Here is a 115343-nt window from a genome sequence, read left to right on the forward strand (position 1 = left end):
ATCATCACCTGGAAAACTACCATGAAGGCTTATGGACTCCTGGTAATTTACGCCATTCTGATCGGCTTTGTCAATCAAGTGATCGGTTCGAATTATTTATATTTATCCAGGACGCCTGGCAAGGGAACTCCCCTTGATTTATTAGGTGATGGTTTCTGGTATTATATCAATCTTGGAATTCTCGCTTTTGCTTCTTTTTGGCTGCTTTATTTTATCTATCAACTTTTCACAAGATGCAAACCTTCCTCCTCTCTATAACGAATCCAGGAAATATCTACTTGACTGAAAGTGCTTATTCAACAATATAGCCGACTCGTGAAAGACTCAGTTTCAAGGTTCTTTACCATAAAAGCGTTAGGGGTGGCTTGGAAACTACTCGCTTTCCAGCTTCATCGCCTAGACACTCGCGACATAAGCAGTCCATCAACGGGAAGAAAGAACACTTCCCTTTTGCTGTTCTGCTTATGCGTGTCGTGTCTCCCAAGGCGATTACACAATTATTTCTTTCCTGCGGGGGACCTGGCGAGCTTCCTCGGGCTATCGCCCTGTGGGATCTCGCCTAACTCCTTCTCCCGCGGGAGTCTCGCAGTTTCCCACCCACCCCATCCGAAGGATGGGAGAAACGAACCCCTGCCATAAATTAAAATGTCTTCCACAAATCATATAGAACTATCATGCAGGTAATAAGCACGTTTCATGAATAACTCTCCCTATGGTTGAAAGAGGCTTAGATGCTTCCGTACTTCTCAAAAACGCAAGGAGGGCCGGGAAATTGCGAGACTCCTCGAAAATGCTACGCATTTTCTTCGTGCGGTGTTTATTCAAGAAGCTTATTCAAAGTCCTATGGGAGGATAGGACATGGTGAGATCCCGCAAGGCGAAGCCTGAGGAAGCTCACCACATGCCCACGGAAAGCGATCCGTTTTCCCAGCCGCCATAATCGCTACCTGAAATCTTGAAACTGAGTCTTCAGGAAATAATTGTAGATTTAATAATGAGATTTAACAGAGACGATGGGTAAAATGAGAGATAAAAAGCCCAAAGCTGCAGTAGAGCTTCGGGCTTGTTGCTGTCAGAACAAGTATGGCGTGTAGACGATAATAACGATCAGCACCCAAATGATATCGACAAAGTGCCAATAGTAATTAAAAATCCTATGTTTTTCAGCAAAAAGGTTGAAGGGAAGCAGTTTGCGTTGAATAAGAAGAACTATCATCCAGCCAAGTCCAAAGAGTACGTGGGAAGCGTGGAGACCCACCAGTACAAAATAGGAGGCTAGAAAGTTGTTTTTCGCGACTGTATGTCCTTCAGATATAAACTTATAGAATTCGTCCACTTCAAAATACATGAACGTCGCTCCAAAGGTAAATGTAATCAACAGTCCTGTCAGTATCATCCTGGCGTTCTTTCGATCCAGCCCTTTCTCCGCTATCATCAATGTCCCACTGCTGGATAGAAGAAAAACCGATGCCAGGACGACAGTGTGGAGTTTGAAAAGTTCACCAGGATAAAGCCCCATTTGGGGAGGTGTATAAATAATATAAGTCGCAAACAGCGTTGAAAACATGATCGCTTCCACAAATAAATAAATGAAAAACCCCATACGTTTATCGCCATATAAATCTTTGGACATTGTTTTACTGCTCATTGTCCATTTCCTCCCTTTCATAAGCGGGCTTCCGTTCATCATTGAATGCCCGAATGACAAAAGAAGCTAATGCTGCAGCTCCGCCAAGTATTTGCATCCATATCCATCCATAGATGAACCCGAAACTCATTATGGTCAGCGCCACAGAAAGAAACATCGGCTGCACGGTTTTGACAGAGACCGGAGATGCACGATGATTCTCTGTATGAGGCAGTTCTTTCTTTTCTAGTTTCGCCCACCATAAAGGGTCACGCCGGGATATTACCGGCATTTTTTCAAACGGATGCTCAGGAGATGGAGACGGAACGGACCACTCCAGTGTCCTACCATCCCACGGGTCAGCACCTGCGTTCTCTTCTTTCTTACGGTGTGTTTTATACACGTTCCAAAGAACGATCAGCATACTTGCCCCCATCATGAATGCCCCGATGGAACTGATAAAGTTGTATACGAACACGCCGTCTTCCCAGGTATAATCATAGACACGGCGAGGCATTCCGTTTAACCCCGCAAGATGCTGCGGGAAGAATGTCAGGTGGAAACCGATCAAGAACAACCAGAAGTGCCATTTACCCAGCTTATCATCCAGCATTTTTCCAGTGATCTTGGGATACCAGTAATAGATGCCAGCGAAAGATCCCAGTACGGTTGAACCTATGATGACATAATGGAAATGGGCGACCACAAAATAGGTATCGTGGTACTGCATATCTGCTGCGGCAGATGCAAGCATGACACCAGTCACCCCTCCCATGACGAAGGTCGGGATAAAACCGAGCGCAAAAAGCATCGGAGTTTGAATCCTGATGACACCCTTCCTCATCGTGAATAACCAGTTAAACACTTTGATGCCAGTGGGGATGGCGATCATCATTGTCGTTATCGCGAAGAATGTGTTGGCAAACGGTCCTAGACCTACAGTGAACATATGATGGGCCCATACCATCAAGCCTAACAATCCAATTAAAGCTAATGCGGCAACCATGGAGGTATATCCAAATACATTTTTTCGAGAAAAAGCAGAAATGATATCAGAAAATATCCCGAACGCAGGAAGCGCAAGAATATAAACTTCCGGATGACCGAAGATCCAGAATAAATGCTGCCAATAGACAGGGTGACCTAACTCTCCCATAAAAAACTGGGAACCGAATTGACGATCGAATTGAAGAAGTAATAATGCAATCGCCAATACTGGAAATGCAACGAGAATCAAGAAGGATGTAATCAAGCTAGCCCATGGAAACAGCGGCATCCTCGTCAACTTTAGACCAGGTGCCCGGAGCCGCAGTATCGTAACAAGCATATTGATGGCAGCAAAAATCGTCCCTAACCCGGAAACCTGGAGACCGAGTATGTAGTAATTATTATTCGGTCCAGCCGTAAACGTTGAAGTGGACAATGGCGCATAAGCTGTCCACCCTGCATTTGGAGCAGCATTGAAAAAGAAAGCTGCAAAAAAAATCATTCCACCGGTAACAAACAGATAAACGGAAACTAAGTTCAAATATGGAAAAGCTAAATCATTCGCCCCTATCTGCAAGGGTACCGCCACATTCATTAAACCAATCAACAGAGGTGTGGCAACGAAAAATATCATCATCGTTCCATGAGTTGTAAATATTTCATTATATTTATCGCCTTGAAAGACCCAAAACTGGTTTTCAGGAGTGATCAGCTGAAGCCGGATGAACAAGGCATCTACACCGGCTCTGAAAAAGAATAAGATGGAAAAAATGATATAGACTGTACCGATCTTTCTATGATGAGTGCTCGTAGCATAGTCCCAAATGACCGGCCAGGCCCTTTTTTTAGTTAGCCAATATAATACAAGCGGCCCTGTGATAATCATCAGCACCCATGCAGCTATGACGTCCGTGGGTAATAAGATCAGTTTACCAAATAGGTTGATTTCCATGGTTTCACCCTTTTCTCTGTTAGTGTCATTATTTCTTTGACAGCCAAGTCTGAAATTCAGCTTGTTTGATTACTTTTGTTTCGAACCTCATATCAGCATGAAGCGTTCCACAATATTCCGCACATTTCCCCTGATAGGTGCCTGTTTCTTCCGGGGTAACCTTCAGTCTTGTTTCTTCACCAGGTAATACATCAATTTTTCCTGCTAGTTTTGGCACCCAAAAAGAATGGATCACATCTTTTGAGGTTAAGTGGAAAATAACTTCCCGATCTTTCGGTAAAACTAATGTTTTGTGGGTTTTTTCACCGTTCTCATACTCAAAAGTCCACCTGAATTGCTCTCCCGTAACATTGACATGGAGGGCGTTATCATCTGAACTTGCTCCAATATAGGAGACATCATACGTAATCATCACAGTAGGGACCGCCAGTCCAATCAGGAGGATAATAGGAAATACAGTCCAGATGATTTCCAGTGTCCTGTTCCCTTCTTCATGTTTTGGAATATCATGACGATTTTTTTCTGTTTCCCTGTATTTCACTGTAAAAGTAATAAAAAGAAGCGCTACCACTAATACGACGAACATCATGATGCCAAAACTTAAGTAAATTAAAAAGGCCTGATCAGAAGCTGTCTGGCTTTTCGGATCAAGCACACGCAGATTGCACCCAGAAAGGATGAGCAAAATCGGTATCATTGCAAGTTTTTTCATAGCTCCACGCAACCTTTACCAATAAAATTTTAAAAACGTTATTAACCCTTTAACCTCTCCATAAAGTTATTAAACCTTTGGATTTCTGAAACGTTATTGGATATTTTCACAAGAATCTTATTCAACAAAATGGCCGGATTATGTAAGACTTGGTTTCAAGATAAGGGTTCTTTATCATAAAAGCGTCAGGGGTGGTTTGGAAACTACTCGCTTTCCTGCGGGGGACCTGGCGAGCTTCCTCGGGCTATCGCCCTGTGGGATCTCGCCTATCTCCTTCTCCCGCGGGAGTCTCGCAGTTTCCCTACCACCCCATCCGAAGGATGGGAGAAACGAACCCCTGCCATACATGAAGATGTCTTCCAAATTCACCGCCAAACAAGGCCTCTTTGTACCTATTAGTATGGTTGGATGACTCTGCCTGCCAATGTTTTCGTTTCTCTTATAGACGTAAGGAGGGCCGGGAAATTGCGAGACTCCAATGGGAGGATAGGACATGGTGAGATCCCGCAAGGCGGAGCCTGAGGAAGCTCACCGTCCGCCCATGGAAAGCGAGTGATTTCCCGGACCTCCAAACGCTTATCGCCATAACGGAAACAGTTTCTCTCGAAACTGAGTCTTCAGGAATAGGGAGCTTATCTGTAAATTCAAATCGGAGGTTCAAAAGAGCCAAAACTTTTATCTTATTTCGAAATATGGGGAATTACGGATGTAATTCCAATAATATATTTTCAGAAGATAGCTTGTCATGATTATTTAAATTTACTTAATTACAGTGACAATATATAATGATAGTAATTTATTGTTAAAAGGGACTGAATTGTTTTATGGTGCAAAAAGAACACGTGGTATTCTTCCAAAAGAAAATATCTGAAAACGTTGACGAATTGACTGAAAGAATATTCACTTTATCTGAACATAGGTACCCGCAAGAACTAGCAAAGTTAACCGAAGAAGACTTAAAAGATAATAAAAGAGTCGTCCATGAACTATTTGAAACAATTGCTAAAACAATGCTATATGTAGAGAAATCTAATGAAATAGCCGCTCAATGGGGAGAGGAAGTCGGAAAAACAGCTGTCCGCCAGGGTGGTTCTTTAAGTGATGCGTTGGAGAGAATCGGAATATACAAAGAAGTGCTTTGGACATTTATCGAGGAAACAGCAAGGGAAACCGATTATAACTTCACCCACATCATTGAAGTGGTGACACGTACGGATGATATCTTCAACCATATCGTGCATGGGTTCAGTCTTAGTTTCGCTCGGGAAGAAGAGCGGATTCTTAGAGATTATGAAGAAAAATACCTTAAGCTTTCTACTCCAATTGTCCCAATCAAAGACTCCGCCGCTATCCTGCCAATCATCGGAGAGATTGATCAGAAGCGGGCAGATGTCCTGATGGATGAGACATTGAAAGAAGTGAGCAATTGGAATATCGACTGGCTGATCATCGATTTATCCGGTGTATATGATGTGAACAACTCTTTTATGAGCCATTTGTATCGTCTGCTTGATTCCCTGACTCTATTAGGGATTACACCGCTCCTTACCGGTATGAGACCTGACCTCAGCATGCAGGCAACCAAACTTGGGTTATTTCAAACGAGCAAAAACCGCATTACCACCTGCTCTTCGTTGAAACAAGCGATTGAATTGTTAGACAAGAAAAACATCTCATAACCAACAAAGCCAGCTTCCCACGCAGGAGAAGCTGGCTTTGTTCCGTTATTCACTTTTGTCCCCATGAAGCTTTTCTAATCGTTGTACCCTTGCTTCTAATCTTTCGTATTCGTCTTTCGTTACAAAGCCCATCTCTTTGGCACGCTGTTGCATTTTCGCTTTGCCTTGCTCACTCCACTCAGCATCTTTCTGCATTCCTTTAGCCATAAATTCATCAAACATTTCACGTGCCTGCGAGGGACTGACATCTCCCCGCTGGACTAGGTCATCTAACAGCTTTTCTGCTTTTTCTTTCCCGCTCAAAGCTGCTCCAAGTCCTAGATAAAACCCTTTTTTCAACAGGTCACTCATTATTGACCCCTCCTATTCAAATTGATTGCATGCATCATTTTGACGTGCTTCCTTCCGAAAATTAATAATCCTAAAACACCTATTATGGCCATTACAAAACCGCTCCACATAAGAATGACGTCGGCTGATCCATACCAGTAGATGCCGAGCCCGCCGCCAGCGACAGCAGTCAAGAAAGACAAAGCCGCATAAAAGAGGTAAAACTGGTGGAACATATGATTCTGTTGCTTTTCCGCAGCCCACTCCCGATCTCTTTCGCTGCTTTCCAAATAGCTTACTAATGCTCTTGGCAGCGACAACAGCGGCCGGGCTGTTTCAGCAGCGATATCTTTATAGAAACCATACTTGGAATCATCACCGCTCATCCATTCCCGAATCACCGGCTTTCCCCATGCCATCAAATCGATTTGAGGATAGACAGCTGTCAGTACCCCAATGATGATGGACGTAGCTCTTCCTAAAAAGGCATAATCGGCAGGCAGCTGTATCGGCTGGTTTTTAACGAACCGCTGGATATCCTCCATGATATCGTTCATAATCGTCGCATCCAGTTTCGTGAAGTCCCCGTCCAAATACATATCGACCGTTTCCCTCAACAATTTCTTCACGCGTTCGGTATCAGCGTTTTCAAGCAGGAAGTTCATCTTAAATAAGGCATCGATCACCTGGTCATAGTCATCTAATATGAATCCCTGAATCATCAACCGGATGTAACTGGCATCCTGCTTCTTAATTTCCCCAACCATACCAAAGTCAATCACCACGACTGTACCGTCCGCTTTCAGCATCAGATTTCCTGAATGTGGATCGGAATGGAACATGCCGGTATATAAGAATTGCTCGACACATAAATCGAACAGGATCCTTGCGATTTTTTCACGGCTGATGCCATTTCTTTTTATGAAAGATAAATCAGTTACTCTGGCACCCTCAATCCATTCCATTACCAGTACACGCTGTGTGGAATAATCATTATAATATTCCGGGATATAAACGGACTCCATATCTTTGAAGCGCTTTTTGAAATGATTACCGTTTTGCAGTTCTTTTTTGAAGTCCAGTTCATTACTCATAACCGTTACAATCTCTTTGTAAAGTGCCTGCAAATCCGCCTTCTTCCCATATTCCGTAAAGCGGCGCAGCATCCAGAAGACGATGCGGAGAGCCTTGAAGTCCATATGAAAAATATCTTTGACACGGTAGCGCTGCACCTTAATAGCGACGGAAGTGCCATCTTTCAGCGTCGCTTTGTAGACTTCACCGATGGAAGCTGATGCCACCGCTTCTTCCTCTATGTCCTGCAAAAATTCCTTCAGTTCTCCGTTCCATTCTTCCTCCAGAATCTTTTTAGAATATGAAAAAGGAACCGGCTCTACCCTGTCGACCAAGCCCTCCAGTTCCCGAATGAAGGTGTCAGGCAGCAGATCAGCCCGAGAACTTAAAAATTGCCCGAACTTGATCAGAAGCCCTCCTAAATGGATTGATTTGACGCGATATTCACGAGCTTGCCTGGTCATCAAATCATCCCATTTACGTTTCGTCTCTTCATCCCAGATTCTATGGGTTTTCTGAAACCATAACAACTGCAACATGAATTTGGCAGACATCCATACAATGACAGTTATCCGGTAGAAAGCTATGTATTTCATTCGATCCCGCACGCCAGCTCACCCCCTGCTTCGTTTCTCTATTTATTAGTACCCTATTTTTTCCCTCTCAATCTTAGAATTAAGCTAGTGATTTTAGTGTTAAAATCATAAGGGCAACACTGCCTTATCCAGCCTTTAAATCAGAGTCATCTAATGCTTATCCTTGTTATCGGGTTTGATAAATTATTTCAATATCTTTCCGAACATATTAAATGCAGTGTCCATATATCGAATATCAGCCTTTACTAACCGAAAAGCTCATGACATAAATCATCATTACCTTCCATTATTTTTCTAAAAACAAAATATTTTTAGGCCATACGTCTCGACAAAATATGACTTAAGTATCATTAATGTGATAAATTCCCTCCTATTTTACCATTCACAATTTTCCGAATTTTGGCGATAATTATAACCATATGGAAAATATTCCATGAATTTTAGGGGGAGGAATCACAATGAATAAGAAATTCACAGCGTTGCTATCTGCCAGCGCGTTGACGTTGTCCCTGTTTGCACCAGCTGCAGGCGCAGGAAACGTCAGTGCAGAAAGCAAGTACAGCAACTTCAACACGGAGCGGTATACTGACCGTATCGACATCGACGGTATGCTGGAAAGGCAATCCCGCGATGAGGACTTCCAAAAGCAAGCGAAGCAAAAGATTAAGGAAGCAGCTGAAAATACTGATTTTAACGAGGAAGAAACCACTAGCTCTTCTGGTACACAGGCCAATGCAGCTGCCAACGTCGGAGAGACTAAAAAGTTCCTCAATCGTAACCTTGCATTTAAACCCTTTACTCTTATGAGTGTGGGTGAACATGTCGAAGTTTGGGTAGCTAATGACCTTAGTTTTCCAGAAGGAGACCCGCGTGAGCCACATGTAGTGACACAAGAGCAAGTGGACAAGCTTACAGCTGAGTTCGATAACAATATCTATCCTACAGACACTGAATTTTTCGGTACTCCAGACAGCCATGATGGTACAAATGCCGCATTGGAAGAATTGGGAATTGTTCCTGAAGGTTATTACCAGGGTGATGGCGATAAGATCGTATTGCTTGTCGATAATATTCAGGATGACAACTTCAATGATCCTGATTATCCATTCTTTGTTGCCGGTTTCTACTGGAGCACTTTAGAAACGTATATGGACCGCAACATCATCACCATTGACTCTACTGACTGGGCTAAGCGCCTGGAAAGTACTTTCTATGGAACGACTATCCATGAATTACAGCACTTGATTCATGATGACAATGATTCCGATGAGACATCCTGGGTGAACGAAGGAATGTCCACCTTCTCTGAATTCCTTGGTGGTTATGGTATCGATGAAGGTTCCATCAACTTCCTATTGGACCATCCAGAAAACTCACTGACTAACTGGGACGAGCATGTCAATGCGGAAACTGGTCCGGAAACGATTGCTGACTATGCGTTAGTTCAATTGTTCAACCTGTATAACTATGAGCAATTCGGTCAGGAATTTATCCGTACCATTGCTACAAGTGAAGTAAATAGCATCGAAGGCTACGAAAAAGCTTTAAAAGAATTTGGCATCAACAAAACATTCAATGAAGTTTACCAGGACTTCACTACAGCTTTGACAATCGACGACGATCAATTCAAAGGCGGTATCTATGGCTTCCAAAACGCTGACCTAAGAGAGCTGGAAGTGGAAGATGGCAAAGAGCGTGGTAAGACTGTAAACTTTGAAAAAGCGAAGGCTTTTGAAAAAGACGGCGTCCCTGCTTGGGGAACTGACTATAAAGTGTTCGATTTTGAAGACAATGCTAAGATTGAAGACTTCAATTTTAATGGCGTGGACTTTATGCCAACAAAATGGGAAACTGTTGCCGATCCACTTGGCTCAGATAACCAGGTTTATTGGGGCGGAGAAGGAAATGAACTGGACAACAATATCATCTTTGAAGCTGACCTGACTAATGTAAACGAAGCAACCCTTCAGTTTGATAACTATATCGATATTGAAGAACAATGGGACTTCGGAGTAGTACAAGTTTCTACCGATAATGGACAGACATGGACTTCCCTAGCAAACGAAAATACACGTTCTGATGTAGTACCAGAAGGCTATCCAAAAATTAAAGATAACGTTCCTGGCTTTACCGGTCACTATGAGGACTGGCAGCAAGAAACGTTCGACTTGTCTGACTATGCCGGGCAGAAAGTACACATCTCTTTCCGCTACCTGACTGACTGGGGATATAACGATGCTGGCTGGTTCGTTGATAACATCGAAGTACCTGAAATTGGATTGAGCTATGATGGTTCTTCAGTAGAAGACTTCCAATCTATGGATGAACTGCTTGAAAACTATGTGAACTATGGTGTAAGCTTCATCAACGAGAAACAAAATGGGGAACACCGAGTCCTTCAGGTTGATCCATTCAACGTAACAGAAGAAGAAGCACTTCAATTGAAACAGTTATTCAAAGAAGGTACTACTTATATGACAACCCATTATGCTGCTCCACAGGATAATGTCACTCCAGTACCATTTGAATATAACGTCAAGTATAAAAAATGAGAAACCCTAGAAGATAAAAGATAATTAACCTTAACCAGCCAGGACTTAACCTGGCTGGTTTTTTGTAGAAGATATCTGCTTGCGCTTACTTCCCCTTCTATGTCATGCTTATAGAAAAAAGGCAGGCGAATACCTTTGCAAATAAAAGAACTAGAAGTGAAAGACTTACAAAAGGTTGCAGAATGGCTCTACCATATGAACGAGCAGGACAAGCATTTCGTAGCCTGGCTAGCTTCTGATCAGAATGAAATCTATGAACAAATTTGGACGTTGACCCAATTCACTGATCCACTGGCATATGTAGCATGGGAAAATAATAAGATTATCGGATTTCTCGGCATCCTGCCATTTTTCGAGCAAAAGCTATGCCGGCTGCTTGGTCCGTTTGCAATGGAACAGGAAACAGAAGTGATGGAAGGGTTATGGGATAAAGCATCGTTAACAATGGAACTTCATTTTAAAGCTGTAAAGGTTGCCAGTTTTAAAGCAAATAGTCATTTGATAGACTTTTGTGAACGACATCGTTTCCATCTGTATAATATTGAAAAAACGATGGCTATTCACCGTTATGACTACCAACCCGGCCAGCATGATGCCCGTAATGTTGTAGAAGTCATGGACGAGGATGAAGCAGAAATCAACCGCCTTCACCCAAAAGGTGCCTATTACACCACACAGGAAATGATGACCCTATCCCGCAAAGAATCTAATAAGCTATGGGGCTATCAAACGGAAGGCCAGCTCAAAGGTTACCTTTACTTTGAAACGATCATACCGAATGAAGAAGGGGAAATTTGCTTTGTAAATGTCGACCAGGACGAACGCAGTCAGGGAATCGGCACGGTGCTGATTGACCATGCCCTCCAATACGCATTTCTTGTCCTCGGCCTGGAGGAAGTAACCATATCGGTACGTACAAACAATGAAGGGGCAGAGAGTCTGTATCGTGAATTTGGTTTCAAGGAAGCACAAACTATCTTTGCGTTTGAAAAGCTGTTCCAGGAGCCTGTACTGAAAAACCCTTTCCATTAATGTGAAAGGTCCTGCAAAATGTGCTGCTTCAAAACCTGATCTCAAGGTTTGAGGCGGCTTATTTTATGTGCTTGTAAACGTGCGACAATACAGCCTAATCGTGCAAGTCAGAGTGTTAAACGTGTGACTGCTGGTAATAAACGTGCAAGTTTCGCAACTAAATGTGAGGGCACTGAATCCGCTCTTCCAGCAATTATGTAAAAAAGCAAGCTTCATCGAGAAGCCTGCTTTTGCTTAAAAGGATAATTTTGTTGTTTCATCCGTTAGTACTTCCACTTCTTCTCCATTCACAAACAGTTTTACACTGGTCCCTTCCACTAAATCCAGTGCAATACCGTCGCGGGATACTTTCACTTTGATCGGCCGCCCGTGGTAATGAATATGAAAGGCATAGCTGTTCCATTGCCCGGGCAGTTTCGGGGTTAAATGCAGACCATCCGGTTTAATGCGCAGGCCGGCAAACCCGAAGACGATCGCCATCCAGGTTCCTCCCATGTTAGCCATGTGAAGCCCGTCTTTTGTATTTCCATGTGTGTTATCCAAATCCAGCCGGGCTGTACCTTCAAAATAATGATAGGCTTTATCCATATCTCCCAGCTTGGACGCCATCATACTGAACACACAGGAGGACAATGATGAATCATGCGTCGTAATCCGCTCATAGTAGTCATAGGAATGATGGATCGTCTCCTCATCACTGTAGTCTTCCAACAGAAAATGCGCCAGTACTGTATCTGCCTGTTTACACACTTGATAACGATACAAAGTCAAAGGGTGGTAATGCAATAATAAAGGATAATGTTCCTTCGGTGTATTTTCAAAATCCCAAACCGCTTTGTTTAAAAAGCTGTCATCCTGCGCATTGATTTGCAGGTTTTCATCGTATGGGAGGTACATAGACTCAGCTGCTCGCTTAAAACTTTCCACTTCCTTTTCAGAAAGGTCCAGCCGCTCCCATAGCTTTTCAGCATCATTATCCTGCCAGGTTTTCATTTTTTCGTAAATACGATAAGCCCATTCCAGATTGTACTTTGCCATGGCATTAGTATAGTAATTATTATTAACAATGCAGGTATACTCATCAGGCCCGGTGACGTTGTCGATGCCAAAGGTGCCATCCTTGCGGAAATGCCCCATATCGACCCAAAGACGGGCAGTTTCCATCAGCACCTCCGCCCCATAGTCCATCAGGAAGACGTCATCTCCGGTAGCATGGTAATACTGAACATAGCTGTAGGCAATGTCTGCACTAATATGATACTGAGCCGTTCCAGCAGGAAAATAGGACGAGCATTCTTCCCCGTTTATCGTTCTCCATGGAAAAAGGGCTCCCTGGTTGTGCCCCATTTCTAACGCTCGTTTACGAGCGTTGTCTAAAATAGAATGGCGATAGACCAGCAACTGCTTGGCCAGCTCTGGAGCTGTCATCAAAAATACAGGAATCATATAAATTTCTGTATCCCAGAAATAATGCCCTTCATAGCCTTCCCCACTTAAACCTTTCGCCGTGATATTACTGAATTTATCTCTTCCGGCAGATTGCAGCAAATGGTAAAGGTTGAACCGGATTCCTTCCTGTAAGGACTCATCACCATCTACTTCTACATCGCTCCGCTCCCAATATTGTTGGAGATATTTTTCTTGTGCTTCCAACAGCTGATCCTCCTGGATGCTGTCTAATTGACCTTTAATCCGTACTGCTTTCTGTCGTAAATCCCCGTTGTGACGTAAGTCGTCCACGTAAATGTTCCACTTACTGAAGACAACCGGCTTATCCTGATCGGCTTGAAATTCATACGTGAACACAATCCGTTGTTCCTCTGCTTCCTTACTTATATCCACGAGCTTATCATCAAGGCCTTTATGATAACTCAGGCAAGCCATTTCCAGTTCCGATCTCTCTGCTTTACTTTTAAGAAAAGCATTTTCATCAAAAATTTCCGACTCATTCACGTGCAGCAGCTTGGCATGTCCCGCTCCAACTCTTGGATCCCCGGGATCTACGAAGTTTTCTACTTCTCCGTCCAGCGTGGATACAATTGTGATAGTATCATTGAAGTTCAATGGAACGACCGAGACTTTAATAAAGAACAACTCACGGTGTACAAAGGACACCACGCGCTCGAAATGAATTTCCACCTCTTTCCCCAATGGAGATTTCCATTTGATCGACCTGACTGTTTTTCCTTTGTCCAGGTGAAGAACCCTTCCGTATTCCAGCACCTCCCCTTCCTGAATGGAGAAATGTTCTTTTTCTTTACCTAAATAGATATGGATGGTCTGGCCATCAATGACATTCAACATTTTCTGCTGCGTATCCGGGAACGCGAACAATTTTTCTCCATAGGGGATGTCAATCACGTCATGAAAAGCATTCAAATAGGTACCGCGTACTGTCGGTACTGCTCTGCCATATGATTCTTCAAAATTTCCTCTTACGCCGATATAGCCATTGCCAAGAAAGAATAAGCTTTCTTCATTATTCAAATCCAATTCTTTGATGGAATGCCGCTCAATTTTCCAACTCATCATTATTCTCCTCCCTGCTTTCATAGTGGCAGTCTAACGAGTTCGTTCCCATTTGCTCCAAATCTATTTTTTCCCGTTATACTGTATGGACAAACACCCTTCATTTCAAATATAACCGCTTTAATTTTTTAGTGAAATCGCTTACAATAGTGATTAAATCGTGCATTTTACATACTTAGGGGGCCTCATGATGTTGACAATCAAGCAAACGATGATCGACCAGTTTATGAGCATGCGAATACATAATAAGAAATCCCACCACCCTCACCCATCTTATCTGCTGGAACAGCAATTATTGGAAGCTATCACAAGAAAAGATATGGACCGGGCAAGCCTGTTACTTAACCATATCAATCAAATATCTCGTGTACCATACGCGAGACGCAAACTGCGAACACTAAAAAATTCAATGATCAGTTTATGTACATTATTCACCCGTTCAGCCATAAAGGGCGGAGTTAACCCGGAAACGGCATTCCAGCTAAATGAAAGATACTTGCAGAAGATTGAAGACCTTACCACTGCTCAAGCGATCCGTCAGCTTGAGCATACGATGCTGGAGGAGTTTATCCAGGCCGTAGAAAAGTCAGATGAACTCCCTTACAGTCCGGTCATCAATAAAGCGATCACGTATCTGCATGAACATATCCTATCTGACTTGACATTAGAAGATATTGCGCAGGCGTGTTACGTCAGCCCCAGTTACTTGTCCCATCTATTCAAAAAAGAGGTTGGGCTGTCCATTATCCAGTTCATCAATGAGAAAAGAGTCGAGGAATCAAAATATTTTTTGCTGCACACGTCCACTTCTATTGCTGACATCGCCCGTTTATTTCAATTTTGCAACCAAAGTTACTATACCTCTGTGTTTAAAAAATATGTGCAACAAACTCCTAAACAATACAGGGAGGCAATAGGTGCTCCTCCCCTGAAGGAGTGTTAGCATGAAGTACGGGGTATACGTATGTTGGAGGGATGTTGATGAACCATACAATTCAAAACGCCTTGCACAACCTTGGAGACCACTCTCCTGTAGAGGCGATTCGTCAGGTGGCAGGTGGAGATATCAATGAAGCTTATCACATTACTACCCGGGAGAATAGCTACTTTATCAAAACTAATGAAGGCATTCCCACACACTTCTTCGAGGTGGAAGCCAAGGGCTTGGAATTGATTCGGAATACCAATACGATACGAGTCCCATACGTCTACTATTTTGACAGACCGGAAAATGGAACGGCCGGAGCAATCGTAATGGAGTGGATCAGCGGGGCGCCTCAGAACGATACACCCGCACGTCTCGGAAGAAAGTTGGGAGCCATGCACCAGGTTGAAAATGAACGTTATGGTCTAAAAGGTGAATCGTTTGTCGGCACACTTGCCCAGCCTAATGGGTGGTTCGGAGACTGGTTAAGTTATTATCAGAAACAAAGACTGCTTCCACAGCTCGAGTTAGCAGCCAGACAAGGATTGATGAACCATGAGCGCAGAAGTAAAATGGAGCAATTAATAGCCCAACTGGATGAATGGATACCAAAGCATCCAGGTGCTTCTTTGCTTCATGGTGACCTTTGGGGAGGGAACTGGATGGCAGGTCCGGACGGAGAGCCTTGTTTGATCGACCCTTCTGTCGTTTATGGAGACCGTTCATTTGAACTTGCCTTCACCGAACTGTTTGGAGGATTTCCAAAGCAATTTTATGAAGCCTATGAAGACATTCACCCATTTCCGCCCCACTATCACGATACCAAAGCGATCTACCAGTTATTTTACCTGCTCGTTCACTTGAATCTGTTCGGAGAAAGCTACGGCAGGCCTGTGGACCGGATTCTCACTGCCTATATCGGCTAATGCTTTTCACAACGATGCTCCCCCTTGTGGGAAGATTACGCATCATTTTCGGATTCTGAATCTTTTCAAAAAATTACTATTGGCAATTCATACATTTTGTATTAAAATTAATTTTGCTGTATTTTTATGAATATCCTTTATATCACATTATAGGAGTGTACCCCATGAATAATTATCGTATAGCCGATCATTTAAAATTTATTATTCCATCCTTAATTGGTATCATCCTGTTTATGGTACCTTTTGCCGATACAACCGAAGATGGTCAGGAAATCATCACTATTCCGATTGCTATTTTATCGGGATGGGTAGAAACAGCGCTTGCTGATCAGTTATCGTTTATCATGATGTTGATTATATCCATTACTGCAATCGGATCGATTGTTATCCGATTGACGGGACCTGCCTTACTCGACCAATTCCCGTTTTTCCAATCCTTATTCTATGTATCACCGGTATGGCTGATTACGAGAATTCTCGGTATGATTTTCGCCATCATGGTCTATTATCAAATTGGGCCAGAAGCAATCATCTCTGAGAACACCGGTGGACTGCTGCTGGACTCTTTACTGCATGTTTTGTTTGCAGTCTTCTTATTCGCCGGTCTATTTTTACCGTTATTACTTAACTATGGACTATTAGAACTGGTAGGTGTGTTATTGACAAAAATTATGCGTCCGCTGTTCACGCTGCCAGGACGTTCTTCCATCGATTCTATTGCCTCCTGGCTGGGAGACGGAACCATCGGTGTGTTATTGACAAGTAAACAGTATGAAGAAGGATACTATTCCAAGCGGGAGGCTGCCGTTATTGGTACTACCTTCTCTGTGGTATCCATCACCTTCAGTCTTGTAGTCATCAGTGAAGTCGGTCTGGCGCATATGTTCGTACCGTTCTACTTGACCGTAGGGTTTTCCGGCTTTGTAGCTGCCCTTATTATGCCGCGGATTCCGCCACTTTCGCGTAAAGCAAGGACCTATGTAACCGAAGAATCCGAAGACGTCGAGGAAAAAATTCCAGAAGAACATAATGTGTTCAGTTACGCATACCAGCAGGCCGTCGAACGCGGCAGCAAAGAAACCAGTGTGAAAAAGTTCTTTAAGCAAGGTGCGCAGAACATCCTGGATATGTGGATGGGGGTAGCACCGATCGTCATGGCGTTAGGAACGATTGCCCTTGTGATTGCTGAATTCACACCATTTTTCACATGGCTCGGTTATCCGTTCATTCCATTATTGGAATTAATGCAGGTTCCATATGCAGCGGAAGCATCAGAAACGATTCTCGTCGGTTTTGCAGACATGTTCTTGCCTGCCATTATTGGGGCATCCATTGAAAGTGAAATGACCCGTTTCATTATTGCTACGCTGTCGGTCACTCAGTTGATCTATATGTCTGAAGTCGGCGGCTTGTTGCTCGGCTCTAAAATCCCCGTCAACATGAAGGATCTCTTTATTATCTTCCTGCTTCGTACAATAATTACATTACCGATCATTGTACTTGTAGCTCACTTTATATTTTAAAAAGAAAAATATACCCCGGAGCCTCCAGATATTGGAGGGCTCCGGGGTATTGTTATTGGATAGATTATTTATTCATTTCATCGACAAAGGCACGGCCGGCACTTAAGCTGGATTGCGGGTTTTGTCCTGTAATGAAGTTACCATCTATTTGAATATGATCTTCCCAGTTATCTTTAGTAATGAATTCTGCACCTTCTTCACGAAGCTTACTTTCCAACAGAAATGGCATTAGCCCATCAAGTCCTGTATCGCGTTCTTCTGCGTCAGTAAAACCTGTGATTTTTTTGCCTTTCACAATAGAATCTCCATTGCTGTCTTTGACGCCGACAAACCCAGCTGGCCCATGACATACCGCCCCGATCAATTTATCGTTATCGGCAAAGTGCTGCAATGCGTTCTGCAACGTTTTATTATCAGGTAAATCAAACATGGTCCCATGTCCCCCAGGAAGAAATACTCCGTCGTAGTTCTCAGGCGTAATGTCATCCAATTTAACTGTACTGTTCAGGGGATCCATTACACTGTCATCCCACTCATCCGGCAGCTCGTTGGAATAGCTGTTCGGATCAATATGAATCTTTCCTCCTCGAGGACTTGCAGTTGTCACCTCATACCCGGCTTGAGTAAATTCCATGTAAGGCTCTACAAATTCAGAAAGCCAAAGTCCTGTTTCATGCTCTTCATCAATTTTTTGAGTGCTCGTTACGATCATTAATACTTTCTTAGCCATGGCGTCGCCATCTCCTCCTTTAATGTTGAATCTCTCTCTACTTACTATTTCACATTTCCTGTTATTTCAAACAAAGTAACCGTTTGGTTAAATAAAACAGCTGTTCTAATGCGGATAGAAAATAAGAAAGCCGTATCCATCCAGGGAAGCCTGGAAGATACGGCTTTGTTTCAGCAATTTATGAGGTTTGCTGCCTTTTTCTTACTAAAGGAAGCTTTCCTTCAATGAAGGGCTTTGCCACTGTCAATGCTGGTTTGCTTGATAGCAATAATACGATCAGCATCGATAATACTGCTAAACCTACGACATCCATGATGTTATCCACCTTGAACGCATCGATTTGCCTGAAGAACTGGATGAAGAAACCATGGAGTAAATACACATACAATGTCCTCTGCCCCAGGCTGGTAATTCTCATCTCTCTTCGGGGCATCCAGGCCATGACACTGACAATCATCAGACCCGCCAGGATATAAATACTCAAACGTATTAATCCACCCGCATCTGCAAGCTCCAACACTTCGTATGACTTGGACCCTAACAGCCAGCCTGAGTTGATTTCAGGCAGGAAGAATAGCAGCCCGGCGACTATGCCCATCACAGCTAATGAAGTAATCCTTACAGGCATGGTACGCCATTTTGCGATGTTTTCTTTCGTCAGCCAGTAGCCTGCCAGGAAGAAGGGGAAAAACACAAACGTCCTCGATAGACTATAGGCATGACCAATTGTATCAAAGTATCCGACCAGTATGCCTATCGCAATTGTAATTGCCATCCCGGTAAGTGGTGGAATTCTGCTGAACAATTGCAGCAGCAGGTGCCAGCAGAACATACTGACTAAGAACCATAATGACCAATGCGGGTAGAACAGCCCGCTCGCCCAGCCTTCTTTTCCAATAAAAAAGAAATATCCTGTATAAATCGTTTGGAACATCAAATAAGGAAAAAGTAACTTTTTAGCTAATTTAGCAATGTATCCCTTGTTCCCTGCACCTTTTGCGAAAAATCCAGCCAGTAATATAAAAGCTGGCATATGGAAGGTGTAGATCCACATATACAACGTATACATCGGTTTTGATCCATCCGTAAACGGTTGAATCATATGACCGAACACAACAAGTAATATCAAAATTACTTTCGCATTATCAAACAATGCATCGCGTTTCATATGCCTCAGTCCTTTTTATTTTAAAATCTTCTTCAAATTATTCACCGTTTGTGCTTTTTTAAACAGGTGATCATGTTTCATTTTATATGTAAATCCCTGATCATAGGGCAATTTCAAAGAGATGTTATCGAATTTTAAGTGGGGTGACAAACTTCGTAACCAGTCTGTAACAGACCAGAACAAAAGCGCAAGCGCCTTGCTCACCCCCGACAAGCTTAAGTCAAGCCTCGCCGTGACGTTTTTTTGTCACAGAGAGGATTGACTTAAGACCTCGAGGGGGTAGGCGCTGGAGCTGGATGCGGCCCACAACAAAATGTTATCCACAACCATTATTTTTTATAATTTCTAGACCATGAGAAAAAGCAGCTGAACATATCAGCTGCTTACGATACCTGCGTTAAATTATTTAAAATCGATTGCCCAGGAACCATCGATAAACAGGGGTTCGGTAGTACCATCAGCCAGCTCGCCTTGAATTTGTAAATCTTCCGAACCCATCATGAAGTCAACGTGGACCAGGCTGTCATTGACCCCATTTTTATCCATTTCTTCTTTGCTCATATTCGAGCCACCTTCGATGTTCGTCGGATAAGCTTTGCCTAAAGCTAAATGACAGGAAGCATTCTCGTCATACAAGGTATTGAAGAAAATATGGCCGGACTTCGAGATTGGCGACTCATGGGGTACCAGGGCGACCTCACCCAACCGCTTAGCTGCTTCATCTGTTTCTAGCAGGTGTCTCAAGGTATCCTCACCTGCTTCCGCTTTATAATCCACTACTTTGCCATTTTCAAATATAAGCGTGAAATCTTCGATTAAGCTGCCACCATGATTCAATGGTTTGGTACTGGTCACCTTGCCGTTGACCCCATATTTATGCGGCATCGTGAACACTTCTTCCGTAGGAATATTGGGATTGAATTCGATGCCATCATTTGTTTTGGTAGAACCGCCATGCCAGATGTGTCCCTCTGGAAGATCAACCGTCAAATCCGTACCAGGTGCTTTATAGTGAAGCTTGCGATATTGCTTTTTATTTAGAAATTCTCGTGCCTGACGTAATGTTTCGTTATGCTTATTCCAGGCTTCTACCGGATCATCCTGGTCGACACGGGTGATCTTGAAAATCTGGTCCCATAATTTATCAACCGCCATTTTTTCCGGGCGGTTCGGGAATACTTTTTTCGCCCATGCCACTTGAGGAAAGGCAATGATGTTCCAGGAAACCTTATCATTCATGACATAGTCGCGGTAAGTGGTCAGTGCCTGAGCACTGGCTTTATTAGTAGCCGCGATCCGCTCGGAATCCACATCTTTCATCAAATCCGGGTCAGGACCGTAAATGGTCAATAAAGAATAGCCATCTTTGACCATTTCCTCTAAACCTTCTGCTTTCCACTTTGGAAAGTTGGTCAGTACATCCATGGGGGCGTTTTTTAATTTCATGTACGAAAGCATTTCGTCATTCCATTCTACATGAACATTTTTCGCACCTTTACCATAAGCTTTCGCAGCGATGATCCGTACAAGATCGGAAGCTTCCAATGGCGCATTTATAATCAAGCCTTGTCCCTTTTGTAAGTTGACGCCCTTAGTAAGGGCTAAATCTGCATATTTTTCAAGGTTCTTCTGATTGTTTTTCATACTGTCTACCTCCATTTATTGCCGTTTTCTTAGCTATTCTCAATTATTTCATAATTTCGGCATCTTTCCCAGCGAGATAACTCCAAATAGCCTTTGACTGACAATAAAAACCAGCGACCGACAACCCATCCTATGTATATCTCCATTTTTAAACAAACCACCCCCTCTTGATCAATCATTTGATCAAGAGGGGTTTTATCTTGATGTCTATCAATATCTAGACGGCAATATCCTTTTCAACTGCATCTTTATCATTAAATTTGGTAACATCCAGTTTCCCTAAAATTCGTGATGTCAAAGTCCCCGAGGTCATGGCACCGTTAACGTTTAATGCAGTCCTTCCCATATCGATCAGCGGTTCTACGGAAATGAGCAGTCCCGCTAAATAAACGGGTAAATTCATGGAAGACAACACGATCAACGCTGCGAATGTCGCCCCTCCCCCTACTCCGGCTACACCGAAGGAGCTGATTCCGATTATCAAAATCAACTGGATCAGAAAACCTGGACTGAGTGGATCGATCCCCACTGTAGGAGCGATCATAACTGCAAGCATAGCGGGATAGATTCCGGCACAGCCATTTTGGCCGATGGTAGCTCCAAACGAAGCCGACATATTTGCCGTTCCTTCATCTACCCCCAGGCTGTTTTTCTGAGCAGAAATATTTAACGGAATCGTGCCTGCGCTGGAGCGTGAAGTAAAGGCAAACCCTAATACCGGTAATACTTTTTTCACGTAAGTCAACGGATTCAAGCCGCCAACTGCTAATAATATCAAATGCAGAAAGAACATGACCAACAGCGCTGCATAGGAGGCGAGCACAAATTTACCCAGTTCCAATATACCAGCCACATTCGTCTGGGCCACAGTACTTGCCATCAAACCCATGATGCCGTATGGAGTCAAACGAAGCACCAGGGTAACAATTCGCATAACAACTGCATAAACCGCATGGACACCTTTAATAAAGATCGCCGCTTGTTCTGGGATCTTCCGTCGGACCCCAAGAACTGCTATCCCGACAATTGCTGAAAAAATAACAACAGCGATGGTGGACGTGGCCCGTTCACCGGTCATATCCTGAAACGGATTAGAAGGGATGAATTGTAGAATCTTCTGAGGAGTAGTCATTCCTTCTATTTCACCCAGACGTTCTTCCATAAAGCTTCCCCGTTCTTGTTCAGCCTGACCTGCTTCAATCTGTTCTGCGTTCAAGTCAAAAACTAGAGAACTGCCAATCCCTACGACTGCTGCTACCATGGCGGTAGCTACCAGAATACCAATGATCCATCCGGACATCTTCCCTAATTCGGATGTTTTTTCTAAGTTGATGATCGACTGGATAATCGAGACCATGACGAGCGGGATGACAATCATCATTAACAGTCGAACATAACCACGACCAACAATACTGTACCAATCTGTTGTTTGGGCTACTATGCCTGATTCTGCCCCGTATGCAATTTGCAAGAATATCCCTAACAGAATTCCAAAGCCTAAACCTGCAAAAACCCGCTTGCTGAATGAAAAATGCTTTTGCTGCATTTTCACCAAGGCTCCGATAAGAACAAGTAAAATAGCAATATTCAAACCAACCAACACGTGAATCACACCTTTCTCCTTCTAAGAAATGGTAAAGCTCTGTTTAACCTGATAATACACATAAGTTTAATTGGTTTTAGATAACATACCGCCATTTTATGCAGGTGTCAATGGATTGTTGCTTATTTTTAATAATATGAAGATTGCATCTTGTCCTAGTCAAAAAAAGTTCACGCAACGTTGCGTGAACTTTTTCATGATTATCCGAGCATTTTATTCAAGTTAGCCATTTCGATTGCTGCCGACGCTGCTTCCCAGCCTTTATTACCAGCTTTCGTACCAGCGCGTTCAATTGCCTGCTCAATCGTATCCGTTGTGATGACACCGAAAATCACAGGGATGCCACTCTTGCTGGAGGCCTGTGATACCCCTTTGGCTGCTTCGCTGCATACGTAATCAAAATGAGGGGTGGAACCTCTGATGACAGCCCCAAGTGTAATAACCGCATTATATTTTCCGGATTCAGCCATTTTGGAAGCGATCATAGGAATTTCAAACGCCCCAGGAACCCAGGCAGCTTCCACCTGTTCTAAATCTATTCCATGACGCTTCAATCCATCCAGCGCCCCTTCATAAAGCTTGCTTGTAATAAAGTCGTTAAATCGTCCCACGACGATTCCGATTTTCAAGTCCGATCCGACCAAATTTCCTTCATAGTGTTTAACCATGCAGTTTTCCTCCTTCAATCCCTAAAAATGAAATAAATGACCCAGCTTGGATTTTTTCGTTTGCAGATACTTCTCATTTTCGACCCGGCTAGGCATTTGAATAGGCAGCCGTTCAACGACTTCCAAGCCATGTCCGCCCAGACCTGAAATTTTTCTCGGATTATTTGTCAATAAGCGAAGTTTGGTAATACCCAGGTCCTTCAATATCTGGGCTCCAATGCCATAATCCCTTAAATCAGGTGCAAAGCCCAGCTTTTGGTTAGCTTCTACGGTGTCGAGCCCCTGCTCCTGCAATTTATATGCATGCATTTTATTTAACAAGCCGATACCGCGGCCTTCCTGTCGCATATATAAGAGGACCCCACTCCCATTCTCCTCGATTTGACGGAGGGCAGCATCAAGCTGTGGTCCACAATCGCAACGGTAAGAACCGAATACATCACCGGTCAGGCATTCAGAATGAACCCGAACCAATGTGGGTTCAGCCGGTTTTATTTCCCCTTTGACCAGGGCCACATGTTCCCGGAAATCGACATCATTGGTATAGCCGTATGCCTTGAAGTCCCCATACTCTGTTGGAAGATTGATTTCCACTTCCCTCTTAACATGATTTTCATAACGGTTTCTGTACTTGATCAAGTCTTCTATCGTAATCATTGTCAGGTCGAATTCATCTGCCATTTTTCGGAGATCAGGTACTCTTGCCATCGTTCCATCTTCTTTGATGATTTCACAAATAACTCCGGCAGGATCCGATCCGGACAGTTTAGCTAAATCTACCGCAGCTTCCGTATGACCAGCCCGGCGCATGACTCCTCCTTCTTTCGCTAACAAAGGGAAAATATGACCTGGTTTATTGAAATCCTCTGGTTTCGATGCAGGGTTAAGCAGTTGTTTGATGGTATCTGCCCGCTCTGCTGCTGATATTCCTGTCGTTGTATTTTTATGGTCAATACTGACTGTGAAAGCCGTTGCCAGGGAATCCGTATTTCTTTCTACCATCGGGAACAGATCCAGCTTCTCAGCAATCGGCTGGCTGACTGGAGCACAGACTAACCCTTTACCATACGTAATCATAAAGTTGATCATTTCCGGAGTCGCATATTCCGCAAGTCCAATCAGATCCCCTTCATTTTCCCTATCTTCATCATCACAGACGATAACGACTTTTCCTTGCTTTAAATCTTCTAAAGCTTGCTCAATAGAGTCAAACATTTCGGTCACCTCTCTCAATTTCCTCCAAACCCGTGTTCATCCAGGAATGCTTTCGTCAAGTTTGAAGATTGGCTCTTTTGGCTATTTTGTCCGGATAGAAAATGGGCGACATATTTACTGATCATGTCACATTCAATATTTACGTCATCCCCCACACCTTTCGCGCCAAGGACGGTATGATCCATCGTGTGTGGAATCAACGATATTGTGATGGTATCTTCACTGACTCCAAACACGGTCAAACTCGTTCCGTCGACAGCGACCGATCCTTTATAAACAAAATATCCCAGTAAATCATCAGATAAAGATATTTCATAATAAACCGCATTCGCGCGGCTGTTTTTGCTTACAATTGTTCCTTTTCCATCAATATGTCCGGAAACCAGGTGGCCCCCGAATCTGCCATCTGCTGCCATGGCCCGCTCCAGGTTCACTTTACTGCCTTTTTTCAATTCATTTAAATTCGTGGCATGATAGGTCTCTGGCATAACATCGAAAGAAATGTTCTTATTTTTGATTTCAGTAATCGTTAAGCATACTCCGTTAATGGAAATGCTGTCCCCGAGCTTTGCATCCTCAAGAATAGTATTAGCTGTAATGGTTATTTCCATCGCTTCTGTTTTAGAGGTGATGGCCTGGATTTCTCCGATTTCTTCTACAATCCCTGTAAACATATTAAGCTCTCTCCTTTGGCACGGCTGTCACTTTAATATCTTCTCCAAGCATTTCCGTCGACTGAATACGTAAATGGAGCGCTTGCTTCAATTGTTCGAACCCTTTACCTTCTACAGGAGTAAGGGCATCTTTACCACCTAACAGCTTCGGCGCGATATAGGCGACCAGTTCACTGATTTTTCCAGCGCGAACAAACGCGTCGGCAATCGTCCCTCCACCTTCTACAAGTAATGAAGTGATATCTTTTTCACCCAAATAGCGCAGCACTTCCGGGATCTTGATTGCGGGAGATTTTAATGAGATGACTTCGACGTGTTCTTTGGACCGGTATGCTTTCAGCTGATGTGGAGATACCCTGCTGCTCGTTATAATCCACGTAGGAGCCTCGTCATTTTGAATCAATTGAGAAGAAAGTGGTGTCCGAAGGTGGTTATCCAGTATGATACGTACCGGGTTTTTTCCATTGCCTTCAATGCGGGTGGTCAATTTAGGATCATCGTTGATCACGGTTTGGACCCCAACTAATATCGCATCACAACGACGACGATAATGATGACCGTCGTTTCGCGCAGCGTCGCCAGTGATCCATTGACTTTCCCCAGTTGAAGTAGCGATTTTCCCATCCAGCGTCATCGCAGTTTTCAAGTAGACGTAAGGCTCACCGGTTTTAATAAAATGAAAAAAATTGGTGTTCATGCTGTCAGCCTGTGCTTCCAAAACACCAGTAGTCACTTCAATTCCAGCGTTTTCCAGCATTTTAATACCTCGACCGGCTACCTTCGGATTGGGGTCATCTGATGCAATTACCACTCGTTTCATTCCAGCATCAATGATCGCCTGTGCGCATGGTGGTGTTTTTCCATAATGACTGCAAGGTTCCAGCGTTACATATATTGTTGCATTATTTGCCTTCTCACCAGCCATTTTCAGCGCATTTATTTCTGCGTGGGCTTCACCCGCTTTCACATGGACCCCAAGACCGACAACTTCATTGTCCTTCACGATCACCGCTCCTACAGATGGGTTCGGCGAGGTCTGGCCTACTGTCGGCTTTGCCATGTCAATAGCCAACTTAATATATTGTTCATCTCGATCCATATGTTCCTCACCTCCAACATTCTGCAGGAAATTCATCCCTTAACGTTCTCAATAGAAAAGCTCGGCTTGTCGCCAAGGCGAAAGCCTTCGTATTTTCTTACATGTTAATCCAGTTAAACCTCTCAAAGGATAAAACAAAAACCCTGAAGAAGGCATACTTCTCCAGGGTCATCGTAAATGTCTTTTTATTTTTGAGTATGCTTAAGAAGCCATACTTTCAGAATTCATGACCATTTACTTCTTTCCTTCTCCCATCCAGACTGTAACTGTCGGCTTTGGACTTTCACCAAATCAGGGGGAACACCAGATGCTTCATGCACCCGTTTCCAAAGTTGCTTTGGAGGCCTTCCCCGTCGCGGGCTGAGAGCATAATGCTCATTACCGCCGGTTGAGAATTTCACTCGACCCCGAAGGAATTCACTTATTCGATTTATATCACTTACCATTAAATATAAAGGAAATAAACAGATTTAGCAATTCTTTCGGTTTAAAACACCTTGTCACATATTTTACCTCTATAAAATTCATCTATAAGGCCACACTAAATAGTAAACAAACAGCGAGAGGTGCTGACCATGAAGCATAAAGAAAAAAGAAAAGACCAGAAGTATACGGATTTCGCTAATGTGGAGACACAACGTAACTTTTTGGTACCCGAGGACTTCCCGGATGGTCCTTATGGTTCCCCGATTCGAAAGGATGAACCGGTTGAATATAAAAGCACCCCATGGAAAGAGGGGCAGCAATATTATAGTAATTTCACATATGAAAACCGGAATTTACACGAGGATCTGCCAAGACAGTATCCACAGGCGCACCCTACTCATGATGATAAGGAAATGGATAGTGAAGCTCCCTATGATAACGCATCAAACAAAGGGGACAGCTAGAGAAAATGGGAATGCCGTGAATGGCATTCCCATTTTTCTCACTCTTATCGTCGCGTCGCTATTCTTCAATGGAGGTATCTGCTTCTAATTCAAGTTCTACATTCCCTTTGATTGCTTTCGATATCATACAACTGGTTTCAGCTTTCTTAACCAGCTTATCCACCCTTACTAACTCGTTTTTTGAAGCATCTTTTTTCAGAACAACCTTAGGGCGGTGAATGATCTTCTGATAGGTGAAAACCCCGTCGGTTACATCTACAATACCTTCCGAGGTAAGCGCCATTTCTTTCAATGGTATACCGGCGCGTTCAATCATAGCTGCCAGAGTGATAATATAACAGGTGGACGCCGCGCCAAGGAGCATTTCATCGGGATTGGTACCGATATCAGGTCCATCCATCTCTTTAGGAATAGATATCTCCGTTTTCAACTTTCCGGCATCTATGTAGCCGACATTATTTCTCCCGCCAGGCCAATCCGCTTTTAAATGGAAATGATGTTCCGTCATCTTCATCCCTCTCTTTCATTTTTTATATCTATTGTATAGAGGAACATGCTTAAATTCCAAAAAAACAACCATGCCCTGCAGCGGCATGATTGTTTTACTGATCTTTCTCAAGCAATTCCTTTAAAACAACAGCGTGGTTATGCTCCTCATTCTTTGCACCGTACAGCAAAACCAGGCGTTCATTTTCGGCCATTTCTTTCAGCTGTTGTAATTGTTGCTTACGCTCTTTACTGTTATCAATTTGTTCTTTGTAGTATTCTTTGAACTCTTCATACTTCTCGGGATCATGATCGAACCATTGTCTGAGCTCTTTACTGGGTGAAATTTCTTTCATCCATTCATCTACCTGGGCTTGTTCTTTTGAAATGCCACGTGGCCATACTCCATCAACAAGAACACGGTTGCCTCCTACAGGATCAGATTCATCATATATCCTTTGTAAAACGATAGACATAATTCAAACCCCTTTCTCATCCTTACCTTTTCTTATTACCTGCTTTGCATAAGAATAAACCTGTTTTTCACCATTTCACCAAAGTCATTCTAAAAATTTTAAATGTACGTTTTCTAAAATGGAAGGATGGAAAAGTCTAATCAGGAAGAAAGATCTTCCTCCCAGTCCTTACGAAAACGCTCGATTTTTATTTCCAAGTCCTTCACCATGCCTGCCAGGTGCTTTAGCTCAGCCGCTCCGGAATTTTCCTCGTCCATAGATGAAGCTACTTCATGAAGCATTTTAATACGGTTCTTTAAATATCTGAATTGTTCGTTCGACTTTTCTGTGGCTTTGCCCAACCATTTCATCTCCTTTAGTAAAATTATTTCACATAAAACAGCCGCACCCCTGGGGTACGGCTGTTTGTCTTATTCTTCCGGAACTTCTTTTTTGCTGGATAAAAACCAGCCAGCTGCTGCGATTAATACCAGCACGCTGTAGAAAATAACTTTCCACAATGTCGAGTGAGCAAAGTGTTCATCCAGAATATGAATATTCGGGTGTGCAAGTACCGATACGACCAGCTTGACACCGACCCAGCCAACAATGACGAAAGCTGCAACTTCCAACCCCGGGCGTGTCTGCAGCAGTTTTACAAAGACATTGGCAGCAAACCGCATGATGATGATCCCAATCATACCACCCGTCAGCACTACGGCGAACTGAGCGCCGTCCAGGCTGCCCACATCAGGTAAAGCTGTACCTGGAAGGGAAACAGCCAATGCTACTGCCGCCAGAATCGAGTCGACTGCGAATGCTAAATCAGCAATTTCCACTTTCAGTACAGTCGCCCAGAATCCTTTACCACGTTCAGGTCCTGCATTTTCTTCTGTTTCTTTTTTATCCTCTTTGCCTTTCCATTTATCATATAAGTGCTTGATGGAAATGAAAAGTAAGTATGCAGCACCAAGAGCCTGCACCTGCCAAACGTCTACCAGGAAAGAAATGATGAACAAGGAACCGAACCGCAATACAAAAGCTCCGGCCAGCCCATAAAATAATGCCTTTTTCCGTTTATCTTCCGGTAGGTGTTTGACCATAATGGCCAGGACCAGAGCGTTATCCGCTGCCAGTATCCCTTCAAGACCGATGAGTACAATCAGTACCCACCCATATTCAATCAATAATTGCGTTTCCATACTAACTCCAGCTCCTCCAAACTAAAAAATGATCTTCACCCATGGCAAAGATCATAAAAACAGACCTTTACCATGTGTGGTAAAGGTCTCGCTAACAACAAACGTTGTCAATAAAGCCGGGGATCACTCCCGAAATGACGACTTTATTGTTTTAAGCTACTCCCCTTTAAGGAAATACTAATGTAATGAATATCATACCATGAAGCGTTAAAAAGTCAATTACTTTCTCTAACGTTCACGGACCATCTATCTTTTTGTCATAGCTGCTATATTCATCCTATACCCATATTCAGCTAAGATAATCCTATTTATTAAATTTTTTTGACCGACCTACCACTATCTTTATTGTTTACATGAAGGATATAATGGATACATAATGATAGTTATTATTTTACATAAGAAAAGCGCAAGCGCCCTGAAAGACACGACACGCATAAGCAAAACGGCTGGAGGAAGATGTCCTTCCCTTCCGCAAGAAGGGTCGCTTATGCCGCGAGAGTCTGGGCGCTGAAGCTAGCCAATCTTCACAGCAAAATCTTATAAATTTCTTATTATTTAAAAAAGGTGTGTGTTTCGTTTGTTGGATAAAGCCTGGTTCAGAGTATTGGTCGCTGCTATCCTTGTTTCCCTGCTGATTTTCTTATTAGCTAAAATTGATTTCATTTTTGATCCATTATTGTCTACCATCGGTGCAGTCGCGGTGCCTTTTATTGGTGCCGGGATTCTTTATTATGTAACACGGCCACTCATGTACTTATTAGAGAAATATAAAGTACCACGGCTGCTCGCTATATTGGCTGTTTATCTGGTTTTGATACTTACCGGATATATCATCACTCAGTTCATAGCACCGATTGCCCAGCAGCAGTTTTCCCGTTTAATTGACAACCTTCCTAAAATGCTTGACAGTGTTCAGCAGTTCATTGTCTATTGGCAAAACAACCAATCGCTGCTTCCAGCGCAAATTTCTGAAGCGATCAAACCGGAAAATATCATGAACAATGTGGAGAAATATTCTGAGAGTGTCACCACCGCACTTATTAATTTTCTCTCTTATTTAGTCAGTTTCATATTTGCTTTAGTACTGGTTCCTTTTTTCTTGTTTTTCCTATTGAAAGACGGGGAAAAGCTGGTACCATTTATCCGCCAATATTTAAATAAGCGAGTCGGCGAAAGTTTTGCAAGGCTGGCAAAATCGGTCGACCATACGCTGCAGGCATTCATCCAGGGGCAGCTTCTCGTCAGCTTTTTTGTCGGTGTGCTGCTTTTGATCGGTTATTTGATCATACATCTTGATTATGCTTTGACACTCGCTTTATTTGCAATGTTAACGAATGTCATTCCATTCATTGGTCCGTTCCTGGCAGTTATCCCCGCGATGCTTGTCGCTCTTTTTCAGGACCCGATCCTGGCAGTATGGGTAGCTGTGATCATGTTGATCGCGCAACAGATTGAGGGTAACTTGATTTCTCCTAATGTAATGGGGAAAGCGTTAAGCATCCACCCACTCACCATCATCACATTGATACTCGCAGCCGGAAGCATTGCCGGGTTCCTTGGTATCCTGTTCGCGATCCCGGTTTATTCCGTCGTCAAAACGATCATCCATCACCTGTACGAGGAGTGGATGGCAAGCCGCGAAAAGAAAATCACAGACATCGATTAATGAACATAAACCCTCCTATCCTTGCGATAGGAGGTTGAATTTTTATGTGATTGCTTTACGATACAATCAATACGTAAAAAGGAGAACACCTTCATGCAGGAAACACCTAAACTTTGGACAAGGCCATTCATTTTTCTATTATTAGGGAACTTATTCACCTTCATGAGCTTCCAAATGCTGCTGCCTAACCTCCCTCCTTATATTGAGTCTATTGGCGGAAATAAAATGGAAATTGGTCTCGTGACCACCATGTTTTCCATTGCAGCAATTCTGATCCGGCCATTTATTGGCCATATCTTGATGACCAAAGAGAGAAAGGTACTTGTTTTAGCAGGTTCCCTTTCTTTACTCCTCATGACACTACTTTACCCAATAACACAAGTTGTTCTTATTCTGCTGATTCTACGATTCGCCCATGGACTTGCATGGGGCTGGTCGACGACTACGAATGGTACCGCAGCCGTAGATATCGTACCAAGAAAACGTGTTGGGGAAGGGATGGGTTACTTCGGACTTTCCATCACAATTGGAATGATCATTGCTCCGAGTCTCGGAATATTCCTTTACCAGCATTACACATTCAATCTTTTGATCTGGATTTCAGCAGCTCTGGGCATTGTTGCCATCCTGTTATTTTCACTCACCAGCTTTCATACACCGGCCAATGTCAAGGAAAATCAGGAAGCCCCTCCTAAGTTCTCATTCGCAGGTTCCTTGATTGAAAAAAGGAGCTGGTACCCGGCACTAGTCACCTTTTTCACAACCTTCGGCTATGGTTCCATTGTTACTTATATCGTTATTTTCGGCACTGAGCGCGGGTTAGATGGGACTTATTTGTTTTACTTATTCAATGCATTATTCGCGACTATTTCCAGGCCGGTTACCGGACGATATTTTGACAGGAAAGGTCCATGGAATCTGATCATGGTATGTACATTGATCGCTTTTATAGCTATGTGGATTTTGGCAATCGCTGATTCAAATATGCATTTGATCATAGCAGGCGCTTTATTCGGTCTCGGTTACGGCTCGATGATGCCGGCATTCCAGGCCTGGGTGATTTCTAAAACGACTACGGCCAGAAGCGGTATTGCCAATGGGATGTTCTATTCTTCGATTGATCTCGGTATAGGGTTAAGTGCTGTTGTATTAGGAGTGATCTATCAATTTGTTGAAACGGCAACCTTATTCAAGATATCCAGTTTTCTCTTCCTTCTTGTCTTTGTCCTGACCTGGTTAGATGCCAGGAAACAGACAGAACCCTGGCAGCCTGTCAGCTGAAACAGAAGCGCGAGCGCTTTGCTCACCCCCATAACCTTAAGCCGACCTCTACGTGACGAGTTTTTTGTATTTTAATACAGACTAACTTTGTTGAAGAATCAAAGTATAAGAAAAACCACGAAGAAAATGAATTCTTCGTGGTTTTTTATTTAAACGAGGCTTGGTATCAGCCCTTAACACATCTAAATTACTCAGCGGTAGCTTTTTCGATTTCTTTTTGAAGCTTATCCAGAATTTTACCATCTACAGTAGAAACTTCTTTACGATAGAAATCACGGACAGGCATAGCTTTTTCTTTGAATGCCTGGCGCTGTTCTTCAGTCAATTCTACAATTTCAGTAGGGTTTTCATCATCGTTCTTGATGACTTTCAGATATTCCTCGTTTTGTTTCTTTTGCTCTTTAAAAACCCAATCTTGCATTTCTTTGGTGGTTTCTTTAACCATTTTTTGCATGTCTTCAGACAAACCATTAAACCAGTCTGTATTCACAGTAGTCATCGCAACATAGTTGTTATGATTGGATAGTGTCATATAGTCCTGTACTTCATGGAAAGAAGCATCCCCGATAAAGAAGATCGGGTTTTCTTGTCCTTGCACCGTACCACGGTCAAGAGCTGTATAAAGTTCAGACCACGACATCGGGGTAGGCTGGGCACCATACGCCTTGTATGATTCAAGAATCAAAGGAGACGTCTGGGTACGCATTTTGAAGTTTTGGAAATCATCCGGTGAATCAATTTTCTTGCTAGACGTCCATTGCATTGCACCTTCTGTCCAGAAGGCTAACGGTGTAATGTTATGTTCTTTATACTTTTCAACCAGATCTGTATTCAAAGCTTCACTCGTATTTAAAATTTCCTGTGTCTTCTTGACGCTGTCCGGGAACAAGAAATGAAGTGCAAATATCTGTCCTTCTTTTACCATGTTACCTGTGAAACCAGGAGACATGACTGCCATCTGTACCGCGCCATTTTGAAGCTGCTCTACCTGGTCACTCTCCGTACCAAGTCCGCCATACTCGTAAACCTGGATGTTGACTTTGCCATCTGACTTTTCCTTCATACGTTTGGCAAACTCTTCTGCATACTCATACTGCACCTGGCCCTTTACTTCTTCCGTGACGAATTTCCAGTTTTGAGTTTCACCGCCGGAGCCCGAACCGCCTCCATCTCCGCCGTTGCCGCCACAAGCTGCCAAAACCATACCCACGGACAACAGCAGTATGAAACTAATTAAACCCTTTTTGTTAAAAATGATAATTACCCCCTACAAATTTTTTATATTATCTCCCACTTATTACAATAAAATAAGTGAGAGCTCCTCAAAGTAAATCAATAAGAAAGAAACAAATACCAACATGATGATGTATGGCGGTGTTCCTTTGATGACCTCCAAATACGGTTTATTAAAAACCGCACTAGCGGTGAATATGTCGACCCCGAATGGTGGTGTTGCAGATCCTAATGCTGCCTGGAATGTGATAATCACTCCTAAATGGACCGGATCGACTCCGGCACTCATTGCAGCAGGGTAGAAAATAGGAGTTAACACTAAGATGACGACAATCGGATCGACAAACATACATCCGATGAAGAAAAATAATGTAACCATAAGCAGAACGAATATCGCACTTGGATCCGGACCAAGCACCGCTTCTGTGATCATCTGAGGTATTCTTGCAAACGAGATGACCCAGGTGAATGCTTGTCCGCCTGCTACTAGTACGAATACTGCAGAAGTAACCAGTCCGGTTGAACGTGCGATTTTAGGTAACTCTTTAATGTGTATGGATCGATAAATCAATACTTCGAGAATGAAAGCGTAAAGAACAGAAACACCTGCGGCTTCCGTAGGGCTGAAAATACCTGCGTAGATTCCGCCGATAATGATGATTGGAAACCCTAAAGGAAGCAATGCTCTTCGGAAATTCCTGAATCTTTCTCCCCAGCTTGATTTTGCAGTCAGAGGAATGTCGGCAATTTTAGCATAAATGATACTGTAAATTGCAAATAAAAGGAAAACGATAATACCCGGAACGATACCAGCAATGAACAAATCGCCGACGGAAGTTCCGGACACAAGACCATACATGATCATTCCGATACTTGGTGGAACAAGCAATGCGATATCACTGGAATTGATGATCAATGCGATCGCAGTAGGATCTTTATAACCGACCTTCAAAAGTCTTTCCCGCATCGGTGTACCGATTGCCACGACCGTCGCCTGGGTAGAACCGGAAATGGCTCCGAATAAAGTACAGGCAGCTGCCGTAGTAATTGCATATCCACCACGCAAATGCCCTATAAAAGAACTGATAAAGTCGAGCAGTCTATTCGATGTTTTACCGGTGGTCATAATATCTGCGGCAAAGATAAATAACGGAACAGCAAGTAATACATAAGGTCCGATTCCCGTTGCAAACTGTTTCATCAAAATCATTGCATCTAAATTTGGAAAGTATAAGAAAAGTACAATCAGTGGTGCCGCCATGAGCGGGATCATCATTGGGAAATTCAATAACAATAGTACAACCATGATTGATAATAGAGTAGCTACCATATTGTTTTCCTTTCTTGATCAAATTTGTGTGCTCTAATAGTAGTGTGAATTATAGGTGAAGTTCCTCTTTCACATCCCGATCACTTAACTCTTTGTCATTATAATCTTTCGCATCTGTGCCTAAGTACACTTCATCCCGGTTTGTGATATTGATAAGCATATTCCGTAAGAACTGTATACCTCCCAGCGTAAAGCCGACAGGAAGTGCAATATACATGTAATAAGATGGAACCTGCATAGCTGAAGTCACTCGTCCTGAATCCTTTAAATCAACAACATATAAGTATGAATAATAAGCGAGTACAAACAAGAAAAGAGCTGTTACCGCGGGGATGAGAATCATAAGTATCTTACGTACTTTGAATGGTGCAAGATCATAAAACGCTGACATACTGATATGTCTGCCTTTTCTGGCGGCGTAACTGATCCCCATAAATGTTGCGATAATGACGGAAAACTGACTTACTTCGTCAGCAAAGGGTGGGGAGTAAGTGAATAATGCTCTTAGAAGAGCTTTACCAACGACCATTACTGCAATGACAATTACAGCATAGCTTAAAATGAATTCTTCTAATTTCAATATGAAATTGTCTAGCATCCTAAGTAGTTTCAATGTAAGTATTCCTCCTAAATTAGTGCAGGAATTATCAGAAAAAAGCTCATGTATTCCTTATCATACCTAATAGATTCCACTTACTCAAACTTTCCCAGTCTTTATAATACGCTTTCAAAGCACAAAATAAGGGATATGACTAAATTAGTAAGCACATAGTTATATATTGTCTGGAATACTGGGTAATCATCCTTATTTTAATATATTATCAGAAAATTCACTATCTTTCTACCTGAAAATTAATTAATTTCTACTATCAGGTAATTATTAGTGCGTTATGATTCACTATTAAAGCGATATACCACCGACTCTCCTATAGGAAAATAGCCTATTTTTTTATAAATGGAATTAGAAACAGGATTATCAGCATCCGTATAAAGACTGCAAAATTGGAAGCCCTGATTCAATAATTTCTTAGTAAGTGACCAGACGGCACTGGTGGCATACCCTTTCCCTTTTTCTCTATCAGGGGTGTAGACAGCATTTACGGTCGCTCCATTCCTGGTGCTCCTTGATTGATTCACCAATGATACCGGCTCGCCATCCACCATCCATAAATGCATGGTACCAGCCGTTATCATACGCCCCGCCAAAACCTCTGCATCTTCTTTTATAGATGTCTCCCCTGTTTCCATTCCAAACCTGTATAGCCAGTCGGCAATCAAATCCGTGTCTGCTTTTACAGCGACTCTTAATTTCCCCTCTTTCAAGGCGATTGGCTGCAACGCATCCAGCCTGTATACGTATTTATTCATATGTACCCTGCTATTCCTGCTGCTTCTTTTTGTGTAAGCATGGATGAATTTTGTCGCTCCTTGCTTTTCACCGACCACGCCACTGACCGGATAATTGTTATGGTAAAGAAAATCTGCTGCTGTTTGAAAAACGGACTGTTCCGCGGTACAAGCTGGCAGTACCCATTGATTGCGCATCGTATGTAAAAGCGTGTAAACGACCTCCCCACTTTCTTCCAACGTTAGTAAATCTGCTTCTGACGGCTGGCTTTTCAATCGCTCTGCAATTCCCAAAGGCAAGTTGTTTAATGCTTCTTTTTGCATTAATAAAGGTTCGACCTTTTCGTAATATACCTGTGGATCTTGATATGTCTTAACTTCCATCGTCTTTCCCCCTTTTATATAAGCTTGTTATTTCTTAGTATCTCCGTTAAAGCTCCCAATTGCAGAATACTCAGTTTCGAGAGAAACTGTCTCCGTTATGGTGATAAGCGTTTGGAGGTCCGGGAAATCACTCGCTTTCCATGGGCGGACGGTGAGCTTCCTCAGGCTCCGCCTTGCGGGATCTCACCATGTCCTATCCTCCCATTGGAGTCTCGCAATTTCCCGGCCCTCCTTGCGTTTGTAAGACTAACGGAAACATCGATATGCGGAACCACCATCTTAACAGCTGAAAAGAGCTTATGTCCTGAATCATTGAGCTTTTCATGCAGAAAATGTGGAAGATATATTCTCACAACGTAGGGTTCGTTCGTCAAAATATGGATAAGGTGGCGGGGAAACGGTGAGACTCCCGTGGGAGAAGGGGCTAGGCGAGACCCCACAGGTCGTGAAACGGCCGAGGAGGCTTGCCAGCCTCCCCCACAGGAAAGCGAATCGTTTCCCAGCCACCCTTTCCCCTGTCTCGGTAACGAACCCAAATTACTTTGAAACTGAGTCTTCCACAATCCGGCCATATTGTTGAATACGACATTTTGGAAAAATCAATAAGGACGTTTAACAGAGTTTTCTGATAAAATTTCAATAACTATACCATACTTGACAATCCCTCTACAATAGAATTAGAGGTGATGACAGTGACAAATAAAGAAATCAAAGATCAAATCGCTGAATTGAAATCAGACTATGTCCGTATTCAGGGAGATTTAGATAAGATTGAAGCTACTGGTGGAAATGTTTCTAATGCGGAAAAGCAATTGCAGCAAATCGAAAAACAGTTGAAAGACCTGAATACACAACTGGCTGAAAATAATTGACAAAGTGCCGGCCGCCAAACAGTTTTGGCAGCCGGCACTTTTGTTTAGGCCTGTTCCGTTTCATTCCGTTGTTCTTCCAGACGCGTTTGTATTTTGTCTCGTTCTTTATCCGGGGGCATGAGGCTGACCACCACGTCTCCCTGTTCTGCTTTTATTTCGAAATCTTCTGTAAAAAAATCAATCTTCCCTGATCGTTTTTTAACAAATAACAAAATAGCGTCTTCATTTTTGTTGTTCATATAATCCTTAAAGCTGTACTTAGAGGTAATATTCGTCTTTCTGAATTTATAACCTTCACCAGTCAGCTGGTTCAGCTTCTCCCAGGAAGCTCCTTCTTCGAACAAAATGCGTCCACCAATCGAGTGGACCAGTCCCTCCAGATTGTCTCCACTCTGGTTACGCAGGCTCAATTGATAAAGATTATTCCTGCCGAAAGTCGGCACGAACGTGGTGCAAATGAGAGCATTATACGAATCCAGTTCCGATGCAGCAATCAAATATTCAAATGGCGTCATATCCATGGTATATTCCGTCTGTTCCGAAAGTATCTCTCCATGATAAATGGGAACACCGGCACGTCTTGCTGTCGTCAACCGCTCCCAGGATGAGTCGATGATCATCACTGGAACTTTCAATTCTTCCAATGTTTTTGCGAGCGCGACTGTAAACGTACTGCTGCCATTTATCAATACTCCAGGTGGACCTTCCATGGATAAATTCAACTTCTTAGCCAGCCACTGGATTGAAAAGCCATGGGCCACGACCGTAGAAAATACCAGCGCAAACGTAATAGAAATAAGCAGGTTGGCATCTTCATACCCTTCATCCAATAGCACACTGGCAAAATAACTGGATACAGTCAAAGCGACAATCCCACGTGGAGCAATCCAGCCGACGAGCAGTTTTTCTGATTTTGTAAGATCTGTTCCTATCGTTGAAATCCAGATTGATAGCGGCCGGACGACAAACAACATCAGTAATACAAACCCGATAATCTGGATATTTAATATCTTAAACAATGTTTCGGGTGTCAAAGAAGCTGTCAGCATGATAAAAATCGTTGAGATCAACAACAATGAGATATTTTCTTTAAAATGCCTCATATCGGAAATAGAAGGGATATGCAGGTTTGCCAGCGTCATCCCCATTGCTGTCACAGCAAGCAAGCCGGTTTCGTGGGTAATCTCATCTGCAACCGTGAAACAGGCAATAACCACCGTGAAAACAACAGGTGATTTCAAATACTCCGGTACATATCCCGTTTCAAACATCCAACCGACGCCTCTTCCGCATGCCCAGCCGAGAACAATAGCAAATAACGAGGCAAGGAAAAAGGAGAGCAGACCAATGACTCCGACTTCATCACTGAGAATAAAGCGGATGAACTCGAAAGCAAAAACAGCCAACAAGGCACCAATCGGATCAACGATAATACCTTCCCATTTCAAAATCTTAGCTGGTCGTGCTTTTAATTTGGCCTGCCTTAATAAAGGAAGGATGACAGTCGGACCTGTCACGATGAACAACCCTGCAATGACAAAAGCCACCGCCCAGGACAGGCCAGCCACATAATGGGCGGCAAACGCACCAAGAATCCAGCTGATAAAAGCCCCTACTGTCACAATCCGAACCACAGGACGACCAAGACCCTTTACTTCTTTAAAGTCCAGATTCAGACTTCCTTCAAAGAGAATGATAGCTACAGCCATCGCAATGATCGGACGATAGACTGCGCCGAAATCCTGTTCCGGATTTATCAAACCGAAAACGGGCCCTGCTAACAAACCGGCAATCGACATCAATACAATTGCAGGAAGTCGAAACCTCCAGGCTGCCCACTGGGAACCAATACCTAAAAGTCCGATAAGCATAAATTGCAATAAAATAGAATCGATCATGACATATCCCCTTTGCCCCCCGTTTGAGAAGGCACCCTTCTTGTTGACTCCTAATATATAAACTTAGCAATATTCTATAGGTCTGATTTTTTGATGTAAACTATTACGATTAGGATCCTTACCTTTACCCATATGTCAGATACGTTAACCCTAAGGTTAAAATTGACAATAGCTGCAGTGATAAAAATATATTGACATCGATTTTCCCGCTTGATAATATTAGCTCGTCTTGTAAATATTCAAAAAAATCTGAGATGCTCCAACCGGTTCAAATCAGCATCTCCTCAGTTTCCATGACATACATGAAATGAACGACAAGGGTTACATTATGTGTAGGGTCGTCCCTCGCCAGGGACGGTTTTTTTACGCCTTCGTTCCCTGCGTGCAGAAGGAGGAAGTTTTATGAAAATGAAATCAAGCGATATTCTGTTTATCGGTTTTATGTTATTTGCATTATTTTTCGGGGCTGGAAACCTTATCTACCCACCTACTTTAGGGGTAGAGTCCGGCACTTCGTATTGGCCCGCTATTTTCGGGTTTGTATTGACGGGTGTGGGTATTCCCATCCTTACGGTTACCGCAATCTCACTGGTTAAAAATGGAACGATTGAGTTAGGCAGCAGGGTCCATCCATTATTTGGACTTGTTTTCACCTCGGTCGTCTATTTGGCTATCGGTCCGTTTTTCGGCATCCCCAGAGCGGCCAATGTCGCTTATGAGATGGGAGTACAACCGCTTGTAGACGGTGGAAATACTGGAGTATTATTAATTTTTACTATCATCTTCTTCTCCCTGGTTTTTTGGGTGAGCCTGAACCCTTCTAAATTAGTGGATCGTGTCGGGCAATGGCTGACTCCGCTATTATTGCTGGCGATTATTGGTCTTGTGCTCGGAAGTTTCTTTTTATTAGATGGAGCCGTTCAGCAGCCAGCAGAAAAATACCAAGCTTCCCCGTTTTTTACAGGTTTTCTGGAAGGTTATTTGACAATGGACGCCATCGCGGCACTGGCATTCGGGATTATTGTCATTACCGCCTTGCAGGACCGTGGGGTCACAGATCGTAAGCAACTGACATCTTTCACCCTTAAAGTAGGGGCCGTTACGGCAATTGGGCTGACTACAGTTTATGCATCTATTGGCTGGATTGGAACAAAGATGGCTACAAAAGGTTCCTATACTAACGGCGGGGAGATTTTAACCGGAGCAGCACAACTGATGTACGGACAGACTGGCACACTACTGCTTGGTGTAATTGTAGCGCTGGCTTGTTTCACAACATCGGTCGGACTGACTGTTGCCTGCGGTCAATTTTTCAGCAAAACCTTTCCAAAGCTTTCTTATAAACTGGTTATTACCTTGGTGACAATCAGCAGTTTTGCTGTTGCCAATTTAGGATTAGAACAAATCATTGCATTTTCTGTTCCAGTGTTGGTTTTCATTTACCCGATTGCCATCGTTCTGATTGCGCTCGCTTTTGCCAATCGGTTGTTTAACGGCTCTCCGTTCGTTTATCGTGGTGCTATTTTGCTTACAGCAATCACCAGCTTATATGATGGCTTGGCAGCTTTCGGAATGGACTTATCAAGTGTGGAACCACTGATGCAGCAATTACCTTTCTTTTCCCTTGGCCTCGGCTGGGTTGTCCCTGCACTGGCTGGAGCTTTAGCGGGCGGACTGCTGCAACTGCTTGTAGCATCCAATGGCAGAAAAGTAATCAACTAACTATATTTCAATCCATCACAAAAGGGCAGGTCAGTTAAACTGGCCTGCCCTTTTGATGAGCAGAAACTGTTTTCTTTTGTGTAAGGGTAGTACTTTCTTTCATTATTGCTCCAATAATGTGACACTTACTTTGACATCCAACGTCTGTTGACCACCCCGATAAACACCTTGCAGTGGACTGACATCCGCATAATCACGTCCGACCCCGACACGTATATGCTGTTCCAGGGTTTCTACGTTATTCGTCGGATCGAGACCTACCCAGCCGATGCCAGGTACCATGACTTCTACCCAGGCGTGTGTGGCTGCATCACCGACAAGTGCTGAATCCTCCCCTACATACAAGTATCCGCTGACATACCGGGCAGGTATCCCCTTAGACCGGAGTACAGCCAGCATGATATGCGCATAGTCCTGGCATACGCCTTTTTTGTTCGGCCAGCTCTCATATGCTTTTGTATTCACATGCGTCGCTGTCCCATCATAGATGATCGACTGGTGAAGATAGGCCATCAAATCCAATGAGAACTTTACAGGATCCGTCGGATCGCCGACCGCTGCCGTAATTTCATCGATTTGATTCTTATATAAAAAAGTGTAAGGTGTTTCGTTCAAATAAGCTAAATAATGCTTATGAAAGAGTTGAGAATGGAAAATCTGACGCATTTCATCTGTGAAATGAATCATCCGCAGGAACGGGCTTTTTTGTATGCTCACCACAGAATTGGTTATTACCTTCAAATGTTCATGCTTTTCAGGAATATAAAAAGTCTCGACATGATTACCCCATAGATCGATGTGCTCCCTCGTCATAGAGGAAGGTGTAATTTCTGTACGGTAGAATAATAAACGCTGACATTCATCAGTCCTTGGCTTCAGACGGATATGGTTCATGCTTTGATCGACAAAGTTTTCGTAATGAAAAATATTCGTATGTTCAATTTCATATTTCATGATGACAGTCCTCCAGGCACGGAAAAATTCGTTTCGTACTAACGTATGATAGAGTTATCCTTATAGTACCCGCCTTCCTCATTTTATTTCGACAGGTTCAATCAGGTAGTAGGTTTCCGAGAAAACCCGGCTGACCTGGATGCAGCGGTTTTGGAAGTGGTCCAGAAACCCCATCAGCTCCTCCATCGACATCTCTTCCAAATCGAAAGAAGTCACTTCCTGTTGAATGGTTTCCAACAGCTGAAACAACCGTTCAGAGTAATGATGGATCTCACCTTTTTCAAGCTTATAGATTGTTTCCATCACATGATCGACACAATAGCGTATAGAACGAGGGAACTTTTCTTCTTCGATAATGAAATGCAGGACATGCATCGCATTCATTTTAGGTGGGTATTCTTTAATATAGGCATCATAACCATTCACCAGCCTCAGAGCAGCCAGCCAGTAATAATGATGGTTGATAGAATCTTGCTTTTCCTTTCTGGCTTTCTCACAAATAACATTTAAAATTCTTGCTGTTTTCTCTGCCCGTTCCAGCCATTTGCCTATTTTAATGAATGAATAGGAAACGCCACGTGTCATCGTTGACTCAATAACTCCTTGGGAGGTCATCGACGTCATGGTAATCGTATGCAGGAAATTCTGGATTTCATGGATAGTGAAGTCACTGCGGCGAACCGCTGGCAAATCCAGATAAAACCGGTTCAGACCTTCCCAGACCCCTTCCGGAATGATATCCCTGGTTGCCCGGGCATTTTCCCGCGCATAAGTCATACAATTGACCAGCGAATTGATATTACCAGAATCAAATGCCACATAGTGGATGATTTCCTCCGATTTCAACTCCGGATATTGAGATTGATAGTCTGCTAAAGACGCAGTGATTTCCAACACTTCTTCCCAATCACGGTCAAGTACCTCCGCATCATTCGCCTCCAGCATATTGATCAGCTGTACATGCAGAGCCCGGGCATTATTTTCCGCTCGTTCCAAATTTCGCGCCATCCAATACAAAGAGTCAGCAACTCGGCTAAGCATGTGCATTCCCCCTCTCCTGCAGCACCCACGTGTCTTTTCCGCCGCCACCTTGCGAGGAATTGACCACCAGCGACCCCTCTTTCAGGGCAACCCTTGATAGCCCGCCAGGAAGTACGTGACTATGTGCTCCGCTCATCACAAACACTCTGAGATCGACATGACAAGGATAAAAACGGCCTCCCTGAAAAGCGGGGGCACGCGACAATTTGATTGTCGGCTGTGCGATATATTGAGCAGGTTTCTCTAAAATCTTTTCCCGGAACACAGCAATTTCTTCCTCCTCCGCATGAGGTCCAATCAGCATGTCGTAACCTCCGGAAGCACCAACGTTTTTCACCACAAGTTCATGCAGATGGTCAAGGACATAAGCACGCTGTTCTTCATCTCTTAAAAAATATGTTTCCACGTTCGGAATGATAGGCTCTTCATCTAAGTAATAGCGAATCATATCTGGAACATACGCATACATCGCTTTGTCATCAGCCACACCGTTCCCTATGCCGTTCACAATCGCGACATTTCCTTTCTGATAAGCACGCAAGAGACCGCGCACGCCCAACACTGATTTCGGATCAAAGGCATCCGGGTCTAAGAAATCGTCATCGATCCGCCGGTAAATGATATCGACCCGCTTCAGCCCGCGAATCGTCTTCATATAAACAATATCATTCCGTACCACCAGGTCACGCCCTTCAACCAGTTCAATCCCCATTTGCTGGGCAAGGAACACATGATCATAGTAAGCAGAGTTGTAGCTGCCCGGCGTCAAAAGCACCGCACACGGCTGTTCCGGTGATAAAGAATTGGCAGGAACATGCATGATCAGAGCTTGATGCAGTTCAGACAACTGATGCTCAAGGGTTTCAATCGCATGTTCAAAAAATAATTCAGGGTAAACCTGCCGCATTACATACCTGTTTTGGAAGACGTAGGACATGCCGGAGGGGTTTCGTAAATTATCTTCCAGCACCCGGTATTCCCCGTGTTCATCACGAATCAAATCGATACCAGCTAAAAAAATATGATTTTGATACGGAATGTTCAAACCTGAGGCTTGTTCATGATAGTAATATGGGTTTTGCTCCACCAGTTCGCGGGGGATGATGCCATCATTGATGATTTCCTGGTCATGATATATATCCTCCAGAAAAAGGTTGAGCGCTTTGACGCGTTGTTTCATCCCTCTTTCTATGCGCTGCCAATTTTGTGAAGGAATGATGATGGGAACAAAATCAAATGGCATCGTCCGTTCGGTTCCTACCGAATCACTATAAACAGTAAAGGTGATGCCTTTTCTTAAAAAGCTGAGTTGAGCAGTTTCGTTTTTTTCATGGAGGACTTCAACAGAAAAACGGTGGAGCATTTGATAGAAGTGTTCGTAATGAGGCTTCGGCTGTTCTTTGTTATTCATCATTTCATCAAAAAAACTATCAGTTTGGTATTGGTCCAGCATAAAATCCCCCCTATTTTTAAGTGATATAAGGTCTTATACCCTAAAAAAGCACCAAGTAGTCAGAAAATTCCCAAACTACCTGGTGCTTCTGTTATACTATTATTTGATAGAAATAGCAATCTTTCCTTGAGCATGGTGTGTTTCACTCAGTTCGTGAGCCTCTTTCAACCCTTCTTCGGTAAAATCAAAGCGATGGCCAACAACCGCTCTTACTTTGCCTGTTTTAATCAATTCAGCAATTTTGGTTAGCTGTTCTCCATCTGGTTCCAACCAATGGAAGCCTGCTTTGATGCCTCGTTCTTTCGCTTTTTCATCCTCGGGCGGCTGTGCAACCGAAACGAGTTTCCCGCCCTCTTTCAAGACTTCATAGCTTTTCTCCTGGACCTCTCCGCCGAGGGTGTCCACTACAATATCAAAGTCCTCCAGTACTTCACTGAAATCCTCTTCCTGATAGTTGATGAACCGGTCGACTCCAAGCTCAGTCACCCAGTCTTCATTCTTACCGCTTGCGGTCGTAGCGACATATGCACCGAAATGCTTCGCTAATTGAATCGCATAGCTTCCGACACCACCAGACCCGGCATGAATCAATACTTTGTCCCCATCTTTGATATCAGAAAAGTCGACAAGACACTGCCATGCAGTCAGCCCTGCCAGTGGGACAGATGCCGCTTCTTCGTAAGTGATATTTTCCGGCATGTGGGCAAGCAGACGTTCATCAACTGCTGTATATTCGGCATATGTTCCAAGACGAGTCAAGTCTGGCCGCGCGAATACATTATCGCCTTTTTTAAATTTCGTTACGTTCTTTCCTGTATCCGTAACGACGCCAGCCAAGTCCCAGCCAAGAATGATCGGAAAATCAAAGTCAGCTTTTTCTTTCAAATATCCTTGCCGCAGTTTCCAATCGATTGGGTTGATCGAAGTTGCATGGAGCTCGACAAGCACCTGATCGTCTGTAATTTCAGGTTTATCTATCTCTCTCATTTTCAGTTGATCTTTATCTCCGTAATTGTCAATTACAATTGCTTTCATAAATAATACCTCCAAACTTTAGGTTCATGAGTATTTTTCCCCTGTCAGATTGTATTAAACATGGTACCATTAATGAAGGATTTATAAAGGATGATAGATGATGCTAGTACAAGCAAGAGAAAAATTACAAGAATATTTCGGCTACCCTTCCTTCCGGCCAGGTCAGGAAGATGCGATTTCTCAAATATTACAAGGAAACAATACGTTAGCTGTGATGCCGACAGGCGGTGGGAAATCCATTTGCTATCAAATACCAGGCCTTGTACAACCGGGCACAGCCATTATCATTTCACCGCTCATTTCTTTGATGAAAGACCAGGTGGATGCCCTTACCTCGATGGGAGTGGCAGCAACTTATATCAATAGCTCCCTGAGCATGGAAGAACAGCAGGAACGTGTGCGTGATATGAAACGCGGCCGTTATCAATTCGTGTATGTTGCACCAGAACGGTTCGATTCCTCGAATTTCTTTTATGCGATTCAATCGATTCCATTAGCACTGATTGCTTTCGATGAAGCGCATTGTATCTCACAATGGGGTCACGATTTCCGGCCTAGTTACCGCTCTATCGTTCCGTTATTGAAAAAGCTAAACAACCTTCCGACCATGATGGCATTGACAGCCACTGCGACCAAAGAAGTCATCCACGATATCCAGGAGCTGCTTCATGTGCCGGAAAACTCTGTCATCAACACAGGTTTTGCCCGTGATAATCTCTCCTTCCGCTTGATTAAAGGACAGGATAAACGGGACTTTTTACTGGATTATGCCACCAGGCGAAAGAGTGAGTCCGGAATCATTTATGCAGCCACCCGGAAAGATGTCGACTTCATTCATCAGTATTTACTAAAAAAAGGATTCCAGGCAGGAAAATACCATGCCGGCCTTACGGAAGACGATCGAAAACAAGCCCAGAACAGCTTCATTCAGGATGAAACGCTGATCATGGTTGCAACGAACGCGTTCGGCATGGGGATCGACAAGTCGAACGTCCGCTACGTCATCCATTATTCGATGCCGATGAATATCGAATCGTATTATCAGGAAGCAGGCCGTGCTGGGAGAGATGGTGAACCGAGTGAATGCATCCTGTTATTCTCCGGTCAGGACGTCAACTTGCAGAAGTATATGATCGAGCAGTCAACCTTACCGGAAGATAAAAAGTCTAAAGAGTACGAAAAACTGCAGTCCATGGTGAACTATTGCCATACCCACCACTGCCTGCAGCAGTATATCCTCGATTACTTCCATGATCCGACAGGAAGTGAACCGTGCGGGCGCTGCTCCAACTGCTTGTATGATGGAGAACGGGAAGATATGACAAAGGAAGCCCAGATGGTTTTATCCTGCGTCAAACGTATGGGAGAACGTTTCGGAGCTGGCCTGACTGCCAAAGTGCTGCGCGGGTCCGCTGATCAGAAGGTGAAAGAATTCGGTTTCGAGCGTCTGAGCACCTATGGGTTGATGTCTCAATATAAGGAAAAAGAACTGACCAGCTTCATTCATTTTTTGACGGCAGAAGACCTGTTGAATCCGGGACAGGGAAAGTTCCCGACTTTACAGCTGACACCAAAAGCAGTCGATGTATTAAAAGGCGAGAAACAGGTGTGGATGAAAATTGAGAAAGCAGCGCAACAGACCCCTGTGGACTACCACCAGGAGTTGTTTGATTCCTTGCGTCATTTGCGGAAAGAAATTGCTGACAAGCATGACCTTCCGCCATACGTCATTTTTTCAGACGCTACGCTTAAGGATTTTGCACGATATTTTCCTGCATCAAAGACAGACATGCTGGCAATCAAAGGTGTCGGGGAAAGGAAATACGAACAATATGGAGAAACTTTCCTTGCTGCCATCGAACCTTGGAAAGAAAAGCTGCCTGCCAGTAAAGCCGTCAAAGGACCGACTCCGATTTTCCAAAAGAAATCCGAGCAGGATAAATTACCAAGCTACATGATTTCTTACCGATTATGGAAAGAAGACGGCAAAGATTTGGAAGCCATTGCCCGTGACCGCGGTATGAGCGAAATCACAATTGAAAACCACCTGTTCAAAGCAGCAGGAGAAGGGTATGATTTTGACTGGGAGCAATGGTTTGATGAGGCAGTTGAAGCAGAGGTTATGCGCGCACGCGAAACGTTGGAAAAGGATGAGGGCTTGAAGGCGTTGCGAGAAGCGCTGGATAACGCTTATACTTATGCCACCATAAAAGGTGTGCTTGTGAAAAATGGTCTGATATGAAAGTTCAAAAAATGCCCTCGATGATTAATCATCGGGGGCATTTCTCAACCTAGTTGTCTAGAAAAATCCTTGCCTGTCCAGTAAATTTTATAAAATGTCTAGTAAAATTTCCAAAGTGTCTAATAAACTTTGGAAATTGTCGAGTAAACTCAATTATTGTCTTGAAAATCAACAGATCTGTCTTGTATACCTACTGTCTTGTCTAGTATTTAATCCATTTTGAAATCTAGAGCTAGAAGGGACTACCTATTTACGATTCCTTTTCTCTGATGAACTCTAGGACTGCTTGCTCTGTAGGCATGCCCCCCTGTGCTCCCGATTTTGTTACTGATAAGGCAGAACCAGCATTGGCGATCTTGCACGCCTCCTCCAGATTGTCCCCACGAGCCAGGCAAGTACTCAATATGCCACAAAACGTGTCACCGGCCCCCGTTGTATCAACGGGATTAACTGGATAGCCTGGGATTTGGACGGTCCCTTCTTTAGAATAAAACATAACCCCTTGCTTACCCTTCGTGATAAGAAGCTTGTCGTGCAGGTCTGTACTACCAGCAATCAAGTCTGCTGCTTCTGCTTCATTCGGGATTACATATGTAACCTTTTCTAACAGCTTACTGCTCAATTGCTTCGAAGGGGCTGGATTCAAAATAATTGGTACTCCAGCTTCATACGCAATTTGAGATGTTTTTTCCACAGACTCCATCGGAATCTCCAATTGAAGTAACACCATATCACTTTCAATAACCAAGTTACGATGCTCTTCTATATGTTCAGGTGTGACCCTCCCATTCGCACCAGGAACAACAATAATCCGATTATCACCCTCGGTCAATAAAATAGTAGCTGTACCTGTCGACATGTCTTTTATGGAACAAACTCCGGCAGCCGATATTTTTTCTTCTGCTAAAATCAAAGAAAGTGATTGAGCAAACCCATCGCCCCCTACAGCCCCGATCATAGAAACTTCAGCGCCGAATCGAGCAGCAGCAACTGCTTGATTAAAACCTTTACCACCAGGGTAGGTAGCAAAGGAAGTCCCGTGCAGCGTTTCTCCTTTTTGTGGCATACGATCGAATGTAGTTGTCAAGTCCATATTGATACTTCCAACCACTGTAATTTTAGGGCGCCTCATTTTATCCACTCCTCAGAATCCTCCTACAATAATTTCGCCATATAATACTCATTAACATAATCTCCATCAATCAATAAGGAGTCCCGCTTGGTGCCTTCCACTTCAAATCCTGCTTTTTTATATAACCCGAGAGCTGCTTCATTTTGAGTGACAACAGTAAGTTCAAGACGGTGGATGCCTTTTTCTTGTGCCCATGCTTCCAACGCTTGAAAAAGTTTTGAACCAATTCCATTGCCGCGAAAGTCAGCATTGATTCCGATCACTAAATAGGCAGAATGCTTCGTTCGTTTAGCTTTCCCGCCTACAGCAATCAAATATCCTGCGAGATCCCCATCAAAGTCCGCAAGAAAGATGGCAGCGTTCTCCTGAGCCTGGATACTTTTAATCATAGATTTCTGGCGTTCGATGCTTATATCTCTTTCGCCAGCCTCATAAAGCATAAAGTCCGACTCGGCTTCCACTTGCAGCATCAGGTTACGAAATCTTTCAGCATCAGCTATCTCAATATGTCTTATTTTCATGATTGCCATCCACTAACCCAGTTTGAAGGTACATTGTCCAAGTGAATCGCCATCCCACACCAACTCCATGTGATCGCCATCAGTTATGGAGCCTACTCCTTCAGGTGTGCCAGTAAAAATAATATCTCCTTCACTTGTACCTAAGTGCGTCCCGCAGTAGTCGATCAATGTCTGTAAATCAAAAATCATTTGCTTTATGTTTCCAAGCTGAACTTGTTTTCCGTTTATCATGAGGGCAAAGTCTTTTTCTTTACATATTTCTTCCCCGGGAAAAGGAATGAAATCACTGATTACCGCTGCGTTCGGAAAACCTTTTGCCATCAGCCATGGGTGTCCTTTCTTCTTTAGTTCACTCTGTACATCGCGCAAGGTAAGGTCAAGTCCAAGCGCCATACTGTCAATCAATTCATTTACCTTTATCCCTTTTTCGTAAGGCTTGCCCAGGCGTATGATTAATTCTGCTTCGTAATGAACCTTACCTTTATCTCCCGGAAGCATGATATCATCTCCAGCAGCTTTTACCAGGGACCGGTTCGGTTTAGAAAATAAAAGCGGCTTAGTCGGTACATCATTATTCAGTTCTTTGGCATGGTTCACATAATTGCGGCCAACACAATAAATATTGCGTATTTCATTCATAGGTATCATCATAGCTCCATCCTTTTTTTAAAAACATAACTTACTTTGTCATAATCCGCCTTTTCTTCGTAGAAACGATGTGCGTCAGTCCGCTGCAATCCAGAAGATAGCGCCACACTTTCGTATCCCCTCTGTTTTGCCCAGTCATGGACAAAATCCAGTAATACTTTCCCATAACCATGGGAACGGCTATTTTCATCTGTCACTAAATCACATACCCATACAAACCGGCCATAATAAAGCGTAGTCATCGGTTCAAAACCTACAACTGCTACAATTTTTCCTTCTTCATATAAAGCAAACATCCGATAACCATCTTTTTCTCTGGCTTCTGCTGCCAACTGAGCATATGTAGAAATATCAAGATGGGTTCTCAGCTGTTTGATAACGGGATAAGCTTCCAGTATGTCTTCTTTAGATTGAAGTTCTTTGAGTGATGAAGCATCCATAGCAAGGCTCCTTTTTTCTGAATATTTTCAATATCACTAGATTAACATATCTCTCCCGTTCTATGGGTAAAAAAGAATGGGCGACCCTTTATCGTAAGGATACACCGGATTATGCATGAATCCGTCGTGTAGCATAACTGAGCCCATCGAAAACATGCAGGTGTCAACAAGTACTGCCTCTTCCATTTCAGAGGGGCGTTTCATTTGTCACCTGCTGTCAAAATCAGTATAATTTTATAATTGTTCTATGAAACTATCTCGTTTAGATAATATAGATTGAAAAGGAGGAGAAACATGCCGGATCAGAATTATAATAAAGTTTTAATGGCTGGATTATTGCTTGCAGGTTCGTTCATTACTATTCTTAACCAAACACTTATGATTACGGCTATTCCTCCGATTATGCATGAAATGAACGTGTCAGCCAACTCAGCACAGTGGCTCACTACAGTCTTCATGCTTGTCAATGGAATCATGATTCCTATCAGTGCTTTTTTGATAGAGAGATTTACCACCAGACAACTTTTCATGGCCGCCATGAGTGTTTTTACTTTTGGAACGATAATAGGCGGACTTGCCCCCAATTTTCAGCTGCTGTTGGCGGGAAGAGTCATCCAGTCGGCTGGGGCTGGCGTAATGCTTCCCCTGATGCAAACCGTGTTTTTGTTGATTTTTCCTGTCAACCGCCGTGGAGCAGCAATGGGGTATATTGGACTCGTCATATCCTTTGCACCAGCGATCGGACCCGCTTTATCAGGGTGGATTACAGAACATTATTCCTGGCGCGCATTATTTCTAATAACCTTACCGCTTGCCATCATCATTATTGCGGTGGCCTATTTTATTTTGAAAAATGTTACCGAGCTTAAGAACCCGAAAGTCGATATCCCATCCATCATCCTGTCTTCCATCGGTTTTGGCAGTCTGCTTTATGGGTTTACCAGCGCAGGTAATAATGGCTGGGGCAACTCGATAACGATGTCAACTCTGGGACTCGGCGTACTCACACTGACGTTGTTCATTACCCGGCAATTACGCATGCATCACCCTATGCTTGAATTCCGCGTATTCAAACTGAGGACATTTACCATTACGACAATTATTGCTATGATCGCCTTTATGGGTCTTATCGGGTCGGAAACTTTGATTCCGTTATATATGCAGAATATGCGGGACTTCACTGCATTTGAATCCGGGCTTGTACTATTGCCCGGCGCTTTGATTTCAGGGTTTATGTCACCTGTCACTGGCCGGATTTTTGATCGGATAGGTGCACGATTACTGGGAATTGTTGGTCTGACCCTGATTACTGGGGCCTCCCTGGCCCTTTCTTTCCTGAATCCAGCGACAACCATCGTTTACTTGACGGTTATGTATGCGATTCGGATGCTCGGCCTGTCCATGGTGATGATGCCTATTACGACAGCAGGATTGAATGAACTGCCAAACAAGTTGATTCCTCACGGTGCTGCTATGAGTAACACGATGCGCCAAATTGCCGCATCGATCGGTACAGCAATCCTTGTCACAGTAATGACCACCACAGCTCAAAATGCAGCACGGCAGCCTGATGTAGCCAACCCGGATATTCACGGGGTGAATGTGGCATTCCTGGTGATTACCGTATTGTCTTTCATAGGTATTCTATTATCGATTTTCGTGAAAAAGACAGCACCACCAACTGATGAAGAACTGGAGACGACAGAACACGCCCAAAGAAAACAAGAAAAACTAGATGCCTGATCAAGATCAAGGGGGATACATGATGTGTCTCCCTTTTTATTTTGGTTGAAATAGCCCCTCCATTGGAGCGTTTCCAAATAAGAGCTATAATAAATACAGGAGGCGATTTGATGGACAATTCAAATATAACTCGTAAAGATGCGATCGAACTGGATGAACAGGATAAGCTTGCGCACTTTAAAAAGGAATTTTACATAAAAGAAAAAACTTTATATATGGATGGAAACTCGCTTGGTCTGTTATCGAAGCGGGCAGAACAAACGCTTCTTACCTCTCTGGAGGACTGGAAACAGCATGCAATCGAAGGATGGACAGACGGGGAACAGCCATGGTATTACATGTCCGAAAAGCTCGGTGAAATGACAGCACCTCTGATCGGGGCAAAAAAAGAAGAAGTAATCAACACCGGGTCCATCACCACCAACCTGCACCAACTGCTGGCCACCTTTTTCAAACCAAAAGGAAAAAACACAAAAATTTTGGCTGATGCCCTGAACTTTCCTTCCGATATCTATGCTTTAAAAAGCCAGCTCCGTCTACACGGGCTGGATCCTGAGGAACACCTGATTCAAGCGCCAAGCGGTGATGGAAGGACGCTTGATGAAGACAAAATCATCGAGCTGATGGATGATGATGTAGCTTTACTGCTTCTTCCTTCAGTTCTATACCGCAGCGGACAGCTCCTGGATATAAAGAAACTGACAGAAGCCGCTCATGAAAAAGGGATCATCGTCGGATTTGATTTAGCCCATTCGATTGGCGCACTCCCCCATGAACTTCACAAGTGGGAAGTGGATTTCGCTGTATGGTGCACGTATAAATATTTGAACAGTGGCCCAGGTGGTGTCGGCGGACTTTTTGTTCACGAAAAACATTTAGGTCAGGCACCCGGTCTTGCAGGCTGGTTCAGTTCCCGAAAGGATAAACAATTCGATATGGGTCACACCCTGATACCGGCAGAAACAGCAGGTGCCTTCCAAATCGGTACACCGCACATATTAAGCTCCGCGCCTTTAATCGGTTCCCTGGAAATTTTTGAAGAAGCAGGAATCGAAAATATTCGCAAAAAATCACTACAGCAGACAGAGTTCATGATGAAGTTGATCGAACAAGAACTGGATGGCTGTGGGTTTACGATTGCCAATCCCCGTGAAAATGAGCGGCGCGGCGGCCATGTCAGCCTGGAACATGACGAAGCGGCAAGAATCTGTAAAGCTTTAAAAGAAAAACACATTATTCCTGATTTCCGCTCACCGAATGTCATACGGCTTGCGCCAATCGCCCTGTATGTGTCCTATGAAGATGTATTAGAGATGGTCATGCGCTTAAAAGAAATCATGGAGAAGCAATCCTATAAGAAGTTTGAAAACGAACGTGGGATTATTGCCTAGGAGGTTAGAACATGAAGATCATTGATATTTCCATGTTGCTGGACCAGCAAACTCCCCCCTGGCCGGGAGACGAGCAATATGCATACAATTTAACGTGGTCGATGGAAGAAACAGGATCGGTCAATGTCGGTAGCATAAAATTGAGCAACCACACCGGCACCCATGTTGACGCTCCATTTCATTATGATGATAAAGGAATGAAAATAGCCGAACTGCCGCTGGAAAGATTTCATGGCCCGGCCGTTGTGGTTGATATCGAAGGGAAAGCAATAGTAGGTGCGAAGGATTTAACAGGTATCGATTTTTCCGGAGTATCTAAACTTTTACTCAAATCCAACAGTTGGAAGGACCGCGCTGCCTTCCCGGAAAACTATACCGTCCTCGGGGATGACCTCGGCCCGTTTTTAAATAGAAACGGCATCGATATGGTCGGTGTTGACACTCCTTCCGTCGATCCAGAAACAAGCAAAGAATTGAAAGCTCACCACAGCTTATATGAAAATGATGTTCTGATTCTGGAAGGATTGGTGCTTGATCATGTGGAGCCCGGACAATATGAACTCAGCGCCTTTCCTTTAAACATGGCAGAAGCAGACGGAAGCCCGGTCCGCGCGGTGTTGAAACAGAAATAAAATAACAATCCCAGCATCCGGAATGCTGGGATTTTCTAATTTATAAGTTTTGATCGCGAGCCATTTCCCCGGCTACCTTTGGTGCTAACCAGATGACTGGAAGTAATAAGAGGGAAACTGGTACAGCGGTTATGACAATGAATGATTGTAATGCACCGACTCCGCCTTCCCCAATGAATAATAAAATAGCTGCCAGCGTTCCCATGACTACAGACCAGAAAATCCGAAGCCACTTTTGAGGATTCCCCTCTCCTGTAACTGCCATAGCAATCGTATAGGACATCGAATCATTGGTGGTAACTACAAATAAAATAGTCAGCAGCAGGAAAAGCGGAGAAATAATTTCGCTTAACGGGAACTGCTCTGTAATCGCGAACATGGCAGCCCGTTTCCCAGCTTCATTCAATGCTTCCGATACAGAACCTGCTGTTTCTAACTCAAAGAAAATCCCTGACCCGCCAAGCACCGTGAACCAAAAGGCCGAAATCACCGGAGCCATTATTGAAATCGCAAGGATGATCTCCCTAATCGTACGGCCGCGGGAAATCCGGCTTACTAAAATCGCCATCATCGGACCATAACCGATAAACCATCCCCAGAAAAATACCGTCCATAACGATAACCACTCTTCATCGGCACGGAAGGTACTCATCGGAATGAATTCCTGGACGTAAAAACCAAATGAGGAAATAAAGTAATCAATGATAAAGCCGCCAGGACCAAATAAAAGGACAAATAGCATCAAAACAACCGCCATACGGACATTGAAACTGCTTAACCATTGAATCCCCCGGTATAAACCAGTAACCGCTGAGATAGTAGAGATGGTAACGACGGCAATAATAATCGATAGCTGGGTTCCGAAAGTATCCGGAACGCCGAATATCGTGTTTAAACCATAACTAGCCTGCGCTCCAAGAAAGCCGATTGGGCCAATTGTACCTGCTGCAACAGCAATGACCGAAAAGGCATCAATAATCTTGCCGAACCAGCTGTCCCTGAGCTTTTCCCCGAAAATAGGATAGAGGAGCGTACGGGGCTTCAACGGCATCCCTTTATAATAATGACCGTACATCATGACAACGGCGCTAATCGTACCTAATATTGCCCAGGCAAGAAAGCCCCAGTGCATGAAGCTTTGTGCTAATGCCGCATTAATGGCTTCTGTGGTGCCCGCTTCGATTCCACTGTGAACTGGTGGTACTGTCAGAAAGTGATACATTGGCTCTGCAGCTGCCCAAAATACACCGCCACCAGCAAGTAGAGTTGCCATGATAATAGACAGTCACTTCCACAAACCGATTTCAGGTTTATCCAATCCACCCATTTTGATTTTTCCTTTTTTTGAAAAAGCCAGCCAGAGACCCACAAAGAAGGTCGCAAGCATCAACAGCTGCCAAAAGGCACCGAAATAGTTAGAGGAAAGGACAAGGCCTTGGCTTACCAGTTCGGAAACCATCGTTAAATCTATAAAAGCTAATAAAATAAAAATAAGTAGCGCTCCACCACTTATAATTAAAACAGGCCAGTCAATATGCCCGTGATTTTTGTTATCCATAGTTAACTCCTTTTTATACGAATTAAAAGCACAATATCGAACTATACCAGTAATTCACTTGATTTGTAAACTAAAAAAAACCTCATCCGTTATAGGATAAGGTTTTTCAGTTAATATTATTCTTATTCAGCATCCATTTCATCCCGTTTCTCATCGGAACTTAAACGTTTCTGACACTCTTTACAAAGTTTCACTTTTTCTTCTTGTTTACTGGTCAATAATATTCCACAATTGCTGCATTTGTCAAACTCGTTCGGGTTGGCTTGAAAGCCTGTCAAATGAGATTCTGGGCCAGTCATAAAATACAACTCCTTGTTATTGTCATTCGATATAGTTTTGGTTTACCCGATTCAAGGAAAGCAAAACTTTCTCCAAGGTGCAGTGGGCTTCACACCCCTTACGTTTTAAAATACAACCAACTATATTAGAATAAAATCAGTTTCACACAGCAGGAGGAACTTCTATGTTGAGCAATTATACCAACAAAAATAAAATAGTAATGATTTTGGTGACTTCCATCATCATCGGATCTGTTTCATTTTTTATACATTCCATTCGTACCGGCTCACAGGATAATTCCAAAATTACCCCCACTTTATTTGTGCACGGGTTTAAAGGAGGTCCAGGATCCTTTAATACCATGTTAAACCGCTTCGAGAGCAACCGATTGGGAAAGAAAGAAATGGTCGTTCGTGTCTCTACTGAAGGCCGGCTTTTCATTAGAGGGAACTTTTCCGGGAGTAAGCAGCCTTTTATCCAGGTAATCTTCGAAAACGACCGCGCAGCTCTCCATAAACAAACCATATGGCTGCAAGAGATAATGAATAAGCTTCAAACTGATTATGGAATTCAGCAAATGAATATGGTGGGCCATTCGATGGGAGGTTTAGCATCTGCTAATTTTCTAGTCCAGGGCCACGGCACGTACCCGACTGTAAAAAAACTGGTGGTCATGGGCAGCCCATTCTTAGGAATCGATAAAGAGGAATATTTTGAAATGAATACCGGTGAGGCATTGCCGGATTTACGTGTGGATTCGAAAGCACTGACGGCGTTGAGAGGAAATAAGGATAGCTTTCCTGCCCATACCGAAGTCCTTGCTATCGCCGGGGTAATCGACGGAAAGTATACGACCGAAAACGCAGATAAGGTCGTGAAACAAAAAAGTTATGATGGAGGAGATGGGTTGGTAAGCGTATCCAGTGCGCTTGGCATTAAGCAGCTGGTGAAAAAAAGTAATTACCATCAGGAAGTGTTTCTCGATGCTTCAGCCACACACTCCGGACTGCATGAACATCCCGACGTTGACGAGGCTATAACTGAGTTTCTTTGGTAATACTCCTATGCCGCAATCCCCCGTACGAGCGGGGGATTTTCATTCTGCTTCAATAATGAAGCTTGCAAAATTTTCGCCTTCTACCGATACTTCCATTAACCACAGGCCGGGCTTACCTAAACTGAATTTAGCTCCACTTACAGCATCAGCGGAAATGTGGTCACCTGTGTTCTTACCGATCATTTTACTATACAATTCCCTGGCTTCGTCCGCATTTTCATGGGTGGCTGTCAATGTATATGATTTACCGACTAAACCCTCCAGGTCTCCCCAAAAATATACACTATACAACCTCCCCTGAGGACCTGCAGGAAAATCACTCTCGTCATCTTTTCCATTTTCCTTTACAATCGCAAACTTACCTTCTTTACCATAATAAGTCCGGCCATCAACTTCAAACGTTTCATCCTTGCTCCATACTTCTTTCTGCCCCGCTTCACTGGAGCATGCCAGAAAGAATAAAAGTATTATGATTACACTGACGGAAGCCTTTTTCATAGCACCTTCCACCCTTCTGTTTCATTATCCATCACTAAAACTATTCGTGAATCCCCTTAAATAAACCTTCTATTTTATCCCTGCAAACATTTCTTCTAACAAAATATCTACCAACAAAGAAAATGCCGGATGCATGCTGCACCCGGCATTTGTCTTTCTGGTTAGTCAAATTTGATGGCCCAGCTGCCTTTACGCATGACCGCTTCTGTCGTACCATCTTCCAACACGCCATCAATATCCAATTCTCCAGATCCCATCATGAAATCAACATGAGAGAGACTATCATTTACCCCATGCTTATCAAGCTCTTCTTCATTCATATCCGATCCACCTTCTAAGCTGTTTGGATAGGCTTTACCCAACGCTAAATGGCAGGAAGCATTCTCATCATAGAGGGTGTTATAGAAGATCAATCCTGATTGGGAAATCGGCGATTCGTTCGGTACGAGTGCCATTTCTCCAAGACGGGTCGATCCCTCATCTGTTTCCAATAAATGCTTTAAAGTAGCTTCGCCTTGTTCCGCTTTGTAATCAACAACTTTTCCTTCTTTGAACGTCAATGTAAAGTCATCAATCAGGTTTCCGCCATAATTCAACGGTTTTGTGCTGGACACTTGGCCATTGACCCCATATTTATGAGGAACCGTGAACACCTCTTCGGTCGGCATGTTAGCATTGAAAGGTATCCCCTCTTTTTCTGTCTTGGATGCTCCCCCCTTCCATTTATGCCCTTCCGGAAGTTCGACTTCCAAGTCTGTTCCAGGTGCTTTATAAATGAGTTTCTTATATTTTTTTCGATTCAGGAAATCCCTTGCCTGGGCAAGAATATTGTTATGTTCTTCCCAGGCAGCAACTGGATTTTCCTTATCGACTCGGACAATTTTAAAAATCTGTTCCCATAATTTAGTGACCGCTTCCTCTTCACCAGCTTCAGGAAATATCTTTTGCGCCCAAGTAGTGATCGGAATAGAAACAATGGACCACTGGATACGGTCATTCATTGTAAAGCTGCGGAAGTTTTTCATTGCCTGTGCTCCCGCCTTATTAGCTGCAGCTATTTTTTCCCCATCTATTCCTTGTAGTAGATCCGGATCGGTAGCACGGATGGATAGGATGGCAGCGCCGCCTTCCGCAAAGTAATCATACATATCGACTTTCCATTGGGGTACTTCCGATAGTGTTTCTTTTGATTCAAACTCGTATTTGGTACGAATGATGGCATCGTCGGCCCAGTTAATATGTACTGTTTTTGCCCCCATTTCGTAAGCTTTGCGAACTACAATACGGGTGAAATCCGCTCCTTCAACGGTCGAATTGACCATCAACATTTGACCCTTTTGCAAGTTGACGCCTGTTTTCAACGCCAACTCGGCATACTTTTCTAACATTTGCTGTTCTGGCATCTTTAACTCCCTCTCTCTAATAATTTATTTCCCGTTCCTATTATTCCATATATTGTATGAACAAACAAAAAAATCCGCAGTTTAACACCGCGGAAATTTTTAACAATTACTTATTTTCTAATTCTTCAACCAGTAAAGATAATTCCTCCCAGCGCTCCATTGCCTGCTCAAGCTCAGCCTCCAGGATTTCCTGTTCCTTATATAAATCCTGAACTTTTCCGAGATCACTTCCTGCTTCTGCAATGGATATTTGTACTTCTTCTATTTTTCCTTCAAGATTTGCTATTTTATCTTCAATGCCTTCAAATTCTTTCTGTTCATGGTAAGAAAGTTTCCGCTTTTGCCTCACCTTTTTTTCTGCAGTCTTTTCCGCCTGCTGTTTCTTCTCGGCAGCTTGGAGGCGTTCTGCCTGCCTTTTTTCGTCGATATATTCACTATAATTACCATGAAACTTTCTGATTCTTCCTTTACCTTCGAATGCGACCAGACGATCAGCTACTCTGTCGAGAAAATACCGATCGTGGGAAACCGCAATGACAGCACCTGGAAAATGATCAAGATAGTCTTCCAGGATACTCAGGGTTTTCGTATCCAGATCATTGGTAGGTTCATCTAAAAACAGAACGTTTGGTTCTTGCATAAGCACACGCAGCAAATAAAGACGCCGCCGTTCACCACCAGAGAGCTTCCTGATGTAAGTCCATTGCTGGGATCTAGGAAACAAAAATCGTTCCAGCATTTGCTCAGCGGTGATTTCCTGACCATCAGCAGTAGTAATCACTTCAGCTACTTGTTTGATATATTCTACCACTTTTAAACTGCCATCGATTTCTTGATGATCCTGGGTATAATAGCCAATTTTCACTGTTTCACCGATATCAATAGTTCCATTATCAGGCTCCATACGCTGCGCCATGATATTCAATAGTGTTGTCTTGCCGCTTCCATTAGGTCCGATAATACCCAGTCGTTCTTCAGGTACAATCAAATAACTGAAATCATCAATCAGCGTTTCTCCAGCAATTTTTTTTGTGATGGTATCGAGTTCAATCACTTTTTTGCCTAATCGACTCGATCCAATCGCAATATCCATATTCTGTTCCGCACTCGGACCGGATTGATTTCGTAATGATTCTACGCGCTGTTTACGAGCCTTTTGCTTAGTCGTCCGCGCTTTTGCACCACGTCTTAACCATGCTAATTCCCGCCGGAGGGTATTCTGCCTTTTTTCTTCTGAAACCCGTTCCTGTTCGTCCCTCTCCGCCTTTTTTTCCAAATAAGTTTCATAGTTTCCTTCATATATATAAAGGCTGCCTCGATCAAGCTCATAGATCAGATTGGTCACTCTATTTAAAAAGTAACGATCGTGAGTGACTACAATCAACGCACCCCGATACTGGGAAAGGAACTCCTCGAGCCACTCAATGGTTTCGTTATCCAAATGGTTGGTTGGTTCGTCCAAAATCAACAAGTCTGCTGGCTGAATAAGTGCCCTGGCAATGGCGACTCGCTTTTTCTGTCCACCTGATAATTCCCCTGTCTTTTTATCAAAGGTGTCAATCCCCAGCTTGGTAAGGATCGTTTTAGCTGCCGTGTTTGCTTCCCATGCATCATTTTCATCCATGTGCTGCTGGTTTTTTAGCAACTGATCCTGAAAGTGTGTATTTTCAGGATCATTTTCGAGGTTTTGCAAAGATTGTTCGTAAGCCCGCATCGTTTTCATTATTTCGGAATCACCATAATAAATCTGCTCCAGGACAGTCAATTCCGGATTAAGCTCTGGTTCCTGATGGAGGTATTCCATGCGAAAACCCTTAGCATGTTTCATCTCACCGGATTCTTTTGAATCCAGGCCAGCGAGCACCTTCAGCAAAGTCGACTTGCCTGTTCCATTGACTCCTATCAAACCGATTCGCTGCTCCTGTTCAATCGTAAATGATATATTTTCAAACAGGGTCTTATCCCCATATGTTTTTGTCAAATTTTCCACTTGCAAAAAACTCATATCTATCACCCTTATTATTAAGCTTGCTCTATTATAACATTGAAATCTGAAGGTTTCTTAACGGGGGGTTGAAGGGAAGGAACAAAAGAAAAACCAGATGCGACTGCTGTGCATCCGGTTTTCTACAATTATCCATCAATGAACAGTTTAACTTTACCCCGTTTTTACTCTTTCCACGGGAAGGCTGTCCCGAATTTTTTGGCCAGTTCTTTAGATTCTTTGCTCCGTTTCTTTCTTTGGTCATGGCGATCTGCTGCCCCTGCATGCAGCCATTTTTCTTCATCTGATTCTGGACGTACCGGAGGAACGGGTGTTGGTCTGTTATTTTCATCAACGGCTACCATCGAGACAAAGGCAGTGGTACATACCTTCCGCTCACCACTCAATAGATTTTCAGTTATCGCCTTTACGAAAACTTCCATCGATGTATTATGGGTCCAGGTCACATAGCTGACCAGACAAATCGTGTCGCCTTCAAATACGGGTTCTAAAAAATCAACAGAGTCTATCGAAGCCGTCACCACTGGTTTCCGGCAATGACGTGTAGCAGATATCGCAGCCACATCATCAATATATGCCATCAATTTTCCTCCAAATAATGTCCCGTGGCTATTCGTATCCGGCGGCAGGACGTGTGAGTTTTTTACTGTCAATGAATCAATACACGCTTTTTTTTCCATTACATTCTCTCCTTATCATTCTTGAGGGTATCAGACTTTGGTAGCAGGATGTTAAAGACAGCACCTTTAGCTTCTACATTATTTTGTGCAGCAATCTTTCCTCCACTACGTTCAATAATCGCTCTGGAAATGGCTAATCCCAGTCCGGTTTCTCCTTCTTTCCCTTTGATAAATCGTTCAAATAATTGCGGGAGAATTCCTTCAGAAATACCCGTACCGTCGTCCTTAACTGCAATCAGTATATGATCTGCAGTTTCCCTGGTCTTTATTTGCACCCTGGAGTCCGCATGACGGATCCCGTTAGCTATAATATTAACCAGGGCTTGCATCACTTTTTCGGGATCTACATATAGGTTGTACGATACTGGCTGTTCATAATCAAGCTCTATCCCTTTTCCTCTGGCAAGTGGGTACAGCCCTTCTTTGGCTTGTTCAATCAATGCATGAATATCAGTATCTTCCGGATGATAAACATTTTCATCACTATCCAGTTTAGCCAATAAAATCATTTCATTCACAATTTTCTTCAGTCTTTCCGTTTCCTTGATCATGACAGACAATCCTTTATCTGCCGCTTCTCCCTCGAACACTCCATCACGGATGCCTTCAGCATAACCCTGAATGGACATCAATGGTGTTTTCAATTCATGGGAAGCGTTTTGGAAGAACTGTTTCTGAGTACGGATATAATTCTCTAACTCAGCAGCCATGGTTCGGACACTATGTTCGACCTCTTCTATTTCCCCGCTCGCTTTCACTGGTTTAAGGTCCTGGAATTTACGATGCTCAATTTTCTTAAGTTCTGTTTTCAGCCGGATTAACGGAGTTACCAGTCTCCGGTTCATAAAATGACTGATGCCGACAGCGAGCAATAAGCCTATGAATAATACGAAAATCATCCGCCACGCAAACATCGTTTGGACAGCCTGTAAGTCTCTCAACGGCGTAGCTAATACCAGGATGACACCATCTGCCTGCGGGGTGAAGGCAATATCGTAGACGACAAAGTCCTTCCCCTGGCTTTCCCAGAGATCTTCCTCATGTAATGTCTCATCATATTGACTTGCCCAGGCAGCAGCAGTTTCCGGTGGTAAAGTAGAAAACATGATTTCACGCTTGCTGCGATCAAACATCAACACCCTGAATTCACTATCCCTTAAAAGCTGCGATAACTGATTGACTTTTAGAGGGCTATCTTCTTCGTTAAGTAACTCTATCAGCAATTCCCCTCTGCCTTCCAGCTGCCGCTTTTCATCTTCAATCAGCATGTTGAGGATCAGGGAATAAAGGATGAAAGCAGTAATCGACATGACTATGATAATTAATGTTGTGAATGCGGCATTCAGTTGATGAAGCAGTTTCATGGCTGTGCGCCATCTTTTTTAAGCCGGTATCCATATCCCCAAACCGTTTCTAAAGGGATGTCGGTCAGCTTTTTTCTTAAACGCTTGACGAGATCGTCTACAGCTCGGTCACTGCCGAAGTAATCGTCGCCCCAGATTTGTATCAGCAGCTCTTCCCGGGAAAAAGCACGGTTGGGATTTTGTGCAAGCAGCTTCAACATATCGAATTCTTTCGCGGTCACTTCCACCTCTTCCCCACTCCAAAAAGCACGGCGTTCCTCCATATAAAGTGCCAGGTTGTCCACTTGGAGTGTTTCCTTCTCAGATGGAAACGCTGTTTTATTCATCGCTTCCCACCGGGTCAGCTGCCGTTTTACTCTGGCCACTAATTCCCGCGGGCTGAACGGCTTGGTCAAATAATCGTCACCCCCGAGTTCCAACCCTAATATCCGGTCAATTTCGTCATCTTTAGCAGAAATAATGATAATGGGGACTTGTGAGTTTTGGCGCACCTGTTTGCAAAACTCATAACCATCCATTCCTGGCAGCATGATATCGAGCACCCATAGGTCAGGCGGATCCTGTTGGAATAAATCCCATGCTGCTTCCGCTGATTCCATCTCATTAACCTTATAACCGTCTTTCTCCAAATAAGCTTTGACAATATCGCGGATATTCATATCATCTTCAACAATTCCAATCGTTCGCTTCATGTAAAAGCCTCCTTATCCTACCTGACTGCCTCTATTTTCCCACATAGATTGGGTGTTGTTCCTCTCTCTTCTTATTTTACACATTTATTCCACATTTTCTCCAATCTCGTGCCATACGTGGAACGTAAACTAATAATTGTCCAGGTTAGGAAATATCATTTTTTTAAAGGGGACCTGTTTATATGTCTATAGAACAACAACCGCAAAAACGGACAAGAAAACGAGCCAATTTTGCTTATGGAGTTTTTGGAGCGATAGCAGCTATTTTTCTCGTTACCACTATCTTTCAATGGAAAGGCGTTTCCATCAACATCAATACAGAAAAGCCGACAGCCCAAGCCAACGAATTGAATATAGGAAAAGAAAAAGAACCCGTTACTCAGGCTATTGAAAAAGCTGGCGGAGCTGTTGTCGGCATCTCTAATATAAAACAAAGCAGCCCGATGTCCCAAAAATCCGGTACAGGTTCAGGGGTCATTTACAAAAAAGAAGATGGTAAAGCCTATATCGTCACCAATCATCACGTAGTTGAGGGTGCGAGTCAACTGGAAGTGATCATGAATGACGGTACCAAAATTGAAGCCGAACTAGAAGGAAGCGACCCATTGACTGACCTTGCCGTTTTAAAAATAGATGATCAACACGTCAAGCAGGTTGCCGAGTTAGGCAAGGCCGAAGACGTAGAGGTAGGGCAAACAGCCATTGCCATCGGCAACCCGCTTGGCATGGAATTCGCCGGATCAGCCACTAAGGGGATCATCAGTGGTTTGAACCGTAACATCCCGGTTGATATCAACAAAGATGGTCAACAAGATTGGCAGACAGAAGTAATCCAGACTGACGCTGCCATCAACCCTGGTAATAGTGGCGGAGCCCTCATTAACCTTCAAGGTGAAGTCATTGGTATCAACTCGATGAAAATCGCCAGAAATGCAGTGGAAGGCTTAGGCTTTTCCATTCCGATGGACGTAGTGAAGCCGGTCATTAAGGACCTCAAGACTAACGGCGAAGTGAAACGACCTTATATGGGAGTTTCCTTACAAGATGTGCGTCAGATACCTGCTAACATTCTGACAGAACAATTGAACCTCCCTCCAGATGTTCAGCACGGTGTCATCGTCGGTGGTGTCGAGCCCGGGTCACCTGCAGCAAAAGCCGGACTTAAACAGAATGACATCATCACGGAAATCGAAGGTAATAAAATTGAAACTATGGTAGACTTGCGTCAATATCTTTATAAGGAAGCAGAAAAAGGCCAGGAAGTAGAATTAACAATTTACCGGAATGGCGAAAAGATTAAATCCAATTTAGAATTGTCAGCACAGTAAGCAAGAGCGAAACAACCTCCCCCTGAATATAGAGAAAAGCCTGCACCTTGATTGCCAGAAAGGTGCAGGCTTTTTTTGTCGGAATGAAAACATGTATTTCCATACAAGCAACATATTTCACTAATGCAAAACCTTCTATTATAGGGCCGTGTAAGGGAACAACTCGATTTCGAGATGTTTATCTGAATAAGAGTCCGGTGGGGAACGACTCCCTTTCCGCGGACATGCGCTGAGCCTCCTCAGACTTCGTCTTCCGGGGTCTCACCTGTCATTTTCATCCCGCAGGAGTCTCGCCGTTCCCCTCCGGACCTTGCAGTAGATAGTTTTCAAAATCACACTTGTGGGAAAAACATCCCATATTATTTGAAAGAAGACTTCTGCACCTTTATTTCCTTTATAAATGCTTAAGTATGAAGTTTTTAATTGTACATTCTTTCTCATATTTGAAGGGTCCGTTAATTACTAAGCTGGCTGGATGGGAAGGGAAACGGCGAGACTCCCGCGGGAGAAGGGGCTAGGCGAGATCCCACAGGGCGCAGCCCGAGGAAGCTTGCCAGGTCCCCCGCAGGAAAGCGAGTTGTTTCCCAGACCATCCTATTCCTCTCATGGTAACGGACCCAACTATCTGGAGCCTGAGTCTTCAATTAAAAGGAGCTTATCTGTAAATCAACACTGAGAGTTAACAGAGCTGAAAATCAAAGGATAGGTGACAATAATCTGGCGATGGATTCCTTGAAACGTATCCACTTCGATCTATGTTTATAAAGTTGAACGGTCAGCTGGGTTGAATCTATGATATCTTCCAGAAAACTATCCTCCAGCTCTTTTGCTAAATCCGGGTGATACAAAAACGCATTTACCTCAAAATTCAACCTGAAACTCCGGACATCAATGTTAGCGGTTCCGACAGATGCAATCTTTCCATCTACCACAATGGTTTTGGCGTGTAAAAATCCTTTTTGATAAATATAGATTTTCGCCCCGGCTTCTAACAAATCTCCGACATTCGAATAAGTCGCCCAATATACAAAGGGGTGATCGGGCATTTTTGGGATCATCACCCTGACGTCCACGCCAGACAGTGATGCTATTCGTACCGCATCTAAAAGGCTGTCATCCGGAATAAAGTAGGGTGTCTGGATATAGACAGTATCTTTTGCCGAGAGGATCATTTTAATATAGCCATGTTTTATTTGTTCCCATTCTGAATCCGGACCGCTGGAAACGATTTGCATAGCGACATCCCCCTTAGGCTCAGCCTGATAATACCGGTCTTCATAATGAATATCCTGTCTGGAGGCATGATTCCAATCCAGAATGAAACGGGTCTGCATGTTATGTACAGCACCGCCTTCCACCTTCAGATGTGTATCCCGCCAATAACCGAATCTTTTGTTGAAGCCAAGGTATTCGTCGCCGATATTAAACCCGCCGATATATCCGATTTTTCCATCGATGATCGTAAGCTTCCGGTGGTTTCTGTAATTTATTTTCATATTCAGCTTAGGTATCAAAGCAGGGAAGAAAGCTTCTACTTCAACGCCGGACTTTTCCAGTCTTTTTACGTACTTTCTGCTTAATGTCCTCGAGCCCATGTCATCATACAGTACACGTACCTTGACGCCTTGTTTGGCTTTTTTGATAAGAGCTTCCGATAGCCGCTGTCCTAACTGATCATCCCTGATGATGTAATAAAGCAGGTGAATATGCTCTTTGGCATTTTCAATATCTTCAATTAAAGCATGGAATTTATCCTGCCCATCCGTAAAGATTTCCACCTGGTTATCTTTCGTCAAAAGAGCATCATTATTTTTCAAGTGTAAGTAAAACAAGTCTTCGAAAGACTCAAGTTCGGAATGATCCAATTTTAAGGTGTCTTGTTCAATCGAGCGAAGCTGATCCTGCACAGCCGCTAACAATCCAAGTCTGTTCTTTTTATCCCATGTAAATATCTCTTTTTTGCTCAGTCGTCTTCCAAAAATCAAATAAAGCAGGAACCCGCCGACAGGAATGAATAATAATACCATCAGCCATGCCCAGGTGGCGCTGGCATCCCGCCGTTCTAAAAAGATGATGGCAAACGCCAGTAAAACGTTGATAAAGATTAGAAAACTGAATAAATAAGGAGCCATTGCAAAGTCCAGCATCCACCTCACCCTTCCTTGACTAAAAATTAACGCTGACTAAAATATAGCATATATTACTTTATTCAAAAAAAATCGAAGGAAGAGATTTGCCTTGCCAGCATACCTCTTCCTTATCCTATTCATTATGGCTGCATTTGCCTCAGGCTTTTAATAAAATGCCTTCCTTTTTAAGCGCTTCTACGGCTTCATCCAGGGCTTCTTCACTTTCTGCAGCCACCGTATGCATATGAATACCATCGGTCAACTCTGACAGGAAGGATGCGTTTGTTTCCTTAATATTATCCAAGAACTTCTGTACGTCCCTGCGGTTCCAAACTAAAACAGAAGCGGTCAGGTCTCCATATACTGGATGCTCAACGGTTACATCCTTAATGAACACCCCATGATCCACCAGGATAGTCAATTCTTTCTCCGTCTGATCAGGGCTGTGCTTTACAGCAATTGTCCGTTCAACCGGTGGAGTATCGATTCGCTCCGTCATGTAGATATATCCCTGGCTTGTCGCTACAATCGGTTCATTTTTAGCTTTCAATAAAGAAACATCCCCGACAATCACTTGTCGTGAGACATCCATTTCCTCAGCAAGCTCGCTCCCTGTAATCGGTTTTTCACTGTTTTTAAGCAGTGCCAGAATATCCTCCCGCCTTTCGGAAGCTTTCGGTTTTTTTGGATCTTTCACCATGCTCTCTCTTCCTTTCCTGTACGGTTATCTTATCGTTATTTTATCATAAACGCACAGTTTTACAGGAATAGCAGCAATAGTTATTTAACAAGTTCATGCTTTGGCTGCCCGATGGATATGCAAGGTTAAATAACCGATTTCCGAAGAAGGGAAATGGATGCCACATTTCTCTGACAGATGCGTAGTCATATCTACGGCACACTGGTATGCTTTTTGATATTTTTCCTGGATCATCACTAACATGTTCTTGTCCACCATGTTAAATTCTGATTGTTCTCTCGTTCTTTGTATCGCACGGTTCAAATGGGTCACTAAATGCTGATAAGCAACATTATCTTTGGATAAAACTTTCTTATAATCTTTCTCTATCTTCCAAACAAGATCACGAATGATAGCCACTTGTTTTACGGATTTATCAGTGCCCTCATGCTTCCATCTTCCACTATGAATGAAAATGGCAATATGCCCGGCCTCTTCTTCCGGCAATTCACGATCAAACCTCTCTTTAATTGAACGTAATGCCCATAACCCAACTTGAAATTCTTTTGCATACAATATACTTATTTCTTCAATCAAGCCATTTTGAATCGTTACATGCTTAGGTGGATCATTTAATAAAAAGGATAGGTGATCTGCCAATTGTAAATGAACAGCATCACTCAACTTCGTCTGTAAATAATCTTCTGCATGCATGATGATATCTTCTGTCAAACGAATGATTTTTTGCGGTACCAGAAGAAGAAACTCCTCATACTGTGCCATATCATCATTCATATCGATTACCTTGTCGATTTCATTATCATCGATCGGGTCTCCATTTCTTTTATCTGCACCGATTCCTTTTCCTATTACAAATTTTTTTTGATTTTTAAATGAAGTAATGACAATATCCTCATTAAGCACTCGTTCAATCCTCAATCCTGTCATCTCCCTCTCCCGATAGCCTACTTTGTTTGTATGGTCATAATTGGTGTTTCTCCACGAACAGCTTTCTCCATGGTGTGGTGATCCATCTGGTCAGCTACTTCATTGTAATTAGTAATGATTATTGGAGTTATCGTACTCTTTGCTCTTTCCTTCACAAGGTCCATGTCAAACGTAATCAACTTGTCCCCGGTTTTCACTTTATCTCCTGCCTTCACGTATCCTTCAAATCCTTCCCCTTCCATGCTTACGGTTTCCAATCCAATATGAATCAGGACTTCGACTCCCGATTTAGTTTTTATTCCAACAGCATGATTGGTATGAAAAATTTGGATGACTTCGCCATCGACAGGACTTACTACTGTACCATCGGAAGGTTCGATCGCCACTCCTTCGCCCATCATCCGTTCTGCGAATACTGGATCCGGAACCTCACTAAGGTCGACTACTTTCCCTTCGACCGGAGCAATTATTTTCACTTCACCACTGTCTTTTTTAAATAAGTTTTTAAACATCGGTTTCATCCTTTCTAATGAATAAATAAAAATCATGGACTGCATTTTAAATCCACGGAGAATTTTTTCTATAATATATATCTTTTATTACCCTTTAAGCGTCATAATCATTCCATAATCAAAGTCAAACTTTATAATTATTAATATTTTTCTTATTTGTAAAGTATTTGTAAAAAAAGGATTGACGTTCCAATTTAATTTGGATATGATGTTACACAAATAGTGATAATTTACTGAAAATTTAAACAGGGGTGTACTATGAATAACTTTACAGATTTTCAGTCCCAACCTCCTTTGCTTGAAGTAAACAACCTGGAGACCGCCTTTGAAATTGATGGAGAATGGCATAATGCCGTAGATAATGTCAGTTTCCAGGTGAAACCCAAGCAGGTAATCGGTGTAGTAGGCGAGTCTGGATGCGGAAAAAGCGTTATGTCTTTATCGATCATGAAGCTTTTACCAAAAGGAATCGGAAAGATTCGCAATGGAGATATAAAATTCAATGGAAAGAACCTTGAAAAATTAAATGACAAAGAAATGAATAAAGTACGCGGTAAAGACATCGCGATGATCTTCCAGGAGCCAATGACTTCTCTGAACCCAGTATTCACCATAGGTTTTCAGTTATCAGAAGCCTTACATAATCATTTTAATATTTCGAAACAGGATGCTCGTAAAAAGGTTATCCATCTACTTGATAAAGTTGGAATTTCCCGCCCAGAAAAAGTAGTAGATGAATATCCTCACCAACTATCCGGGGGGATGCGGCAGCGTGTCATAATCGCAATGGCGATTGCCTGCGAACCCAAGCTGCTGATAGCTGATGAGCCTACCACTGCTTTGGATGTCACTGTTCAGGCCCAAATCCTCGAATTACTGCAGGAACTTCAAACCACCAATGATATGGCAATCATCTTAATCACGCACGATCTTGGGGTTGTAGCTGAAACCTGCCATGAAGTTATTGTCATGTATGCAGGCGAAGTAGTAGAGCAGACGGATGTGGTCACCTTATTTGAAAGCCCAAAACATCCTTATACGCAACTTTTGATGCAATCTATACCACGTATGGATCAGGAGGAAGAAGTTCTGGCTTCGATCGAAGGTATCGTTCCTTCCTTGAAAAATATGCCGAGACAGGGATGCAAGTTCGTAGATCGCTGTCCAAAAGCGATGGATGAGTGCCGCAGCATTACACCTCAATTGAAAGAAAGCAGCCCAGGTCATGGCGTGAAGTGCCTCCTTTATGAGTCAAGCTGGGAACAGGAAGGGATGAAAGCCAAATGAGTAATGTCGTAGATATTCAGCATAAGGAGCAATCGCCTCCCCTCCCCTCCAATCAGGAGACCTTATTAGAAGTAAAAGATTTAAAGACTTACTACCCAGTAAAAGGCGGCTTTTTCCGACGGACAGTGGGACATGTCAAGGCAGTGGACGGGGTCAGTTTTTCCTTGAAAAAAGGTGAAACACTTGGACTTGTAGGCGAGTCCGGATGTGGGAAATCCACCGCAGGCCGTACCATTTTGAAGCTGCTGAAACCCAGCGGGGGCCGCATTACTTTTGATGGTGAAGATATTACGAACATCCGTGGCAGCCGGCTAAGAGAACGCAGAAAAGATTTCCAGATGGTCTTTCAGGACCCTTATGCCTCTCTCAACCCCATGCAGATGGTCGGAGATATCATATCAGAGCCGATTAAGAACTATTACCCGAGGAAAAAGGCGAAAGACATCAAGCAGGAAGTTATGGAACTGTTGAATCGGGTCGGATTACCTGAAGATGCTTACCATAAATATGCGCATGAATTTTCCGGTGGGCAGCGGCAGCGAATCGGTATCGCCCGGGCGCTTGCGCTCAAGCCGAAACTGATTATAGCAGATGAGCCAGTGTCTGCACTTGACGTATCCGTACAATCCCAGGTATTGAACCTCTTGAATGAACTTCAGGATGATTTTAACTTGACCTACCTCTTCATTGCCCATGACCTTAGTGTCGTCAAGCATATGAGTGACCACATCGGCATCATGTACCTCGGTCACATTGTAGAAATCGCAGATAAGAAATCCATTTATGAAGAACCGCTTCATCCATACACGCAAGCATTGATCTCTGCCGTTCCTGAACCGAATCCCAAAAAGAAAAAGGAACGAATCGTGCTCAAAGGGGACGTACCAAGCCCTGAAAATCCTCCATCTGGATGTCCTTTCCATACAAGGTGCCCGGTGGCTGTGGATAAATGTTCCACCATCAAACCAGAATTGAAGGAGGTGAAACCAGGACGCAAGGTCGCGTGCATTCTGGTTGATTGATCTGATTCATTCATTAACTATTACAGGGGGTAACCACATGCAAAAGAAGAAATCTTTTTATTGGCTGGCAGCGATGCTGCTGATCATGTCTTTGTTTATGGCTGCTTGCAGCAATGGTGAGGAAGAAGCTGGAGCAGAAGATGACAAAAAAGAAACAGAAGGCAATGAAGGCGGCGAGGAAGCTGCCCCTAAAGAAGGTGGAACTTTAGTTTACGCTCTTGATGCAGCACCTGAAGGACTGTTCCACTGGAACTGGTATGGTATTCAAACAGACGCAGAAGTCCTTGGTCTGTTTGATGACAACTTGATTACATTTGATGAGGAATTGAAGCCACAGCCTAATATCGCCAGCTGGGAAACAGAAGATAATAAAGTCTTCACCTTCAAGTTCAAGAAAGGCGTCAAGTGGCATAACGGCGATGAACTGACTGTCCAGGACTGGGTATTCTCTTTAGAAACCCTCGCTCACCCGGATTATGAAGGTCCCCGTTACACGAATGTCCAAACTGTTGAAGGTGCAGAAGCTTTCCGTAACGGAGAAGCAGATTCCATTTCCGGACTTGAAGTAATCAATGACTATGAAATAAAAATCACTTTTGATAAAGCACGAGTCAACAACCTGTTGAACCTTTGGACTTATCCGATGAATCGTTCAGCATTCGAAGGGATCGAAGTCGCTGACATGGAAGGTTCTGATCCTGTCCGCCGTACACCGATCGGTACTGGTCCGTTCAAAGTAAACAAAGTAGTCTCCGGTGAATCTGTTGAGCTTGTAGCCAATGAAGATTACTGGCAGGGCAAGCCGAAGCTGGATAAGATCATTATTAAAGTTGTCGACAGTACTGCCGTTACTGGCGCGCTGCAAAATGGAGATATTGATGTCGTAAGTGTTCATCCGACAATCGGTAAAGATGTCGAAGCGATGGAAAACGTTGATTTAGTGACCGCCCCTGGTCTTTCTTATTACTATGTAGGATTCAAGCTTGGTAAATTTGATAATGAAAAGAAAGAAGTTGTCGAGCAAAAAGAAAAGTATGCGGATAAAAAGCTGCGACAAGCAATGATGCATTCCATCAACCGTGAAGAATGGATTGAAGCCTTCTTTGGTGGCTATGGCGATGTTGTCAACCGTCCGGTCCCTACCGCTCACTGGATTGCTGCTGACAACGATGATTTGAATACCTATCCGTACGATCCTGAAAAAGCGAAAGAAATCCTGGATGAAGCTGGATATGTAGATACAAATGGTGATGGTTTCCGTGAAGACCCTAATGGAGATGAATTTGTCGTCAACTTCTCCCATTATGCAACCGGCAACCCGACATTTGAATCCCGTGCCAAAGCCCTTACCCAATATTGGGAAGCTGTCGGGTTAAAATCTACGCTTGAAATGATCGAAGTCAACCAATATTACGACATGGTGGAAAAAGACAACGAAAATATGGAAGTCTTCTTCGGCGGCTGGGGCTATGGTGCCGATCCTGATCCATCTGCATTATGGAAGTCTGATCAGTTGTGGAACTACCCTCGCTGGGTAAATGAAGAAAGCGACCAGCTTTTGGAGGATGCACTTGACGTGGAAGTCGTGGGAACAGACGAAACAAAGCGTAAAGAGCTTTATGTCAAATGGCAGCAAATCGTCAATGAAGAGCTCCCTATGCTATTCATTACCGAGCTGCAAGAAATTTATGGTATGAACAAGCGCGTAGGTGGTTTGACATTAGATGTCTCTGGTTTCAACAGTGCCCACGAATGGTTTGTGACAGAATAAGCCGCTGGTCAATCTGAAAAAAGATAAGGAGCATACTCATGTTAAAGTATACGTTACGTAGAATCTTAGGCATGATCCCGATGCTTCTCCTGATATCCATTGTAGTGTTTTCCCTGGCATTATCTATGCCGGGGGATCCCTTCGGTGGAGAAATTGATCCTAATAATACTGACCCTCAATATATAGAGGAAATGAGAGAAAAAGCAGGACTTAACGATCCGGTTCATGTACAGTATGGCAGATGGATTTCTAATTTTATGCAGGGAGACTTCGGTGAATCAACACGCTATAAAATGCCGGTTGCTGAACTTATCGGTGAACGCATGCCGAACACGCTTTTTCTAGGTATCACCTCACTAGTCATTACATATATTCTCGCATTCGTTATGGGCATGTACGCTGGCCGGAAACCTTACACGACAGCTGATAATTTAATTGGCGGTGTCAACTACCTCGGCTTGGCCATCCCCTCTTACATTGCAGGTGTCTTTGCCATTTATTTCTTTTCCTTTAAATTGGGCTGGTTTCCTTTCAGTGGATCTGTCGATATAACTTTGCAAGATGGGTCGTTTGAATACTATCTAAGCAGGCTCCACCATGTATTTTTACCAGCAATCGTATTAGGTGCTCTTGGTACAGCCAGTTATACCCAGTTCTTACGAAATGACATCATTGAAAGCAGCCGGAAAGATTTTGTACGTACCGCACGGGCAAAAGGAACATCGGAATCGAAAATTTACAATCAACATATTCTGAGGAACTCGATTATTCCATTGATTACATTCTTAGGATTTGACATTGTTACGTTGATCAGTGGTGCAATCATTACAGAAGCGATTTTTACTTATCCTGGTATCGGTCAGCTTTTTCTCGATTCCATCAACAACCGTGATTACCCTGTAATGATGACATTGACCATGATGTTTTCGTTCCTCGTTTTATTTGGGAACATGATCGCCGACTTGTTGTATGGAATTGTCGACCCAAGAATTCGTGTAGACTAGGAGGGCTGAACATGGCAGAAGCTATTAATGATACATCCATAACTAAAGTCAAAGCCCAAAAGTCAATGTCACCATGGGCAGTCGCAAGAAGAAAGTTTCTCCGAAACAAACTGGCTATGATAAGTCTATTCTTTTTGATGACTGTCTCTATCCTTTCTTTTCTGGCACCCTATATCACTACTGTCGATATCACAAGAGTAAATATCGGCTCCATGTCTTTGACACCATCGTCCGAGCATTGGTTCGGAACCGATAAAAGCGGTCGTGATGTATTCACGAGGCTCCTGTATGGTGGGCGAGTATCTTTGCTTGTCGGTATCTCCTGTACCCTGCTGATCATTACATTCGGTACTCTGATCGGTGCGCTGGCCGGATTCTTTGGCGGGATTGTCGATGCCTTACTCATGCGGTTCACCGATTTTATTTTGAACTTCCCCTTGCTGGTATTCGTCATCGTCCTGAACGCTGTATTTTTCGGAAAACTGGGCGGTGTTCCAGTGCTGATCGCAGTAATCAGTGTTCTCGGCTGGGGCGGGGTTGCTCGTCTTGTACGAAGCAAAATACTGTCTGAGAAAGAAAATGAATATATTCTTGCAGCCATCTCGATCGGTTCCAGACCTGCTAAAGTAATCATGAAGCACCTGCTCCCAAACGTGTTATCAACAATTATTGTACAGGCGACCCTTACTTTTGCAGCGATGATTGTCGTCGAATCTGGTTTGAGTTATCTTGGATTCGGTGTACCCGCAGAAACACCAAGCTGGGGAAATATGCTGGCTGCATCACGCGAACCCGATGTACTGCAGAACATGCCGTGGATATGGATACCTCCAGCATTAACGCTGGTCTTTACCATACTTTCCATCAACTTTATCGGTGAAGGAATCAAGGATGCCTTAAATCCAAAGTCACTTCGTTAATATTAAAAAGCAGGAGCCTACTGGTTCCTGCTTTTTTCCGGTTTATCGTTTTTTACGGACGAAAGTTTTTTAATTCTTAATCCCTTCTTTTACGGCTGGTAATTTGCTTAGAGCCTGCTCCAGGTCGGACCAAATATCCTCCCATGCCTCCAGTCCGACAGACAGCCTTATCATTTGATCGGTAATCCCCATTTTAAACCGTTCTGCTTCCGGTACGACTGCATGTGTCATTGTAGCCGGATGCTGAATCAGGGTTTCTGCATCACCAAGGCTGACGGCAATTTGAATAAAAGATAACTGGTTCAACAACGCCTGGGCGTTCTCTTTGCTGCCTTCGATTTCAAAAGAGATGAGCCCTCCTCCCTGCTTCATTTGCTTTTCTTTGATGGAATAGTCGGGATGGTCCGTATCACCTGGATAATAGACCCGTTTGATTCCAGGATGCTTTTCCATCTCTTTGAATATTCTTTCTGCATTAGAGGAATGGCGATCCATCCTTACTGGCAATGTTTTCAACCCTCTAAGCAGCAGCCAGGCATCAAAGGGTGACATTACTCCCCCGATATCCTTTTGAGTAGTCATGGCTACTTCGCTTAAAAATTCTTCTTTTGCTACAACAAGGCCAGCGATGACATCGCCGTGCCCGCCAATATATTTCGTCGCACTATGAATGACGATATCGCAGCCAAGTTCAAGAGGACGCTGTAAATATGGTGTAGAGAAAGTATTATCAACGACGACTGGTATATCATATTCTTTAGCTATTCGGGAAATCATTCCCAAATCCAGTAAGCGCATCGTTGGATTAATCGGTGTTTCAATATAAATGCAAGCTGTATTCGGTTGAATTCTATTACGCAATTCCTCTTCTGTCTCCATTAAACTGAAATCACTTGTAATATTATATTTCTCTTCCATCATACTTAATAGTCCGAATGTACAGCCGTATAACCCTTGTGAACAAAGAATATGGTCTCCTGTCCTGGTCAACGCTACAAGCACAGCTGATACAGCAGCCATCCCTGAACCGAACGCGAGTCCCTTTTCCCCGCCTTCCAATTCCGCTATTTTATCTTCCAGCGCCCGTACCGTCGGATTTCCCAGACGAGAATATATATAGCCTTCTTCCTCACCGGCAAACCTTCTCTCTCCTTGTTCCGCAGAGTCAAATGTAAAAGTGGATGTTTGGAAAATAGGCGTGGAAAGACTCCCTAAATGTTGTTTAGAATCGTATCCAGCATGAATCACTGACGTTTCAAATCGTTTGTATTTGCTCATTTTTCTTCTCCCCTTTTTGAAAAATCTCCCTATTCTTCTATCATATGTGAAAATAACTTTCATTGAAAGCGTTTACAATAAACTTCTTTGATTTCTCCTCCTCCCTTTTCACATGAAAAACAAACAGTTGGTAAACCTAACTAGAAATGAAATCAATAGGAGGATTTCTTATGAAAGAATCGAGAAAATGGGAACAACCCGAACCCTTATGGCGGGAAGATACCGAATTTAAGAAATTCGACAGCCTTAAAGAAGATACCACTGCTGAAGTTGTCATTGTGGGAGGCGGAATCACTGGTATCACTACAGCATACCTGCTGGCCAAAGAAGGCCGTGATGTTATTCTGCTGGAGGGCAGTGAGGTGTTGAATGGCACAACCGGACATACTACAGCCAAAATAACTGCCCAGCATGATTTGATTTATCATGAACTGATTCAGCATTTCGGCAAAGAGGGAGCCTTGGCCTATTATAAGGCTAATGAAGAAGCACTCCGTTTTATCCGAGGTACGGTGAAGCAAAATCAAATCGACTGTCACCTGCAAACCGAGGATGCCTGTATCTATTCTACTACTGACAACTATACCAAAAAGCTGGATAAAGAGTATCAGGCTTATCAGGAACTGGGAATTCCTTGCGAATATACGAATGATATCCCAATTGACATCGATGTGCTAAAAGCATTGTTTATGAAAGACCAGTCTCATTTCCATCCGCTGAAGTATCTTTCTTTTTTATTAGATGAATTTGTTAAAAGCGGCGGGAAGGTTTATGAAAATACGGTAGCTGTCGATGTCGAACGGGATCCGGAGTTAGCTGTAGTGACTAAAAAAGGCCATCGCGTGTCATGTGACGACATCGTTTCCTGTTCCCACTTTCCTTTTTATGATGGTACAGGATTCTATTTTGCACGCATGCACGCAGAGCGGTCTTATATAGTTGCAATCGAACCTGAGCAGGAATATACCCGTGGAATGTACCTTTCTGTGGACCAGCCTGTCCGATCGGTCAGGAAAGCCACTTACGAAGGGAAAGAAATCCTGCTTATCGGCGGGGAAAGTCACCGTACCGGAGAAGGGGTGGATACCGACTTCCATTACCGTGCACTTGAAGAGTTCGCCTCAGAGACGTTCGGAATCAAAAAGAAGCTTTACCAGTGGTCTGCCCAGGATTTGATTACTCTGGATAAAGTTCCTTACATTGGTCAAATTACGAAGAACAAGGACCATATTTATGTGGCGACCGGCTATAAAAAATGGGGGATGTCCTCAGGGACAGCAGCGGCTTTGCTATTACGGGATCAGATTACCGGCAAGAAAAACCCTTACGCTGATGTTTTCAGCCCCTCCCGTTTCCAGGCAGACCCGAGTCTGAAGAAATTCTTCTCTAATAACCTTAACGTCGCCAGTCACCTTCTGGAAGGTAAATCAGAACGGGTCGGCTTCAGTCACGAAGCACTGAGAAAAGGAGAAGGCGGAGTCATTCAGTACCATGGCGAGCGTGCTGGTGCCTACAAAGATGAAAATGGGCAGGTATACCTTGTTGATACTACTTGTACACATATGGGCTGTGAAGTCGAATGGAACAGCGGTGAACACAGCTGGGACTGCCCTTGCCACGGCTCCCGCTTTTCTATCGAAGGTGAAGTGATGGAAGGTCCGGCCAAACAGCCATTGAAGCGTTTACCCCTGCACAAGGATGCCCCGGAAAACGAGCAGCCTGACAAAGATACGCCAGAACCAGTGTAAGCAAACAGCCAGCCAGAATCCATAAGGCAGTACAGGACTCTGGCTGGCGTTTTGCTGGCCCATAGTAAACATAGAATACATAAGAGAGACAGCGTCAACATTATGAGTGGCGGTTTTGAAGTAAAGAGAAACAATTTCAACAAGTTGAGAGGCACTTCAGCAATTATGTGTGAATTTTTTCAAGACCTTGAGCATCCTCCCCGGTAATCCTCAAACAAAAAAAACCTATTGCTTTACTACACTAAATTATCTTATAGTGGTAAGGTAATGAGCAGCCAAGGGGGGGAATGTAAATGAATGAAAATAAACTCGGCATGATCTATACAGGCGGTGCGTATGTATTATGGGGATTCCTCCCCATCTACTGGAAGCTTGTCCAGGAAGTTTCACCCCTGGCTATCCTTGGGCACAGGATCGTCTGGTCGTTTGTTTTCATGACAGGTGTAGTCCTGATTTCACGCAAATGGTCTGCTTTCAAAGCAGAGTTGCGTAGAACTTTAAAGAATAGGAAAAGCTCTATAGGTATTACGTTTGCTTCGATTGCCATTAGCATCAACTGGCTGACATACATTTGGGCGGTCAACACAGACCACGTCGTAGAAGCCAGCCTGGGTTATTATATCAATCCATTGGTCAGTATTTTACTTGGTATGATCTTCTTCAAGGAAACCTTCACGAGACCGCAGTGGATTGCTTTTATACTGGCTGCAACAGGAGTTGCATATATGACCATCAATTTCGGTTCGGTGCCATGGCTTGCCTTACTATTGGCATTCAGCTTCGGGGTCTACGGTCTATTGAAAAAAACGGTCGATTTGAATGCCATGTTCGGTTTGACTATTGAAACTTTGATTATGACTCCTATCGCTGCTATCTACCTGGTTACTCTGTCTAATGGGAGCTGGGGGGACATTGAATGGCTATCGATGACATCGCTGTTACTTTTTGGAGCTGGTGTCGCTACTGCTATTCCACTATTACTTTTTGCCGGCGGAGCAAAACGGATACCCCTTTCGATGGTCGGCTTCTTACAATATATCGCTCCCACAATCATGTTGGTTATCGGAGTATTTTTATACAATGAACCTTTCACAAAAGTTCACCTGATCTCATTTTTGTTCATATGGTCCGGTCTCTTGATTTACACATACTCCAGAGCGAAACGACTGCGCAAGTATGATCAGGCCGCTTAGCAGTGCCCTCCGGCCTTTGATTATGGTATGATGGAAACAGGAACTTCTAATTAATGAAAGGGGCAATGAATGATGGGGCTGTTGGATGAATTAATGGGTAATGCTTCTGAAGTTGATATGAAGGACGTCGAAAAACAACTCGAGAAAATAATCACCACTAATGAACGAATCGAGAAGGCATATAAAGTGTTAAGGGACATGATGATTTTCACCGATAAACGTATGATTCTGGTGGATAAGCAGGGAATGACAGGTAAAAAAATCGAGTTCCATTCCATCCCCTATAGATCCATTACGCATTTCAGTGTTGAAACAGCCGGTACATTTGACCTCGATGCCGAGCTGAAAATTTGGATTTCAAGCACCTCGGAGCCAATATCGAAACAATTCCGCAAAGATAAAAGCATCTATGATATCCAACAGGCAATCGCAGAATATGCAACCCAATAACGAAAGCACAGGAGCATATCCTGTGCTTTTTTATGTTTGCTCTACTTCCATAATTTCATCCAGGATGGGGTAAACCGCTTCTACACCTTTTTCTGCCACCAGACAAGCGACACCGAGCGGGGTCTCCCAGAATGAATCAGGAATCTGTGGAGTTTTAAGGCCTGCCGGTTTGAATAATGCCCGGTAAATTTTTTGTACATGTTTCTGGGTCAGCTGCCTGTCCTCTATCCGCTCTCCCCTCGCTATTAAAAATACATAGCGCATCGATTGAAACAGGTTGTCACCAGGCATGAAGGTATATTCTTTGAATAACTTCAATTGCTTTACCACATCTTCTTTCAATCCATTTCTTGCCTGCAAGTCGTCCAGATGGGCTAGCAGATGGCTGTAAACCTGCTGGAATACCCTTCTTTTCTCTTCCTGTATGACTTTATCCGTATAGATTTCCTGCAGCTTTTCATACGCCGAAGCTTTGGTCCACAAGTACCCTCGACCTCCTCTTCCTCTAAATTACAATTCCTCTCCCTTTATATTAACATTATTTTCTGACAAAAAAGAAGGATCACCTTTCTAGAATTCGGGTGACCCTTCACGTATGTTTTATTGATTATTTCTTTCTGCTTCCTGTTTTACTGCTTGCCATAAGACCGGTATATCTTTCGAGTGATATTCCAGTAATTCAGGAAGACGCGGAGTGATTTTGTTCCAGACAATCGGGTTTGAAGCCATGGTATCCATGAAAGCAGTTTCCTTCGGTGACCAGGACCGGACCGATTGGATGTAGTCCAGGGTCAATTCATAAGATGGTTTCAGCTGTTGATCCCGATTTTGATGGAACTCACCCATCACATCGTCCCATTCGGCTCCATCATAATACTTTGCGATAGCATCTGCTAACAGGAATGACTGCAGGAAGGCGTCATTGATGCCAAGACCTGTGCTCGGATCCTTACTATGACCTGCATCTCCTATCAGTGCCCATCCTTTTCCATAAGGAGTCCGGAAAAAGTTTTCAACCCCTGCACTCCCCACTATCCGTCCCTGCAATGCAGCATGCTTCATTCTTTCATCCATTCGATAGAATTGTTTGTAATGATGCTCAAATAGTTTCTGCGGCTGTCCGGCAAATTCTTTGAATTCATCCGGGTGTATTTCTAAACCAAGACAATCTCTCCCATGTTCCATCGGAAACAAAAACCCGATCCTCCCCTCCTGGAGAAAGATTTCTGTCGCAGGCTCCTCCAGTGGCTCTACCCCCTGATAATAGCCGTAAAATACTGGTCTAAGGGCTGGCAGTTCATTATACTTTTCTGCACCCACCCATTCTGCTATTTTTGAGCGCATCCCATCCGCACCAACCACCATGGGGGCATGAATGTTTTCTCTTCTCCCGCTTTCATCCATAACTTCCACTCCAAAAACACGGTCTGAGTTCCACACGAGTCCGGCAGCCCGAGTCTGCTCCCGCAACTCTACTGTCGGATTATCCAATGCACGTTTGATCAGAATATAATCAAGAAAATCCCGTCTGGGAGCCAGAGTATATGCTGTTCGCGGGCCTTCGATCAAACTGTCATTTATGTAGGTCCGCATTCTTGTTATTTTTCTTAGTCCAGCCTTTTCTACATCTTCTAATACACCCAATCGCCTTAAGTAGTCAAGATGTGACAGGTGATGGGTAGAGAGTGTATCGCTGGGAAATGATGCTTTATCAATCAGCAGCACCTTTTTTCCTTGTTTTCCTAACAAAAACGCAAGACTTGATCCCGCTGCTCGTGCACCGACAATAATGACATCATAGTCCGCCTGATTCATCATCCTATCCCGCCTTTATTAACTCATTATCTTATTTAAGGATAGGTGAAAATGAGGACTTCCGCCATTAGAAAAACTCGTCTTGTCGCCAGGTTCTTATGGCTGAATCTTAGTGTTTTCCTTTAAAGTATTAAAAAACCCCCGCACATTTATCGATGCGGAGGCTAAATATATTAATAGGTTCTCTCTTCGATTACTTCCTTATTTTCATCCTGGATGGATAATTTACTTGGCTTATTTTCCTGCGCCATCTGTTCTGCTTTTTCAATGGCTACCGATTTTTCATCGTATAAATCTGTCGGAGCTGTGTCCTCAATTTTTACAAACCAGCCTGTCACGTCTTTGTTAGGTTCTACACTATATTGTTTCATGTTCATACACTCCTCTTCCTTTGTTCTTGCTACCTATGTTCCCAGTTTGCTCTTCTGTAAAACATAGTGGAAATATTGGTTATGTTAATTAACAGTCTTATTCAACAAAAGGGCCGGATTGTGGAAGACTTGATTTCGAGATGTTTGGTAGAGTTTAGGGGCGTTGGGGAAGGATTCGCTTTCCGCGGGGAAGCCGGCAAGCCTCCTCGAGCTAAAGCTCTGCGGGGTCTTGCCAGTCTATCCTTTCCCGCAGGAGTCTCAACCTTCCCCCACGCCCCTCGTCATATAAGGTACTCGAAACCGTACTTGGAAAGTCCAGCACTAATTAGTGACGAAAACCCTATTACATTGCTAATATGAATGTATTTTCTGTGTTATAAACCACGCTATTCCTGATAAAGTTTCGAGACACAAATAAACGTATGGCAGCGGGGAAAACGGGGAGACTCCTGTGGGATGAACATGAGCGGTGAGATCCCGCAAGGCGAAGCCTGAGGAAGCTCACCACATGCCCACGGAAAGCGATCCGTTTTCCCAGCCGCCATAATCGCTACCTTAAATCTCGAAACTGAGTCTTCAGGGAGCTTAACTGGAAATTCACCAATGAGAATTAGCAGAGTCAAATTATAAAAAAGTGATTGACTTTGAAATAATAATCATCTAGAATACGTAGCAAGCATAAATATTGGATTAAACAATCGAATCTCTTATCGAGAGCGGCGGAGGGAATAGGCCCGATGATGCCCGGCAACCATCAAGCATTGCTTGAAAAGGTGCTAATTCCTACAGATCTGTGGATCTGAAAGATAAGAGGAGGAAACGTACATACGCCCTCTTCTTAGGAAGAGGGCTTTCTTATTTCCCTCTACCCCCTTTCACATCCCCCACCGTTCTAAATGGAATGCTCTCTCTTCATCCCGATTGCTTAACCTATTCATTTGAAGGAGGAATTTACATGAGTTTTTCATCCCATCATTATAATCCCGAGACCTTGCTGCTGCACGGTGGTCAGGAAGCTGATCCTACGACAGGATCCCGTGCGGTACCAATCTATCAAACTACTTCCTATGTTTTCCGTGATACAGAACATGCCAAAAATTTGTTCGGTCTGGCAGAACCAGGGAATATTTACTCTCGCATCATGAATCCGACAGTGGATGCTTTCGAACAGCGGATTGCGTTGCTGGAGGATGGTGCAGCCGCTGTCGCTACCTCTTCCGGGATGGCTGCAATTACATTGGCGATTCTGAATATTGCTTCTGCAGGGGATGAAATCGTCGCCTCCACTAACTTGTATGGCGGGACGTACAATCTATTCACCCATACACTGCCTCGTTATGGCATCACTGTCAACTTTGTAGACAGCACGGATCCGGAAAATTTCAAACAGGCTATTACGCCTAATACAAAAGCGATTTTCTCTGAAATTATCGGTAACCCCAGCTTGAATGTATTGGACATTGAAGCAGTTGCAGACGTGGCTCATGATAATGGCATCCCGCTTATTATTGATAACACATTCGCCACCCCATATATTTGTAAACCATTGACCTGGGGGGCAGATATTGTCGTGCACTCCGCTACCAAATGGATCGGCGGTCATGGAACGACGATCGGCGGTGTAGTCGTCGATAGCGGACGCTTCGATTGGACGAATGGCAAGTTCCCTGGTTTCACAGAACCTGACGAGAGCTACAATGGACTTCGCTATGCTTACGATGTCGGTCCATTAGCCTTCGCTATCAAGCTGCGTGTCCAGCTCTTGCGCGATATCGGAGCCTGCCTCAGTCCGCAAAACGCTTTTCTTTTACTTCAAGGGCTGGAGACTCTGCATCTCCGCATTAAACAGCATACGGAAAACGCTCGCGAAGTCGCCCGGCACCTAACTGAGCATGATGGAGTGGAGTGGGTGAATTACCCTGGACTTGAAAGCCACCCTACCCATCATTTAGCGAGAAAGTATCTGCATCACGGAGCAGGGTCGATCGTCGTATTTGGCATCAAAGGCGGCAGAGAAGCTGGTCGTAAGATCATTGATAATATTAATTTATGGTCTCATGTAGCAAATGTAGGGGATGCTAAATCATTGATCATCCATCCAGCATCCACGACCCACCAGCAGCTGAGCGCCGATGACCTGGAAAAGACAGGAGTAACAGAAGAATTGATCCGCCTCTCCATCGGATTGGAGTCTACCGAGGACTTGATTGCTGAGCTGGATCAGGCCATCGCTATTGCTACAGGAGAAGAAAACCCGGCGGGGACTTCCAAAGGCAAAGACACGGTACAAACCGTACTTGGATCCTCTCTGGATCGTGATAATGGCGACCTTAGAAGACGCGTCATCGCTACGGTGGGTGAACTCTCTGACAGTGGCAAACAGGATGTCAAAAAGCTGGAGCGTTTGGGGTTTATCATCAAAGATATTTCTGAAAAAGATGCCCTGTCAGATACGAAAGTAGATATCGTCTATTGCGAATCTGCAGTTGAGGCTAACAACAATAAAAAAGAAATCACTAACCTATCTCCAACATTAATCTGGGTAAAAGAGAATAAAGCTGTCACGTTTGATAATGACCTTGAAACCATATCGGGAGATAATCTTTATGAACGAGCAGTTACACTTAGACAAGCGACGGACTATTCAGATGCAGCACTGACTTTATAAGAGACTGAGGTATTTATAAATAGCCTATTGGCTGATTAATCCGGTAAATGCAAGAAAGAAGGAGGATAACCATGACGAAAATAAAAGCCGCACTGCTTGGTTACGGTACGGTCGGGCAAGGAATTCATGAAGTTCTTCATGAACACCAGGAAAGGTTCCGTACCCTTCTGGGGAAGGAAGTAGAAATTGTTGCTATCCTTGTCCAGAATCCTTCTAAATACAGGGATCTTCCAGAGAATATAGTAGTGACAAAAGATTTTGAAAAAATCATCACGATTCCCGAACTGGATGTAGTATTTGAAGCAATTGTAGGTGAGGAACCTGCGCTTTCCTACCTGACACATGCCTTGGAAAAAAGCATCCACGTCATCACGGCAAATAAAATGATGTTTGCCAAGCATGCGAATTCCCTGCTCGAAAAAGCTAGAGAAAACCATGTGAAAATAGGTTTCGAAGCTACAACAGCTGGTGGAACTCCTGTGATTCGTACGATTGAGCAGTTATTACAGGTCAATCAGGTAGAAAAAATAGAAGCGATCTTAAATGGTACCAGCAATTATATTTTGACAGCCATGAGCGAGCGTTCCATTGATTTCGAAACCGCCTTAGCTGAAGCGAAGGAAAAAGGTTATGCAGAAGCAGATCCTGCGAATGACATCGATGGGACGGATGCATTCAACAAGCTGATGATTTTAAGTCAGCTGATCTTCAATGAGCAGCCAGTTTGGAATAAGGTAGAAAAGACAGGGATCCAGGACATTACCAGTACGGCCATTCAAACTGCACAAGAGAATAATGAAAAATATAAACACATTGCTGTCATAGGAAAAGAAGGAGATCAGTTAAAAGCTGAAGTATCACCTTTATTACTCTCCTCTTCCCATCCGCTCTATAACATTGACGGAGTGGATAATGCCATTGCTATTACCAGTAATATAGTAGGGACTATCACCCTGATAGGTCCAGGGGCTGGTAAGTTGCCAACAGCCAGTGCGATGGTGGAAGATTTGGTTGACATATTTCAAAATGGAACGAATAGGCATTCCACTTACCCATATAAAGACCAGGCAGCAGTTTGAACTGCCCCCACTTCATTTTTTCCGAAAGTGATATGATAAAAAAAACAGCAAGCCCCTTTCATCAGGAGCTTGCTGTTTTTCTTTATGGGAGCGAAGACAACACAGGTGGATTACCGGCCATATCTGCCTGTCCATCGCTTCTTAACTGGCTGACCGTTACAAATTGATAACCTTCTTCATGCAATCTTCTTAACAAAGGATCGATCACGTTGCTTACATACGGCGATGCTTCCTGCAGCGAAATGATCGCTCCATCTTCCGCATGAGCCATCACTTCGTTAATAATAGCTTGCGGATCTGTAAGACGCCAAATTTCTATATCATGGGTGTTATGAATGATCGGAACACCAGCAGCTTGTTGGACTTTTTTATCTACATGTCCATAAGGCGCTTTAACAACGCCAGGCTTTTTGCCAGTCAATTCCTGCAGCTTAGCTGAAGTTCGTTGTAATTGTTCTTCTATTGCAGATGGTTCAAGTCTGGTCAATTCCCGGTGATTCCAGGAATGATTTCCGATTTCATGCCCGTTAGCAGCGATTTTCTTCACCAGTTCAGGATAATAAGCAAGGCGGTTGCCGAGTACGAAAAAAGTCGCTTTACCGCCATATGCCTCTAATTCCTCCAACACCTGTTTCGTCACTGTCGGGTGAGGACCGTCATCGAAAGTCAAAGCAATTTGCTTACCCTGCTGTTTATCCATTAGCTGCTTTGTACTCCGTTGCGTCTCCTCGGATGAGGAACTAAGGTTTTCAGAAAGGGGTTCGGAGCTGTCGTGTTTCATAACTTCGATGTACCTTTCTTTCATCATATCGGTCAATTGATATTCAGGGACAGTCACTTTCAAGACTGGTGCTGTTTTTTTATTATTCGAGGGCTGGTAATAAAATGTCATACCGTCCTCGTGTAAAGTAAACATCCGGAAACTTTTTTCCTGGGGAAGGATTGCCTGTTCCATCCACTCTTCGTCAAATCCCGAGCCTAGACGCTCATGAGTACGCAACTGGTTTATTACATATTGCGATAGCTTACTTAAATAGTCGCTATCCTTTTTAAACAAATGGACCAATTGCAAACGTTTCCCTTTTGCCACATCAAAGTTAAGAACATTAGTGCCAATTACCGGCTGCTTCTTTCCATAGTCAACAAACTCTTTGAATTCAATGCTGACAACTCCCCCGGAAGTATGGAGAAGCTCAAAGTCGATGTTGAACTCATGTGGCTTCTCGCTGCCCTCTTCCTGCTTTAATTGGTAGCTCTCTTGTTTGAACTTAGCGATCTCTTTCTTCACATAATCTAATATGATCTGGTTCAATTGAGCATTGGATGTCTGAGGAAAATGTACGGCTAACCGGTAATCTTCATATTCCTCAATGATAGACTCTATTTCAACATTCAGTTGTGCGTTGTTATTACTTCCTGATTGCTCGCTCGCCTTTTCATCCGTAGTTGCTGATGTCAATGAACAAGCGGTTAAAAGCAGGAGCAACAATATGGTTACGGATATAATCATTTGTTTCATGGTCAGATTACCCTTCTGTGGTTAATGTGAGTAATCCTATTGTAACATGTTTGTAATATTAATCGACAATTTTTTTAGTTTAAAGCGTAAAATAGCTATTTCTATTACAAATTCGTTCGAACGTCCCACAATTCTGGAAAAAAACGATGGTCGAGAACCTTTTTTAAATAACCGACACCGGATGAGCCACCTGTTCCTGTTTTATGTCCAATAATTCGCTCGACAGTCTTCATATGGCGGAAACGCCATTGCTGAAGCCAATCTTCGATATCCACCAGCTTTTCAGCAAGCTGATAGATATCCCAATATTTTTCGACATTTTCATAAACAGTCGTCCAGGCAGCTTCAACAGTAGGATCACCGTGATACGTTTCGGTAAAATCACGATTGACGAGGTCAGGATTAATATCGAGTCCTGCCTTTGCAAGGGCTTCGATTGCAGCATCATAAATACTAGGCGATTCATATGCCTCCGTTAATTTAGCGTGAAGCTCAGGATTTTTTTCATAAATCTTCAAGACATGTGATGTTTTGTAACCAAGAGCAAACTCAATCATGCGGTATTGGTAGGACTGAAAACCAGAAGCCTGGCCCAGCTGATCACGGAATTGAATATATTCTGCTGGTGTAAGCGTTGACAAAACATCCCAGGCATGGATGATTTGGGTTTGGATTTTTGAAACTCTGGCAAGCATTTTAAAAGCACTTTGCAGATCATCCCCCCTGATCGCATCTATAGATGCGCGTAATTCATGCAGAATCAGCTTCATCCAAAGTTCACTGACCTGATGGATAATGATAAACAACATTTCATCATGGTGGTCAGACAAACGATTTTGGGCGTTAAGAAGTTGGTCAAGGTCAAGGTATTCGCCGTAAGTCATACGTTCCCTGAAGTCGGTATGTACTTTTTCGTTCGTTTTAGAATCTTCGTACTTCAAAACTCTCACACTCCTTTATCATTGCTAATTATAGTTTACCATGTTCTCCTTGTCCCTTATAAAATTTCAGCAAAAGCCCCACCAGCATTCGCTGATGGGGGTATATCAATTAGATATAACTTCTACTGGATAATTGAAGAAGATACCGTTCTCTATTACACCTGGTATTGCATTCAAGTCTTGTTCTGTCGTCAATCCGATATGATTAAACCTTACCTCTAAAATCAGATTACCAGCTTCTGTGATAACCGGGCCGTCTTTATGTTTGGCCATCCGGAGCCCTACTGCGGAAACATCCATTTCCTGCAGCTTCGTTTCAACAAGGTGGATCGCACGTGGATCTATTTCAACTGGCACTGGAAAATTATGACCCAGCCGGTTGACGAATTTGCTTTCATCTACCAGGATATACGTTTTTGGTGAACTGGCCATTACCAGCTTTTCTGCAAACATCGCTCCGCCACGACCTTTGATAAGGTTAAATTCCGAATCGACTTCATCCGCGCCGTCGAAACCCCAATCCGGCCTTGCTTGTGCTAAGGTTGTAGTCGAAATTCCTGCCCGGGCACAGCTTAAAGCAACTTCAACTGATGTAGGAATCGCAGTTACCGTCAAATTTTCTTTTTTCCCTTTACTTGCTATTGCCTGAATAGCAAGAAAGGAAGTAGATCCCGAACCGACACCTATAACCTGTCCATCCTTTACATGTTCTGCTACTCGAAGAGCCACCAGCTCTTTTTGTTCTCTGTTCGAAATATCACCCGTCCATTTCAAATTATCCGCCAATTGGTTGTTCCATTTCAACACAATCACCTCTTCCGTCCTTATCTATGTTTAGTATTCCCAATAATAAATTCTATCAAGCGCTTAATTGATGGCATTGTGATTTCTTGTCACTTAAAATAGAACAAGATACAAGCAAGAGACAAGGAGGTTTTTGTTTTTGGGAACTTATTTATTGAAGGGTATTGGGCAGATGCTGCTGATCGTGTTTGGCGGAATATTTTTATGGAATCTGATTCGATACGGAAGTCTTCATTTTGTTGAATCAGGCATGGCAATTGCAGGGTGGCTGCTCTATCTCTGGGGCAAAAAACGTGAAAATAAAAAAAGAGGAAACTAGTTGAAAAGCTGTTCCCTCTACTTATTTGTTAACATGGTTAACACGTTTTATTTACGATAAATCCAGCGGGCGAAGTTTGGCTTCGATTTCTTCACGGTCAGTCTCCAAAAATGGTGGCAAGGATAATCTTTCCCCCAGTGACTCCATAGGTTCATCTACATCAAAGCCAGGTGTGTCTGTAGATAGTTCAAATAGTATGCCGTTCGGTTCCCGGAAATATAGCGCTTTAAAATAATGGCGGTCTACTTTTCCAGAATTCGGTACGCGGGCTTGCCTGATGCGCTCTGCCCAGGAATCATACTCTTTCTCATTCGGCACACGAAAGGCTAAGTGATGAACGCCTCCACGACCGAGACGTTCTTTTGGCAGGTCAGGACGTGTTTCAATGTGTACCTCAGCTCCCGTTCCTCCCTTGCCGGTAGCATAGATCTCTATATCCGGAAGATTTCCACTAACAAGGGATGGGTAAGAACCCACATGTGTAAAGCCCATTAAGCTGGTTAACACTTTTTCCGTCGGTTTCAAGTCAGCGACAGTCAATGTCACCGGTCCCAACCCCACAATCCCATACTGCTTTGGTATCTCGTCTGTTTCCCACGGCTCACCAGGTTCTACCCCTGCTTCTCCGTTATCCGCTACTAATATTACTTTTGTACCTTCATTATCTTCAAAAGCAAGCGTTTTTCTCCCTGCACGCTGGATGATTTCACCATGGGTGACACGCTTTTCCTCAAATCTCCGCTTCCAAAATCGTAATGCCTCCGTGTCGCTCACCCGAAGTGAAGTCGCCGATATACTCGACACTCCTGGGTGGGTTCTGCCCAGCATCGGAATATCGAAAAAGGTCAACTCTGTACCCGGGTTTCCTTTGGCATCCCCATAGAATAGATGATACGATGTTGTATCGTCCTGATTGACAGATTTTTTCACCAGCCGCATTCCCAACATCTTTGTATAGAATCGGTAATTATCTTCAGCTTTTCCGGTCAAAATGGAAACATGATGCAGGCCTGATAATTCCATGTTAGTGCCTCCTGTTATTTATCTCGAATTTGAGATAATTCTATAGTAAAACTGAATGAAAGTCAACTAAGTAACCTGGAGGATGCTTAAACCTTTACATTGTGAAGTGGCTAATAACTATTACAAAAGCCAGGAACTGTATTTGTTACAGGACCTGGCTCTATTTACCCAGTCTTCCATAGCTGGTTATTAAATTATGGAAGTCTATTTTTTAAATAATTGATACTAATCTCTAAACTGTCAAAGGGGGTCAGACGACTTTCATCCTGTTCTACGATCCACCATTGAACCCCCACTTCTTCACCCGCTTCCAGCACAGCATCGATATCGATACCGCCAGTGCCGAGTTCCGCAAAAAATTGCTCTTCGTCTGTGGTCATGTCTTTTAAATGAATGAGGGGCGACCGCCCTTGGTAACGGCTCATCCATTCGACAGGGTTCTCACCTGCTTTCTTCAGCCAATAGACATCAAGCTCCGTATGCAGTTGGTCCGCGGTAGTGGCCTCAAATATAGTTTCCAGCGCACTCCTCCCTCCTGGCAACTGCTCCAGTTCAAAGTCATGGTTGTGATAGCAAAGAGTAATCCCCTCTGCCCGGCATGCTTCTCCTGCTTCTTGTAAAAATGAGATAAGCGCCTGGTAGCCTTTATCAGTACGCTGTTCTTGACTCAAGAACGGAACTACAATATATTCACTTCCCAGTATCTTTTGATTGTAGATAACCTGCTGTAACTCAGCTTGTAAGGTTTCCAACGGAACATGGCTCGATACTGCCTGAAGTCCCAATCTATCGATCATGGTCTTGACTTCTGATACAGCTAATCCTCCATACCCCGCAAATTCTACTCCCTCATACCCTAAATCAGCTACTTTTTTTAATGTACCGGCAAAGTCTTGTGCACTTTCCTGACGCAAGGTATACATTTGCACAGCCACTGGTATATGTACCATCCCAATACCCCTCTCCCTTCCAGTCATTGGATCAAATCGTGTTTGAAAGCATAAATAACTGCCTGTGTCCGATCATGCACTTCCAGTTTACCAAGAATATTACTGACATGAACTTTGACGGTTTTCAGTGCAATGTACAACTCATCAGCTATTTCCTGGTTGGTTTTCCCTTCTGCTATCTTCAACAGAATTTCCAATTCGCGCCCTGTCAATTGTTCATGCAAGGGCTCCTCCGGTTTCTTGCGCATGCGATTCATAATTTTCCCTGTAACTTCCGGTTCCAGAATCGACTGCCCGTCATAAGTGGCCCGGATAGCCGAAGCAATTTCGTCTGCTTTCGAAGTTTTCAGCATATAACTTGTGGCACCTGCTTCAAGCGCAGGGTATACTTTTTCATCATCGATGAAGCTGGTGACAATGATTATTTTTGCTTCGGGCCAGGCATCAGTAATTTTCCTGGTTGCTTCAATCCCATCCATTTCTTTCATAACCAGGTCCATCAGGATGATGTCCGGCTTCATTTCTAAGGCTAATTTTACAGCTTCCCCGCCATCATCAGCTTCAGCCACCACCTCGATATCCGTCTGAGCGGAGAGATATGCGGTTACACCAATACGAACCATTTCATGATCGTCAGCAAATAGCACTTTAATCATTGTCCTCACCTTCCTTTAACGCCGGGACTTTCACTTCCAGCCTGGTCCCTTGCCCTTCAATACTGACTAATTTAAACGTTCCTCCTACCTCATACGCTCGTTCTTGCATATTCTGTAATCCGTAGGAACTCGATTTTGCCTGTTCGACATCAAACCCGATCCCATCATCCACAATGCGCAGGATGACAAGCCTATCGCGCTCAATCAACAGGACATGCAATTTATCCGCTTTGGCATGTCTCAGTGTGTTTGATATAGATTCCTGCAGAATACGGAAGAGTTGGTCTTCCACACCTTTATCGAGTTTCAGATCTTCAATATTCCATTCTATGGTCATCGGCACTTTTTGCGTGAGTTCTGAGAGCAGCTCTTCCACACCTTCCCGGATTGACTTCCCTTTTAAAGCTACCGGCCTTAAGTGAAGCAGCAACGCACGCATTTCAAGCTGGGATTGGTGAATCATTTTCTCAACCATAGCCAGCTGCTTTTTAATAGCGGTATGCTCCGTCCTGTCCCCTTCATTTATTGCTGACATCATCATCGAGGCAGCAAACAGCTGCTGGCTTACGGAATCATGCAATTCCCGCGCCAGCCGGTTACGTTCCTGAACGACTACCTCCTGGAGGCTTTTCTCCCGTTCATTCGTTCTTTCCGTCGCCAGGCGCTGGGAAAGTTCGACCTGTTTATTCATTTTTTCTTCTAATTGCGCCAGATGTTTCTCAATATCTATGATTTCCTGAATCGTTTCATTTTCTGGCTCAGAACGTTTCTGCCCCTTCACCAGCTCATTCAGCTGACGATCAATGCCATGGAGCTTTCTGCGCCAAAACCAGCCGTAGACGACACCGATAATCAGGCCAATAATGATAGGGACGCTAACCACCAGCATGAAATAAGGAAAATCAAACACTTCCACTTCCCATAGGTTTTTCCAGTTTTCCAAAGGAAAAGCTAAAAAAGTAGTTCCTGCAATGATGGCTGCGATCAATATACTAAAGAGTACTGCCGATAAGATTTGGCGCACGATCATATTCATATGCGCTTCACCTCGATATTACCGGAAAATAATGTGGTGATGATTTTCACCTGAGGATGATTGGATCCGTATCCTTCTGTCCGATAAGCAAGCTGCTGGTTGATCAGTTTAGTATGATGGTTATCAAAAACAATGGCACGCCCCAACACAGCGCTGTGGGAAATACTTACCTCCACTTCGTATGGGACATAAATTTCAATGTTCCCTATCAGATGACGGATGGAAATAACAGCTGTATCTTCGTGGGGAAGTACGGTATTACTCAAGTCAACGACGCGATCTCCAAACGCTCCATGAATATTGATATCCTGCCATTGATAAGTCGTATCCTTTGTTTTCTGGTCACCAAAAAAGTTATGTCGAAACAGAGGTTCTACCTTATATAAAGGTTCCCTCGCATCAGACCATTCAGGCTTCAAATAAGCCGCTTCCTTTTTCGACCGGGAGTAATGAAACAAAAATAATATAAGACCTGCTACAATCAGGAATCGTACTGCCATCATATTAAGAATCGTAAAGGTGAGGCTGACCGCTCCTACCCAAAAAACTACTTTGGCCCATAACCGAGTGTATTTTTTCCAGCCCAAGTACATCAATAAACCTGAAAAAAGCACAGAAAAAATCAATTCACCGTTGAAAAAAACGATTTCAAGTACAAAAAGGAAGACACCGATGATGATGAGCCAATTCAGTGTATCTGTATTCAAACGTTGCAGCATCAGCGGCTCCTCCTTTCATTGATTATGTAGCAAAAAATTGAACGCTTTTCTTAAGGTTTATTTTCTTAAAGTCTAAAAAGACGCAATACCTGCGCCTTTTTAGAATATCATGTTTTTAGTGATTCGCTGTAGCATTTTCTTGTTCCTGCATTTGCTTTTCCAGTTGAGCGATTTTACTGTCAAACGTATTGCGATAATAAGCACTATTCACTTTATATTCCAGATTATCGATGTAATGCTCCATTTCATTAAAACGATTATAGGAATTTTCTGATGTGTGCTCGATAACATGGTTCATTTTATGATGAGCCCGGGCGACATTCTCCCTCCCCATTAATTCCATACGTTTCAGATGCATATCCTTTAATCGGTGTTTCATATCTTCATATTTTTGTTCCAATTCTTCTAGCTGATGCACAGCTTCCTGTCGGGAGGTTTTCATCCGTTCTGCACGCTCATGGTATTCCCGGTATTCTTTCATGGCAAATTCGTACATATCTTCTTCCCCTGCACGTTTGGCAATGTCAGCCTGTTTTTGACGTTTTTCAGCCATGTCCTGAGCTTTTATCTGTTCCCGCGCAAACTCTTGTTTTAATTTATGCTGGCGTTCCACCAGCACTCTCACTTTTTCCGTTTCCTGTTCACTTTGACGCAAATATTGATTCAAAACAGCCATCGGATTCTTTTGTTCCTTCTTATCCAATAATTCATGGAAATCAGCAGTAATTGAATCTTTCATACGTTCGAATAAATTAGCCATGTACACTCTCTCCTTTGGTTAGTAATTTTTCATTTCCGCCCATTGCTTTTCAAAATTCGTGAACGGATCCTCTTTTTTTGAGGGTTCGATTGTCTCGTCATCAAGCTTTTCGTCATGCCAATGCTTATAAATTACATACAAGGCATATGCGGCACCAACACCTATAACCGCGTAAATGTTAGCAAATGCAATGCTTAGGATAAGCAGGCCTGCTATCACCCATCCGATTTTACCTGCTGTAGAATCGCTCTTGATGAATTGCCTGAATACGATATACAACAGCCATACGCTTACCCCAAGCAAAACCATCGGTCCAAGATTAGCCAGTAATACCAACAGAGCGATCAGCCCTGCAATAAACAACATAAACTTTTTCATCATCCTGCCTCCTTTCTGCTATCTTGACTTCATCTTACCTTGTAAATCGATGGTTAATAATGAGCCTAAGCTATATTTCCATATAAGACCTCAGGCGTATTATTTTTTATAAATTTTTCAAATAGCTCTGGTCATATAAAACATAATTGTGTTAATATACATATTATCGCATATTTATTCTGTTATTGGTTTCGGTTTGCCAATGGTAGAATCCGCTTTATTGTTCATACCTCAGGAATAGCACTGCATAAATATAAATTTAAAGGAAGAGAGGAGAAATGGTTAATGGTTCAGGAACAGGCAGTTGCCAAACCAGCCAGCACGCTGTTTGGTAAAAGCTTTTTGACACTAAAAGATTTTTCAGAGACCGAAATAAACCATCTGATTGATAAGGCAAAAGATTTAAAAGCTAAAAAGAAAGCCGGTATCCCCCATCGCTATCTGGATGGACAAAATATCGCTATGTTATTCGAAAAGCCTTCGACCCGGACACGATGTGCTTTTACGGTCGCATGTAATGACCTGGGGGCCCGGGCTGAATACTTAGGGAAGAACGATATTCAGCTCGGAAAAAAGGAATCGGTTCGGGATACAGCCAAAGTACTTGGGAGTATGTTTGATGGAATAGAATTTCGGGGGTTCAGCCACCAGACAGTCGAGGAATTGTCAGCCCATGCAGGGGTGCCCGTATGGAATGGGCTGACAGATCTCTATCATCCCACTCAGGTGCTTGCTGACTTTTTAACCATTAAAGAACAAGCCGGACATTTGAAAGGGATCACGTTTGTTTATATCGGTGATGGACGGAATAATGTGGCCAATAGCCTGTTGATCGGCGGCGCAAAAGTTGGGATGGACATACGGATTTGTTCCCCTGAAGCACTTTTCCCAGAAGAGTCGATTGTCCAATATGCCAATCAGACCGCAAAGCAGACAGGTGGCAAAGTGACTGTCACATCCAATATCGATGAAGCTGTTGCTGGCGCAGATGTTCTTTATACCGATGTATGGGTATCAATGGGGGAAGAAGATCAATTCGAAGAACGAATCAAACTGCTTCACCCTTACCAGGTCAATCAAACGATGGTGGAGAAAACGAATAATAAAGGTGTCATCTTTCTCCACTGTCTGCCGGCTTTTCATGATTTAGAAACAGCAGTGGGAAAAGAAATCCATAAAAAATTCGGATTATCCGAAATGGAAGTAACAGATGACGTTTTCCGCAGCAGGCATTCCTTCGTTTTCACCCAGGCAGAAAACCGCCTGCACACCATCAAAGCACTGATAGCAGCAACCAACCAAAAAGCATAGTTTATTTTGAGTGTCAGGGAGCGGTTACGTACTTAACATGGCTATATTCTGATTTAACCCTCCCTGCATGCCAAAAAAAGCGGATTACCTCTCGTGAAGGTAATCCGCTTTTTATTATTCTATGATCTGTAATTCTTTCGGAAACTTTGTTAATGTCTCATAACCGTCCTTTGTAATCAATACATCATCTTCAATCCTGACCCCGCCTATTGCCGGATCATAGATGCCAGGCTCAATGGTGTAGACCATCCCTTCTTTCAATTTCCCATCATTCAAGTGGCTCATCGAAGGAAATTCATGCACACTGATACCCATCCCATGCCCGATGCGATGCGGGAATTTGTCACCATAACCTGCAGATTCTATAATATTCCGGGCAGTCTGATCCAAATCCCCGATTCTCGACCCTGGCTTACTTATTTCCAAGGAAGCTTTCTGGGCTTCTAACACCGTTTCATAAATTTCTTTTTGTTTAGCATTGGCAGATTGGTAGACAAACGTACGTGTAATATCAGAAGTATAACCTTCAAGCACGACTCCTAAATCAAATAATACGAAATCACCTTCTTGAAGCTTGCGGTCGCCAGGAGACCCATGAGGCTGCCCGGACTTTTCGCCGAATAATACCATAGTGGAAAACGACATTTCACGGACGCCTTTTTTCTTGAGCTCATATTCGATTTTCGCAAGCACTTCCATTTCGGAAATTCCTGCCTGCAGAGCTTCTACACCTGCTTTCACACCGTAATCAGCCAGTTCAGCGGCACGACGGATAATATCTATTTCGGAGGCATCTTTGATCACACGCATCTCATTCAATATACCGGAAACGTCAACGATCTCCTGTTCCGGAAATAATTTTAATAACGATTCTGTTCTGCCATAGGATAGAACATCCTTTTCGATACCTAAAACGGATAGGCTGGTCTTTCCTTTTTCATTTAATGAGTCCCCTAACATGGCCCAAGGATCTTCATGATCAGCATAGCCGATTACTTCATATTGCCATCCAGTTTGACGCAGCTGTCCGCTTTCCATTGCAGGAACGATGGCTACCGGTTCCGCTTCCGGAAACACCATCAAACCTATCAGACGCTCATGTGGATCCGTATGAAATCCACTTAGATAAAAGAAATTCTCCTTCCCGTTAATAAAAGCTGCATCCATGCCAGCTTCTTTTAAATGCTGTCCCACTTTCTGCAAACGTCGCTTCATCCTGCCCACTCCTTCTATGTACTTTCTTCTATAATAGCGGAAAATACTAAGTCTGAAAAATTAGTGAAACTTGGCTTATAGCAAATTCCTTATGGTGAAAAGCCGCTTCTTTTACTTTAACCCTTTAACAAAGTTTAACCTTCTTAAAGGATAAGAAAAGCTGACCGAAAGAATGGTCAGCTTTTCTCTGTTCACTATCCCGCCATCAAAAACCTGTTATAACAGGTTTTTCATACTCTCGCCTATCTCTCTGAAATCATTCATCACCTTCATAAGCGAAGAATCAGCAAATTCCTTCCTGTCGATCCCCTCTTCACTCCATTCCGTCATCCCCTGTTGGAACTCCTGCTTGAACTGTTCACCCAAAGATAACAGCTTATCCTTCACCTCTTGAATATACGTCGGTATTTCGGTCTCTGTCACCTTTTGCTTAGTAGTATCATAAGCATTTTCTAAATAAGTCAGTATATTAGTTTCTTGTAAACTTTCTTTAGATTTTTCATAGGCTCCTATAAAAATTGCTCCACTTCCTGGACAACCTTCTCCCCGTCTTCGCTGTAACTACTAGAAGCTTGGACGATCCCTACTTGGCTGTATGCGGTCAGAAGTGAAGCCGTGAAAAACAAGACGAACATTTTTTTCAAATTCATTCCTCCCAGATGTATTACTATTGTTGAGGGACGTGGAACTCAATGATATGACCATCGGGATCACAGCAGAAAATTTGAGCAAAACCACTGGTACTATTGGGCTTCTCTTTTATTTCAATTTCACTGGCTTTCAAGTGTGCCGCTGTCTCCTGATAGCTGTCCACTCGGAATGCGACATGGTTCCCTCTTGTATCAATATGACGACCAGGGTTGTAGATAAACCCGGGATCCTCGATTAAATGCAGCTGTTTATACTCCCCGATCCGGTACCACGCACCCGCAAATGAGAAATTGGGTCTGTCTTCTTCCACTAACCCTAGTACTTCTCCATAAAAACGCTTCGCTTTTTCCAAATCACTTGTCTTTAAACTGATATGATGAATCATTGCCAGTTTCATATATTCTCTCCTTTTCATGTTACATTACTGATGAATTTTTATAAAACAAACCGTCTCTAATTAAATCGACATTCCTGTGACACATGTTTTCATCATGTCATGCTTCCGATATAATAAGGTGGTCATAGTGCTAATGATAGTATTTATTTTAGTAGGAGGAGTATTATGGATCGTACGCGTTTTCTAGTTCGTGTTTCAGCAATATATGCTTTGATAGGTGCATTTATCGGATCCCATATGGCTGGCGCAGGAGGTTATGAATTCAGAGCAGTTCACGCCCACATCCTTGTTGTCGGTTGGTTATCGCTATTTTCTTTTGCCATCTATTATAAAGTTTTCCCCATCCCCAAAAAATCAGTGCTTGCAACTACTCAGGTATGGACAGCTTTCATCGGGTCGATTGGACTGACAGCAGGAATGTGGCTCTATTACGTCAAACCTTTCGGGGACATGAACACTTTCAATCTCATCTTTTTCATTGTGGGCGGATCAATTTTAATGCTTTCCTTCATTGTGTTCGCCATTATGACGTTTGTCCAGGGAAACTATATTTCAGAAGATAACTGATAGGGAGGCAGGCACATTGATGAAAAAAATTTCTTTTAAGAATTCCCGTCATTTGAATTTGATTGGTGAGTTGTATCCAGCTTCACAGGAGAGGATTGTCATCATGTGCCACGGCTTCACTTCTGATAAATCTTTAAAAGGTAGATTCGACCGATTCTCCAAAGCCTTCCACCGGCATGGGTTCAGTGTATTGAAATTTGATTTCAGCGGCTGCGGGGAAAGCGATGACGACCGAATCACCCTGCAGAAAGAAATAGATGATTTACAGGCAGCCATTTCTTATGTGAAAAACTTAGGTTTTACGCGAATTGGCCTCTATGGTCACAGTCTTGGCAGCAGAGTCTGTCTGGAAAGTTTCACCGAAGGTGTCGAGGTTATCATGCTAAGCGGGGCCCTTACGGGGCCAATCAAATATGAGTGGACCGAACATTTCACGGAAGAACAGCTGGACGATGTGACAGTCCAAGGGTACCTTGTCGAAAAAACTCAAAGTCCTCACCGGGAGAATATTCAAATCGATCGTCAAATGCTCATGGATTTTGAAACGTGTAACCAACAAAAGCTCTTATCAAAAATCGACTGTCCCGTGTTGATTATCCATGGTGATGCAGACGAGGAAGAAGTAAAACTCTCCAACATTTCCAGACTAGGGATGAAATGGCTCCCTCCCCAGTCAAAGCTTGAAGTCATCCATGGCGCTAATCATACATTTTTTGGCTACCTGAATAAAGTAGAAAGTTTGCTCACTGACTGGCTGGTAAAACACCTCGCTCCCTAAATAAAATGGATTCTACCCCCAGCCCATCACTGATTAGTAACCTTAAACAAGCGATCATCGTCTGCTGCAGGAGAGCCTCGTCCATCAGTATTATTATTAATGAAATAAATATCCCCGTTTTCAATCGTGACATCGCGGATTCGCCCATATTCATCCGTCATAACCATGGGTTCCAATTCATTCAAGTCCATGGTACGGAGAGCCTGCCCGCGCAGACTGGAAATGTACAATCGATTATTTTCTATTGCCACTCCGGATGGGGCCCAGGTGTCGGTACCGGTATGGAAGATAGGCGTCACCATACCTTCTTGTTCTTCATCCCCTTTTATCACAGGCCAGCCATAATTACTCCCTGCTTCAATTTTGTTGATTTCATCATGAGCATTGGAACCATGCTCAGATGCATACATTTCCCCATTCTCTGTCCAGGCGATCCCTTGCGGATTACGATGTCCTAAAGTGTAGACGTAAGAATTTTCAAAAGGGTTATCCTCTGGTATGCTGCCATCCAAATTCATCCTGAGAATCTTTCCCGCCAGACTTCCCAATTGCTGGGCTGCACGTTGGTCCGAAGCATCGCCAGTCGTTATATACAGCTTGTTATCAGGACCAATTTTTATACGGCCGCCGTTATGAAAGCTGGAACCCGGTATACCCTCTATAATCACGTCAACCTCCCGCCATTGTCCATCTTCAAGACGTATGACAATCACCCGATTTTTCGTGGTGCCATCCTGTCGATAAGTATGATAAACATAAGCTTCTTTCGTTTCTGCAAAATCAGGACGGAGCTGGAAGCCGAGCAATCCGCCTTCACCTTGCTGGTGTATAGCCTTTTCAGTTATGACCTGCTGCCTTTTTTGCTTTGATTCCGCAGACCAGGTGACAATGTTTCCTTCTCGTTCCGTGATAAAAAATGTATCCCCGGCGATTTCAATATCCCACGGAGAATTCAAATTGGCAGTCAGCACTTCTATCTCAGACCTTTTCCCGTTATTTTTCTCAGGTGTCTTTGTCTCGGGTGACTCATTATTTGATGAACACCCAGCAACCAGAATCAATGTCAGGAATAAAAGCAACAATTTGTACATGATCCTCCCCCTTTCTTACTTCATTATACTTTTGGAAAATCGAATAGAAAGAAAGCTTCATTAATGATAAAAACCAGTCGGCCATTGAAAGGGATAACTGACAGACTGGTTTTTATAGTGTTCTGTTATTTTTCAGAGTTGTTTTCACATTGCTCCCTTTACTTATATGGCAAAGGGCGTAGGGGAATGGCGAGACTCCTGTGGGAAATGCGATGTTAGATGAGACCCCACAGAGCGTCAGCTCGAGGAGGCTCATCACTCGCCCACGGAAAGCGAGTTGTTCCCCTACGCCCTTCTCCTCTTACAATATCTCGAAATCAAGTCTTCGACTTTTCGGCCCTATAATTGAATAAGTCTCTTATGAAAACTCAATAACAACGTTTAACCGAGCCTTTAGAGTAGATATGGTCCAATGAATACAGTTACGAGCAAGAGGTGAATACCTACAAAATAAGTGAATTTCATTGGGATTCCCCAATCTTTCCACTTTCCTTCCCGCTCCATCAGCAGATAAGCAATTACTGCAAAAACTGTTAGTAACAACCAGGTACTACCTTGAAAATTCAAGTATTCCGGCATCCTGGACATCAGCTTTTCAGAAAATAACATGTCATTCCATAATAGTGCCGATAATATATATAGCGCCAGTGCTGTGTGCATCACCCATTTCTTTCCTTCTTCAACCACTCCTCCGAAAGCACCCATCATTAAGAAAATAAACAGAAATGGCCAAATATACCACATGAAAGTGATGAAAAAAGTAAACGGCGCGTATGAAAACATTCCCATTGTCTTACCCAGAGCGCTGATAAAATCAGCCTGTTTGTATCCTTCTGCTTTTGATATCAACACTTCCTCCCGGGAGGCGACATTGATTTCATTCGTTTCTCCCTTCGTATCCATCCATAGGACAGCCTCCCCTCCTACCCGTATTGGATTTACGGAACGCCCCGGTGTATTACTAAACCTGGTCGTCACCACTTGATTTTCATGGATTTTCAGCTCATACACATTGAATGCGGGAGTGTCTTTGTAGGTGGTCCTGGTTGCCCCGTGGGCAGCAAATAAAACGCTAGCACCGTTTTCATTCAGAGAAAGCTGCAAATTACTCCATTCTTTCAAACTCCCATGCCCAAAGGGGTCCTCTGCCTCTAAAGAATGTAAAGAAAGATCGTTCCCCTTTAAGTCCTCTGCTGCATAATAATAATAATACTTGGGATTACCCGAAACGCTTTGCTTTTGAAGCGTACCAATCATCAGGCCAAGATTCCTGCCCTGAACATCAAAGGCCACTTCTCTTACAGTTTCTCCTGATTTTACAGGGAAAGACTTTTCTGTTAGTAATTCCAGATTGTGCTGTTCTCCCATTTGATAAACTTTCAAATCGGACGAACTGTTTCCAGGAGTTACAGTAAGGATATGTAGACCAGCAGACGTTTCCTTTACATGGACATCCGCACGATTATTATCTAATTCTAAAATATTTTCAGATTGCAAGGTATCGGGATCAAGGTGAAATAATCGATTTTCCTGTAAGTAAACTACATGATTCTGTGTAGGAAAAAATCCATCAATTTCTGTCAGTTTCTCCCCCTCTTCCCCATGAAAAAGGGCTTGTGAATCCGTATAGAGCAGCGTTTCGCCATTGTTAAAAACCCGGGAAAACTTCTGATAGTCGATCGCATATGGACGCTCCGACTGCATCTCCCACTTCTTATCGTAAGTCCTTTCGATCAATGATTCTTCATAAAAGTAGCTTACTATGTAACCATCATCCTTTTCGTATATAAAAGGGGTTGTTCTCAGAGAAGTCTCTCCGATTTTCCAGCTTCTGCTTATCCCCTCATCTGCAAGTTCTGTAACTTTTTGCAAATTTTCAAAAAATAACAAAGCTGTCCCTGCCAATAAAATAATGAGCGGAAATATCCAATAACTTTTGTTCTTATACCACATCCAACCCGCACCTCCTACTACTATATTACACGAATGGAGTGGTAAAAAGTTTCAGAATATGTAAAAAAAGAAGGGGGATCCCCTTCTTTTTAAGCATTTGCCTTATTTTCTTTCCGCTTTTTTCTGATGTCTATCTTTGTCAAGATAGATACGATTAAAGCAATGACGAAAAAGCCAGCGAAGTAAAGCAAGCTGCTTTCATAGCTTCCTGTTGTATCTTTCATCCATGCAGCAAAAATAGGTCCGACTAAACCCGCCGCTGCCCATGCTGTCAGGAGAAACCCGTGGATTGCTCCTAATTCTTTCGTACCAAACAAGTCGCCGATAAATGCAGGAAGTGTAGAAAACCCACCACCATAACATGTATAGATAACTGCAAGGAAAATTACGAATAAGGCAGTTACGGTTGTCCATGGCAAGAGGATGAATAATCCTATTTGCAGGATGAAGAAAATCAAATAAGTATTACTTCGTCCAATATAGTCAGAGAGACTTGCCCAGCCAATTCTGCCTCCTCCATTGAAGATACCCATGACACCGACAAGGGTTGCAGCAGCTCCTGTACTCATTCCCACACTTTCAACTGCTAAAGGTTTCGCTGCAGAAATAACAGCGATTCCACAGGTCACGTTAATGAACAACATGATCCACAAATAATAAAAACGCTTTGTTTTGAGAGCTTCTCTCGCACTCAGGTAAGCAAGGTCTTTTTTATTCTCTTCTCCTGTATCACCTTCAAACCCTTCCGGCTTCCACCCCTCAGGTGGACGTTCGATATACAAAGAGGATAAAATCATGATAATGAAATAGCTGATACCCAGAATATAAAAGGTCATAGCAATTCCTACTGAGTCAATTAGCAGGTCCATTACCGGACTTGCTATGGCAGCAGCAAAGCCAAAGCCCATGATCGCCATACCTGTCGCCAATCCGCGGCGATCCGGGAACCATTTAACCAAGGTAGATACCGGTGCAATATACCCGACACCCAGGCCTACCCCGCCTAATACGCCATAGAAGATATACAGGAGCCAAAGAGACCCCATCTGGACGGCAAAACCAGAACCGGCCACCCCAATTCCAAAAAAGATAGCTGCCGTGATCCCTGCAACCCGAGGACCATACTTTTCAACAAACCAGCCTAAAAAAGCTGCCGATAAGCCTAAAAATAAGATCGCAAGACTAAAGGTGAACTGAACTTGACTGGAGGACCAGCCAAACTTTTCACCTAAAGGTGTAGTGAAGTTGCTCCATGCATAGACGGATCCAATCGAAATATGGATGCCAACTGCACACAAAGCAATTAACCAGCGGTTCTTTACTTTTTGATTCGACATTTCAAACCCTCCGTCAAAATTTCAGAAATATGGTACAGACAACTAATATCGCCATTTCCCTTATCCGCTTTCACAAAACTTGAAATTCACAAAAAGTTCATATTTAGTAGTGAGCTTAAAATTATCCTTCCCTAATTTTTTTTGGATATAAAAAAAGACGCAAATGATGCGTCAATTTTTTACGTAATTCTACAACCTGTATTATTTCCCCGGAAATAATGACGAATTTCCTCATTTGTTGACATTATAATGAGACCATTCAGACGGAAATAAACTTAAATATTTATTAGTAAGGAAACGGTCATCCACTAATAGGATGCTGCCATGGTCCTCCTCTGACCGGATCAACCTTCCTCCAGCCTGAAGTACTTTGTTCATACCAGGATACACATAAGCATAATCATAGCCATTTTTACCTTTTTTATCGAAGTAATTCTTTATTAAATCACGTTCCATACTTCTAGGGGCCAATCCTATTCCTACGATTGCAACACCGTTCAAACGATCTCCTCGTAAATCCACCCCTTCAGAAAACACCCCACCCAGCACAGCAAAGCCAATAAGCTTCTGGTCTTCTCCTTCTTGAAAACTTCCCAGAAAGTCATCACGTTCTTGCTCCGTCATCCCTTGGCTTTGGATAATGGAACGAAACTTCCTCCCTTGCTTATTCTGTTTTAACCACTCTGAATAAACGTGTTCCATATAATGATAAGAAGGAAAAAAGAATAAATGATTCCCTTTCACTCTTTCAGCCATATCATATAAACTTTCTGCCAACTGAACGCTGGTCTCTTCCCGATCTTTATACCTGGTCGACAACGGCCGAACAGTAATGTCTACCTGGTTATAGTCGTATGGGGAACCTAATTGCAGGATATAATCTTCCTTTTTTCCTCCCAGCATATCCTTATAATATGGGAAAGGGGATAAGGTTGCAGAAAAAAACACAGAAGCCCCATATTGTTTACTGACCTCGTTAAGTAAATAAGAAGGATCGACACAATACAAACGCAGGGCTACATTATTTTGTTCAATGCTGCCATAGATTACATAATGATCATCTACCAGCTGAAGTATTTTCAGAAAGTTTTGAGCTTCAAAATAAGTTTCGAGCAGCAAGTCGTTTTGTTCTCTTTCCGGTTTCTCCCTTAATTCCTGTTCTGCTTTTGCTACGAAGTGATCGACTGCTTCTTCCATCATTCCCGGTACTTCTTCCATTACAAAGTTTTGGTGTTTTTTATGGTCAGCAAAGAGCGTTTCATAAGCTGCCACCACATAATCTATTGCTTCCGACAGCTCTCCCCCTGCATAAAGCTCCTTTAAATCATTAAAGGCACCACTGGTCAGGTCAGCAGAAAACATCCCCCGGGACCTTTCGACAAGGTTATGCGCTTCATCTACAAGTAAAGCTGTTTGCTTCCTGTCTTCGTTTACCATCCTTTTCAAGGAAACCCTTGGGTCGAAAATATAGTTATAATCACCAATGACCACATCAACGATATAAGCGAGGTCGAGTGAAAACTCGAAGGGACAGACCCGGTGTTTTCTTGCGTATTCCTCGATCACTCCCCGGGTCATCCGGGTTTCAGTCCTTAAAATATCAATAATTGCGCCATTCACTCTGTCATAATATCCATCTGCGAATTCGCAGTATTCAGGCTGGCAGATCGTCTCTTCCTGAAAGCATATTTTATCCTTGGCCGTCAGTGTAACCGACCTTAGGCGCAGCCCGCTTTCTTCCATTAAAGCTAACGCTTCCTCAGCTGTCATCCGGGTGATCGTCTTTGCAGTAAGGTAAAACAGGCGCTCTGTCTCTGTATCGCCCATCGCTTTTACTGCAGGAAAAAGAGTAGAGATCGTTTTCCCGATACCTGTCGGAGCCTGTCCAAATAAGTTCCGTTCTTCTTTGATTGTCTTGTATACGGCCCCTGCCAACTTACGCTGACCAGGCCGATACGAAGAAAACGGAAAATTCAATTCAGTGATGCTGTGATGCTTCTCTTCTCTGATATTGGCGAGAATCCGCGCATAGGAAGTGTATGCAGCAATGGTTTCCTCCATAAAGTCTGCAAGGTCTTCAAATGAGCAGGTTTGTATGAATCGCTTCTTTTCTTTAGTAGTTTTTTGCACATAAGTCAACTGGACTTTTATCTCTTTCAGTTGATGATCCAGTGCGTAGATATACGCATACCCCTTCGCCTGCGCCCAATATACAGGGAAGCTATCAATTGTTAATTCTTCAAGCGGCATGGATGTTGACTTGATCTCATCGATGACAACACTTGTTTCAGTTTTCAACAAACCGTCACAACGCCCATGAACTATGATTTTCATACCTTCTTGTTGGAATTCTGTCTTTAAAAAGACCTCTTTCTCATCCTGATCCTTATACTCCCGCTGGATATGCTGGTGAATGATCGTTCCTTCCATAAGGGAACTGCTCGAACGAAAACGGTTATCAATGTCTCCTCCACGATAGACATATTCAACGAGGGAGCGGATAGATATCTTCATTTCTTTCATGATATTTTCACCCTCAATTATCATTAAATCCTTGGCCACGGACAATTTGTCAGCATTAAAACCGAAACATGTATAATAAACGTTTGTCTATTAGAATATTACTGTAATAAGGAAACAAAATAATTTCCACAAACCAGTGGTAAAGCATATAATATAGGAAAACAAACAATACAGGTGTGATACTGTGAAAAACAAATCATTTTTTCTTATAATCACGGCCATCATTCTAGTGACAGGCCTTTTTATTATAGCAATTTCACAAGAACAGCCTGCTACTAATAATGATACGGCTCAAACGCCCCAAGAGCAAGCAGACGATACAACAGCACTCGAGGAGAATGAAGATCTCCCGGAAAACAGCGATACACCTGAGGAAGAAGATAAAACGCTTGGTGAGGATATAAAAGACTCGTTTACCAACGCTCTTGAAAACGCAGTAGGATTGTTCCTTAAAAAAGACCTGAAAATAGTAGCAATAGGGGATTCCCTGACCCAGGGAGTCGGGGATGATACCGGGAATGGCGGCTATGTTGGTATTCTGGAAGAGAATTTACAGAATGCAGAGCTTTATCCTAACCTGAAAATAGAGAATTATGGGAAGCGCGGCAATCGTACGGATCAGCTGATCAAACGTATGAAGACGGAGGAAATATCCAATTCCCTTGAAGATGCGGACATTGTTTTAATCACAATCGGAGCCAATGATGTCATGAAAGTCATCAAAGATAACTTCCAAAATTTGGACTATCAGGATTTTGTAGAAGTTCAGGATCAATATAGACAGAATTTAGAAGAAATATTTCAAATAATACTGGAAAAAAACCCGGATGCCAGCATTTATCATTTAGGTCTATTCAACCCATTTGAAGGCTATTTCACTAATATCCCTGAAATGGGGCGAATCATGAGCGATTGGAATCAAATCGGCATTGAAGTATCAGAAGAATATGATGCAGTTACATTTATCCCTATTGAGGATCTCTTTACAAATGCAGAGGAAAGGCTGTTGTGGGAAGATCATTTCCATCCGAATAAAAAAGGATATAAACTTATTGCCGAGCGCGTGTTAGAATATATAAGACCAGATATTGAGCAAAAGCAATGACACGGTTGAAATTCATAATTTATCAGGTGGAATGATATGAAATTTATAGACTTCAAAAATAAATGGAAAGTATTATTCTTAGCACTCGCAGCTCTGAACATTGGGATCATTATATGGATATTAGCTTTGATTTTTTTACCTACTTCCTATACGATCGTCAATGTTGAGGATCAACAGAAAACGGAAGAAGCAGAATTTACAATTGTCTCGACCAAAGAAAACCTTGAACAGCTCGTCAATGAGTTCTTAAGTCAGCTGCCAAGCGATGATGACTTGAACTACTCCGTGTCATTAGAGCGCAACGTCGAATTGAAAGGCAACATCAAAGCATTCGACCAAAAAATACCATTGAAAATGAACTTTGAGCCTATTGTTCAGGAAAATGGAGATGTCGTTCTTCAGCAGGAGGGAATATCACTCGGAAAGCTGCCGCTTCCCAATAAAAAAGTATTAGAGTATGTCAATAAGAGTTTCGATCTTCCTGAATGGGTTATCATAAACCCGAACGAGGAAACCATTTATGTAGCAGTCACTGAGATGAAACCCGCCAGCAATTTCGACCTCCGGGTAGATCGTTTTAATCTGAAAACAAACCAGCTTGCCTTTAAGATCAGAGTCCCGAACCACAGCTTCCGGTTCGCACAGGAATTTGCAAAAGAGAATTTTTAAACAACCCCCCCTGTTTCCATGATAACAGGGGGGTAATTTCATTCGTATTCATATAAGTCTCTTGGTATCTGTTTTAAAAAGGGACTCATTTCTCCGATATAACAAATATCCAATTCATGCATAGCCCTTGTGCACGCAGTATAAAACAGTTTACGTTCACTTTGATCGAAATAAGTGGATGCAGATGCATCCGGAATAATAACAGAATCAAATTCAATTCCTTTAGCCAAATAGACCGGCAAAACCATTAAGCCTTTTTCAAATGGCTGTGATTCTTTATAGATAAAACGAAGTGAAAATTCACCTTCTAATTCAGATACAATCTCCTGACATTCCTCTTTAGTCCTTCCAAGAATCGCTATAGTTTCCTGTCCTTCCCGCTGTCGTTCTTTAATTATTTTCTTCAGCTGTTTTACCTGCTCTGTCTCCTTATGAAGACTATGGAGGCGTGGAAGCCTTCCATCTCGGTTAAACGCCTCAATTTCATGACCACCCGGAATCAGCTTGCTCGTAAAGTGGACAATCGGCTTTGTGGAACGATAACTGCGCATCAGCCGGATGCGCTTTACATTTTCATACCCGCCTGCGGCTTCAAGAATAGTTGGGGCCTCTCCCACATTGGCCAGGATCGCCTGGTTATAGTCCCCTAATAAAGTAAAGTGCGCATTAGGGAAAAGCTGCTGGATGAATTCAAATTGGAAGGGAGAATAATCCTGTGCTTCATCGATGAATACATATTGGATAACAGGATTTATTTTTCTCCCTTCTATCTGATCCTGCAAATATAAATACGGCGTAATATCTTCTGCCGGAAGCTTTTTTGATTGGATAGCAGCAATAGTACTTTCCCCTATCTCTTTCCATTTCCCCGGATAATCTGCTGGTAAATCCTGTTCGAATAACCCTTGATATACCCTTTTCATATGAATAAACTTTAAGTTTTTGATTTTATTACGTAATGGCCGAAGACTGCGATCGACGATCATTTTCGCCAGCATCTGCTCTTCCCTCTGATAATCATCAAACGTTTCCTCATTGAAACGCTGATTCTTTTGCAGTTCTTTGAAGGCGTCCAGATAATCTTTTTTATCCATGAAAGAAGCTTCTTCCACCGGCCAGTCTTTCGTTAATTCTTCTTTAGCTAAATCGTCTACCTTCGCTAACAGCCAATCCATCACCAGTTCTATTTTATTCGGAATCGACATGTTGGCATTTAACTGATAAAAATAATCGGTTATATCTTTTCCACTGACTATCGGTTCACCACGGAACTTGATATTGCGGAACTTCATCCCTTGTGTTGCGAGCTTACTGACATATTCATCTATCATCTTCTTGAAGGCCAGCTCAGCCTTATAATGAATCCCGTCAACCCTTGCCTCATAGTTGTTCGCCGACTGTGCTGTTAACAAATATTCCAACTGCTCGAATGGGGATTCCAATGTATATTCATCATCCAGCCGTTGTGCGGCATATTCTTGAAATGTATTTTGGCGCATATTTTCTTCTCCGAGCTCAGGCAGAACGGAGGACACATAACTGATGAACATTTGGTTCGGGGAAAACAGCAAAACCTGATCAGCCCGGATTGTTTTGCGGTAGCGATATAGCAAATAGGCAATACGCTGCATGGCAGCAGAAGTTTTCCCGCTTCCGGCAACACCCTGTACAACAAGCATGTTATTTTTTTCATATCGGATAATTTGATTTTGTTCTTTTTGTATTGTTGCTACGATACTTTTCATTTGAGAGGTTGCATTGCCGCCAAGTACCTGCTGCAGCAGTTCATCACCTATCGTCAGACCTGTATCAAACATTCCCGTGATTTTCCCATTTCTAATTATAAATTGACGTTTGAGTTCCATCTCACCTTTAATCTTGCCTTCAGGCGTCTCGTAGTGTGCTGGTCCTGGGGAGTAGTCATAATACATGCTTGCAATAGGAGCACGCCAATCATAAATGAGGAAGTCATCCTCATCCTTATCCATAAGGGAGCCGATACCAATATACACCGTTTCTTTTTGACCGCCTTGCTCGGTAAAATCGATCCGACCGAAATATGGTGAGTCTTCCAGGCGACTGTAAAGTTTGATCGACTTATAAAATTGCCCGTGACTTCGCTCCCGTTCGGATAAAAGCTCTGCTTGCTGCTTTATACTGGCATAAGTCTCAATCACTTCGTCCGGTTCATCAATGTTGACGGTGACATCTTCCCAGAAATTTTTTCTTAAACTAATGATGTTTTCTTTTAGCTGCCCGGTGTTTTCTTCCAGTGATTGTCTCTTTGCCTGGATAAGCCCGGTGATCTCTTCGACACGGGCTTGTTCCTGCTTCCATACACGGGTATTTTTATCCAATGGCTTCACTCCCCATCTTTTCTATCTATTCCTGTTGACAACAGATGATTGATGTAGTAAAATTATAATTGGGTAATTTTATAATTTTACAATATATGAATAGACGTTTCTTATTCTACTATACGTTGAAAGAAGAAACAATATGTAAAGGGCACTTTTGTGTCCTTTTTTATATGAGCCAACCAATTCCTATCACCTTAGTAGGTATTAGAGTTTATAATATGTTAAAATACTATATATATGATGCAAAGGATGTGACGGCATGAAAGTTGTAAATAATATGGCAGAATTGATCGGAGATACACCACTGGTCAAACTGAATCGTCTTTCTCCCGAAAATGGGGCGGATATATACTTGAAACTTGAAATGTTCAACCCTAGCGGCAGCGTAAAAGACCGTGCTGCTTACAATATGATTGTAGAAGCTGAAAAAGCAGGTCATTTGAAAGAAGGCTCCGTCATCATTGAGCCGACAAGTGGAAATACCGGTATAGGTCTGGCTATGAATGCTGCAGCTAGAGGCTACCGTGCTATCCTTGTCATGCCGGACACCATGACACAGGAACGAATCAATTTGCTAAAAGCTTACGGCGCAGAAATCATTTTGACACCTGGAGCTGATAAAATGCCTGGTGCCATTGAGAAGGCCAAAGAACTGGTAGCTGAAACTCCAGGAGGATTCATGCCGATGCAATTTGAAAATGAAGCCAACCCTGATGCCCATCGGTACACTACTGCTACGGAAATTATTAAAGCGATGGAAGAGTTAGGCAAACCATTATCGGCTTTTGTGTCCACAGCGGGTACCGGTGGAACAATTACAGGCACAGGAGAAGAGCTAAAAAAACATTTTTCCGATATGACCATTCATGTGGCAGAGCCAGCAGGCTCCCCTGTATTATCAGGCGGAAAGCCAGGCAAGCATAAACTTGTCGGCACAAGCCCGGGATTCATTCCAAGCATCTTGAACCAGGAAGTCTATGACGAAATTTTCAAAATCGAAGATGATGATGCTTATGATATCACCCGTCGGTTAGCACGTGAAGAAGGAATTCTTGTTGGAACTTCTGCAGGCGCAGCCTGCTATGCAGCTATCCAGGTCGCGAAACAGAAGAACCCGGGCGAAGTGATTGTCGCCATCGCACCGGATACAGGTGAACGCTACCTATCCGGCGATTTATTCCGTGTTTGAGAACTGAAGCTTAAGTGCCTAGCTGGTAATGACGTTTTAAGAAAAACGCCACGGCTTGTGCGGAATAGAGGCAGCCCGATCCATTACACTAATGGTCGGGCTGCTTTTTTCATATTCACGCTTCATCTTTTTCCGGAATACTAGACGGCGGCACTTCCTATACACGATAAAGGTCGCGAAAACGTAAATGCCAGCCTAAGTGATAGGAAAGCACTCTGAGCAGGATAATCACAAAAAATAAGAGGTACATCTCAAATGTCTGATTGACGTCCACCCATTCTAATCCAATGGCTAAACCCGCAAGCATAGCCCATACAGCATAGATTTCCTGGTGCAGTACCATCGGTTTCCGCTGGGCTAACACATCCCTTGTCATCCCCCCGCCGACTCCTGTCAAAATAGCTGCAAAAATTACTCCTCCGAGAGGAAATCCTGTATCCACCGCAAAGGCAGCTCCCTGGATAGCAAAGGCAGATAAACCGATAGCATCCAGATAGATGTTCCAGCGGTCCCAAAACATGACCCAGTTTTTAGGGAAAAAGTAAACGATCGCTATCGTCGACACGGCTATGTAAAATAGATAGCCCTGCTCCCACACATGGACTACCGGTAAGTCTAAAGCGATATTCCTGATAATACCACCCGCAAAAGGAGTAGCGATTCCCAACATGAAAGTGCCAAATATATCGTACCGCTCGCTCAAAGCAACAATTGCCCCACTAAAAGCAAAAGCAGCCACAGCAATAATATTAAGTAAATCCCAAGCCATTGTGAATTTCTCCTTGTCATCCATTATACTTAATATTATCAGGATTACCTGTTGACCACCAATGATTTTTGTTTTTTAGTAAGGTCCTGCCAGGTTAAAAGAACCTTTCTACAATCTATTTCCCTGCTTTTCTATTAGTGTTGCAATTTGCCACAAGGAAATATGATGATTATGCAGAATTACTAACTATAGAAGTATGGCTACAGTGAGGAAGCGGTTAAATGAGAACATGGCTGATTAAGCTTAGAAAAGAAAAAATGTACACGCAGCAGGAAGTAGCATCAAAGGTTCATATCGATCGGGCATACTACGCTCAAATCGAAAACGGAGCACGCAATCCCAGTATATTTGTCGCTAAACAAATTGCAGATTTTTTTCATATCCACCCATCTGTTTTTTTCACAGAACACATCAGCGATCCTTTTCAAACCGCCTTGCTGAGCTCACCAGTGGTACTGGCCCATTGTGGAAAAGATTTACGTTACACCTGGGTTTTTAACGCCCCTTCCCATTATAGTGAGAATTCCCTACTGGGAAAAAGGGATGATGAATTGGGTTCCAGCGAGGGAATGCTCACCTTAATGAAAATGAAACGCGAAGTAATCAAGGAAGGAAAGCCGCTTCGTAAAACCATCCGTTTTGAAAGACCGGAAGGATGTACCATTTACGATGTATTCGCCCAGCCTATATGGGATGAAGAAGGTAACATCACTGGCGCTGCCACTTGTGCCACGAAGCTTTCCTGACTTTTGAAAGGAGTACCTACACATGGAAAACCTATCCTATGAAATGTTAATCCAGGCTTATCGCGCTGCACTTAAGCTGAATGTGGATGATGAATTTATAGAGCTGCTGAAGCAGGAAATGAAGCGCCGGGAAAGGCAGCAGGACAATGCTCCAGGTTTCCGCTCTACGAGATAGCCTCCTTTAAGACAAGAAAAAAGGACGCAGATCGTCTACGTCCCTATAGTCTTCCTGTATTTATTCACCGATGCAAACGTTCCTTCACCCAGTTGATCAAACCACCCATAAGGATGAACTCTAACTGACGCGGTGAAAGTGCATGCTCTACTTTGATGGATTTATCTTTCCCTTTCACTTTTACTTCAAATCGATTGCTTTCTTTAATTTTCTCCCTTAATTCCTCAAACTGTAATACGTCTCCTTGTTCTAACTCTTTCCAATCTGACTCATCGACAAATGTGACCGGCAGGATACCGAAGTTAGCCAGATTCTGCCAGTGTATTCTGGCAAAGTCCTTAACAAGCGCGACCCTCAAACCAAGATATCGGGGAGCTAATGCAGCATGTTCACGACTGGACCCTTGTCCGTAGTTTTGTCCACCCACAATAGCGTGGCCACCATGGTCACGAATATCCATGGCCCGATCATAATAGGTCTCATCAACAATTTCAAAGCAAAACTTACTGATCTCAGGAAGATTACTTCGGTATGGAAGCACTCTTGCTCCTCCAGCCAGGATTTCATCCGTTGATATGTCGTCACCCATTTTCAGTAATACAGGAAGTTCTAAATTTTTCGGAAGTCCTTCCATTTTCGGAATGGTAGCTATATTCGGCCCCTTCACCAACTCTACCTGCTTAGCCTCTTCTTCTGGTAAAGGCTCCTGCAATAAATCAACGTCAACTGTTGGGTTTTCAGGTTCGTGAACTTCCGGGTAATCCATATCAAGTGTACGCGGGTCTGTGATCACACCAGTAAGCGCAGATGCAGCCGCCGTCTCCGGACTGACAAGAAATACACGATCCTCTTTGGTCCCGGACCTGCCAGGGAAGTTACGCGGCGTAGTCCGTAAGCTGTTTCTGTCAGTCGCCGGAGCCTGACCCATACCGATACAACCATTACAGCCTGCTTGATGCAAACGTCCTCCTGATTGGATGAAGTTAGCGATATGGCCTTCTTTCGAAAGATCAAGCAACATTTGTCTGGAAGTAGGGTTCAAATCAAACGAAACATTTTCTGCCACTTTACGACCCTCTACCATTTTTGAAGCAATGGCAAAATCACGGTAGCCGGGGTTGGCAGATGATCCGATATATGCCTGATAAATCGGTTCGCCGGCTACTTCACGGACAGGAACAACATTTCCAGGACTTGTCGGCTTGGCAATCATCGGCTCTAATTCTGAAAGATTGATTTCTTCTTCCAAATCATACGTGGCACCTTCATCCGCTTTAAGTTCTATCCATTCCTCTTCTCTCTGTTCCTGTTTCATGAAGCGCTTCGTTTCGTCGTCTGATGGAAAAATAGTGCCTGTCGCACCAAGCTCTGCTCCCATATTGGCGATAACATGCCGATCCATTGCAGACAGGTTCTTGACC

The 115343-nt window shown here is 43.2% G+C and carries 103 protein-coding genes, 1 pseudogene and 2 riboswitches (2 of these 106 cut by a window edge); of the genes and pseudogenes, 37 read left to right on the plus strand and 67 right to left on the minus strand.

What is annotated here, in order from left to right; all coding sequences use genetic code 11:
• Nucleotides 1-258: the end of a TIGR02206 family membrane protein gene (locus P855_RS0114065; RefSeq protein WP_028784168.1), read on the plus strand. The gene continues 474 nt to the left of window position 1, outside the view; 258 of the gene's 732 nt are visible here — the last part of the coding sequence; its start codon lies off the left edge, out of view; it ends in the stop codon at nt 256-258.
• A gap of 814 nt (nt 259-1072) precedes the next feature.
• Here P855_RS0114065 and P855_RS0114075 read toward each other — a convergent pair.
• Genes P855_RS0114075 through coxB form a run of 3 tightly spaced genes read right to left on the minus strand, consistent with a single transcriptional unit; the run spans nt 1073 to nt 4278 of the window.
• Entirely contained in the window at nt 1073-1648 is a 576-nt protein-coding gene (locus P855_RS0114075; protein WP_028784169.1) for a cytochrome c oxidase subunit 3, read from the minus strand.
• The gene (locus P855_RS0114080) at nt 1638-3566 is read right to left on the minus strand and encodes a cytochrome c oxidase subunit I (RefSeq protein ID WP_028784170.1); all 1929 of its coding nucleotides are present in this window, start codon (nt 3564-3566) and stop codon (nt 1638-1640) included. Before P855_RS0114080 ends, P855_RS0114075 begins: the two co-directional genes overlap by 11 nt.
• A gap of 28 nt (nt 3567-3594) precedes the next feature.
• On the minus strand, nt 3595-4278 hold the full coding sequence (gene coxB / locus P855_RS21055) for a cytochrome c oxidase subunit II (protein ID WP_051353233.1): 684 nt from the start codon (nt 4276-4278) through the stop codon (nt 3595-3597).
• A gap of 824 nt (nt 4279-5102) precedes the next feature.
• Between coxB and P855_RS0114095 the strand changes: the two genes are divergently transcribed.
• A complete protein-coding gene (locus tag P855_RS0114095; protein WP_028784172.1) occupies nt 5103-5957 on the plus strand; it encodes an STAS domain-containing protein in 855 nt (284 codons plus the stop codon).
• A gap of 45 nt (nt 5958-6002) precedes the next feature.
• On the opposite strand, the gene P855_RS0114100 is transcribed toward P855_RS0114095, so the two are convergent.
• Nucleotides 6003-6308 (minus strand): phasin family protein, encoded by a 306-nt coding sequence (locus P855_RS0114100; RefSeq protein WP_037986082.1) that lies wholly within the window; start codon nt 6306-6308, stop codon nt 6003-6005.
• Nucleotides 6308-7969, minus strand: a complete 1662-nt coding sequence (locus P855_RS0114105; protein ID WP_051353234.1) for an ABC1 kinase family protein — start codon at nt 7967-7969, stop codon at nt 6308-6310. Before P855_RS0114105 ends, P855_RS0114100 begins: the two co-directional genes overlap by 1 nt.
• A gap of 446 nt (nt 7970-8415) precedes the next feature.
• Between P855_RS0114105 and P855_RS21060 the strand changes: the two genes are divergently transcribed.
• On the plus strand, nt 8416-10509 hold the full coding sequence (locus tag P855_RS21060; RefSeq protein ID WP_051353235.1) for an immune inhibitor A domain-containing protein: 2094 nt from the start codon (nt 8416-8418) through the stop codon (nt 10507-10509).
• A gap of 135 nt (nt 10510-10644) precedes the next feature.
• Nucleotides 10645-11541 carry a GNAT family N-acetyltransferase gene (locus P855_RS0114115; RefSeq protein WP_028784175.1) on the plus strand — a complete coding sequence of 299 codons (897 nt, stop codon included), beginning with the start codon at nt 10645-10647 and terminating at the stop codon, nt 11539-11541.
• Between the two features lie 234 nt (nt 11542-11775).
• Here the strand turns inward: P855_RS0114115 and P855_RS0114120 are convergent, their stop codons facing one another.
• Nucleotides 11776-14070 carry a glycoside hydrolase family 65 protein gene (locus tag P855_RS0114120; RefSeq protein WP_028784176.1) on the minus strand — a complete coding sequence of 765 codons (2295 nt, stop codon included), beginning with the start codon at nt 14068-14070 and terminating at the stop codon, nt 11776-11778.
• Nucleotides 14071-14260: 190 nt separating this feature from the next.
• Between P855_RS0114120 and P855_RS0114125 the strand changes: the two genes are divergently transcribed.
• From P855_RS0114125 to P855_RS0114135, 3 genes are all read left to right on the plus strand, one after another.
• A complete protein-coding gene (locus P855_RS0114125) occupies nt 14261-15013 on the plus strand; it encodes an AraC family transcriptional regulator (RefSeq protein ID WP_028784177.1) in 753 nt (250 codons plus the stop codon).
• Between the two features lie 38 nt (nt 15014-15051).
• Complete coding sequence (locus P855_RS0114130) at nt 15052-15921, plus strand: fructosamine kinase family protein (RefSeq protein WP_051353237.1); 870 nt, start codon at nt 15052-15054, stop codon at nt 15919-15921.
• 164 nt (nt 15922-16085) lie between these two features.
• A complete protein-coding gene (locus tag P855_RS0114135) occupies nt 16086-17444 on the plus strand; it encodes a YjiH family protein (protein WP_028784179.1) in 1359 nt (452 codons plus the stop codon).
• A 64-nt stretch (nt 17445-17508) separates the two neighbouring features.
• Here P855_RS0114135 and P855_RS0114140 read toward each other — a convergent pair whose 3' ends face one another.
• The 8 genes from P855_RS0114140 to ribD all read right to left on the minus strand — a co-directional run bounded on the left by P855_RS0114140 (nt 17509) and on the right by ribD (nt 26245).
• Nucleotides 17509-18174, minus strand: coding sequence for a type 1 glutamine amidotransferase domain-containing protein (locus P855_RS0114140; protein WP_028784180.1), 666 nt, complete (start codon nt 18172-18174; stop codon nt 17509-17511).
• A 178-nt stretch (nt 18175-18352) separates the two neighbouring features.
• Nucleotides 18353-19342, minus strand: a complete 990-nt coding sequence (locus P855_RS0114145) for an acyltransferase family protein (protein WP_028784181.1) — start codon at nt 19340-19342, stop codon at nt 18353-18355.
• A 402-nt stretch (nt 19343-19744) separates the two neighbouring features.
• Complete coding sequence (locus P855_RS0114150; protein WP_028784182.1) at nt 19745-20986, minus strand: aminopeptidase; 1242 nt, start codon at nt 20984-20986, stop codon at nt 19745-19747.
• A gap of 217 nt (nt 20987-21203) precedes the next feature.
• A complete protein-coding gene (locus P855_RS0114155) occupies nt 21204-22598 on the minus strand; it encodes an L-cystine transporter (RefSeq protein WP_037986084.1) in 1395 nt (464 codons plus the stop codon).
• Between the two features lie 191 nt (nt 22599-22789).
• Entirely contained in the window at nt 22790-23257 is a 468-nt protein-coding gene (gene ribE, locus P855_RS0114160) for a 6,7-dimethyl-8-ribityllumazine synthase (protein WP_028784184.1), read from the minus strand.
• Between the two features lie 21 nt (nt 23258-23278).
• Nucleotides 23279-24472, minus strand: a complete 1194-nt coding sequence (locus tag P855_RS0114165) for a bifunctional 3,4-dihydroxy-2-butanone-4-phosphate synthase/GTP cyclohydrolase II (RefSeq protein WP_028784185.1) — start codon at nt 24470-24472, stop codon at nt 23279-23281.
• A gap of 14 nt (nt 24473-24486) precedes the next feature.
• Nucleotides 24487-25146 carry a riboflavin synthase gene (gene ribE, locus P855_RS0114170; RefSeq protein WP_028784186.1) on the minus strand — a complete coding sequence of 220 codons (660 nt, stop codon included), beginning with the start codon at nt 25144-25146 and terminating at the stop codon, nt 24487-24489.
• A gap of 1 nt (nt 25147) precedes the next feature.
• Nucleotides 25148-26245 carry a bifunctional diaminohydroxyphosphoribosylaminopyrimidine deaminase/5-amino-6-(5-phosphoribosylamino)uracil reductase RibD gene (ribD, locus tag P855_RS0114175; RefSeq protein WP_028784187.1) on the minus strand — a complete coding sequence of 366 codons (1098 nt, stop codon included), beginning with the start codon at nt 26243-26245 and terminating at the stop codon, nt 25148-25150.
• A gap of 239 nt (nt 26246-26484) precedes the next feature.
• Nucleotides 26485-26664, minus strand: a riboswitch (FMN riboswitch).
• Nucleotides 26665-26820: 156 nt separating this feature from the next.
• On the opposite strand from ribD, the gene P855_RS0114180 reads away from it, so the two are divergent.
• A complete protein-coding gene (locus P855_RS0114180; RefSeq protein WP_028784188.1) occupies nt 26821-27135 on the plus strand; it encodes a hypothetical protein in 315 nt (104 codons plus the stop codon).
• A 58-nt stretch (nt 27136-27193) separates the two neighbouring features.
• Here P855_RS0114180 and P855_RS0114185 read toward each other — a convergent pair whose 3' ends face one another.
• The 4 genes from P855_RS0114185 to P855_RS0114200 form a co-directional block, all read right to left on the minus strand.
• Nucleotides 27194-27643, minus strand: coding sequence for an OsmC family protein (locus P855_RS0114185; protein ID WP_028784189.1), 450 nt, complete (start codon nt 27641-27643; stop codon nt 27194-27196).
• 94 nt (nt 27644-27737) lie between these two features.
• Nucleotides 27738-28097 carry a DUF488 domain-containing protein gene (locus P855_RS0114190; RefSeq protein WP_028784190.1) on the minus strand — a complete coding sequence of 120 codons (360 nt, stop codon included), beginning with the start codon at nt 28095-28097 and terminating at the stop codon, nt 27738-27740.
• A gap of 140 nt (nt 28098-28237) precedes the next feature.
• Nucleotides 28238-28438 carry an SE1561 family protein gene (locus tag P855_RS0114195; protein ID WP_028784191.1) on the minus strand — a complete coding sequence of 67 codons (201 nt, stop codon included), beginning with the start codon at nt 28436-28438 and terminating at the stop codon, nt 28238-28240.
• Nucleotides 28439-28507: 69 nt separating this feature from the next.
• Complete coding sequence (locus P855_RS0114200) at nt 28508-29278, minus strand: TerC family protein (protein ID WP_028784192.1); 771 nt, start codon at nt 29276-29278, stop codon at nt 28508-28510.
• Nucleotides 29279-29846: 568 nt separating this feature from the next.
• Here P855_RS0114200 and P855_RS0114205 point away from each other — a divergent pair.
• Complete coding sequence (locus P855_RS0114205) at nt 29847-30944, plus strand: AI-2E family transporter (RefSeq protein ID WP_419177272.1); 1098 nt, start codon at nt 29847-29849, stop codon at nt 30942-30944.
• Nucleotides 30945-31037: 93 nt separating this feature from the next.
• The gene (locus P855_RS0114210) at nt 31038-32225 is read left to right on the plus strand and encodes an MFS transporter (RefSeq protein ID WP_028784194.1); all 1188 of its coding nucleotides are present in this window, start codon (nt 31038-31040) and stop codon (nt 32223-32225) included.
• A gap of 187 nt (nt 32226-32412) precedes the next feature.
• Here the strand turns inward: P855_RS0114210 and P855_RS0114215 are convergent, their stop codons facing one another.
• From P855_RS0114215 to P855_RS0114230, 4 genes are all read right to left on the minus strand, one after another.
• Nucleotides 32413-33429 (minus strand): DctP family TRAP transporter solute-binding subunit, encoded by a 1017-nt coding sequence (locus tag P855_RS0114215; RefSeq protein ID WP_051353238.1) that lies wholly within the window; start codon nt 33427-33429, stop codon nt 32413-32415.
• A 93-nt stretch (nt 33430-33522) separates the two neighbouring features.
• Nucleotides 33523-34788, minus strand: coding sequence for a TRAP transporter large permease (locus tag P855_RS0114220; RefSeq protein WP_028784196.1), 1266 nt, complete (start codon nt 34786-34788; stop codon nt 33523-33525).
• Nucleotides 34789-34837: 49 nt separating this feature from the next.
• A complete protein-coding gene (locus P855_RS0114225; RefSeq protein ID WP_028784197.1) occupies nt 34838-35401 on the minus strand; it encodes a TRAP transporter small permease in 564 nt (187 codons plus the stop codon).
• 275 nt (nt 35402-35676) lie between these two features.
• Entirely contained in the window at nt 35677-36519 is an 843-nt protein-coding gene (locus P855_RS0114230; RefSeq protein ID WP_028784198.1) for a GNAT family N-acetyltransferase, read from the minus strand.
• A 692-nt stretch (nt 36520-37211) separates the two neighbouring features.
• Here P855_RS0114230 and P855_RS0114235 point away from each other — a divergent pair.
• Complete coding sequence (locus P855_RS0114235; RefSeq protein WP_028784199.1) at nt 37212-37391, plus strand: SE1832 family protein; 180 nt, start codon at nt 37212-37214, stop codon at nt 37389-37391.
• Nucleotides 37392-37435: 44 nt separating this feature from the next.
• Here P855_RS0114235 and P855_RS0114240 read toward each other — a convergent pair whose 3' ends face one another.
• Nucleotides 37436-39289: a cation:proton antiporter gene (locus P855_RS0114240; protein WP_028784200.1), complete on the minus strand. Its 1854-nt coding sequence runs from the start codon at nt 39287-39289 to the stop codon at nt 37436-37438.
• A 408-nt stretch (nt 39290-39697) separates the two neighbouring features.
• Between P855_RS0114240 and brnQ the strand changes: the two genes are divergently transcribed.
• Nucleotides 39698-41011 (plus strand): branched-chain amino acid transport system II carrier protein, encoded by a 1314-nt coding sequence (brnQ, locus tag P855_RS21065; protein ID WP_037986298.1) that lies wholly within the window; start codon nt 39698-39700, stop codon nt 41009-41011.
• 102 nt (nt 41012-41113) lie between these two features.
• On the opposite strand, the gene P855_RS22545 is transcribed toward brnQ, so the two are convergent.
• The 4 genes from P855_RS22545 to P855_RS0114265 form a co-directional block, all read right to left on the minus strand.
• A complete protein-coding gene (locus P855_RS22545; RefSeq protein WP_028784201.1) occupies nt 41114-41965 on the minus strand; it encodes a transglutaminase family protein in 852 nt (283 codons plus the stop codon).
• A gap of 78 nt (nt 41966-42043) precedes the next feature.
• Entirely contained in the window at nt 42044-43006 is a 963-nt protein-coding gene (locus P855_RS22550) for an alpha-E domain-containing protein (protein WP_028784202.1), read from the minus strand.
• Entirely contained in the window at nt 42999-44459 is a 1461-nt protein-coding gene (locus P855_RS0114260; protein WP_028784203.1) for a circularly permuted type 2 ATP-grasp protein, read from the minus strand. Before P855_RS0114260 ends, P855_RS22550 begins: the two co-directional genes overlap by 8 nt.
• Nucleotides 44460-44558: 99 nt before the next feature.
• Entirely contained in the window at nt 44559-45494 is a 936-nt protein-coding gene (locus tag P855_RS0114265; RefSeq protein WP_028784204.1) for an NADP-dependent oxidoreductase, read from the minus strand.
• 100 nt (nt 45495-45594) lie between these two features.
• On the opposite strand from P855_RS0114265, the gene recQ reads away from it, so the two are divergent.
• Entirely contained in the window at nt 45595-47736 is a 2142-nt protein-coding gene (gene recQ / locus P855_RS0114270; protein WP_028784205.1) for a DNA helicase RecQ, read from the plus strand.
• A gap of 250 nt (nt 47737-47986) precedes the next feature.
• Here the strand turns inward: recQ and rbsK are convergent, their stop codons facing one another.
• Genes rbsK through P855_RS0114290 form a run of 4 tightly spaced genes read right to left on the minus strand, consistent with a single transcriptional unit; the run spans nt 47987 to nt 50477 of the window.
• Nucleotides 47987-48868: a ribokinase gene (rbsK, locus tag P855_RS0114275; RefSeq protein ID WP_028784206.1), complete on the minus strand. Its 882-nt coding sequence runs from the start codon at nt 48866-48868 to the stop codon at nt 47987-47989.
• 23 nt (nt 48869-48891) lie between these two features.
• The gene (locus P855_RS0114280) at nt 48892-49389 is read right to left on the minus strand and encodes a GNAT family N-acetyltransferase (RefSeq protein ID WP_028784207.1); all 498 of its coding nucleotides are present in this window, start codon (nt 49387-49389) and stop codon (nt 48892-48894) included.
• A gap of 12 nt (nt 49390-49401) precedes the next feature.
• Nucleotides 49402-50040, minus strand: coding sequence for a fumarylacetoacetate hydrolase family protein (locus P855_RS0114285; RefSeq protein ID WP_235062652.1), 639 nt, complete (start codon nt 50038-50040; stop codon nt 49402-49404).
• Nucleotides 50037-50477 (minus strand): GNAT family N-acetyltransferase, encoded by a 441-nt coding sequence (locus tag P855_RS0114290; RefSeq protein ID WP_028784209.1) that lies wholly within the window; start codon nt 50475-50477, stop codon nt 50037-50039. The genes P855_RS0114285 and P855_RS0114290 overlap by 4 nt, the downstream gene beginning before the upstream one ends.
• Before the next feature lie 294 nt (nt 50478-50771).
• On the opposite strand from P855_RS0114290, the gene P855_RS0114295 reads away from it, so the two are divergent.
• The 3 genes from P855_RS0114295 to kynB all read left to right on the plus strand — a co-directional run bounded on the left by P855_RS0114295 (nt 50772) and on the right by kynB (nt 54243).
• A complete protein-coding gene (locus P855_RS0114295; RefSeq protein WP_028784210.1) occupies nt 50772-52220 on the plus strand; it encodes an MDR family MFS transporter in 1449 nt (482 codons plus the stop codon).
• 110 nt (nt 52221-52330) lie between these two features.
• Nucleotides 52331-53611 carry a kynureninase gene (kynU, locus tag P855_RS0114300; RefSeq protein ID WP_028784211.1) on the plus strand — a complete coding sequence of 427 codons (1281 nt, stop codon included), beginning with the start codon at nt 52331-52333 and terminating at the stop codon, nt 53609-53611.
• Between the two features lie 11 nt (nt 53612-53622).
• Nucleotides 53623-54243 (plus strand): arylformamidase, encoded by a 621-nt coding sequence (kynB, locus tag P855_RS0114305; RefSeq protein WP_028784212.1) that lies wholly within the window; start codon nt 53623-53625, stop codon nt 54241-54243.
• A gap of 40 nt (nt 54244-54283) precedes the next feature.
• On the opposite strand, the pseudogene P855_RS21070 reads toward kynB, so the two are convergent.
• Nucleotides 54284-55801: pseudogene (locus P855_RS21070) on the minus strand (BCCT family transporter).
• Between the two features lie 122 nt (nt 55802-55923).
• Complete coding sequence (locus P855_RS22415; protein WP_200865958.1) at nt 55924-56100, minus strand: hypothetical protein; 177 nt, start codon at nt 56098-56100, stop codon at nt 55924-55926.
• Nucleotides 56101-56264: 164 nt separating this feature from the next.
• Here P855_RS22415 and P855_RS21075 point away from each other — a divergent pair, with 164 nt between their 5' ends.
• A complete protein-coding gene (locus P855_RS21075; protein ID WP_037986086.1) occupies nt 56265-57137 on the plus strand; it encodes an alpha/beta fold hydrolase in 873 nt (290 codons plus the stop codon).
• 39 nt (nt 57138-57176) lie between these two features.
• Here the strand turns inward: P855_RS21075 and P855_RS0114325 are convergent, their stop codons facing one another.
• From P855_RS0114325 to P855_RS0114350, 6 genes are all read right to left on the minus strand, one after another.
• Nucleotides 57177-57635 (minus strand): hypothetical protein, encoded by a 459-nt coding sequence (locus tag P855_RS0114325; protein WP_028784214.1) that lies wholly within the window; start codon nt 57633-57635, stop codon nt 57177-57179.
• 161 nt (nt 57636-57796) lie between these two features.
• Nucleotides 57797-59038 carry an aminopeptidase gene (locus P855_RS0114330; protein WP_028784215.1) on the minus strand — a complete coding sequence of 414 codons (1242 nt, stop codon included), beginning with the start codon at nt 59036-59038 and terminating at the stop codon, nt 57797-57799.
• A gap of 106 nt (nt 59039-59144) precedes the next feature.
• Nucleotides 59145-61043: an ATP-binding cassette domain-containing protein gene (locus P855_RS0114335; RefSeq protein ID WP_028784216.1), complete on the minus strand. Its 1899-nt coding sequence runs from the start codon at nt 61041-61043 to the stop codon at nt 59145-59147.
• Nucleotides 61044-61207: 164 nt separating this feature from the next.
• The gene (locus tag P855_RS0114340; protein WP_028784217.1) at nt 61208-61723 is read right to left on the minus strand and encodes an acyl-CoA thioesterase; all 516 of its coding nucleotides are present in this window, start codon (nt 61721-61723) and stop codon (nt 61208-61210) included.
• Nucleotides 61723-63087 carry a sensor histidine kinase gene (locus P855_RS0114345; RefSeq protein WP_028784218.1) on the minus strand — a complete coding sequence of 455 codons (1365 nt, stop codon included), beginning with the start codon at nt 63085-63087 and terminating at the stop codon, nt 61723-61725. The genes P855_RS0114340 and P855_RS0114345 overlap by 1 nt, the downstream gene beginning before the upstream one ends.
• A complete protein-coding gene (locus P855_RS0114350) occupies nt 63084-63779 on the minus strand; it encodes a response regulator transcription factor (protein WP_028784219.1) in 696 nt (231 codons plus the stop codon). Before P855_RS0114350 ends, P855_RS0114345 begins: the two co-directional genes overlap by 4 nt.
• A 182-nt stretch (nt 63780-63961) precedes the next feature.
• Between P855_RS0114350 and P855_RS0114355 the strand changes: the two genes are divergently transcribed.
• Entirely contained in the window at nt 63962-65107 is a 1146-nt protein-coding gene (locus P855_RS0114355) for a S1C family serine protease (RefSeq protein WP_028784220.1), read from the plus strand.
• A 695-nt stretch (nt 65108-65802) separates the two neighbouring features.
• Here the strand turns inward: P855_RS0114355 and cls are convergent.
• The 4 genes from cls to P855_RS0114375 form a co-directional block, all read right to left on the minus strand.
• On the minus strand, nt 65803-67254 hold the full coding sequence (gene cls, locus P855_RS0114360; protein WP_084315711.1) for a cardiolipin synthase: 1452 nt from the start codon (nt 67252-67254) through the stop codon (nt 65803-65805).
• 139 nt (nt 67255-67393) lie between these two features.
• Nucleotides 67394-67936 (minus strand): transcription repressor NadR, encoded by a 543-nt coding sequence (locus tag P855_RS0114365; RefSeq protein ID WP_200865959.1) that lies wholly within the window; start codon nt 67934-67936, stop codon nt 67394-67396.
• Nucleotides 67937-68029: 93 nt separating this feature from the next.
• Nucleotides 68030-68863: a PRD domain-containing protein gene (locus tag P855_RS0114370; RefSeq protein WP_028784223.1), complete on the minus strand. Its 834-nt coding sequence runs from the start codon at nt 68861-68863 to the stop codon at nt 68030-68032.
• A gap of 17 nt (nt 68864-68880) precedes the next feature.
• Entirely contained in the window at nt 68881-69375 is a 495-nt protein-coding gene (locus tag P855_RS0114375; protein WP_028784224.1) for a PTS sugar transporter subunit IIA, read from the minus strand.
• A gap of 258 nt (nt 69376-69633) precedes the next feature.
• Between P855_RS0114375 and P855_RS0114380 the strand changes: the two genes are divergently transcribed.
• The 5 genes from P855_RS0114380 to opp4C are packed head-to-tail and all read left to right on the plus strand — an operon-like array spanning nt 69634 to nt 75379.
• Nucleotides 69634-70662 (plus strand): ABC transporter ATP-binding protein, encoded by a 1029-nt coding sequence (locus P855_RS0114380; protein ID WP_028784225.1) that lies wholly within the window; start codon nt 69634-69636, stop codon nt 70660-70662.
• A complete protein-coding gene (locus P855_RS0114385) occupies nt 70659-71684 on the plus strand; it encodes an ABC transporter ATP-binding protein (protein ID WP_051353240.1) in 1026 nt (341 codons plus the stop codon). Before P855_RS0114380 ends, P855_RS0114385 begins: the two co-directional genes overlap by 4 nt.
• Before the next feature lie 37 nt (nt 71685-71721).
• On the plus strand, nt 71722-73455 hold the full coding sequence (opp4A, locus tag P855_RS0114390; RefSeq protein ID WP_028784227.1) for an oligopeptide ABC transporter substrate-binding protein: 1734 nt from the start codon (nt 71722-71724) through the stop codon (nt 73453-73455).
• Between the two features lie 38 nt (nt 73456-73493).
• Nucleotides 73494-74459, plus strand: a complete 966-nt coding sequence (opp4B, locus tag P855_RS0114395) for an oligopeptide ABC transporter permease (protein ID WP_028784228.1) — start codon at nt 73494-73496, stop codon at nt 74457-74459.
• 11 nt (nt 74460-74470) lie between these two features.
• A complete protein-coding gene (gene opp4C / locus P855_RS0114400) occupies nt 74471-75379 on the plus strand; it encodes an oligopeptide ABC transporter permease (RefSeq protein WP_037986088.1) in 909 nt (302 codons plus the stop codon).
• Between the two features lie 69 nt (nt 75380-75448).
• Here the strand turns inward: opp4C and megL are convergent, their stop codons facing one another.
• On the minus strand, nt 75449-76657 hold the full coding sequence (megL, locus tag P855_RS0114405; protein ID WP_028784230.1) for a methionine gamma-lyase: 1209 nt from the start codon (nt 76655-76657) through the stop codon (nt 75449-75451).
• 170 nt (nt 76658-76827) lie between these two features.
• Between megL and P855_RS21080 the strand changes: the two genes are divergently transcribed.
• The 3 genes from P855_RS21080 to P855_RS0114420 all read left to right on the plus strand — a co-directional run bounded on the left by P855_RS21080 (nt 76828) and on the right by P855_RS0114420 (nt 80048).
• Entirely contained in the window at nt 76828-78405 is a 1578-nt protein-coding gene (locus tag P855_RS21080) for an FAD-dependent oxidoreductase (RefSeq protein ID WP_051353241.1), read from the plus strand.
• A gap of 293 nt (nt 78406-78698) precedes the next feature.
• A complete protein-coding gene (gene rarD, locus P855_RS0114415; protein WP_028784231.1) occupies nt 78699-79598 on the plus strand; it encodes an EamA family transporter RarD in 900 nt (299 codons plus the stop codon).
• Nucleotides 79599-79670: 72 nt separating this feature from the next.
• Nucleotides 79671-80048, plus strand: coding sequence for a PH domain-containing protein (locus tag P855_RS0114420; RefSeq protein WP_028784232.1), 378 nt, complete (start codon nt 79671-79673; stop codon nt 80046-80048).
• Nucleotides 80049-80078: 30 nt separating this feature from the next.
• Here the strand turns inward: P855_RS0114420 and P855_RS0114425 are convergent, their stop codons facing one another.
• The 3 genes from P855_RS0114425 to P855_RS0114435 all read right to left on the minus strand — a co-directional run bounded on the left by P855_RS0114425 (nt 80079) and on the right by P855_RS0114435 (nt 82234).
• Nucleotides 80079-80531 (minus strand): hypothetical protein, encoded by a 453-nt coding sequence (locus P855_RS0114425; protein WP_028784233.1) that lies wholly within the window; start codon nt 80529-80531, stop codon nt 80079-80081.
• A 117-nt stretch (nt 80532-80648) separates the two neighbouring features.
• Complete coding sequence (locus tag P855_RS0114430) at nt 80649-81866, minus strand: NAD(P)/FAD-dependent oxidoreductase (protein ID WP_028784234.1); 1218 nt, start codon at nt 81864-81866, stop codon at nt 80649-80651.
• Nucleotides 81867-82036: 170 nt separating this feature from the next.
• The gene (locus tag P855_RS0114435) at nt 82037-82234 is read right to left on the minus strand and encodes a DUF2188 domain-containing protein (protein WP_028784235.1); all 198 of its coding nucleotides are present in this window, start codon (nt 82232-82234) and stop codon (nt 82037-82039) included.
• A gap of 704 nt (nt 82235-82938) precedes the next feature.
• Nucleotides 82939-83047, plus strand: a riboswitch (SAM riboswitch).
• Between the two features lie 142 nt (nt 83048-83189).
• Here P855_RS0114435 and P855_RS0114445 point away from each other — a divergent pair.
• The gene (locus P855_RS0114445) at nt 83190-84902 is read left to right on the plus strand and encodes an O-acetylhomoserine aminocarboxypropyltransferase/cysteine synthase family protein (protein WP_028784237.1); all 1713 of its coding nucleotides are present in this window, start codon (nt 83190-83192) and stop codon (nt 84900-84902) included.
• A gap of 71 nt (nt 84903-84973) precedes the next feature.
• Nucleotides 84974-85981, plus strand: coding sequence for a homoserine dehydrogenase (locus tag P855_RS21085; RefSeq protein ID WP_051353242.1), 1008 nt, complete (start codon nt 84974-84976; stop codon nt 85979-85981).
• A gap of 82 nt (nt 85982-86063) precedes the next feature.
• On the opposite strand, the gene P855_RS0114455 is transcribed toward P855_RS21085, so the two are convergent.
• The 3 genes from P855_RS0114455 to rpiA all read right to left on the minus strand — a co-directional run bounded on the left by P855_RS0114455 (nt 86064) and on the right by rpiA (nt 89248).
• Nucleotides 86064-87500 (minus strand): polysaccharide deacetylase family protein, encoded by a 1437-nt coding sequence (locus P855_RS0114455; protein ID WP_028784238.1) that lies wholly within the window; start codon nt 87498-87500, stop codon nt 86064-86066.
• Between the two features lie 104 nt (nt 87501-87604).
• The gene (gene kynA / locus P855_RS0114460) at nt 87605-88441 is read right to left on the minus strand and encodes a tryptophan 2,3-dioxygenase (RefSeq protein ID WP_028784239.1); all 837 of its coding nucleotides are present in this window, start codon (nt 88439-88441) and stop codon (nt 87605-87607) included.
• A gap of 105 nt (nt 88442-88546) precedes the next feature.
• The gene (gene rpiA / locus P855_RS0114465; RefSeq protein ID WP_235062653.1) at nt 88547-89248 is read right to left on the minus strand and encodes a ribose 5-phosphate isomerase A; all 702 of its coding nucleotides are present in this window, start codon (nt 89246-89248) and stop codon (nt 88547-88549) included.
• 136 nt (nt 89249-89384) lie between these two features.
• Between rpiA and P855_RS0114470 the strand changes: the two genes are divergently transcribed.
• Nucleotides 89385-89564: a hypothetical protein gene (locus tag P855_RS0114470; protein ID WP_028784241.1), complete on the plus strand. Its 180-nt coding sequence runs from the start codon at nt 89385-89387 to the stop codon at nt 89562-89564.
• A 51-nt stretch (nt 89565-89615) separates the two neighbouring features.
• On the opposite strand, the gene P855_RS0114475 is transcribed toward P855_RS0114470, so the two are convergent.
• The 7 genes from P855_RS0114475 to P855_RS0114505 all read right to left on the minus strand — a co-directional run bounded on the left by P855_RS0114475 (nt 89616) and on the right by P855_RS0114505 (nt 95086).
• The gene (locus P855_RS0114475; RefSeq protein WP_028784242.1) at nt 89616-90587 is read right to left on the minus strand and encodes a ring-cleaving dioxygenase; all 972 of its coding nucleotides are present in this window, start codon (nt 90585-90587) and stop codon (nt 89616-89618) included.
• A gap of 194 nt (nt 90588-90781) precedes the next feature.
• Nucleotides 90782-91537, minus strand: coding sequence for a sugar phosphate isomerase/epimerase family protein (locus P855_RS0114480; RefSeq protein WP_028784243.1), 756 nt, complete (start codon nt 91535-91537; stop codon nt 90782-90784).
• A gap of 23 nt (nt 91538-91560) precedes the next feature.
• A complete protein-coding gene (locus tag P855_RS0114485; protein ID WP_028784244.1) occupies nt 91561-92193 on the minus strand; it encodes a response regulator in 633 nt (210 codons plus the stop codon).
• Nucleotides 92186-93229 carry a sensor histidine kinase gene (locus P855_RS0114490; protein ID WP_028784245.1) on the minus strand — a complete coding sequence of 348 codons (1044 nt, stop codon included), beginning with the start codon at nt 93227-93229 and terminating at the stop codon, nt 92186-92188. Before P855_RS0114490 ends, P855_RS0114485 begins: the two co-directional genes overlap by 8 nt.
• The gene (gene liaF, locus P855_RS0114495) at nt 93226-93948 is read right to left on the minus strand and encodes a cell wall-active antibiotics response protein LiaF (RefSeq protein ID WP_028784246.1); all 723 of its coding nucleotides are present in this window, start codon (nt 93946-93948) and stop codon (nt 93226-93228) included. The genes P855_RS0114490 and liaF overlap by 4 nt, the downstream gene beginning before the upstream one ends.
• 115 nt (nt 93949-94063) lie before the next feature.
• A complete protein-coding gene (locus tag P855_RS0114500; protein ID WP_028784247.1) occupies nt 94064-94708 on the minus strand; it encodes a PspA/IM30 family protein in 645 nt (214 codons plus the stop codon).
• 18 nt (nt 94709-94726) lie between these two features.
• The gene (locus tag P855_RS0114505) at nt 94727-95086 is read right to left on the minus strand and encodes a flagellar basal body rod protein (RefSeq protein ID WP_028784248.1); all 360 of its coding nucleotides are present in this window, start codon (nt 95084-95086) and stop codon (nt 94727-94729) included.
• A 285-nt stretch (nt 95087-95371) separates the two neighbouring features.
• Here P855_RS0114505 and argF point away from each other — a divergent pair, with 285 nt between their 5' ends.
• Nucleotides 95372-96397 (plus strand): ornithine carbamoyltransferase, encoded by a 1026-nt coding sequence (gene argF, locus P855_RS0114510; RefSeq protein WP_051353243.1) that lies wholly within the window; start codon nt 95372-95374, stop codon nt 96395-96397.
• Between the two features lie 114 nt (nt 96398-96511).
• Here the strand turns inward: argF and P855_RS0114515 are convergent, their stop codons facing one another.
• The 3 genes from P855_RS0114515 to P855_RS0114530 form a co-directional block, all read right to left on the minus strand.
• Entirely contained in the window at nt 96512-97612 is a 1101-nt protein-coding gene (locus P855_RS0114515) for a M24 family metallopeptidase (protein ID WP_028784250.1), read from the minus strand.
• 509 nt (nt 97613-98121) lie between these two features.
• Nucleotides 98122-98256 (minus strand): hypothetical protein, encoded by a 135-nt coding sequence (locus P855_RS22660; RefSeq protein WP_268744493.1) that lies wholly within the window; start codon nt 98254-98256, stop codon nt 98122-98124.
• A 23-nt stretch (nt 98257-98279) separates the two neighbouring features.
• Nucleotides 98280-98660 carry a VOC family protein gene (locus P855_RS0114530; RefSeq protein WP_028784251.1) on the minus strand — a complete coding sequence of 127 codons (381 nt, stop codon included), beginning with the start codon at nt 98658-98660 and terminating at the stop codon, nt 98280-98282.
• A gap of 165 nt (nt 98661-98825) precedes the next feature.
• Between P855_RS0114530 and P855_RS0114535 the strand changes: the two genes are divergently transcribed.
• The gene (locus P855_RS0114535) at nt 98826-99227 is read left to right on the plus strand and encodes a hypothetical protein (protein WP_028784252.1); all 402 of its coding nucleotides are present in this window, start codon (nt 98826-98828) and stop codon (nt 99225-99227) included.
• A 19-nt stretch (nt 99228-99246) separates the two neighbouring features.
• Nucleotides 99247-100005, plus strand: a complete 759-nt coding sequence (locus P855_RS0114540) for an alpha/beta hydrolase (protein WP_235062667.1) — start codon at nt 99247-99249, stop codon at nt 100003-100005.
• Nucleotides 100006-100031: 26 nt separating this feature from the next.
• Here the strand turns inward: P855_RS0114540 and P855_RS0114545 are convergent, their stop codons facing one another.
• The 4 genes from P855_RS0114545 to P855_RS0114560 form a co-directional block, all read right to left on the minus strand.
• On the minus strand, nt 100032-101096 hold the full coding sequence (locus tag P855_RS0114545; protein ID WP_028784254.1) for a PQQ-dependent sugar dehydrogenase: 1065 nt from the start codon (nt 101094-101096) through the stop codon (nt 100032-100034).
• Between the two features lie 393 nt (nt 101097-101489).
• Nucleotides 101490-103049, minus strand: coding sequence for a hypothetical protein (locus P855_RS0114550; RefSeq protein ID WP_028784255.1), 1560 nt, complete (start codon nt 103047-103049; stop codon nt 101490-101492).
• Between the two features lie 89 nt (nt 103050-103138).
• Nucleotides 103139-104386 carry an OFA family MFS transporter gene (locus P855_RS0114555; protein WP_028784256.1) on the minus strand — a complete coding sequence of 416 codons (1248 nt, stop codon included), beginning with the start codon at nt 104384-104386 and terminating at the stop codon, nt 103139-103141.
• Nucleotides 104387-104617: 231 nt separating this feature from the next.
• Complete coding sequence (locus P855_RS0114560) at nt 104618-106909, minus strand: ATP-dependent DNA helicase (protein WP_037986089.1); 2292 nt, start codon at nt 106907-106909, stop codon at nt 104618-104620.
• 184 nt (nt 106910-107093) lie between these two features.
• Here P855_RS0114560 and P855_RS0114565 point away from each other — a divergent pair, with 184 nt between their 5' ends.
• Both P855_RS0114565 and P855_RS21090 read left to right on the plus strand, forming a co-directional pair.
• Nucleotides 107094-108014: an SGNH/GDSL hydrolase family protein gene (locus P855_RS0114565; RefSeq protein ID WP_028784258.1), complete on the plus strand. Its 921-nt coding sequence runs from the start codon at nt 107094-107096 to the stop codon at nt 108012-108014.
• Nucleotides 108015-108050: 36 nt separating this feature from the next.
• Nucleotides 108051-108683 (plus strand): YpmS family protein, encoded by a 633-nt coding sequence (locus tag P855_RS21090; protein ID WP_037986090.1) that lies wholly within the window; start codon nt 108051-108053, stop codon nt 108681-108683.
• Between the two features lie 38 nt (nt 108684-108721).
• Here the strand turns inward: P855_RS21090 and helD are convergent, their stop codons facing one another.
• Nucleotides 108722-111049 (minus strand): RNA polymerase recycling motor HelD, encoded by a 2328-nt coding sequence (helD, locus tag P855_RS0114575; protein ID WP_327084785.1) that lies wholly within the window; start codon nt 111047-111049, stop codon nt 108722-108724.
• A gap of 253 nt (nt 111050-111302) precedes the next feature.
• Between helD and cysK the strand changes: the two genes are divergently transcribed.
• On the plus strand, nt 111303-112232 hold the full coding sequence (gene cysK, locus P855_RS0114580; protein WP_028784260.1) for a cysteine synthase A: 930 nt from the start codon (nt 111303-111305) through the stop codon (nt 112230-112232).
• A gap of 157 nt (nt 112233-112389) precedes the next feature.
• On the opposite strand, the gene P855_RS0114585 is transcribed toward cysK, so the two are convergent.
• Nucleotides 112390-113001: a trimeric intracellular cation channel family protein gene (locus P855_RS0114585; RefSeq protein ID WP_028784261.1), complete on the minus strand. Its 612-nt coding sequence runs from the start codon at nt 112999-113001 to the stop codon at nt 112390-112392.
• A 221-nt stretch (nt 113002-113222) separates the two neighbouring features.
• Here P855_RS0114585 and P855_RS0114590 point away from each other — a divergent pair, with 221 nt between their 5' ends.
• Both P855_RS0114590 and P855_RS21860 read left to right on the plus strand, forming a co-directional pair.
• Nucleotides 113223-113747 (plus strand): helix-turn-helix domain-containing protein, encoded by a 525-nt coding sequence (locus P855_RS0114590; protein WP_028784262.1) that lies wholly within the window; start codon nt 113223-113225, stop codon nt 113745-113747.
• 22 nt (nt 113748-113769) lie between these two features.
• The gene (locus P855_RS21860; RefSeq protein WP_084315712.1) at nt 113770-113922 is read left to right on the plus strand and encodes a sporulation histidine kinase inhibitor Sda; all 153 of its coding nucleotides are present in this window, start codon (nt 113770-113772) and stop codon (nt 113920-113922) included.
• 64 nt (nt 113923-113986) lie between these two features.
• Here P855_RS21860 and P855_RS0114600 read toward each other — a convergent pair whose 3' ends face one another.
• Nucleotides 113987-115343, minus strand: partial view of an aconitate hydratase gene (locus tag P855_RS0114600; protein ID WP_028784263.1) — the 3' portion only. Its footprint extends 593 nt past the window's final position; only the last 1357 of its 1950 coding nucleotides appear in the window; its start codon lies off the right edge, out of view; it ends in the stop codon at nt 113987-113989.

Source organism: Thalassobacillus devorans MSP14 (assembly GCF_000496835.1).
Lineage (GTDB): Bacteria > Bacillota > Bacilli > Bacillales > Halobacillaceae > Thalassobacillus > Thalassobacillus devorans_B.

Coding starts and splice junctions, on each gene's coding strand:
- P855_RS0114075 (WP_028784169.1), bottom strand. CDS start 1,648: ATGAGCAGTAAAACAATGTCCAAAGATTTATATGGCGATAAACGTATG.
- P855_RS0114080 (WP_028784170.1), bottom strand. CDS start 3,566: ATGGAAATCAACCTATTTGGTAAACTGATCTTATTACCCACGGACGTC.
- coxB (WP_051353233.1), bottom strand. CDS start 4,278: ATGAAAAAACTTGCAATGATACCGATTTTGCTCATCCTTTCTGGGTGC.
- P855_RS0114095 (WP_028784172.1), top strand. CDS start 5,103: ATGGTGCAAAAAGAACACGTGGTATTCTTCCAAAAGAAAATATCTGAA.
- P855_RS0114100 (WP_037986082.1), bottom strand. CDS start 6,308: ATGAGTGACCTGTTGAAAAAAGGGTTTTATCTAGGACTTGGAGCAGCT.
- P855_RS21060 (WP_051353235.1), top strand. CDS start 8,416: ATGAATAAGAAATTCACAGCGTTGCTATCTGCCAGCGCGTTGACGTTG.
- P855_RS0114120 (WP_028784176.1), bottom strand. CDS start 14,070: ATGAGTTGGAAAATTGAGCGGCATTCCATCAAAGAATTGGATTTGAAT.
- P855_RS0114125 (WP_028784177.1), top strand. CDS start 14,261: ATGTTGACAATCAAGCAAACGATGATCGACCAGTTTATGAGCATGCGA.
- P855_RS0114130 (WP_051353237.1), top strand. CDS start 15,052: ATGAACCATACAATTCAAAACGCCTTGCACAACCTTGGAGACCACTCT.
- P855_RS0114135 (WP_028784179.1), top strand. CDS start 16,086: ATGAATAATTATCGTATAGCCGATCATTTAAAATTTATTATTCCATCC.
- P855_RS0114140 (WP_028784180.1), bottom strand. CDS start 18,174: ATGGCTAAGAAAGTATTAATGATCGTAACGAGCACTCAAAAAATTGAT.
- P855_RS0114145 (WP_028784181.1), bottom strand. CDS start 19,342: ATGAAACGCGATGCATTGTTTGATAATGCGAAAGTAATTTTGATATTA.
- P855_RS0114150 (WP_028784182.1), bottom strand. CDS start 20,986: ATGAAAAACAATCAGAAGAACCTTGAAAAATATGCAGATTTAGCCCTT.
- ribE (WP_028784184.1), bottom strand. CDS start 23,257: ATGGTTAAACACTATGAAGGAAATTTGGTCGGATCGGACTTGAAAATC.
- P855_RS0114165 (WP_028784185.1), bottom strand. CDS start 24,472: ATGTTTGACTCTATTGAGCAAGCTTTAGAAGATTTAAAGCAAGGAAAA.
- ribE (WP_028784186.1), bottom strand. CDS start 25,146: ATGTTTACAGGGATTGTAGAAGAAATCGGAGAAATCCAGGCCATCACC.
- ribD (WP_028784187.1), bottom strand. CDS start 26,245: ATGGATCGAGATGAACAATATATTAAGTTGGCTATTGACATGGCAAAG.
- P855_RS0114180 (WP_028784188.1), top strand. CDS start 26,821: ATGAAGCATAAAGAAAAAAGAAAAGACCAGAAGTATACGGATTTCGCT.
- P855_RS0114185 (WP_028784189.1), bottom strand. CDS start 27,643: ATGACGGAACATCATTTCCATTTAAAAGCGGATTGGCCTGGCGGGAGA.
- P855_RS0114190 (WP_028784190.1), bottom strand. CDS start 28,097: ATGTCTATCGTTTTACAAAGGATATATGATGAATCTGATCCTGTAGGA.
- P855_RS0114200 (WP_028784192.1), bottom strand. CDS start 29,278: ATGGAAACGCAATTATTGATTGAATATGGGTGGGTACTGATTGTACTC.
- P855_RS0114210 (WP_028784194.1), top strand. CDS start 31,038: ATGCAGGAAACACCTAAACTTTGGACAAGGCCATTCATTTTTCTATTA.
- P855_RS0114215 (WP_051353238.1), bottom strand. CDS start 33,429: ATGGTTTTGGCAGCTTGTGGCGGCAACGGCGGAGATGGAGGCGGTTCG.
- P855_RS0114220 (WP_028784196.1), bottom strand. CDS start 34,788: ATGGTAGCTACTCTATTATCAATCATGGTTGTACTATTGTTATTGAAT.
- P855_RS0114230 (WP_028784198.1), bottom strand. CDS start 36,519: ATGGAAGTTAAGACATATCAAGATCCACAGGTATATTACGAAAAGGTC.
- P855_RS0114240 (WP_028784200.1), bottom strand. CDS start 39,289: ATGATCGATTCTATTTTATTGCAATTTATGCTTATCGGACTTTTAGGT.
- brnQ (WP_037986298.1), top strand. CDS start 39,698: ATGAAATCAAGCGATATTCTGTTTATCGGTTTTATGTTATTTGCATTA.
- P855_RS22545 (WP_028784201.1), bottom strand. CDS start 41,965: ATGAAATATGAAATTGAACATACGAATATTTTTCATTACGAAAACTTT.
- P855_RS22550 (WP_028784202.1), bottom strand. CDS start 43,006: ATGCTTAGCCGAGTTGCTGACTCTTTGTATTGGATGGCGCGAAATTTG.
- P855_RS0114260 (WP_028784203.1), bottom strand. CDS start 44,459: ATGCTGGACCAATACCAAACTGATAGTTTTTTTGATGAAATGATGAAT.
- P855_RS0114265 (WP_028784204.1), bottom strand. CDS start 45,494: ATGAAAGCAATTGTAATTGACAATTACGGAGATAAAGATCAACTGAAA.
- recQ (WP_028784205.1), top strand. CDS start 45,595: ATGCTAGTACAAGCAAGAGAAAAATTACAAGAATATTTCGGCTACCCT.
- rbsK (WP_028784206.1), bottom strand. CDS start 48,868: ATGAGGCGCCCTAAAATTACAGTGGTTGGAAGTATCAATATGGACTTG.
- P855_RS0114280 (WP_028784207.1), bottom strand. CDS start 49,389: ATGAAAATAAGACATATTGAGATAGCTGATGCTGAAAGATTTCGTAAC.
- P855_RS0114285 (WP_235062652.1), bottom strand. CDS start 50,040: ATGATGATACCTATGAATGAAATACGCAATATTTATTGTGTTGGCCGC.
- P855_RS0114290 (WP_028784209.1), bottom strand. CDS start 50,477: ATGGATGCTTCATCACTCAAAGAACTTCAATCTAAAGAAGACATACTG.
- P855_RS0114295 (WP_028784210.1), top strand. CDS start 50,772: ATGCCGGATCAGAATTATAATAAAGTTTTAATGGCTGGATTATTGCTT.
- kynU (WP_028784211.1), top strand. CDS start 52,331: ATGGACAATTCAAATATAACTCGTAAAGATGCGATCGAACTGGATGAA.
- kynB (WP_028784212.1), top strand. CDS start 53,623: ATGAAGATCATTGATATTTCCATGTTGCTGGACCAGCAAACTCCCCCC.
- P855_RS22415 (WP_200865958.1), bottom strand. CDS start 56,100: ATGACTGGCCCAGAATCTCATTTGACAGGCTTTCAAGCCAACCCGAAC.
- P855_RS21075 (WP_037986086.1), top strand. CDS start 56,265: ATGTTGAGCAATTATACCAACAAAAATAAAATAGTAATGATTTTGGTG.
- P855_RS0114325 (WP_028784214.1), bottom strand. CDS start 57,635: ATGAAAAAGGCTTCCGTCAGTGTAATCATAATACTTTTATTCTTTCTG.
- P855_RS0114330 (WP_028784215.1), bottom strand. CDS start 59,038: ATGCCAGAACAGCAAATGTTAGAAAAGTATGCCGAGTTGGCGTTGAAA.
- P855_RS0114335 (WP_028784216.1), bottom strand. CDS start 61,043: ATGAGTTTTTTGCAAGTGGAAAATTTGACAAAAACATATGGGGATAAG.
- P855_RS0114340 (WP_028784217.1), bottom strand. CDS start 61,723: ATGGAAAAAAAAGCGTGTATTGATTCATTGACAGTAAAAAACTCACAC.
- P855_RS0114345 (WP_028784218.1), bottom strand. CDS start 63,087: ATGAAACTGCTTCATCAACTGAATGCCGCATTCACAACATTAATTATC.
- P855_RS0114350 (WP_028784219.1), bottom strand. CDS start 63,779: ATGAAGCGAACGATTGGAATTGTTGAAGATGATATGAATATCCGCGAT.
- P855_RS0114355 (WP_028784220.1), top strand. CDS start 63,962: ATGTCTATAGAACAACAACCGCAAAAACGGACAAGAAAACGAGCCAAT.
- cls (WP_084315711.1), bottom strand. CDS start 67,254: ATGCTGGACTTTGCAATGGCTCCTTATTTATTCAGTTTTCTAATCTTT.
- P855_RS0114365 (WP_200865959.1), bottom strand. CDS start 67,936: ATGGTGAAAGATCCAAAAAAACCGAAAGCTTCCGAAAGGCGGGAGGAT.
- P855_RS0114370 (WP_028784223.1), bottom strand. CDS start 68,863: ATGACAGGATTGAGGATTGAACGAGTGCTTAATGAGGATATTGTCATT.
- P855_RS0114375 (WP_028784224.1), bottom strand. CDS start 69,375: ATGTTTAAAAACTTATTTAAAAAAGACAGTGGTGAAGTGAAAATAATT.
- P855_RS0114380 (WP_028784225.1), top strand. CDS start 69,634: ATGAATAACTTTACAGATTTTCAGTCCCAACCTCCTTTGCTTGAAGTA.
- P855_RS0114385 (WP_051353240.1), top strand. CDS start 70,659: ATGAGTAATGTCGTAGATATTCAGCATAAGGAGCAATCGCCTCCCCTC.
- opp4A (WP_028784227.1), top strand. CDS start 71,722: ATGCAAAAGAAGAAATCTTTTTATTGGCTGGCAGCGATGCTGCTGATC.
- opp4B (WP_028784228.1), top strand. CDS start 73,494: ATGTTAAAGTATACGTTACGTAGAATCTTAGGCATGATCCCGATGCTT.
- opp4C (WP_037986088.1), top strand. CDS start 74,471: ATGGCAGAAGCTATTAATGATACATCCATAACTAAAGTCAAAGCCCAA.
- megL (WP_028784230.1), bottom strand. CDS start 76,657: ATGAGCAAATACAAACGATTTGAAACGTCAGTGATTCATGCTGGATAC.
- P855_RS21080 (WP_051353241.1), top strand. CDS start 76,828: ATGAAAGAATCGAGAAAATGGGAACAACCCGAACCCTTATGGCGGGAA.
- rarD (WP_028784231.1), top strand. CDS start 78,699: ATGAATGAAAATAAACTCGGCATGATCTATACAGGCGGTGCGTATGTA.
- P855_RS0114420 (WP_028784232.1), top strand. CDS start 79,671: ATGGGGCTGTTGGATGAATTAATGGGTAATGCTTCTGAAGTTGATATG.
- P855_RS0114430 (WP_028784234.1), bottom strand. CDS start 81,866: ATGATGAATCAGGCGGACTATGATGTCATTATTGTCGGTGCACGAGCA.
- P855_RS0114435 (WP_028784235.1), bottom strand. CDS start 82,234: ATGAAACAATATAGTGTAGAACCTAACAAAGACGTGACAGGCTGGTTT.
- P855_RS0114445 (WP_028784237.1), top strand. CDS start 83,190: ATGAGTTTTTCATCCCATCATTATAATCCCGAGACCTTGCTGCTGCAC.
- P855_RS21085 (WP_051353242.1), top strand. CDS start 84,974: ATGACGAAAATAAAAGCCGCACTGCTTGGTTACGGTACGGTCGGGCAA.
- P855_RS0114455 (WP_028784238.1), bottom strand. CDS start 87,500: ATGAAACAAATGATTATATCCGTAACCATATTGTTGCTCCTGCTTTTA.
- P855_RS0114475 (WP_028784242.1), bottom strand. CDS start 90,587: ATGGAATTATCAGGCCTGCATCATGTTTCCATTTTGACCGGAAAAGCT.
- P855_RS0114480 (WP_028784243.1), bottom strand. CDS start 91,537: ATGGTACATATACCAGTGGCTGTGCAAATGTATACCTTGCGTCAGGAA.
- P855_RS0114485 (WP_028784244.1), bottom strand. CDS start 92,193: ATGATTAAAGTGCTATTTGCTGACGATCATGAAATGGTTCGTATTGGT.
- P855_RS0114490 (WP_028784245.1), bottom strand. CDS start 93,229: ATGAATATGATCGTGCGCCAAATCTTATCGGCAGTACTCTTTAGTATA.
- liaF (WP_028784246.1), bottom strand. CDS start 93,948: ATGCTGCAACGTTTGAATACAGATACACTGAATTGGCTCATCATCATC.
- P855_RS0114500 (WP_028784247.1), bottom strand. CDS start 94,708: ATGGCTAATTTATTCGAACGTATGAAAGATTCAATTACTGCTGATTTC.
- P855_RS0114505 (WP_028784248.1), bottom strand. CDS start 95,086: ATGAAAAAGTTTATGTTGTTTATTGCAGGGCTGATCGCTCTGTTGGTA.
- argF (WP_051353243.1), top strand. CDS start 95,372: ATGGTTCAGGAACAGGCAGTTGCCAAACCAGCCAGCACGCTGTTTGGT.
- P855_RS0114515 (WP_028784250.1), bottom strand. CDS start 97,612: ATGAAGCGACGTTTGCAGAAAGTGGGACAGCATTTAAAAGAAGCTGGC.
- P855_RS0114530 (WP_028784251.1), bottom strand. CDS start 98,660: ATGAAACTGGCAATGATTCATCATATCAGTTTAAAGACAAGTGATTTG.
- P855_RS0114535 (WP_028784252.1), top strand. CDS start 98,826: ATGGATCGTACGCGTTTTCTAGTTCGTGTTTCAGCAATATATGCTTTG.
- P855_RS0114540 (WP_235062667.1), top strand. CDS start 99,247: ATGAAAAAAATTTCTTTTAAGAATTCCCGTCATTTGAATTTGATTGGT.
- P855_RS0114545 (WP_028784254.1), bottom strand. CDS start 101,096: ATGTACAAATTGTTGCTTTTATTCCTGACATTGATTCTGGTTGCTGGG.
- P855_RS0114550 (WP_028784255.1), bottom strand. CDS start 103,049: ATGTGGTATAAGAACAAAAGTTATTGGATATTTCCGCTCATTATTTTA.
- P855_RS0114555 (WP_028784256.1), bottom strand. CDS start 104,386: ATGTCGAATCAAAAAGTAAAGAACCGCTGGTTAATTGCTTTGTGTGCA.
- P855_RS0114560 (WP_037986089.1), bottom strand. CDS start 106,909: ATGAAAGAAATGAAGATATCTATCCGCTCCCTCGTTGAATATGTCTAT.
- P855_RS21090 (WP_037986090.1), top strand. CDS start 108,051: ATGAAATTTATAGACTTCAAAAATAAATGGAAAGTATTATTCTTAGCA.
- cysK (WP_028784260.1), top strand. CDS start 111,303: ATGAAAGTTGTAAATAATATGGCAGAATTGATCGGAGATACACCACTG.
- P855_RS0114585 (WP_028784261.1), bottom strand. CDS start 113,001: ATGGCTTGGGATTTACTTAATATTATTGCTGTGGCTGCTTTTGCTTTT.
- P855_RS0114590 (WP_028784262.1), top strand. CDS start 113,223: ATGAGAACATGGCTGATTAAGCTTAGAAAAGAAAAAATGTACACGCAG.
- P855_RS21860 (WP_084315712.1), top strand. CDS start 113,770: ATGGAAAACCTATCCTATGAAATGTTAATCCAGGCTTATCGCGCTGCA.